This is a genomic window from Ginsengibacter hankyongi (assembly GCF_008710285.1).
Classification (GTDB): Bacteria; Bacteroidota; Bacteroidia; order Chitinophagales; family Chitinophagaceae; genus Ginsengibacter; species Ginsengibacter hankyongi.
In genome coordinates, this window is record NZ_VYQF01000002.1 from 288,357 (window position 1) to 403,699 (window position 115,343).

General features: G+C 36.1%; 90 protein-coding genes and 1 tRNA gene (2 of these 91 cut by a window edge). 49 read left to right on the forward strand and 42 right to left on the reverse strand.

What is annotated here, in order from left to right:
- The 3 genes in view from wecB to FW778_RS10770 are tightly spaced (each overlapping or abutting the next) and all read left to right on the forward strand, a layout consistent with a single transcriptional unit that may run on beyond the window.
- A protein-coding gene (gene wecB, locus FW778_RS10760; protein WP_150414711.1) for a non-hydrolyzing UDP-N-acetylglucosamine 2-epimerase crosses the window boundary here: on the forward strand, window positions 1-829 show its 3' portion. Its footprint begins 224 nt before the window's first position; 829 of the gene's 1,053 nt are visible here — the last part of the coding sequence; its start codon lies off the left edge, out of view; it ends in the stop codon at window positions 827-829.
- A complete protein-coding gene (locus tag FW778_RS10765) occupies window positions 830-2,146 on the forward strand; it encodes an NAD(P)/FAD-dependent oxidoreductase (RefSeq protein ID WP_150414712.1) in 1,317 nt (438 codons plus the stop codon).
- The gene (locus FW778_RS10770; RefSeq protein WP_150414713.1) at window positions 2,139-3,104 is read left to right on the forward strand and encodes a polysaccharide deacetylase family protein; all 966 of its coding nucleotides are present in this window, start codon (window positions 2,139-2,141) and stop codon (window positions 3,102-3,104) included. Before FW778_RS10765 ends, FW778_RS10770 begins: the two co-directional genes overlap by 8 nt.
- Before the next feature lie 226 nt (window positions 3,105-3,330).
- On the opposite strand, the gene FW778_RS23460 is transcribed toward FW778_RS10770, so the two are convergent.
- On the reverse strand, window positions 3,331-3,546 hold the full coding sequence (locus FW778_RS23460) for a hypothetical protein (RefSeq protein ID WP_150414714.1): 216 nt from the start codon (window positions 3,544-3,546) through the stop codon (window positions 3,331-3,333).
- 706 nt (window positions 3,547-4,252) lie between these two features.
- Between FW778_RS23460 and FW778_RS10780 the strand changes: the two genes are divergently transcribed.
- The 4 genes from FW778_RS10780 (at window position 4,253) to FW778_RS10795 (ending at window position 8,191) form a co-directional block, all read left to right on the forward strand.
- Window positions 4,253-4,894, forward strand: a complete 642-nt coding sequence (locus FW778_RS10780; RefSeq protein WP_150414715.1) for a class I SAM-dependent methyltransferase — start codon at window positions 4,253-4,255, stop codon at window positions 4,892-4,894.
- Between the two features lie 108 nt (window positions 4,895-5,002).
- On the forward strand, window positions 5,003-5,809 hold the full coding sequence (locus FW778_RS10785; protein WP_202552186.1) for a class I SAM-dependent methyltransferase: 807 nt from the start codon (window positions 5,003-5,005) through the stop codon (window positions 5,807-5,809).
- Window positions 5,810-5,818: 9 nt separating this feature from the next.
- Window positions 5,819-6,856, forward strand: coding sequence for a glycosyltransferase family 2 protein (locus FW778_RS10790; RefSeq protein WP_150414717.1), 1,038 nt, complete (start codon window positions 5,819-5,821; stop codon window positions 6,854-6,856).
- A 39-nt stretch (window positions 6,857-6,895) separates the two neighbouring features.
- Window positions 6,896-8,191: a hypothetical protein gene (locus FW778_RS10795; protein WP_150414718.1), complete on the forward strand. Its 1,296-nt coding sequence runs from the start codon at window positions 6,896-6,898 to the stop codon at window positions 8,189-8,191.
- A 372-nt stretch (window positions 8,192-8,563) separates the two neighbouring features.
- Here the strand turns inward: FW778_RS10795 and FW778_RS10800 are convergent, their stop codons facing one another.
- The 4 genes from FW778_RS10800 to FW778_RS10815 form a co-directional block, all read right to left on the reverse strand.
- On the reverse strand, window positions 8,564-8,932 hold the full coding sequence (locus FW778_RS10800; RefSeq protein ID WP_150414719.1) for a hypothetical protein: 369 nt from the start codon (window positions 8,930-8,932) through the stop codon (window positions 8,564-8,566).
- Window positions 8,933-8,936: 4 nt separating this feature from the next.
- Window positions 8,937-9,368 (reverse strand): transposase, encoded by a 432-nt coding sequence (locus tag FW778_RS10805; RefSeq protein ID WP_150414720.1) that lies wholly within the window; start codon window positions 9,366-9,368, stop codon window positions 8,937-8,939.
- A 415-nt stretch (window positions 9,369-9,783) separates the two neighbouring features.
- Window positions 9,784-13,509 (reverse strand): PKD domain-containing protein, encoded by a 3,726-nt coding sequence (locus FW778_RS10810; protein ID WP_150414721.1) that lies wholly within the window; start codon window positions 13,507-13,509, stop codon window positions 9,784-9,786.
- Window positions 13,510-14,246: 737 nt separating this feature from the next.
- Window positions 14,247-23,537, reverse strand: a complete 9,291-nt coding sequence (locus FW778_RS10815) for a PKD domain-containing protein (RefSeq protein ID WP_150414722.1) — start codon at window positions 23,535-23,537, stop codon at window positions 14,247-14,249.
- A gap of 839 nt (window positions 23,538-24,376) precedes the next feature.
- Here FW778_RS10815 and FW778_RS10820 point away from each other — a divergent pair.
- On the forward strand, window positions 24,377-25,108 hold the full coding sequence (locus FW778_RS10820; RefSeq protein ID WP_150414723.1) for a DUF4114 domain-containing protein: 732 nt from the start codon (window positions 24,377-24,379) through the stop codon (window positions 25,106-25,108).
- Between the two features lie 225 nt (window positions 25,109-25,333).
- Here the strand turns inward: FW778_RS10820 and FW778_RS10825 are convergent.
- Window positions 25,334-25,407: transfer RNA gene (locus FW778_RS10825), tRNA-Met, on the reverse strand.
- A 69-nt stretch (window positions 25,408-25,476) separates the two neighbouring features.
- On the reverse strand, window positions 25,477-26,673 hold the full coding sequence (locus FW778_RS10830) for a pyridoxal phosphate-dependent aminotransferase (RefSeq protein ID WP_150414724.1): 1,197 nt from the start codon (window positions 26,671-26,673) through the stop codon (window positions 25,477-25,479).
- A gap of 367 nt (window positions 26,674-27,040) precedes the next feature.
- On the opposite strand from FW778_RS10830, the gene FW778_RS10835 reads away from it, so the two are divergent.
- Window positions 27,041-28,069, forward strand: coding sequence for a DUF4407 domain-containing protein (locus FW778_RS10835; RefSeq protein WP_150414725.1), 1,029 nt, complete (start codon window positions 27,041-27,043; stop codon window positions 28,067-28,069).
- Between the two features lie 29 nt (window positions 28,070-28,098).
- Here the strand turns inward: FW778_RS10835 and FW778_RS10840 are convergent, their stop codons facing one another.
- A complete protein-coding gene (locus tag FW778_RS10840) occupies window positions 28,099-28,791 on the reverse strand; it encodes an SAM-dependent methyltransferase (RefSeq protein ID WP_150414726.1) in 693 nt (230 codons plus the stop codon).
- A 23-nt stretch (window positions 28,792-28,814) separates the two neighbouring features.
- Window positions 28,815-29,570, reverse strand: a complete 756-nt coding sequence (locus tag FW778_RS10845) for an EI24 domain-containing protein (RefSeq protein WP_150414727.1) — start codon at window positions 29,568-29,570, stop codon at window positions 28,815-28,817.
- A 103-nt stretch (window positions 29,571-29,673) separates the two neighbouring features.
- On the opposite strand from FW778_RS10845, the gene FW778_RS10850 reads away from it, so the two are divergent.
- Complete coding sequence (locus tag FW778_RS10850; RefSeq protein WP_150414728.1) at window positions 29,674-30,279, forward strand: DNA-3-methyladenine glycosylase; 606 nt, start codon at window positions 29,674-29,676, stop codon at window positions 30,277-30,279.
- A 127-nt stretch (window positions 30,280-30,406) separates the two neighbouring features.
- Window positions 30,407-31,420 carry a type I glyceraldehyde-3-phosphate dehydrogenase gene (gene gap / locus FW778_RS10855; RefSeq protein WP_150414729.1) on the forward strand — a complete coding sequence of 338 codons (1,014 nt, stop codon included), beginning with the start codon at window positions 30,407-30,409 and terminating at the stop codon, window positions 31,418-31,420.
- Window positions 31,421-31,509: 89 nt separating this feature from the next.
- Here the strand turns inward: gap and FW778_RS10860 are convergent, their stop codons facing one another.
- From FW778_RS10860 to FW778_RS10870, 3 genes are all read right to left on the reverse strand, one after another.
- Complete coding sequence (locus FW778_RS10860) at window positions 31,510-32,268, reverse strand: uroporphyrinogen-III synthase (protein ID WP_235906198.1); 759 nt, start codon at window positions 32,266-32,268, stop codon at window positions 31,510-31,512.
- 112 nt (window positions 32,269-32,380) lie between these two features.
- Window positions 32,381-33,385, reverse strand: coding sequence for a DUF4271 domain-containing protein (locus FW778_RS10865; protein ID WP_202552187.1), 1,005 nt, complete (start codon window positions 33,383-33,385; stop codon window positions 32,381-32,383).
- 16 nt (window positions 33,386-33,401) lie between these two features.
- Window positions 33,402-35,222, reverse strand: coding sequence for a BamA/TamA family outer membrane protein (locus tag FW778_RS10870; protein WP_150414732.1), 1,821 nt, complete (start codon window positions 35,220-35,222; stop codon window positions 33,402-33,404).
- A gap of 74 nt (window positions 35,223-35,296) precedes the next feature.
- On the opposite strand from FW778_RS10870, the gene hemW reads away from it, so the two are divergent.
- Complete coding sequence (gene hemW / locus FW778_RS10875) at window positions 35,297-36,442, forward strand: radical SAM family heme chaperone HemW (RefSeq protein WP_150414733.1); 1,146 nt, start codon at window positions 35,297-35,299, stop codon at window positions 36,440-36,442.
- Between the two features lie 3 nt (window positions 36,443-36,445).
- Here the strand turns inward: hemW and FW778_RS10880 are convergent, their stop codons facing one another.
- The 4 genes from FW778_RS10880 to FW778_RS10895 all read right to left on the reverse strand — a co-directional run bounded on the left by FW778_RS10880 (window position 36,446) and on the right by FW778_RS10895 (window position 39,882).
- A complete protein-coding gene (locus tag FW778_RS10880; protein WP_150414734.1) occupies window positions 36,446-37,489 on the reverse strand; it encodes an NAD(P)H-dependent glycerol-3-phosphate dehydrogenase in 1,044 nt (347 codons plus the stop codon).
- Entirely contained in the window at window positions 37,486-38,196 is a 711-nt protein-coding gene (rnc, locus tag FW778_RS10885; RefSeq protein WP_150414735.1) for a ribonuclease III, read from the reverse strand. Before rnc ends, FW778_RS10880 begins: the two co-directional genes overlap by 4 nt.
- A 166-nt stretch (window positions 38,197-38,362) precedes the next feature.
- Complete coding sequence (gene fabF, locus FW778_RS10890) at window positions 38,363-39,616, reverse strand: beta-ketoacyl-ACP synthase II (RefSeq protein WP_150414736.1); 1,254 nt, start codon at window positions 39,614-39,616, stop codon at window positions 38,363-38,365.
- A 29-nt stretch (window positions 39,617-39,645) separates the two neighbouring features.
- The gene (locus FW778_RS10895; protein ID WP_150414737.1) at window positions 39,646-39,882 is read right to left on the reverse strand and encodes an acyl carrier protein; all 237 of its coding nucleotides are present in this window, start codon (window positions 39,880-39,882) and stop codon (window positions 39,646-39,648) included.
- 271 nt (window positions 39,883-40,153) lie between these two features.
- On the opposite strand from FW778_RS10895, the gene FW778_RS10900 reads away from it, so the two are divergent.
- Entirely contained in the window at window positions 40,154-40,591 is a 438-nt protein-coding gene (locus tag FW778_RS10900) for a GNAT family N-acetyltransferase (RefSeq protein ID WP_150414738.1), read from the forward strand.
- 1 nt (window position 40,592) lies between these two features.
- On the opposite strand, the gene FW778_RS10905 is transcribed toward FW778_RS10900, so the two are convergent.
- The 3 genes from FW778_RS10905 to FW778_RS10915 all read right to left on the reverse strand — a co-directional run bounded on the left by FW778_RS10905 (window position 40,593) and on the right by FW778_RS10915 (window position 45,485).
- Window positions 40,593-41,075, reverse strand: a complete 483-nt coding sequence (locus FW778_RS10905; RefSeq protein WP_150414739.1) for a YcxB family protein — start codon at window positions 41,073-41,075, stop codon at window positions 40,593-40,595.
- 122 nt (window positions 41,076-41,197) lie between these two features.
- The gene (locus FW778_RS10910) at window positions 41,198-41,923 is read right to left on the reverse strand and encodes an OmpA family protein (RefSeq protein WP_150414740.1); all 726 of its coding nucleotides are present in this window, start codon (window positions 41,921-41,923) and stop codon (window positions 41,198-41,200) included.
- A 205-nt stretch (window positions 41,924-42,128) separates the two neighbouring features.
- Window positions 42,129-45,485, reverse strand: a complete 3,357-nt coding sequence (locus FW778_RS10915) for a vitamin B12-dependent ribonucleotide reductase (RefSeq protein ID WP_150414741.1) — start codon at window positions 45,483-45,485, stop codon at window positions 42,129-42,131.
- Between the two features lie 229 nt (window positions 45,486-45,714).
- On the opposite strand from FW778_RS10915, the gene dtd reads away from it, so the two are divergent.
- The 4 genes from dtd to FW778_RS10935 are packed head-to-tail and all read left to right on the forward strand — an operon-like array spanning window position 45,715 to window position 48,481.
- The gene (gene dtd, locus FW778_RS10920) at window positions 45,715-46,167 is read left to right on the forward strand and encodes a D-aminoacyl-tRNA deacylase (RefSeq protein ID WP_150414742.1); all 453 of its coding nucleotides are present in this window, start codon (window positions 45,715-45,717) and stop codon (window positions 46,165-46,167) included.
- Window positions 46,168-46,212: 45 nt separating this feature from the next.
- Window positions 46,213-46,587, forward strand: a complete 375-nt coding sequence (locus tag FW778_RS10925; RefSeq protein ID WP_150414743.1) for a GxxExxY protein — start codon at window positions 46,213-46,215, stop codon at window positions 46,585-46,587.
- A gap of 42 nt (window positions 46,588-46,629) precedes the next feature.
- Window positions 46,630-46,962, forward strand: coding sequence for a nucleotide pyrophosphohydrolase (locus FW778_RS10930; protein WP_150414744.1), 333 nt, complete (start codon window positions 46,630-46,632; stop codon window positions 46,960-46,962).
- A 49-nt stretch (window positions 46,963-47,011) separates the two neighbouring features.
- Window positions 47,012-48,481 (forward strand): glycine--tRNA ligase, encoded by a 1,470-nt coding sequence (locus tag FW778_RS10935; RefSeq protein WP_150414745.1) that lies wholly within the window; start codon window positions 47,012-47,014, stop codon window positions 48,479-48,481.
- Between the two features lie 32 nt (window positions 48,482-48,513).
- Here the strand turns inward: FW778_RS10935 and FW778_RS10940 are convergent, their stop codons facing one another.
- Both FW778_RS10940 and FW778_RS10945 read right to left on the reverse strand, forming a co-directional pair.
- Window positions 48,514-48,903 carry a cupin domain-containing protein gene (locus FW778_RS10940; protein WP_150414746.1) on the reverse strand — a complete coding sequence of 130 codons (390 nt, stop codon included), beginning with the start codon at window positions 48,901-48,903 and terminating at the stop codon, window positions 48,514-48,516.
- Between the two features lie 131 nt (window positions 48,904-49,034).
- Window positions 49,035-49,793 carry a ferredoxin--NADP reductase gene (locus FW778_RS10945; RefSeq protein ID WP_150414747.1) on the reverse strand — a complete coding sequence of 253 codons (759 nt, stop codon included), beginning with the start codon at window positions 49,791-49,793 and terminating at the stop codon, window positions 49,035-49,037.
- A 147-nt stretch (window positions 49,794-49,940) separates the two neighbouring features.
- On the opposite strand from FW778_RS10945, the gene mfd reads away from it, so the two are divergent.
- Window positions 49,941-53,384, forward strand: coding sequence for a transcription-repair coupling factor (mfd, locus tag FW778_RS10950; protein ID WP_150414748.1), 3,444 nt, complete (start codon window positions 49,941-49,943; stop codon window positions 53,382-53,384).
- A gap of 85 nt (window positions 53,385-53,469) precedes the next feature.
- Here mfd and FW778_RS10955 read toward each other — a convergent pair whose 3' ends face one another.
- The 3 genes from FW778_RS10955 to gyrB all read right to left on the reverse strand — a co-directional run bounded on the left by FW778_RS10955 (window position 53,470) and on the right by gyrB (window position 57,094).
- Window positions 53,470-53,643 carry a hypothetical protein gene (locus FW778_RS10955; RefSeq protein WP_235906200.1) on the reverse strand — a complete coding sequence of 58 codons (174 nt, stop codon included), beginning with the start codon at window positions 53,641-53,643 and terminating at the stop codon, window positions 53,470-53,472.
- A 143-nt stretch (window positions 53,644-53,786) separates the two neighbouring features.
- Entirely contained in the window at window positions 53,787-54,941 is a 1,155-nt protein-coding gene (locus FW778_RS10960; RefSeq protein ID WP_150414750.1) for a hypothetical protein, read from the reverse strand.
- Window positions 54,942-55,114: 173 nt separating this feature from the next.
- A complete protein-coding gene (gene gyrB / locus FW778_RS10965) occupies window positions 55,115-57,094 on the reverse strand; it encodes a DNA topoisomerase (ATP-hydrolyzing) subunit B (protein ID WP_150414751.1) in 1,980 nt (659 codons plus the stop codon).
- Between the two features lie 269 nt (window positions 57,095-57,363).
- On the opposite strand from gyrB, the gene FW778_RS10970 reads away from it, so the two are divergent.
- Window positions 57,364-58,251 (forward strand): helix-turn-helix domain-containing protein, encoded by an 888-nt coding sequence (locus FW778_RS10970; protein ID WP_235906201.1) that lies wholly within the window; start codon window positions 57,364-57,366, stop codon window positions 58,249-58,251.
- Window positions 58,252-58,361: 110 nt separating this feature from the next.
- Window positions 58,362-60,536, forward strand: coding sequence for a TonB-dependent receptor family protein (locus FW778_RS10975; protein ID WP_150414753.1), 2,175 nt, complete (start codon window positions 58,362-58,364; stop codon window positions 60,534-60,536).
- 37 nt (window positions 60,537-60,573) lie between these two features.
- Here FW778_RS10975 and FW778_RS10980 read toward each other — a convergent pair whose 3' ends face one another.
- Window positions 60,574-61,101, reverse strand: coding sequence for a CopD family protein (locus FW778_RS10980; RefSeq protein WP_150414754.1), 528 nt, complete (start codon window positions 61,099-61,101; stop codon window positions 60,574-60,576).
- Between the two features lie 53 nt (window positions 61,102-61,154).
- The gene (gene hemH, locus FW778_RS10985; RefSeq protein ID WP_150414755.1) at window positions 61,155-62,177 is read right to left on the reverse strand and encodes a ferrochelatase; all 1,023 of its coding nucleotides are present in this window, start codon (window positions 62,175-62,177) and stop codon (window positions 61,155-61,157) included.
- 325 nt (window positions 62,178-62,502) lie between these two features.
- On the opposite strand from hemH, the gene hemA reads away from it, so the two are divergent.
- From hemA to FW778_RS11035, 10 genes are all read left to right on the forward strand, one after another.
- Window positions 62,503-63,711 carry a glutamyl-tRNA reductase gene (gene hemA / locus FW778_RS10990; protein WP_202552188.1) on the forward strand — a complete coding sequence of 403 codons (1,209 nt, stop codon included), beginning with the start codon at window positions 62,503-62,505 and terminating at the stop codon, window positions 63,709-63,711.
- A complete protein-coding gene (hemC, locus tag FW778_RS10995) occupies window positions 63,672-64,634 on the forward strand; it encodes a hydroxymethylbilane synthase (protein WP_202552189.1) in 963 nt (320 codons plus the stop codon). The genes hemA and hemC overlap by 40 nt, the downstream gene beginning before the upstream one ends.
- Window positions 64,621-65,334 carry a uroporphyrinogen-III synthase gene (locus FW778_RS11000; protein ID WP_150414758.1) on the forward strand — a complete coding sequence of 238 codons (714 nt, stop codon included), beginning with the start codon at window positions 64,621-64,623 and terminating at the stop codon, window positions 65,332-65,334. Before hemC ends, FW778_RS11000 begins: the two co-directional genes overlap by 14 nt.
- Window positions 65,335-66,366, forward strand: coding sequence for a uroporphyrinogen decarboxylase (gene hemE / locus FW778_RS11005; RefSeq protein ID WP_150414759.1), 1,032 nt, complete (start codon window positions 65,335-65,337; stop codon window positions 66,364-66,366).
- 31 nt (window positions 66,367-66,397) lie between these two features.
- Complete coding sequence (gene hemF, locus FW778_RS11010; RefSeq protein WP_150414760.1) at window positions 66,398-67,315, forward strand: oxygen-dependent coproporphyrinogen oxidase; 918 nt, start codon at window positions 66,398-66,400, stop codon at window positions 67,313-67,315.
- Between the two features lie 30 nt (window positions 67,316-67,345).
- Window positions 67,346-68,317 carry a porphobilinogen synthase gene (gene hemB, locus FW778_RS11015; protein WP_150414761.1) on the forward strand — a complete coding sequence of 324 codons (972 nt, stop codon included), beginning with the start codon at window positions 67,346-67,348 and terminating at the stop codon, window positions 68,315-68,317.
- A 65-nt stretch (window positions 68,318-68,382) separates the two neighbouring features.
- Window positions 68,383-69,669 carry a glutamate-1-semialdehyde 2,1-aminomutase gene (hemL, locus tag FW778_RS11020; protein WP_150414762.1) on the forward strand — a complete coding sequence of 429 codons (1,287 nt, stop codon included), beginning with the start codon at window positions 68,383-68,385 and terminating at the stop codon, window positions 69,667-69,669.
- 490 nt (window positions 69,670-70,159) lie between these two features.
- Window positions 70,160-73,807: an isoleucine--tRNA ligase gene (ileS, locus tag FW778_RS11025; RefSeq protein ID WP_150414763.1), complete on the forward strand. Its 3,648-nt coding sequence runs from the start codon at window positions 70,160-70,162 to the stop codon at window positions 73,805-73,807.
- Between the two features lie 2 nt (window positions 73,808-73,809).
- Window positions 73,810-74,787, forward strand: a complete 978-nt coding sequence (locus tag FW778_RS11030; protein WP_150414764.1) for a TraR/DksA family transcriptional regulator — start codon at window positions 73,810-73,812, stop codon at window positions 74,785-74,787.
- A 68-nt stretch (window positions 74,788-74,855) separates the two neighbouring features.
- Window positions 74,856-75,203, forward strand: coding sequence for a VOC family protein (locus FW778_RS11035; RefSeq protein ID WP_150414765.1), 348 nt, complete (start codon window positions 74,856-74,858; stop codon window positions 75,201-75,203).
- Between the two features lie 128 nt (window positions 75,204-75,331).
- On the opposite strand, the gene FW778_RS11040 is transcribed toward FW778_RS11035, so the two are convergent.
- Window positions 75,332-77,158, reverse strand: coding sequence for an ABC transporter ATP-binding protein (locus FW778_RS11040; protein WP_150414766.1), 1,827 nt, complete (start codon window positions 77,156-77,158; stop codon window positions 75,332-75,334).
- A gap of 76 nt (window positions 77,159-77,234) precedes the next feature.
- On the opposite strand from FW778_RS11040, the gene rbfA reads away from it, so the two are divergent.
- Window positions 77,235-77,606 (forward strand): 30S ribosome-binding factor RbfA, encoded by a 372-nt coding sequence (gene rbfA, locus FW778_RS11045; protein WP_150414767.1) that lies wholly within the window; start codon window positions 77,235-77,237, stop codon window positions 77,604-77,606.
- 48 nt (window positions 77,607-77,654) lie between these two features.
- A complete protein-coding gene (locus FW778_RS11050) occupies window positions 77,655-78,875 on the forward strand; it encodes an FtsX-like permease family protein (protein WP_150414768.1) in 1,221 nt (406 codons plus the stop codon).
- A 23-nt stretch (window positions 78,876-78,898) separates the two neighbouring features.
- Here FW778_RS11050 and FW778_RS11055 read toward each other — a convergent pair whose 3' ends face one another.
- From FW778_RS11055 to FW778_RS11070, 4 genes are all read right to left on the reverse strand, one after another.
- Complete coding sequence (locus FW778_RS11055; protein ID WP_150414769.1) at window positions 78,899-79,738, reverse strand: transketolase; 840 nt, start codon at window positions 79,736-79,738, stop codon at window positions 78,899-78,901.
- Window positions 79,739-79,797: 59 nt separating this feature from the next.
- Window positions 79,798-80,358, reverse strand: a complete 561-nt coding sequence (locus tag FW778_RS11060; protein WP_235906204.1) for a hypothetical protein — start codon at window positions 80,356-80,358, stop codon at window positions 79,798-79,800.
- 223 nt (window positions 80,359-80,581) lie between these two features.
- Window positions 80,582-81,463, reverse strand: coding sequence for an ABC transporter permease (locus tag FW778_RS11065; RefSeq protein WP_150414771.1), 882 nt, complete (start codon window positions 81,461-81,463; stop codon window positions 80,582-80,584).
- Complete coding sequence (locus FW778_RS11070; protein ID WP_150414772.1) at window positions 81,441-82,376, reverse strand: ABC transporter ATP-binding protein; 936 nt, start codon at window positions 82,374-82,376, stop codon at window positions 81,441-81,443. The genes FW778_RS11065 and FW778_RS11070 overlap by 23 nt, the downstream gene beginning before the upstream one ends.
- Window positions 82,377-82,823: 447 nt before the next feature.
- Here FW778_RS11070 and FW778_RS11075 point away from each other — a divergent pair, with 447 nt between their 5' ends.
- On the forward strand, window positions 82,824-84,932 hold the full coding sequence (locus tag FW778_RS11075; RefSeq protein ID WP_235906213.1) for a T9SS type A sorting domain-containing protein: 2,109 nt from the start codon (window positions 82,824-82,826) through the stop codon (window positions 84,930-84,932).
- 19 nt (window positions 84,933-84,951) lie between these two features.
- On the opposite strand, the gene FW778_RS11080 is transcribed toward FW778_RS11075, so the two are convergent.
- Window positions 84,952-85,239, reverse strand: a complete 288-nt coding sequence (locus FW778_RS11080; RefSeq protein ID WP_150414774.1) for a winged helix-turn-helix domain-containing protein — start codon at window positions 85,237-85,239, stop codon at window positions 84,952-84,954.
- Between the two features lie 572 nt (window positions 85,240-85,811).
- Between FW778_RS11080 and radA the strand changes: the two genes are divergently transcribed.
- The 11 genes from radA (at window position 85,812) to nth (ending at window position 96,504) form a co-directional block, all read left to right on the forward strand.
- A complete protein-coding gene (radA, locus tag FW778_RS11085; protein WP_150414775.1) occupies window positions 85,812-87,185 on the forward strand; it encodes a DNA repair protein RadA in 1,374 nt (457 codons plus the stop codon).
- 17 nt (window positions 87,186-87,202) lie between these two features.
- Window positions 87,203-87,904, forward strand: a complete 702-nt coding sequence (locus tag FW778_RS11090; protein WP_150414776.1) for a ComF family protein — start codon at window positions 87,203-87,205, stop codon at window positions 87,902-87,904.
- Between the two features lie 31 nt (window positions 87,905-87,935).
- Entirely contained in the window at window positions 87,936-89,327 is a 1,392-nt protein-coding gene (locus FW778_RS11095; RefSeq protein ID WP_150414777.1) for a choice-of-anchor Q domain-containing protein, read from the forward strand.
- A 72-nt stretch (window positions 89,328-89,399) separates the two neighbouring features.
- Window positions 89,400-89,951, forward strand: coding sequence for a glutathione peroxidase (locus FW778_RS11100; RefSeq protein ID WP_150414778.1), 552 nt, complete (start codon window positions 89,400-89,402; stop codon window positions 89,949-89,951).
- Window positions 89,952-90,057: 106 nt separating this feature from the next.
- Window positions 90,058-91,278 (forward strand): DNA polymerase III subunit, encoded by a 1,221-nt coding sequence (locus FW778_RS11105; RefSeq protein WP_150414779.1) that lies wholly within the window; start codon window positions 90,058-90,060, stop codon window positions 91,276-91,278.
- Window positions 91,279-91,508: 230 nt separating this feature from the next.
- A complete protein-coding gene (locus tag FW778_RS11110) occupies window positions 91,509-92,756 on the forward strand; it encodes a PSP1 domain-containing protein (RefSeq protein WP_235906214.1) in 1,248 nt (415 codons plus the stop codon).
- Between the two features lie 100 nt (window positions 92,757-92,856).
- Window positions 92,857-93,780 carry a gliding motility-associated ABC transporter ATP-binding subunit GldA gene (gldA, locus tag FW778_RS11115; RefSeq protein WP_150414781.1) on the forward strand — a complete coding sequence of 308 codons (924 nt, stop codon included), beginning with the start codon at window positions 92,857-92,859 and terminating at the stop codon, window positions 93,778-93,780.
- A 12-nt stretch (window positions 93,781-93,792) separates the two neighbouring features.
- Window positions 93,793-95,082 (forward strand): phosphopyruvate hydratase, encoded by a 1,290-nt coding sequence (eno, locus tag FW778_RS11120; protein WP_150414782.1) that lies wholly within the window; start codon window positions 93,793-93,795, stop codon window positions 95,080-95,082.
- 63 nt (window positions 95,083-95,145) lie between these two features.
- Complete coding sequence (locus tag FW778_RS11125; RefSeq protein ID WP_150414783.1) at window positions 95,146-95,448, forward strand: FtsB family cell division protein; 303 nt, start codon at window positions 95,146-95,148, stop codon at window positions 95,446-95,448.
- 72 nt (window positions 95,449-95,520) lie between these two features.
- On the forward strand, window positions 95,521-95,757 hold the full coding sequence (locus FW778_RS11130; RefSeq protein WP_150414784.1) for a hypothetical protein: 237 nt from the start codon (window positions 95,521-95,523) through the stop codon (window positions 95,755-95,757).
- 51 nt (window positions 95,758-95,808) lie between these two features.
- On the forward strand, window positions 95,809-96,504 hold the full coding sequence (nth, locus tag FW778_RS11135; protein WP_150414785.1) for an endonuclease III: 696 nt from the start codon (window positions 95,809-95,811) through the stop codon (window positions 96,502-96,504).
- Window positions 96,505-96,518: 14 nt separating this feature from the next.
- Here nth and FW778_RS11140 read toward each other — a convergent pair whose 3' ends face one another.
- Window positions 96,519-98,363, reverse strand: a complete 1,845-nt coding sequence (locus FW778_RS11140; RefSeq protein ID WP_150414786.1) for a 2-oxoacid:acceptor oxidoreductase subunit alpha — start codon at window positions 98,361-98,363, stop codon at window positions 96,519-96,521.
- A 111-nt stretch (window positions 98,364-98,474) separates the two neighbouring features.
- Window positions 98,475-98,795 carry an ArsR/SmtB family transcription factor gene (locus tag FW778_RS11145; protein WP_150414787.1) on the reverse strand — a complete coding sequence of 107 codons (321 nt, stop codon included), beginning with the start codon at window positions 98,793-98,795 and terminating at the stop codon, window positions 98,475-98,477.
- Between the two features lie 115 nt (window positions 98,796-98,910).
- On the opposite strand from FW778_RS11145, the gene FW778_RS11150 reads away from it, so the two are divergent.
- Entirely contained in the window at window positions 98,911-101,043 is a 2,133-nt protein-coding gene (locus tag FW778_RS11150; protein ID WP_150414788.1) for an FUSC family protein, read from the forward strand.
- Between the two features lie 10 nt (window positions 101,044-101,053).
- On the opposite strand, the gene FW778_RS11155 is transcribed toward FW778_RS11150, so the two are convergent.
- From FW778_RS11155 to FW778_RS11180, 6 genes are all read right to left on the reverse strand, one after another.
- Window positions 101,054-101,779, reverse strand: coding sequence for a TMEM175 family protein (locus FW778_RS11155; protein ID WP_150414789.1), 726 nt, complete (start codon window positions 101,777-101,779; stop codon window positions 101,054-101,056).
- Window positions 101,780-102,026: 247 nt separating this feature from the next.
- On the reverse strand, window positions 102,027-102,416 hold the full coding sequence (locus FW778_RS11160) for a hypothetical protein (protein ID WP_150414790.1): 390 nt from the start codon (window positions 102,414-102,416) through the stop codon (window positions 102,027-102,029).
- Window positions 102,417-102,455: 39 nt separating this feature from the next.
- Complete coding sequence (locus FW778_RS11165; protein ID WP_150414791.1) at window positions 102,456-102,947, reverse strand: Spy/CpxP family protein refolding chaperone; 492 nt, start codon at window positions 102,945-102,947, stop codon at window positions 102,456-102,458.
- The gene (locus FW778_RS11170) at window positions 102,947-103,279 is read right to left on the reverse strand and encodes a hypothetical protein (protein ID WP_150414792.1); all 333 of its coding nucleotides are present in this window, start codon (window positions 103,277-103,279) and stop codon (window positions 102,947-102,949) included. The genes FW778_RS11165 and FW778_RS11170 overlap by 1 nt, the downstream gene beginning before the upstream one ends.
- Before the next feature lie 90 nt (window positions 103,280-103,369).
- On the reverse strand, window positions 103,370-103,951 hold the full coding sequence (locus tag FW778_RS11175; RefSeq protein ID WP_202552190.1) for an RNA polymerase sigma factor: 582 nt from the start codon (window positions 103,949-103,951) through the stop codon (window positions 103,370-103,372).
- Between the two features lie 18 nt (window positions 103,952-103,969).
- Window positions 103,970-106,864, reverse strand: coding sequence for a TonB-dependent receptor (locus FW778_RS11180; RefSeq protein WP_150414793.1), 2,895 nt, complete (start codon window positions 106,862-106,864; stop codon window positions 103,970-103,972).
- A gap of 196 nt (window positions 106,865-107,060) precedes the next feature.
- On the opposite strand from FW778_RS11180, the gene FW778_RS11185 reads away from it, so the two are divergent.
- From FW778_RS11185 to FW778_RS11195, 3 genes are all read left to right on the forward strand, one after another.
- Window positions 107,061-107,576, forward strand: coding sequence for a DUF5606 family protein (locus FW778_RS11185; RefSeq protein WP_150414794.1), 516 nt, complete (start codon window positions 107,061-107,063; stop codon window positions 107,574-107,576).
- Window positions 107,577-107,649: 73 nt separating this feature from the next.
- Window positions 107,650-109,374, forward strand: coding sequence for a M3 family oligoendopeptidase (locus FW778_RS11190; RefSeq protein WP_235906215.1), 1,725 nt, complete (start codon window positions 107,650-107,652; stop codon window positions 109,372-109,374).
- A gap of 72 nt (window positions 109,375-109,446) precedes the next feature.
- Window positions 109,447-111,774 carry an efflux RND transporter permease subunit gene (locus tag FW778_RS11195; RefSeq protein ID WP_150414795.1) on the forward strand — a complete coding sequence of 776 codons (2,328 nt, stop codon included), beginning with the start codon at window positions 109,447-109,449 and terminating at the stop codon, window positions 111,772-111,774.
- 15 nt (window positions 111,775-111,789) lie between these two features.
- Here FW778_RS11195 and yidD read toward each other — a convergent pair whose 3' ends face one another.
- Window positions 111,790-112,020, reverse strand: a complete 231-nt coding sequence (yidD, locus tag FW778_RS11200) for a membrane protein insertion efficiency factor YidD (protein ID WP_150414796.1) — start codon at window positions 112,018-112,020, stop codon at window positions 111,790-111,792.
- Window positions 112,021-112,106: 86 nt separating this feature from the next.
- Window positions 112,107-114,275 (reverse strand): S9 family peptidase, encoded by a 2,169-nt coding sequence (locus FW778_RS11205; RefSeq protein ID WP_150414797.1) that lies wholly within the window; start codon window positions 114,273-114,275, stop codon window positions 112,107-112,109.
- Window positions 114,276-114,376: 101 nt separating this feature from the next.
- On the opposite strand from FW778_RS11205, the gene atpB reads away from it, so the two are divergent.
- A protein-coding gene (gene atpB / locus FW778_RS11210; protein WP_235906216.1) for a F0F1 ATP synthase subunit A crosses the window boundary here: on the forward strand, window positions 114,377-115,343 show its 5' portion. 209 nt of this gene lie beyond the right edge of the window; 967 of the gene's 1,176 nt are visible here — the first part of the coding sequence; it begins with the start codon at window positions 114,377-114,379; the stop codon falls past the right edge of the window.

A 115,343-nucleotide genomic window follows, 5' to 3' on the forward strand; every position in this document is an offset into this window, starting at 1 on the left:
GAAGCTGGAGGCGGCTATGCTTGAAAAAAAACCAGACATCATCATTGTTTTTGGTGATACCAATTCAACATTGGCCGGAGTAATGGCCGCTTCAAAATTGAACATACCGGTAATACATATCGAGGCCGGGCTGAGGAGTTATAACCACAGTATGCCTGAAGAAATTAATCGCATTGTTGCGGACCATGTATCAAAATATCTTTTTGCTCCTACGCAAACAGCTGTAGATATCCTCACAAAAGAAGGATTAAAAAAGAACACATTTCTTCCGGGCGATATAATGGTAGATACCATGAAAAACAACCTTGGTATTGCATTGGAAAAATCTACTATCGTAAAGGATTTAAAATTAAATAACGAAGCGTACAACCTGTTGACATTGCATCGGAATTATAATGTTGATGATACTACAATTCTCGGACATATCTTAAAACAGTTAGGTGAATTAGGCGAAAAAATTATTTTTCCGGTTCATCCAAGAACCCGGAAAATGCTTACAGATTCTATTTCCGTTTCACCAAATATTTACATGACCGAGCCAGTAGGTTATCTTGATTTTATTGCCCTTGAAAATTCTGCAAAAAGAATTATTACCGATTCGGGAGGTATTCAAAAAGAAGCTTACCTGCTCAAAAAGCCATGCATCACATTACGTACGGAAACTGAATGGGTAGAAACAGTTGAGGAGAAATGGAATTTATTGGTGAATCCCAAATCGAAAAATATTGCAACAAAAATCGAATCCTTCAAACCGCCCAAAAAACAAAAAGAAGTATTCGGGAAAAATGTAACTAAGAAGATGGTTAAAATAATAAACAACATTCAATAGATGCCCGAACAAAAGACCTGGGGAATTATTGGTGGTGGTATGTTAGGCATGACACTTGCTTTGCGGCTCTCGCAACAAGGTAATAAAGTGACCATTTATGAATCCGCCGACAAAGTTGGCGGCCTGGCAAGTTCATGGCAAATGGATGGAGTTGTATGGGATAAGTTCTATCATGTTATTCTGATGTCTGATCTAAATACAAGAAAAATTCTTAAGGAAATCGGGCTTGAAAATGAACTGAGATGGGTGGAGACAAAGACAGGATTTTATTCTGAAGGGAAATTATATTCAATGTCAAACATCATTGATTTCTTTAAATTTCCACCCATTAATCTTATTGATAAATTTCGTTTAGGCCTTACAATTTTTGCGGCGTCAAAAATAAAAAACTGGGAAAAACTTGAAAATATATTAGTAGCAGATTGGTTAACAAAATGGTCAGGCAAAAGAGTTTTTGAAAAGATATGGCTTCCGTTATTGAAGGCCAAACTCGGTGATAATTATAAAAATACTTCAGCTGCTTTTATCTGGACAACCATACAACGTATGTATGCTGCAAGAAAAAGTGGATTAAAAAAAGAAATGTTTGGTTATGTAACCGGTGGCTATGATAAAATAAATAACGAGTTTGCAAATTTCTTAGTAAAACAAGGAGTAAATATTCAGTACAATTCAAAAGTAACTTCAGTACAAAAAATTGCTGACGGAAAGATGGAAGTTACGGGTAACGGTGCCAGCCAAACCTATGATTATGTTATTTCAACATTATCATCGAAAGCATCTGTAGCGATAGCCAATCAACTAACGTATGCTGAAAAACAAAAACACGAGAGCGTAAAATATCTTGGCGTTATCTGTGCATCTATTTTACTTAAAAAACCTATCTCAAAATTTTACGTTACAAATATTACCGATGCATGGCCACCGTTTACGGGTGTTATTGAAATGACTGCATTGATTAACAAAAAAGAGGTGAACAACAAGAACCTGGTCTATTTACCAAAATATGTAAACTCTGATGATACTTTATTTGATAAAGATGATGCAGCGATTCGGAAATTATTTTTAGAGGCGATATTTAAGATGTATCCTGGAATTTCAGAAAATGATTTATTATTTTGGGGCGTTAGTAAAGCAAGAGTTGTTTTCGCGTTACCAACTATAAACTATTCAAAAAATATTCCGGGGATTACAACTTCTATTGGCAACTATTATATAGTGAATTCAGCTCAAATCATTAACGGTACCTTAAACGTAAATGAAACGATACAGGTGGCAGAAACCAAACTGAAAGAAATATTGACCAATCATGGCTAACAAAAAACCGGTTGCAAGCATTTCGCTTGATCTCGATAATCAATGGTCGTACATGAAAATTCATGGCGATGAAGGTTGGGATAAATACCCGTCTTATTTCAGCATTTTTGTTCCACATGTTCTTAATGTGTTGGATGAACTTGACTTAAAAATTACCTTTTTCATTGTGGGCAAGGACACAGAAACCGAAGAAAACCGGAAGTATTTAAGAATGATTACAGAAAGAGGCCACGAGGTTGGAAATCATTCTTACAATCATGAATCATGGTTGCAAACTTATAGTTACGAAAAGATTGAAAAAGAAATCAGGGAAGCCGAAGAAGCAATTGAAAAGGTAACTGGTCAGCGTCCGACAGGTTTCAGGGGGCCTGGATTCAGTTGGAGTAAGGACTTACTGAAGGTTTTGGAAAGCCGGGGTTATAAATATGATGCGTCAACTTTGCCAACTTATTTAGGCCCGCTGGCGAGGATGTATTATTTTAAAAAGTCTAACTTATCCAAAGAAGAAAAAAAAGCCAGGAAAGAACTTTTCGGTAAATTCAGTGAGGGCTTCCGAAGCCTGAAACCTTATAATTGGGATTTAGGTGAGGGAAAGACAATAACGGAAATACCTGTAACTACAATGCCCATTTTCAAACTGCCGTTTCATTTAAGTTATTTAATTTATCTAGGAAATATATCTATGCCCTTAATGAAGTTATACCTTAACTCGGCAATAGGAATGTGTAAAATGACCAACACACCCGTTAGCTTTCTTTTGCATCCGTTGGATCTTATTGGCGGAGATCAAGTTGCCGAACTTGCTTTTTTCCCCGGAATGAATGTGAGCAGTGGAAAGAAGGTAGAAGTATTTAAAAATGTTATCCGATCCCTTTCCGCAGATTATGATATGGTTAGTATGATGAAACATTTGGATTATATGGAAACAAATAAGAAGATGAATTATAAAAAAATCTAAGGTCAGGAATTTTTATTTTCAATCAAAAAATTAAAAAAAGTTAAGAACAAATTATATAATGGAAATGAATAACCTGCCTTATGCTGAAGCTATTCCATTAGTTGTTGACCTTCATGGAACTCTTATACTTTCTGATCTTTTGCATGAATGAATTAAATTGCTTTTTAAAAAAGACCTTTTTATATTTTATTATGTTTCCTATGGCTTCTAAAAGGTAAAGTTTATTTTAAAAATAAAATTTTTGAAATTGTTCAATTGCGCTATGAGTACTTCCACTAAATGAAGAATTATTGAGCTTTCTGCAAACCGAATCTTCTAATGGAAGAAAACTAATTCTGGCAACTGCATCACTTAAATCGAATGCAGACGAAATATCTAAATCCTTTCCGTTTTTTGATAAAATATATGGAATGGAAATGATTAATTCAAAAGGAGTTAACAAGTTAAAAGTTTTAATTAACGAATTTGGTGAATTTAAATTTGACTATATGGGGAATTCCAATTCTGATCTTAAAATATTTGCTTCGTCCCGATATTCATACTTAGTTAATCCAACAAAATCATTAGGACGTAAGGCGAGAAAAATATCCAACCTTAAATAAACAACTCTGGTTTAATATGTATTTAAACATACTAATAATCGGCATATTTTATTATTTGAGCTCGGTTTCTATTTTTACGTGTATTTGCTTCCTTTTAATCATTACTCTTTTAAAGTCAATAAAACAATTTTTCCCAAATAATCTTAATATGCGACCAAATAGTGGGGATATAAAAGTTCTGGCAACAGGTCTAAGGCATTACAACTTGTAAACATGTCGAAATATTGAATTATCTTGAATTTAATAATAGATCATTCACCAGAGAATTTAAGAATTCTCAAAAAATTAATATATATATAAAGTTTGATGGACTGATAATACCGGTACTTTTATTATTCTTCATCTTAACCTAACTTATTTTAACAAAATTATTTTAACCAAACTTAACTATTAAACCTGGTATATGACTTAGAAAAGACAGATTCATCCTTATTTCAAAACGCAACCAGTTAAAGAAATTTATCATTAACTTCTTAATGAACATTATTTCCATGTATAACTTTCCTGACCTGAGACTCTGAAAGTATTCAGACGAATGCACTAAGCATGAAATTGACCATCCCTGATAAAAATCTATTAAACAGAACCGGCGAAGTTGATTATTTTGACTGGAATTATAAATTTCCAATCAAGTATATTCTAAAGTATCGATTTAAGAGAATTATACAATTGCTGGGTAACGAAAAATATGGTTGGCTATTAGAAGCAGGAACAGGTAGTGGAATATTTCTACCAGAATTATCAAAGCATTGCGAGCATTTATATGCTTGTGACATTCATCGTGATTTTGATCATATTACTTCTCTGTGTGAAAAGTATGGAATAAAAGATTATAATTTGAGTACTCAAAGCATCGACCAAACCAACTTTCCTGATGAATCATTTGATGCAATTGTTGCTGTAAGTATGTTAGAATTTGTACCTGATATTCAAAAAGCTGTTACTGAAATTAAAAGAATTCTCAAAAAAGATGGGGTTTTTATAACAATCTGTCCGATGGAAAGTAAAATATTGGACTTTTTTCTTTCGTTTTATACAAGAAAATCACCTAAAGAAGAATTCGGTAATGCAAGGCAGGCAGTTTCTAAAATTTTAGAACAAAATTTTACAATTATTGAAAAAGGGAATATGATTCCAATACTTGGATCTTTTTTCCCGGTCTATACGCATTATAAATTCAAAAAATAATGATTTTATAAGCAGACCAATAAGTTGGGATTAAAACTAATATAGTCATCTAATATCAATAGAATGAATTGCCCCGTTTGTAATAATAGTAAAAACGAAATCAGATTCTTGAAAAACGGATATAGAATTCTTCATTGTTTAGAATGTGATCATTTATTTACCGATTTCGTTCCGACACCAAACGAAGTAGAACAAATTTATTCAGATGATTACTTTTTTAAAGGAGGGGCGGGATATGATGATTATACTTTGGAAAAAGATATGCTAATTAAAAGAGGTGAGTACTATGCCGGAAAAATAAATAAATTTATGAGAGCAGGTGAAGTACTTGACATAGGTGCCGCCGCCGGCTTTCTTTTAAAGGGCTTTGAAAATAAAGGGTGGAAGGGAACAGGTATAGAACCAAATAATTCCATGGTTGAATATGGCAAAAATGTTGTTGGTGTGAATATTAGAAAAGGCACTGTTGAAACCATTGAATTAGAACACAAATTTGATTTGATAATTTTGGTACAGGTGGTTGCGCATATCTATGATCTTCAAAATTCAATAGACAAGATATACAACCTTCTTAAACCTAATGGCAAGGTATTAATTGAAACCTGGGATAAAGATAGTATTACCGCACGGATATTTGGGAAAAACTGGCATGAATACAGTCCACCGAGCACATTAAATTATTTCAGTAAAAAAACTTTAAACCAGCTAATCTCGCAGCATAATTTTTCAGAGGTGGCACATGGAACACCTAAAAAAAGTATACATTCTAAACATGCCAAATCTTTAATAAAGCACAAACTCCTGGAATCAAAAGGATTAAAATGGATGGCAGGAATGACCGCTTTGATCCCTGGGAACATGATAATACCTTATCCCTCTGAAGATTTATTCTGGACATTATATAAAAAAAACTAAACTAACATTATGCAGGAAAAAAATAATGACCACAATTTAAAGCCATTTGTATCAATAATTCTTCCCTGTTACAATGAAGAAGCAATTTTACAAACTAGTGTTAATAATATAATTAAATATCTCGAAAGCAAAAGTCATAAATATCGATGGGAGATACTAATTATTGATGATGGGAGTAAGGACAAGACCGGTGAGATGGCTGATGAATTTAATAGCCAATATGATAACATCAGGGTAATCCATCATCCCGTAAACCTGAATCTCGGCCGTGCCTTACAAACAGGGTTCCGTCATGCCAAAGGCGATATTTTTATTGTGCTTGATATCGACTTGAGTTATTCAATTGAATATATTGAACAGATGGCAGATAAACTTTCTGAAACCTATTCAGATATTGTAATCGCATCTCCTTATATGAAAGGAGGTCAGGTAATTGCTGTTCCATTTCTGAGAAAAATAATGAGCTTATGGGTAAATAAGTTTATGAGATTAGCAGCCCAGGATAAATATCATACCTATACCGGTATGGTGAGGGCGTATAGAAAATCATTTATTCAAACGCTTAATCTTAAAACAAAAGACTATGAAATTAATCCGGAAATTTTGTATAAGGCAATGATACTAAGAGCAAGAATTGTTGAAATACCCGCGCATCTTGATTGGACAGAACAGAATAAATATAAAGGAAAACGAACTTCAAGTATCCGTATATTAAGAGGTTTTTTTTCCGGGATAATGTCTGCATTTATTTTTCGTCCATATATATTTTTTTTAGCATTGGGAACACTGCTTATGATTTTATCAATGTATGAGCTAATATGGTTATTGTATGATACCTTATCAACTTTGTCGCAATCGCATGGGCTTGGAAGCACCTTTTCATCAAGTCTTGCCTTACAGTTTAAGAAAAATCCACAGTCGTTTATGGTTGGTGGAATCACTTTTATTGCGGCAATCCAGGTATTAAGCCTTGGTTTTTTATCACTTCAAAGCAAACGATATTTTGAGGAGTTGTTTCATTTGGGAACTTCATTTAAAAAAATTTAACGACTTTTCAATCGGGCATTTATTTAATAAAGCACTTTTATGATGAAAAAAATTAAATCGATTAAAAATCCTTTTTTAATTTTTTTGCCTTTTTTAATACTTCTAATGATTTATGCGTTATTAAATCCAACCAGTGGCAATGGGGATGAGCATAGATACCTCACTTTTGCACACAATTTGATCAATGGATTTTACTCGCCACCTCCTCCTAATATTAATTTAACCAATGGTCCCGGTTACCCAATAATTCTCGCCCCATTCGTAGCATTAAAACTACCATTAGCTTATATTACTCTTTTAAATCCCTTTCTATATTATTTTTCAATCATATTTCTCTTCAAGGCATTAAAACAGGTTGTTTCATACAAAACCACTTTAATATTTAGCTTCTTATGGGCGTGCTATTATATAGCTTACCAAAACATTGTTTTTGTAATGACAGAAACATTGACATATTTCTTAATTTCTGTGTTGATCTATTCATTGGTGAGAGCCTTCCTACCCGGAAAATCCATCGTAATAAGAAAGTATATTATACTCTCCGGGTTTATCTTTGGCTATATTGTACTAACCAAAATTGCATTTATCTATGTTTTATTAACCCTGCTTTTTGGTAGCATTATTTTTTGGATATTCAATACTAAGGAATCCAATTACAAGAAACTAACTGCAGTAACTTCCATTGCTTTACTTACTATTCTGCCATACCTGGTATATGCATATTTTTTAACTGGGCAGATGTTTTATTGGAATACCAATACCGGGGATTCACTATACTGGAACAGTACTCCTTTTTCCAATGAATACGGAGATTGGAAAGATGATCTTACACAGGGACCACCTGATCTCAGTAACTATAATATTCCGGGGGCACAAGACACCCTGATTGCACATCATCAGAAAGACTTCGATATTATAAATAGGTATTCCGGCAGAAAAAGAGATGATGTTTTTAAGCAAATTGCTATTCGCAATATAAAAACCCATCCATCAAAATTTTTATTGAATTGTTTTTATAACGCCGGGAGGTTACTCTTCCATTATCCTTTTTCGCAGGCTATACAACGGCCAAAAATATTACTTGTATTTCCTTTAAATGGTATCATCTTAACTTTAATGCTTTTTAGCTTAATTCCAACTTTCCTCAATTGGCGAAATATTAGTCTTCCGCTTAAATTTCTCCTGATTTTTGCCTTCCTGTATTTAGGTATGAGCACATTAGTATCTGCTCTCGTTCGAATGTTCACGGTTATCGTGCCTATATTAATATTTTGGTTCGGCTATATTTTTGATAAATCGGTCAAGATAAATTTGAGATTTAACGAAAAGCTTTAAATGAATTATTGGCAGTTCCGTGACAAGGCGCGCAACGCCTCGGGCAACACTACACCATTCTTCCTTTGCAATTTTTAATCCGTTTTTCTTAACCTTATTAGCGATCAACAAAATTTGGTGGGCAGAAAAACTTTTTTAATAATGTATGTAGATGTGTTTTTAATGACTCACTATCGAGATAAGGTAATTTGGCCAAAAACAGTTGGCGATTTTGTTAATTTGAGTATTGAGCTTTGCTTATCAACTTGAAGAGGAAGTGGGCGATGTTGAAGGGCAACCTGCCAGCAATAAAGTTGATGCTAAACGATAAAACGGAGTTGATGGATTTCAACTCCTTTTATTTTATCGGATAGCTTCATGGTCTAAAAAAACTTATTTAGAAGGATTATTTTTAAAATGCAGATACCATTTAATAAAATTTCTTTTGGCTTCTAAAAGTAACCCGCTATGCAGCAATAATTTTTGTTTTAGGTGTTTAAAAAAGCTTTCTAATCTATTGGTAGTGGATGGTATTTCAGAATCATTAAGATAGCTAAAAAGATGTAGCAGCGCATTGATGATAAGTGTATAAGCCTGGTGCAGTCCTTTGTGGGTATTACAGTAATCATTTCGAAAGGTATTAAATGATTCTTCCAGTAAAGTGCCTTTATGAATTTGATGCCAGTTGTGCAATTGTAATAACCATAAAGAACATTGCTCTTGTGTTTTTATACCCGTAAGCTGATTAGAAATAAGTAGCAATTCTTTACTCGACTGTCATTTTATGTTTATTGCTCAAATAAGCCCTGCACTGGCGTTTCACATGAATAACACATCTTTGAATAACTGCATTAGGATATACTTTTGCAACTGCTTTTAAAATAGATTTATGCCCATCGCAGGTTACACTGTACACTTCAATACCTAACGATTTAAGTGTTTTTAAGTCCCGATAAATTTCTCTGAATTTTTCCTGACTGGAAGTTCTGTATAACTGTACATAGCGTATATCATGGTCATAATACAAAATCAAACACAATCCGTTGGGAAGGTAGGTACCATCAATGAGTAAATGAATCAGGCCTTTTTTAATGGTAATTGGTGGCGCTTGTTTAAGATATTTTTTGAACAAACGGCTGATGCTCCTGTTGCTCTTGTGCATCTCTGAAGTCAGGGTCCGGTAAACCCTTCTGTCCATTATCCACTTTCTAAACCATACAAACCGATTTGAATCACTTACAGCCTCATTGTCCCACTGAAATAAAGGCCCACAAGTTTTGCATTTGTATCTCTGCTGATTGTTTTGCTTGCCCCAGCAATAGCATTATTGCTCCCACATCCCCAACATGATTTTTTTTGTCATAATATCAGAAATTGAAAAGGGTTTCAATTTACTTAATTGAAACCCTTCCCAGTATCGTATCTTAACACCTTTTACCAACCATTTTTGTCCACATTCTTCGAGATAAAGAAATAATCTTATACAGTTCCATTTGTCATTCAGAAAGCAAATAGCACTGTATTTGGCAAAATTTTATAAGCCCACTTTATGCCCAATTAAAAATCCACTCCCTTAATCTTAAGGAGTGGATTTTTTATTATCACGATCTAAACTACTTAAGCTTTTCCATCTTGATTACAGAATTAGAACTATTTTGGCTGAATTTCAGAAAATATATTCCAGGTTTCAATGCTGAAGTATTTATAGACAACTGGAAAGTTCCCGAACTCATGACCCCTGTTCTACTCCATACCATCTGACCTGATGCGTCTACAATAATTACACTATATGGTCCGGCTACTCCTCCCAATATATTTAGAGTAATATAGTCCGTAAACGGATTTGGATAAGCTGTAACTCCAAGAACCGGACTTGAGATAGAAGTGCTGTTTGATATGGAGCCGGATAAGACGGAGGTAACAACCCGAATGTTGACCGTAGCACTGCCTGTAGCACCTGAATTGTCTGTAACTGTTAATTGGAATTGGTAAGTGCCCTCTACCATATTTGTCACCGTTGTTGCCGCTGTGTTTGGACTCGTAATATTGGCACCAGACGGCCCGGAAATTTGTGACCATTGATATGCGACTATGGTACCATCTACGTCTGTTCCAGTTCCGGTTAAGGGTACAGAGTTTGTTGGTAATGTTATGGTGCCATCTCCCCCTGCATCTGCAACGGGCGAGATGTTACTTGAATTTATCACCCTGATATTCACGGTTGAAGTTCCAGTTGCACCTGAATTGTCTGTCACAGTAAGTTGGAATTGATAAAGACCTGCAATCATTCCTGTTACCCATGTCGCTGCGGTATTGGGACTTATAATAGACGCTGTGGCAGGACCGGATACCTGTGACCATTTATATCCGACTACGGTTCCATCGGCATCTGTTCCGGTGCCCGTTAATGGCACGGAGTTTATTGGCAAAACTATAGTACCATCTCCACCTGCATCAGCAACGGGTGAGATGTTACTTGAATTTACCACCCTTATATTCACCGTAGCGGTTCCTGTGCCACCAGAGTTGTCTGTAACAGTTAATTGGAATTGATAAAGCCCCGCAATCATTCCTGTAACCAATGTTGCTGCCGTATTGGGACTCATAATAGACGCGGTCGCAGGACCAGATACCTGTGACCATTTATACCCGACTACGGTTCCATCCGCATCTGTTCCGCTGCCGGTTAAAGGCACAGAGTTGGTTGGTAATGTTATAGTGCCGTCTCCACCCGCATCTGCAACGGGTGAGATATTATTACTTGAATTTGTCACAGTTATATTCACAGTAGAAGTTCCCAAAGCTCCATCGTTATCAGTAACTTGAAACTTGAATTGATAAACCCCAGCAATTAGTCCCGTTACCATTGTAGCTGCGGTATTCGGACTTACAATAGATGCGGTGGATGGGCCAGACACTTGAGACCATTGAAACCCAACTACGGTTCCATCTGAATCAGTGCCTGTTCCAGTTAAAGGTACAGAGTTCGTTGGTAATGTTATGCTGCCATCTCCACCCGCATCTGCAACCGGAGCAATATTTCCCGAAAATGAAGTGGAACTTATTACAGAGATCTGCACTGTATCTTCACCGGTAGCACCGTTGTTATCAGTAACCTGTAATTGAAACTTGTAAGTCCCCTGAATCATGCTACTCACTGATGTGGTTGCTGAATTAGGACTAGTTATAATTGCAAATGAAGGGCCTGAAACCTGCGTCCATTTATATGAAGAAATCGTTCCATCAGCATCTGTTCCGCTTCCCGAAAGAGTTACCGTATTTGTAGGTAACGTAATTGATCCATCACTACCGGCGTTCGCAACAGGAGCTTGATTACCCGACGCAGGTCCATTTTTTATAAGAACTGCAGACGTATAAGGAGCTAGAGTAATTGTTCCGTTATATGAATTATTTTTTACATCAATATAGCTATAAGGTAAAGAAATTGTTTTATTCGAATTTGTTGCATTATACTCAAATCTCAAATCATTTAAATCAGTTATTGTTTTTGGCGATTTATGGGAATGCGCATCATAACCTGAATAATCATGAAACGTGGTAAGACTATAATTATTATCTGACGTGCCGATTAACGTTCCTACTAAAGTCAAACTATCATCTATTGGTCTCGCGTAATAATTATTGTCTATACTTGTCGCCGAACCAAAACTTGATATATCATTATAAATTGTAGCAAAATGAAGAGTCAATTGATTTTGGGGCGACCAGGCTTTGCCTATTGATCGGGCAAAAAATATATTATTAGTAATAGTGATATTTGAACTTCTAACTCCATTTCCATCACTTGAAACTGCAATAGCGGCATCTGTATTATATACCGTATTATTGGTAATAATCACTCCAGCAGCATCATGTAATGTTATTCCTTCATGACCCATATTAGCAACCGAATTATTTTGTATTGTTACCCCAGTGGTATTATTATCGCAAAAAATGCCATGCGCCCTTAAACTACCTGGAGCATTAGTTCCTTGATCAGTACCAATCCCATTTAATACAATGTTAGACGATATCATTTTTCCTGACGATTGATTAGCAGTGTATATACCTCCTCCATCATCTTTCACTAAACAAAAATAATTTACCAGATTATTGCTCACGTTTACATTATTTCCGTCAAATCCAATACCTATATAGCCTGAACTATCCACTTCATTGTATTGTATCAAACTCCCTGCCCCAGTTGTATTCATTCCCTGTGCTTTACCATCGCCACTGCCACTCATACCTATAAGGATACCCGAGTTCTTAATAACATTATTGCTTATTACTGCCCCTATAGTTTCAGAAGGCAAATCAATCGCATTATTATTTGAATGATTTATGATTGAATTTTGTAGCTTAAAATTGGCAGAGGAACCACCACAATCATTACCATAAATTCCATTATAATTAAAATCAAAACTACAATTTTCAATAGTTAGACCGGGCGAACTGCAAAAATAGATTCCATCGTTAGCACCCGTAAAAGACAGATTGGAAAAAGTTATGTAACCTCCGCTTTGAATATTTACCAATTTATCTATGCTTGAAACCAAAACATTCGTCGGAGCGTTGGTACTATACACTCTTATTTTTTTTGACGAAGGATTATAATACCACTCGTTTTGAGAGTCAAGCGTTCTGGCATCGTTTTGAATAAAAAAGCCCCATCCAGCCTGGCCTGGATACCCACCCGGTGAATAATTTAATGTGCTTCCTGAAGCAGAAGTGATAGTTCCCCTATCAACAACCCACCTAATTTTCTTTATGACTATTTCCGCACCTGTCCAGTCGGTAGTGGACGAACTTATAGATGAACTAGTAATAGAAGAATTTCCGGAAAAACTTTCATATGTTAAATAACCCGTATTTGGCCACCTGCCCATAGGCGTATTAACTCCATTTATAACAACCATATTACAGGAAGGTAAATTGCTTACCGGGTTTGAACTTTCCCAAATATTATTTCCTAAGTTAATCCACGATGTAACATTTGTAAAACCTGTAATTATAGGATTAGCTCCGGAACCATATGCGCTAAAGGTAACAGGTGATCCCGACGAACCGCCGCTTCTAATATTTATACTGCCATAAAATACATCCCCACGATTAAATAAAATATTATCCCCAGGACTTAATGAACCCAGTACTGAATTAAGTTTATTTAGCGTCTGCCATGGTGAAGAAGCAGAAGTTCCACTATTTGCATCGTTGCCACTTGCGGCCATATAGTAATCTGTTGCTTTGGTCGAAATGCAAACAGTTAAAAGTACCACAACGAAAAAAACTTTAGTGGCCTTTGCCTTTAATTTCTCAAATTTCAAATTGTTTTTCATAAATATTTATTGATGGTAGATTAATGAATGGTTTTTTCACAACATATTAGACAATAGAGATAAGAAAACTGAATTCAACCCATGGGTAAAATATTGCCACTGGTTATTATTGACGTAATAATAATGCATGCGTCCCGCATTCTTAAAAATCTAATGAATGCTATAGGCATGAATAATTAATGCCGAAAAATAATGTCCTTAAATTTTGGGATTATTACAATTCTCAGTTGTGTATAAATTTTCATACAATTTCCCCTAAAGTCCCTGTTTTGTTAAAATTTACTCGTGTATAAGCAAAAAATAATCCAAATTTAACACGTAAAAGGAATAGCTTAGGTGCGCTAAAATTTATACACATTAGAATAATCCCTAAAGGTATTTAACCCAATAACTGATATTTAACTCATCTTAAAAATCAATTAGTTAAAATGAGTGCTTCGATAAAAATTTTCGCAATTGTTAATATGTTAAATATATGTTAACTAAAAAAAAAATTTTGGCACAATTTTTAGTTGGGGATTTTTTTGAAGTGAAATACAATTTATCAGAGTCTAAAACCCAAAAAATATCGAAAGCTGACGGACTTAAAAGGACATGGTTCTCCAAGAATACATTTTAGTTGTTTGTGTTTAGCTCTATTGAAGATGTTGATGAAACCAAAGCAACTTCCGTACACGATTATGCGATAAATTGCGATAGGTAAATAGTGGTCCTTTAAATATATCGCTCATTTTTCATTATAACCTTATCACTTTAATACTTTGCTTCTCTTTGTCACTGTAATATATTGTTATTGCATATGTTCCTTTGATGAGATTGCTCATATTCAGTTTCTCTTTAAGTTCGGTTTGTCCACCAGTTATTTCTTTTTTATATACAATCTTTCCATTCATATCGGTAACAATAAGCAAAAGCTTAGAATACACTTGTGATGTCTTGATTTCCAAAGTTGTTTCGTCAATCACTGGGTTTGGACATGCCATTAGGGTATTAGTTTGAACATTGAGATTAAGCCTTGGTTCTGCTACCACTATTGCCACCGTATCTTTACCAACTGCTCCCAGGTTATCGATTACAGTGAGTTCAAATTCATAGGTGCCTCCAACAAGCCCATTTGCTGAGGTCTTTGCACTATTTGTGGACGCGATCACGCTGGCTGAAGGACCGGATATTTGTTTCCATGAATATCCAACAATTGTTCCATCTGCATCAGTGCCACTTCCGGTGAGGGACACACTATTAGTTGGTAAGGTTATAGTTTGGTCCTTACCTGCATTTGCAACAGGCGCTATGTTGGTGGCTGAGTTTACAGTTATTTGCATTGTGTCCCTACTTGTTGCTCCTTTATTATCCGTAACTATTATTTCAAATTTATATACACCTTTTAAAAGGCCCCAAACATCAGTAACAGGTGAAGATGCATTTATAATGTTATACGTTGAAGGGCCGGATATCTTTGTCCATACATAACTTACAACGGTCCCATCTGCATCACTGCCGCTTCCGGCTAATGATGCTGTATTAACAGGTAAGGTAATGGTTATATCTGGGCCCGCATGGGCTATAGGGGGAATATTAACAGCAGCATTAACTGTAATCTGCACAGTATCTCTTCCTCTTGCACCATTGTTGTCAGTAACTCTTAATTCAAATTGATATACTCCCTGCACCAAACCATTTATATCTGTAACAGCAGATGTTGGATTTACAATATTATAGCTTGTTGGCCCGGATATTTTTGACCATTGATAGCTTGCTACTATCCCGTCTGCATCACTTCCACTTCCTGAAACCGTTAAGGAATTTGTTGGCAATGTTATCGATTTATCTGCACCTGCATTTGCAACGGGAGCCTTGTTAGCGGCGGCATTTACTATTACCTGCATTATATCAGTTGAGGTTGCTCCTTTATTGTCGGTAATTTTTAATTGAAACTGGTATACTCCCTGAACAAGGCCGTTAATACCCGTAACAGATGAAGTAGGATTTACAACATTATAATTTGCAGGACCCGATACCTTTGTCCATAAATAGCCAACAACTGTCCCATCTGCGTCACTACCACTTCCCGAAATCGTTAAGGTATTTGCAGGCAATGTTATAATTTGATCCGGGCCCGCATTTGCAACTGGTGGTACATTTGGTGCAGCATTTACTGTTACCTGCATGATATCAGTTGCTGATGCTCCTTTATTATCTGTAACTTTTAATTGAAATTGGTATACACCCTCTACAAGGCTATTAATATCAATAGTAGCTGTTGTTGCATCTAAAATATTATAATTGGCGGGGCCAGATATTTTTGTCCATTGATAACTCACAATTGTTCCATCTGCATCATTACCGCTTCCTGAAATCGTTACTAAATTAGTTGGTAAAGTAATAATTTTATCTGTGCCTGCATTTGCAACAGGCGGTATATTTGGCGCTGCATTTACAGTTACCTGAACTTCATCGATTGCTATTGCTCCATCATTATCTGTTACCGTCAATTCAAATTGATATACTCCTTCTACGAGGCTGTTAATAGCTGTAATGGCTGATGTCGAATCCTTAATACTATAACTGGAAGGCCCGGATATTTTTGTCCATTTGTAACTCACCACAGTTCCATCTGCGTCACTACCACTTCCCGAAAGTGTCGATGAATTGGTTGGCAATGTTATAATCTGATCTGATCCGGCATTTGCAACTGGCGGTTGGTTTGGAGCAGCATTTACTGTCAACTGCATTATATCAGTTGCTGTTGCTCCGTTATTATCAGTAACTTTTAATTCAAACTGATATATTCCTTGTACAAGATTATTAACATCTACAGTAGCTGGTGTTGCATTTAAAATATTATAACTGGCGGGGCCGGATATTTTTGTCCATTGATAACTTACAATTGTTCCATCTGCATCACTGCCGCTTCCCGATAGTGTTAATGAATTGGTTGGTAATGTTATAATCTGATCTGATCCGGCATTTGCAAGTGGTGGTTGGTTTGGCGCTGCATTTACTATAACCTGCATTATGTCAGTTGCTGTTGCTCCATTATTATCGGTAACTTTTAATTCAAACTGATATATTCCTTGTACAAGGTTATTGACATCTGAATTAGCTAATGTTCCATTTAAAATATTATAACTGGCGGGGCCGGATATTTTTGTCCATTGATAACTTACACCTGTTCCGTCAGCATCACTGCCGCTTCCTGATAGTGTCAAGGAATTGGTTGGCAATGTTATAATTTGATCCGGGCCTGCATTTGCGACCGGAAGCTGGTTTGGCATTGCATTTACAGTCACCTGTATTACATCTGTTCCTATAGCGCCGCTGTTATCTGTAACCGTTAACTCAAATTGGTATATCCCCTCAACCAAACCTGTAACATCTGTAGCAGGTAAATTTGCGTTTACAATATTATAGCCTGAAGGGCCTGATATTAATGTCCATTTATAACTTACAACTGATCCATCAACATCGCTACCACTTCCAGAAAATTTTACTGTATTCGTTGGCAAAGTTATAATTTGATCCAGGCCTGCATTTGCAACCGGAGGAGTGTTTGGCGCTGCATTTACTGTTACCTCTATTACGTCTGTTCCTATAGCGCCGCTATTATCTGTAACTGTTAACTCAAATTGGTATACTCCCTCAACCAAACCTGTAACATCTGTAGCGGGTAAATTTGCATTTATAATACTATAGCCTGAAGGGCCTGATATTAATGTCCATTTATAACTTACAACTGATCCGTCGGCATCGGTACCACTTCCAGAAAGTGTTACTGAATTTGTTGGCAATGTTATACTTTCATCTGAACCTGCATTTGCAACGGGAGGTTGGTTAGGGGCGGAATTTACAGTTACTTGTACAATATCTGTTCCAATGGCTCCTTTATTATCAGTAACCTTTAATTGAAACTGATAGACTCCCTCAACCAACCCCGTAATATCTGTCGCAGGTAAATTTGCGTTTACAATATTATAACCTGAAGGGCCTGACATTAATGTCCAGTTATAACTTACAACTGATCCATCGGCATCGGTACCACTTCCAGAAAGTGTTATTGTATTACCTGGTAATGTTATTGATTGATCTGATCCTGCATTTGCAACAGGGACTATATTCCCTGAACCGTTAACTGTTATCTTAACTATATCGGTTCCTGTCGCCCCATCGTTATCGGTGACTTTTAATTGAAACTTGTATATCCCTTTTACAAGGCCAGTAATATCTGTGGCAGCAGAAGTTGCATTTACAATATTGTAACTTGACGGGCCGGATATCTCTGTCCATTCATAACTCACAACTGTGCCATCTGAATCAGTGCCGCTCCCTGAAAGAGTTACAGAGTTTACCGGTAGTTTTATGGTTTGATCTGCTCCTGCATTGGCGACCGGAGATATATTTGGTGGAGCATTAACAATTACCCGAACTATGTCGGTTCCTGTTGCGCCGGAATTATCAGTAACTTCCAGTTGAAATTGATATACTCCCTGAACCAAACCTGTAACGCTGGTGGATGATGATGTTGCATTTAAAATATTATAAGATGAAGGACCTGATATCTGTGTCCAGGTATATCCCACGATTGTTCCATCGGTATCCGTTCCGCTTCCCGAAAGAGTTACTGAATCTGTTGGCAATGTTATTGTTTGATCTGAACCTGCGTTGGCAACAGGAGAAACATTCCCAGAAATATTAACTGTAACTTGTATTGTATCGGTTCCTGTTGCCCCGTTATTATCGGTGACTTTTAGTCGAAACTGGTATAGCCCCTGCACAAGACCGGTAACATCAGTAGAGGCCGATGTTGCATTTATAATTGTATATCCTGATGGACCTGATATTTTTGTCCAGTTATATCCAACAATTGATCCATCTGCATCGGACCCATTTCCAAAAAGGGTTACGGAATTTGTTGGCAGTGTTATTGTTTGGTCTGATCCTGCATTTGCTACAGGAGGTATGTTCGTAGCTGCGTTTACTGTTACCTGTATTGTATCAGCCGATGTTGCTCCATTATCGTCGGTTACCTGCAATTCGAAAAGATACACACCCTGAATCAAACCTGTAACATTTGTAGATGGTAATGCAGGATTAACTATGGTATAAGCTGAAGGACCTGATATTTTTGACCATGCATAACTTACTACTACTCCATCTGCATCACTACCAATTCCGGAAAAGGTCACTGAATCGGCAGGCAATGTTATTGTTTGATCCAGCCCCGCATTTGCTACAGGAGGTATATTAGTGACAGCATTTACTGTTACCTGTACTATATCGGTTCCTATGGCTCCATTGTTGTCGGTAACCTGTAATTGAAACTGATAAACTCCTTCAACAAGTCCGGTTACGTCTGTAAAGGATGAATTTGGATTTACAATATTATAACCTGAAGGGCCGGATATTTCTGTCCATGTGTAACTTACAACAGTTCCATCTGAGTCGCTTCCGCTTCCCGAAAGTGTCACAGTATTCGTTGGTAAAGTTATTGTTTGATCAATTCCTGCATTGGCTACAGGAGGTATGTTGGCAGCGGCATTCACTGTAATTGAGACAATATCTGTTGCTGTCGCTCCACTATTATCAATAACTGTTAACTGAAACTGGTATACGCCCTGAACCAAACCTGTAACATCTGTAGATGGTGAATTTGCATTCACTATATTATAAGATGAAGGGCCGGATATCATCGTCCATGCATAACTTACAACGGTTCCATCTGAGTCGCTTCCGCTTCCCGAAAGTGTTACTGTATTCGTTGGTAAAGTTATTGTTTGATCAATTCCTGCACTGGCTACAGGGGGCTGATTAGGCACAGGATTTACTGTTATTGAGACAATATCTGTTGCTGTTGCTCCAATGTTATCAGTAACTGTTAACTGAAACTGGTATATACCCTGAGCCAAACCTGTAACATCTGTAGATGGTGAATTTGCATTCACTATATTATAAGATGAAGGGCCGGATATTTCTGTCCATGTATAACTTACAACGGTTCCATCTGAGTCGCTTCCACTTCCCGAAAGTGTTACTGTATTCGTCGGTAAAGTTATTGTTTGATCAGTTCCTGCATTGGCAACAGGAGGCTGATTAGGCGCAGGATTTACTGTTAGCTGCATTATATCAGTTCCTATTGCACCATTGTTATCGGTAACTGTCAATCGAAACTGGTAAGTTCCCTGAACTAAACCCGTAACTTCTGTACCTGGTGAATTTGCGTTTACAATATTATACCCTGAAGGACCGGATATTGCCGTCCATACATAACTTACAACTGTTCCGTCAGCATCACTGCCACTTCCCGAAAGTGTTATTGTATCTACAGGTAATGTTATTATTTGATCCATTCCTGCATTGGCTACAGGAGAAATGTTACCGGCAGCATTTGCTGTCAGCTGCATTATATCAGTTCCTATTGCACCATTGTTATCGGTAACTGTCAATTGAAACTGGTAAGTTCCCTGAACTAAACCCGTAACTTCTGTACCTGGTGAATTTGCATTTACAATATTATAAGATGAAGGGCCGGATATTTCAGTCCATTGGTATGATGATATAGTTCCATCTGCATCACTGCCACTTCCGGAAAGTGTGATTGTATCTACAGGTAATGTTATTATTTGATCCATTCCTGCATTGGCTACAGGAGAAATGTTTGGAGCAGCGTTCACGGTTACCAGCGTAATATCTGTTGCAGTTGCACCATTATTATCAGTCACTTCTAATTGAAACTTATAAACTCCCTGCAACAATCCTGTAACATCCGTAACCGGTGAATTTAGGTTTACAATATTATAGCCTGAAGGGCCGGATATTACTGTCCATACATAACTTACAACTGTTCCGTCTGCATCACTGCCACTTCCTGAAAGTGTTATTGTATTTGTTGGTAATGTTATTGTTTGATCCGGGCCTGCATTAGCAACCGGTGGTTGATTTGGAGCAGCGTTTACGGTTACCTGTATTATATCAGTTCCTATTGCACCATTGTTATCAGTAACTGCTAATTGAAATTGGTAGGTTCCCTGAACCAAACCCGTAACATCTGTACCTGGTGAATTTGCGTTTACAATATTGTAAGATGAAGGGCCGGATATCACCGTCCACGCATAATTTACAACAGTTCCGTCTGCATCACTTCCGCTTCCCGAAAGTGTTAGTGTATTCGCTGGTAAAGTTATTGTTTGATCCGTCCCCGCATTAGCTACAGGAGATATATTTGGAGCAGAGTTTACGGTTACCTGCATTATATCAGTCCCTATTGCACCATTGTTATCAGTAACAGTCAACTGAAACTGGTAAGTTCCCTGAACCAAACCCGTAACATCGGTTCCGGGCGCATTTGCGTTTACAATATTATACCCTGAAGAACCGGATACTTCCGTCCATATGTAACTTACAACTGTTCCATCTGTATCACTGCCGCTTCCGGACAGTGTTATCGTGTTTGTTGGTAACGTTACTGTTTGGTCAGAACCTGCATTAGCAATGGGTGAAATATTTAATGCAGCATTTACTGTTACCAAAACCACATCTGTTGCAGTTGCGCCATTATTATCGGTAACTGTTAATTGAAACTGGTAAGTTCCCTGAACCAGACCCGTAACATCGGTGCCGGATGAATTTGCATTTACAATATTATAACCTGAAGGACCGGATATTAACGTCCATTGGTATGATGATATAGTTCCATCAGGATCACTGCCACTTCCAGTGAGAGTTACGGCATTAAGAGGTAATGTTATTGTTTGATCTGACCCTGCATTGGTCACCGGGGGTTGGTTAGGCGCAGGATTTACTGTTACCTGCATAGTATCAATTCCTGTTGCGCCATTGTTATCGGTGACCGTTAACTGGAAGTGGTATATGCCCTGAACAAGACCGGTAATGGATGTACCTGGTGATGTGAAATTTAAAATGCTATAGCTAGATGGGCCTGATATCTTTGTCCATTGGTATGAAGAAATCGTTCCGTCAGAATCTGTACCGCTTCCGGAAAGTGTCAAAGAATTGGTTGGTAAGGTTATCGTTTGGTCCTGGCCTGCATTAGCTAATGGCGGTTGATTAATTGTTGCTCCATTTTTTATAAGAACAGCCGAAGAATAGGGAGGTAAAGTTATCGTTCCGGGATAGGAAATGTTTTTCACATCGATATAAGTGGCATTGAGCGTTGAAGTATTATTAACTAGCCTAGAATTATAGGAAAACAAAAGATCATTTAAATCAGTTATAGTTTTTGGTGACTTGTGAGAATGAACGTCAAATCCTGAATAAGTTTGCCACATCGTTAAATTGGCATCATTATCTGCAGCACCATATAACGTATACCTTATAGTCAGATTATCGTCTATTGGCCTTGCATAATAATTACTATCAATATCTCCAAAATTACGTATATCGTTACCGGATGTATGTATTGTTGCGAAGCATACTGTTCTTTGATCTTGCGGTGTGAAATCAGCGCCAGTCGTTTTGGCGATAATCGTGTTTTGATGAGAATAGATATTAGTTGTAAAAAATGAAATATTATCGTTACTTACAAATAATCCTAAGCCACAATCATAAATATTATTATACGTGACAGCGATATTATTCGCATTATGTAAATATATACCGGTATTACAATTTGCGACTGTATTGTTTCTAAGATAAAAACCACTCGAGTTATCGTCGCAATAGATTCCAACTGCTGAAAAATTTGTCGATGTTGTCCCTGTATTATTGCCAATGCCGTTTACAATAATATTGCTATCTATTATTTGATTTTTTTGTGCGTTACCAGAATAAATCCCTCCACCATCATCTTTAAGAAAACAGAAGTAATTAACATAATTATTTTTAACTCGATTGGGGCTGTTATCAGTACAGTTAAAACCAATGGCTATATAACCACTTGTATCGACTTCGTTGTTTTCAATTAAAGTATTTGAACTTGTTACGCTTATCCCCCACCCTGACTGACCGCTTCCCATCATTCCTTCAAATACGGATGTGTTTTTAATAGTATTATTTGTAACTGTAGAATTTGTAAATTCTGTCCCATACTCAATGCAGTTATTATTTGTATGATTAAAGGTATTATTATTAATAAGTAGATTGGCAGATGACCCACCCAATGCTTTGCCTTGCAACGCCTGAAAGTTGAAATTAAATGAACAATTTATAATTTTGCAATTAGCAAAATTCCCAACATAAAATGCTTCTGTATTGGCCCCTGTAAAATCAATACCATCAAAGGCTATATAACTTACGTTGATAGCTGTTACAAGTGCTTCTACACCTGCCAACTGTACTTTAACCGGAATTGAAGTTGAATACACACGTATTTTTTTTGTGGATGGATTGTAATACCATTCATTTTGCATGTCCAGTGTTCTTGAGTCATTCTGGATGAAAAAGCCCCAATTTGCTCTTCCATTATGCCCGTCACTTGCGAAGTTTAATGTCCCACCGGTGGCACTCGTTATAGTAGGTTTGGTAAAAATGTACCTTTCTTTTTTAATCACAGCCGTTGCCCCGGTCCAGTTTATAGCAGAAGAATTTAAAGAAGAACTTGTTATTGATGTTGAACTTGAAAAACTTTCATAAGTAAGCCACCCCGTATTCGGCCATCTTCCCATAGGAGTGTTCACGCCATTAATTACAACCATATTACAGGTTGATAAGGTTGAGATTGCATTTGTACTTTCCCAAATATTCCCACCTAAATTTGTCCACGCCGTGACATTAGTAAAACCCGTAATTACAGGATTTGCTCCAGTACCGTAAGCGCTGATCGTTAATGGTAAACCCGCTTTGCCACTTGCATTTACTGTAATATTTCCATAAAATACATCGCCCCTGTTAAATAGAATATTATCGCCAGGCAGTAACAGGCTAAAATAAGAATTAAGTTTGTTTAAAGATTTCCATGGAGTGGAAGTAGAAGTGCCGTTGTTGGCGTCATTTCCGGATGCCGAAATATAATAAGTGGTTGCATTCGCTGCAAAACAAAGAGTTGTGAATACAACTAATAACAATTTCGATTTCATAGATTATCGGATTAGCACTAGGATTATCCAGCAAGTATGCTAATTTTATAGTACTTAAAATTCACAATCAGCGATAAATTTTTGGATCGTAGATCCTATATCACTGAACGACATACCAACAAATAATTTCTCTATAATCTGAGAAGTTGATATGATAAAAAATCTCCCTTTTATTTCTTAAGGGATATGAATCCATTGAATGTTAGGGAAGAAATGGACGTATTGATATTTGCTTTAGAGCTAGAGAAATTCCGATTCGGCGTAATTGAAAATCATGGTGATTCTTTTAGGTTTTTACAATATGGATTTAGCATTAGATTTTGTGTATTAAATTCAAGATCAAAAAGTATAAAAATTGATATTCATACACTGACTAAAAACGCCAGCTTTTTTGGATTATTGCGGCCTAAATAGACTTAAAGTAATACTACTTTAAGCAACAACAGTAATATCACGTATTATGAAAGTATTGGTACGCATGCTTCTAAAAATTTCCCATTACTTAGACAAAATTTGGAGGGATATAATGATAAATTATCCTAAGGCAAAAATCGCATTTTGTTATGCGTATAATTGTTAATGCTAAATGGAATAAGTTCAAATTATTTGTGCGTGTAATACTTTTAGGGCTAATTTGTCGTTTATATATCATAAACCAGACTTATTAGTCACTGAAAAACTAGTCTAATTGATTATTAAATGTGGCGTACCTTTGAAAGGAAATAGAGTACAAATCGATCCCTTGAATAATCTATGGCAACATTTTTGATTATGCAAACTCATATATCAAAATATTAAAAATTAACTCTGAAACATTTATTTCTCAAAATTTACAAAAAATGAAAAAAATAATTTATTTGCCAATAGCAATTGCTTTCATGTTTTATTCCTGTAGCAAATCTCCTGCGTCTAAACCTGTAAAATTTACTGCAACGAGTTACGAAACTTTAGGTACCTACACTTCATCAGGAATGCCGGATTATTTAGCCACTCCAGATACTATTTCTCCTGACTTGCTCGCATATATAGACACGCTTTTGCCAAATGGAGTAGATTTAAGGCCAAGACACCCGGAATTTTTAATTAATACTGCTATCGCCGATATTGCAATCACCCAACCATCTGACGTATATATAACCTATGTTAAAGAAGACGGAGGCTTTAAAAACTCGATTGCTTTTTACACGTACCCTACCAGTTTACCCCCTGCAAGTGCTAACGATATTCACCTCATAACATACGTTTTCCCTAACGCCGGAAATCTTACCCCTTTAACCCCGGGCGATAAGGTTAAGATTGGCAATTTTCAGCCAGGAACTTCCATTGGTTTTGTATTGATGCAAAACGCGTGGAATTCAACCTCTCATGATTTGAACAATAACGCGGTACATTTTTGTACCAATGATGCCTTAAATCCCGAAGTTGATCCCAACTTAAAAAAGCATGCAGTTTTGGTGAATTATGCCCCTTCAAAAAAGGTAATAGTAGGATTCGAGGATTCCGACAGAACAACTTCTCAGTGCGATAATGATTTTAACGACGTATTATTTTATTGTACCGTTACTCCTTAAGAAAGGGTATTATAAGTAATTAGGGTGAGAGATCGTCTTAGCCTTCAGGATAGAAATACTGTATAGGGATTCAAATAATTATGCAAATTTAATTGCCAGTTCTTCCCTTTAAGATTAGGGTTCAGATACAATATTTTTAAATTCACCATAGCTTCAACGCTTAAAATAAAAACGGGCTGCTAAAGCGCAACCCGTTTCAGATGAAATTGATCAACAAGTATTTTGTATCGGGGAGCAGACTTGAACTGCCGACCTTCGGGTTATGAATCCGATGCTCTAACCAGCTGAGCTACCCCGACATTTTGGGCGGCAAAGATAATGTATTACAGAAAAAAGCAACAGGAAAAAAGAAGCTATTCAAAATTATTTTAAGACTTACGCCCAGGGTATATTTCAAGAGCTTTCTCAAGACAATCCATGGCTTTATTAATGGACTCGGCATTTAATACATACGCAAGTCTCACTTCTTTTTTACCAAGGCCTTCTGTACCATAAAATCCTGAAGCGGGAGCCAGCATTACAGTCGCATTTTTATAGCTAAATGATTCAAGCAGCCATTGGCAAAATTTATCGGCATCATCTATGGGTAATGAAGCCATTGCGTAAAATGCGCCGCCGGGTTGGGGACAAAATACACCAGGAATGTTGTTTAGCCTTTCAACAATTAAATTTCGGCGTAATTTATATTCAGCCTTTGTTCGTTCAAAATAACCTCCAGGAAGATCGATAGCTGCTTCACCTATAATCTGCCCAAATGTGGGAGGACTTAATCTCGCCTGCGCAAATTTCAGAACCGTTTCAATTACCTTTTTATTTTTTGTTACCAAAGCACCTATTCTTGCACCGCAGGCGCTGTATCTCTTGCTGATGGTGTCCATCATCACCATATTTTCTTCCGCACCCGTTAGCTGCATGGCGCTGAAATGTTCACCTTCATAACAAAATTCCCGGTAAGCTTCATCGGAAAATAAATATAAGTTATGCTTCTGAACAATCGTTTTGAGAACTGCCATTTCATCCTTTCTGTATAAATATCCTGTCGGGTTGTTCGGATTACAAATTACAATTGCCTTTGTTTTATCAGTAATTACTTTTTCAAATTCTTCTATGGGCGGCAAAGCAAAACCTGTTTCAATTGAGGAAGTAATTGGCTTCACTACAACACCTGCGGCCACAGCAAATCCGTTATAATTCGCATAAAAAGGCTCAGGTATTATTACTTCATCACCTGCATCAAGACAGCTCATAAAACCAAACAGAATTGCTTCGCTTCCACCAGTTGTTATAATAATATCCTGGTAATCTACAGTAATATTGACCGATTGATAATATTCCACTAATTTTTTACGATAGCTTTCATTACCGGCACTATGACTGTATTCTAAGACTTTAAAATTGGAATTACGAACCGCATCAAGAATCTCCTTAGGAGTTTCGATATCTGGTTGCCCGATATTTAAATGATAAATCTTTATGCCTTTGCTTTTTGCAGTTTCCGCGTACGGAACCAATTTACGGATTGGAGACGCAGGCATTAATTTACCACGATGGCTTATGGATAACATTTTGCAAATATATGATGAGGCTTTATACAATTAATTTTTAAGAAAGCTAAAACAATAATTATTTCCCGATTACACAGATAATCAAATGAATTCATCTTTAAAACTTACCAGGGAAATTATTGGTGAAATCTTTAAAACATGAATACCCTTTTTACTATAAAGCATCTTATAAGTATAGAACACTATAAAAATTCTGTTAATGCTGTTGATATCCCAAATCTTTATCAATACTTTTGAATTCTGTTTCTCTTCAACTACTCAACCTTAAAAGACGAAGTATCATATTCTTCAATTCTGCAACAGGGATGTTGCATGATAATAACAGGAATGTGTAAACGATTTACTCAAAAAGAAAAAACTTAATCTTTTGAAATCAATATTATACCGTTTTTTAATCGGTTGCGCAGGCTCAGATGAAGACATTCTCGATAAATGCCCACGCTCTGAACACATTAAACATGCTGGCTTTGGCGCTCTCGTTTTAGTTCCCGCAACGCTGGGTTTATTTTCAATGACCTATGCTATTTCTACATTTGTAGAAAAACCCTACTTATATATTCTTGCCGGAATTGTTTGGGCCGGCATTGTTTTTATCTTCGACCGGTTTATTATTTCAACGTTTCGAAAAAAGGGTTCTGTTTTAAAAGATATTAGTTCGCTTGCATTCATATCACGTGTAGTTTTTTCAGCATTCGTAGGAATAGCAGTAGCGCATCCATTGGTATTACTTTATTTTCATGAAAGCATCGATGTGAATATGGATGAAGTGGCCCATGCAAAAGTAGATAGCATTGAAAATGTTTATCAACTTCAGAAAAAAAATCTGCAATTGCAAACAGATACCATTGACAGGAATTTAAGACCAATATCTGATACAATTCATACCCAGGAAGGAATTCTTCATGATGAAATAAAGGGAGTGGTGAGAAGTGATGACCGTACAACAGGAAAGGCTGGCGAAGGTCCAACTTTTAAATATGATACTGCATATCTGAGCAGATTATATTCTGAACTGGCCCAAACAAAACAATCCAATGAATCAAAAAAGATTGATAATGCTAATACAATGGCGAAGCTGGATTCAGCGAGGCAATCAAAAATAAACAGGCTTACTTTTAGCCGCGATTACCTGGAAAGAGAAAGTGCACTTAGTCGTCTAACTGCTTCTAACAGCATTATAAAAATCACTACATGGTTTTTGATTATCTTTTTCATTTTGGTAGATATTTTACCCGTAACATGGAAAGGCTTAACAAGCCGCGGCCCTTATGATGAATACTTAAATGAAATTGAATTAAAAATAAAAAACGACGTGCAGGAGAAAATAATAGATTCAGAAACAAAATTGGAAATACATAAACGAAATAAGGAAAAGGAATTAATGGTTTATGACTAAAATTTAAAGGGGAATACGCCATCTGGCAATTATTGTCCCAATAGCAAGAATATAACCGGTTTTTTATGCAGATCTGTTTTTTCTTTTTTCCAATCAGCAATTGTTTTTGTTTTTATCCATTCATCAGGTGACGTCATTTCCGACGCGATGCACAGGAGTGTTGAAGGTTTGCAAATCTGCAAAACACTCTCCAATAATTTATTATTCCTGTAAGGTGTTTCAATAAAAATTTCTGTGCAGTTTTTTGTGGAAGACTCTTCTTCTAATTGTTTTATTTTTTTGTTCCTCTCAACATTATCGATTGGCAAATATCCTTCAAAAGCAAAATGCTGGCCATTTAAACCACTTGCCATTAAAGCAAGTAATATAGAGCTCGGGCCGACTAACGGTTTAATTATTACATTCATTTTTTGTGCTTCATAAATCAACAACTGTCCCGGGTCTGCAACTCCCGGGCAGCCTGCTTCACTGATGATAGCAATATTTTTTTTCTCATTTATTTTTTGCCTGAAAGTATTTATTTGCTCCTGTTCCACCTTATGAATTGCGTACCATTCGAAGTTATCAATCACAATTTCTTTGCACATACTTTTTAAAAAACGTCTAGCCGTTCGTTCATTTTCTGCAAAAATTACCTGACAGTTCTTTACTGCATCTAAAACATAAGGTGGAATTGTTTCAACCGCATCCTCTGCTAAAAAAGAGGGAATCAGATAAATCATTGAATAATATTTTAAAAAAGAAATTATTTTTCACGCTGTTGCAAACTTAGTGTAGCAGCCACCACAGCATAACCCGGTGCTAACACCCAGCCAACAAAAGGCGCTACGTGCATTATATAAAAAACTATTCCATTTCCAGTAGCAAGGCCTTTATGGTTCCCAATAAAATCAATACTTGCCGCAGGTGAAAGGCCCTTCCTTTCGCTGGTATAATCCAACATGGAAAAACCAAAATAATAACATTCAACAAAAATGGCTAATACAGGAGTGGCCCAGCCAACAACAGGCACTAACGATAAAAATAATATTGAAACTAAATACACCGTTTGCCACAACATATTGCGTAATGCGATTTGAATGCCTCTCACTATATCTTTAAAAAATTTTTGGGAATTAAAAGGATAGTGGGTATTGCTCATGATTGCCTGTGTCTTTTCACTTAACCATGCAAATACCGGGGAACCGGCAATGAGAAACAGGTATTTAAACCACGAAAAATAAAGCAACATTAATATGATCTGTAAAATAAGCTGGCCAAAAATGAACATAAAACGAAGCCAGCTTCCATGCTCCTTTTGAAGCCATATTTTTAAACCGGTTTTCGAAAAAAAATAATCAATAACATGTGCAGCAGATTGCCCAAAAATATAAATGCCAAACCCAAACAAGATTGCATAAATAACTCCAGGAATTAATATCCATTTCCACAACTTATGCTTCACAATAAAATTGTGGGCCTCGTAATATGCTCTTATCGCTATAACTATTTCTTCAAGCAACTATCATGTTATTACATTATCAAATGATTTCAAACTTAGATAATATAATTTAGTTTATTCTAAAAGTTTTATTTTGATGTTTTACTCTTTAGAATAATTTTTTATGAAAAAAATACCGTTATCGTTTTATTCGCGTAAAGATGTTGTTGAAATAGCAAAAGATCTTATAGGAAAAATAATTGTTACCAATTTCGATGGTAGTATTACTTCCGGCAGAATTGTAGAAACCGAAGCTTACGTTGCACTTACCGATAAGGCATCCCATTCTTTTGGCGGCAAAAGAACCGCAAAGAATGAACACATGTATGCCAGTGCCGGCACTGCGTATGTGTATATATGTTATGGTCTTCATCAAATGATGAATATTGTAACCAATGATAAGGATATTCCGGATGCTGTATTAATAAGAGCAGTTGAGCCAATTGATGGAATTGATGTTATGTTAAAAAGAACAGGTAAACCAACGCCGGATAAAACACTCACCCGGGGGCCAGGAAATGTGGGGAAAGCGCTTGGTATTTTTAAACACCATTCGGGCAATCATTTGCTTGGCGATAAAATTTATTTAATGGACGATCATTTTAAAATAAATAAAGAACAAATTGGAACAAGTGCAAGAATTGGCGTTGAAAGTGCAGGAGCCGATTCGTTACTCCCATACAGGTTTTATCTAAAGGGAAATAAATACGTAAGCGGCAAAAACAAATAGATTTTAGTACCAAAATTGGTGATGCTCATCGCCAAATATTATTTAAACCGCTTTAACTTTTTAACGCAAAATATCTGGTATAAAGCTTAATTTTGCAACTCAATTTTTAAAATAAAAACGAATAATTATGAGCACAGTTAAAGTTGCTATTAATGGTTTTGGCAGAATAGGCCGTCTTGTTTTCAGGCAAATTTATAATATGAAAGGAATAGATGTGGTGGCTATTAATGATTTAACGAGCCCGAAAGTATTGGCACATTTATTAAAGTACGACAGTGCACAGGGACGATTTGAGGGTGAGGTAAAAAGCACAGAGAACGCAATTATTGTTAACGGTGAGGAAGTAAAAATATACGCACAAAAAGATCCTTCACAAATTCCATGGGGAGCCCACGACGTTGATGTTGTAATTGAAAGCACTGGATTTTTTACTGATAAAGACAAGGCTGAAGCCCATATTAAGGCAGGGGCAAAAAAAGTTGTCATCTCTGCACCAGCAACAGGTGATTTAAAAACAGTTGTCTTTAATGTAAACCACAGTATTCTTGATGGAACTGAAACTATTATTTCATGTGCATCGTGCACTACTAATTGCCTTGCACCAATGGCAAAAGTGATGAACGATTCTTTTGGAATTAAAATCGGGTTTATGACTACCATACACGCATACACGAATGATCAAAACACATTGGATGCTCCACATCCAAAAGGGGATTTAAGAAGAGCAAGAGCTGCCGCTGCGAATATTGTTCCTAATAGTACCGGCGCTGCAAAAGCTATTGGCCTTGTTTTGCCAGAGCTTAAAGGTAAGCTGGATGGTGGTGCGCAAAGAGTTCCTGTAATTACTGGCTCATTAACAGAGTTAACTACTGTTCTTAATAAAAAGACTTCAGTTGAAGAAGTGAATGCTGCCATGAAAGCTGCTTCTAACGAAAGCTTTGGATATAATACCGATGACATTGTTAGTTCAGACGTGATAGGCACTCATTACGGTTCTTTGTTCGATGCTACACAAACGAAGGTGATGACTGTTGGCGACGATCAATTGGTAAAAACCGTAAGCTGGTACGATAATGAAATGAGTTATGTATCTCAGTTAGTACGCACGGTAAATTATTTTGCAGGACTTATAAAGAAATAATCTAAGGAAATTTTGTTTTCGATATTTTTAATTGCCCCTCATAACAGAGGGGTTTTTTCTTACCCGCGCAGGAGGGATCTTTAAGGTGCTCACTTTTTTTTCAAACCGGAAAGATAATTTTCGAGAGCGGAAACCATGCTTGGCATTTTGGGCTGTGGTGCAACTATATCAGGATTTAATCCTGCGGCTAAAACAGCTTTACGTGTGTTATCGCCAAAAGCACCAATTAAAGTTCCATTCTGCACAAACCTGGGGCAATTTTCTACGAAGCTTTTAACACCAAGAGGTGTAAAAAAGCAAATAATATCATAGTGCTTTTGTTCAATAATATCTTTTACGTCATTTGAGATTATTTGATATAACACCGGGATAGCATACTCGCAGTTATTTGCTATAAGCCAGTTGGTAATTTCGCTATCGAATGATTGAGAACAAGGATACAAAAACTTTTCAAGCTCCTTGTGCTTGTTAATAACATCGAAAAGGCTTTTATTAGTTCCATCGGCTCCGTAAAAAACCTTTCTTTTTCTATATAAAATAAATTTTTGCAGATACAGCGCCACAGCTTCCGTAATACAAAAATATTTTGTGTTTTGAGATATAGTTAATTTCAGCTCTTCACATGTTCTGAAAAAGTGGTCAATTGCATTACGGCTCGTAAAGATTACCGCTGAATATGCAGCGATTTCAATTTTTTGTTTTCGGAACTCTTTTGCAGGAATTGGTTCTACTCTAATGAAGGGCTCAAATCGAAGATTTAAGTTGTACTTTCTTGCCATTTCAAAGTAAGGAGATTTTTCCCCTTCCGGCCTCGCCTGTGTTATAAGAATATTTTCGATTTGTTTCAAAGTTTTGAGCTCTTGTAAATCAGTTTTCATATCCATAGTAATCAAGCAGGTATAGCACAAAGTTACATTTTTTTGTCGCAATACAATTTTATACTATTCTGAAATTCAACATTTATATAAAGTAATCAACCACTAATTTATAAACGATAAGTAGAGGCAAAATTTCAACAGCCGTTACATAAATAACAAAATGCAAAGGTTCTAGTGGAAATCGGTATTCCAAAACGCCATAGGTCTTTATATACCTCGATAAAAAAAACAGGCCCATCATCAACAGAGAGAAAGTAACGATATAGTTAGTCCAGGCTGCCATTGAAAACGCAAGAAGGATTGAAAAGGGAACCAGGATAATGCCAGTAATTTTATTAACAAGAAATATTACAAAAATATAATTATCCGCTGCCTGCTGCATTCCGCTCATCCAACCCATAAACTTGAGAATACAATATTTTATAAAATAAAGGGCGCCTATGCCTGCAATACAAAAAGGCAATAACAATTTATTGTTTATTAGGCGCGGCGGGTGGTAGTGTTTAAAAAGTAACCATACATAAAATCCAACACTTATTGCAAAGAAAATATTAAGAATAAAAGAAGGAAGTTTCGCCTGCAAAAGCTGATCTGTAAGCTGGGTTTGCCTGATAGAAGTATTAAAAAATACCCGAAAGAGGTTATTAAAATAATTGTTGTAAAAAGTTTTAAATATTCCAAGAATCAAAATCACGAAACATAATGAATAAAATATAAATTCTTTACCAGTAATTTGCTTCCCTTCTGCACCAAAAAATATTGGCGGGTCTTTTACATTGATAAATTTACCTGATGCCAGCAATGAATCAACAAAAGAATGATACGATTTTATTATACGATGAGCCGTCGCTTTAATTGAATCGGCATTTAAGCGGGTTGTGTCTTTTAATAGAATAGCCGACGTATCTGGTGTTATCACCCGATGAATCACCACTTTAGGTGATTTGGTTTTTACTCCTGGCGAATCTTTTAATTTAATACCTAATGTGTCTGTTCTAACTTGTGTTAAGCTAGCGGATTGTTGCTGAGCATGCAGATAGGCGCAAAAAAAAGTAAGCAAAAAAGTAGTTATAAAGTACCGCGTCATTTTAATGTTTAATACCTCAAAAATAGTTGATATAGCCAAAATGTATTTTAGAAGCATTGCGAATATCAAATTTAATATCATTCCTTTTTCCTATCGCATAACTTAGGTTTAATAAACCAAATTTCGTCTCGAATGAAAGGCCCAGTCCTGCGCTTATAAAATTGTTGGAGTAATCGATACTATTAAATTTTGTTTGAGTAAAGCCTGTATCAGTAAAACCAAAGAAATTAGAATTAACCCCAACAAGATACCTGTATTCCGCTGTGAAAACAGCGTATTGATTTGCATAAATACTTTCTTCGTCAAAGCCGCGTAGCAATTTATAACCTCCTATTTGAAACAATTCGTTTTGGAAAGTTTGGGGACTTTGATACCATCCAATATTAGCCGCCATTTTTAATGTACTGCGTTTACCTAAGGGAGCGTAATGAGCTGCTGCTGCAACTAACCGTAACCGGTAGGATTTTAGTTTTACAGAATCGTACAATGAATTGTAATCAAATGCGGGATCCGATGGATCTTTCAGGTTTATAATATTATTGTTCTTTGAAATTTTTTTAATTCCGGCGGTGGCAGTTATTTCCAATTCGTTCCCGGTTCGTGGATTAAGCCTGTAATTTGTATTAACAAAATTGTAATTAATTCCAAAATTGCCGGAGCCTACGTCAATGTTAGGTGGCAGCCTTTTTGTAATTAAAATATTGTTGGTATCGATGCCGCCTGAAAGCAGGTAACTTCGCTCATTTTGATAAAAGATTTTTCCCGATTGATTGACCGATAAACTATATTGAATTCCTATAATACCATTCAACTGCAAATAAGACGAATCTCTCTTCAGCAAATCAAAATTAAAATCAATTCCAAATAAAGAATTAAAAATATAAGGCTGGTTAAATCCTAAATTCAAACGGGGCGATTGTGGCTGCAGTTGTTGCCAGTTCACTAAGATATTTTCGCCCTGCCCCAGCGAATTTTTTAAGTTGAGATGCACATCGCCTGTTAATTGTGTTTTACCGGTTGTTGTATTGGCAGGTAAAAAACCCACGAGTACATTTATTTCGCTGCTTCGTTTTGGTTGCAAATACAAATTAAGTACAGAGCCGCTTCCCAACATAGTTACATCCCACGGCTGCACTTCCTGCAGGTATGGTAATTGCTTTAACCTGTTGCTTACTTTCTGTAATTTTTGATTACTATAAATACTTCCATTACTTATATCAAAATAATGCTGAAGAAATAAATTTTTAATTTTCGCTTTCCCATACACCCTGATGCTGTCAATATGATACAAAGGGCCTTTTTTTACATCAAGGGTTCCTTTAATTTTGTTATTTGTTATTTCAACGTTATTTAACGACACTTCTGCGAAAGGATAGCCGTTATTTTCATAATAGTTTAAAATCTTTTCTTCTTGTTGCTGCCAACGCACAAAATCAATAGTTTTATTTTTAAATTGCTTTTCATTCCAGCCGGTAGACTCAAGTAATTTTTCATCAACACTATCGGTATTTATTTCGACCCATTTGTATTGGTCTCCCAAATATAGATTTATAGTTGCATGGGTTGAATCATAAATCACTGAATCAATTGAAGCAGCAGGGAACCCTTTGGATACAAGAGTTGCGGCTAATGTATTTAAATAAACAGTTGCAAATTCTTTTCCATCGAAAGATGTTTTAAGGCCAAGTTGCTGTAAGTTATACGAAGTATCTTTGCCGGATAGCAGGTAGTTTACAATATATTTTTTCTGGGCGAAAATATTTGAAACAAATAATAATATCAATGTTGCAATAATAAACAAAACACGGCTGAAATATTTTATTGTTGCTGCTTTCATGTTAATCATTCAAATCTAAAATGAAATATTTGAAAACAATGCCCGAATAAAGTAAAGGCAGTAAAACAAAAAAATTGGCAGGTATTTATATTCATATTCCGTTTTGCAAACAGGCATGTTATTATTGCAATTTTCATTTCTCTACTTCATTGGATTTAAAAGATGAGATGATAGCTGCTTTAATTAAAGAAATTAAACTTTCGTCTCTTTATTTACTAAACGATAAAAGTGAAACAGAAATTATAGAAACTGTATATTTTGGCGGAGGAACACCAAGCCTGCTTAATAATGATGATATAAAAAATTTATTGGATGCTGTAAGAAATAATTATACAAAAAGTAAGGATGCTGAAATTACTATTGAAGCCAATCCGGATGATATAAATAAAGAAAAATTATCAACCTGGAAAGACGCAGGTATTAACAGGTTGAGCATCGGTATTCAGTCTTTCAAACAACAGGATTTGCAATGGATGAACAGGGCACATAATACAACACAGGCATTTGAAAGTATTGTATTGGCAAAAGATGCAGGTTTCAATAATTTTTCTGTTGATCTTATTTATGGAACTCCGGGCCTGACAGATGAAGAATGGAAAATGAATGTTGAACAGGTTATAAACTCGGGCTCTCCCCATATTGCCTGTTATGCATTAACTGTTGAGCCAAAAACGGCCTTACAAAAAATGATCGCTTTAAAAAAGAAAGTTGATATTGATACAGATCAACAGGCCAACCAATTTTTGCTTCTTATGAAATGGCTGAAAGAAGCTGGCTACGAGCATTATGAAATTTCCAATTTTGCAAAACCGGGTTACCGCAGCAGGCATAACAGCAGCTATTGGCAAGGCAAAAAATACATTGGCATTGGTCCTTCGGCTCATTCTTATGATGGAAAAAGCAGAAGGTGGAATATAGCGAACAATCCTTCCTATATTAAATCAATAAAAAATAACATTATTCCTTTTGAAGAAGAAAAGCTTACTAACGTTGAGAGGTTAAACGAATATATTATGACTTCTTTACGAACTATTGAAGGACTTGATTTGAAAACAATAGAACATAATTTTTCGGCAGAAGAGAGAAAAAGAATAGAAAATGCTGTTATTGATTACATCAATAAAAAGATGATCATTTATAAAAATGAATGTCTCATCTTAAGTAATGAAGGAAAATTATTTGCCGATAGAATAGCGTCGCAATTGTTCTTTACTACTTAATTTTCATACTAAATTTTTCTCAATTTCCCGGAAACCATCCTCCGGTGAAAGATGCTCCCACAAAATTTTATAGATCGTTTCAGCTATAGGTATTTCTGCAAGAATTTTTTTATTAATTATGTGAATACACTTGCTGGCATTATATCCCTCTGCAACCATATTCATTTCAAGCTGTGCAGATTTTACAGAATATCCTTTACCAATCATATTTCCAAATGTACGGTTGCGGCTGTATAAAGAATAACAGGTTACCAAAAGATCGCCCAAATAAACAGAGGCAGCATAATTAGTGATATGTTTTTCATTTCGAATAGGCATAAACGTATGGTCAATGCTTCCCACTTCTATATTTTGAATTCCGGCTTTTCTTAAAAAACCCGCCATCTCATCTGCGCTGTTGGCTATAAGCACACTCAAAAAATTATCGCCATATTCAAGGCCGTGAGCTATCCCGGCTCCAAGAGCATAAATATTTTTTAATATCGCGGCATACTGCACACCATATATGTCATCATTGGTAATTATGTTGATGTATTCATTTTTAAAAAAAGAAGCTATTAATTCTGTAGTTGCTATATCAATTCCAGAAAAAGTGAGGTAAGATAATTTCTCGGCAGCAACTTCTTCCGCATGGCACGGCCCAAGTATTGTAAAATAATTGGTGAGTTCAACCGCATATTCATTTTTAAGATAGTCATTCAGCAATAAATTTTGTTCGGGTAATATTCCCTTTATGGCAGAGACAATTTTTTTATTTTGAAAAATATTTTTTGGTAAACCGCCAAGTATATTCAAAGCATAGGCAGACGGGACGACTACAATTATGCAATCAGAATTAGTTATTACTTCTTCAACATTTGTTGTTAAATGCAACAGGCTTGTATCAAAATAAGCAGAGCTTAAATACTGGAGATTATGGTGCCGTTTTTTAAAATGAACAATACTTGTTTCATTCCTGATCCACCAATTAATTGAATTAACATTATCGGTTAAAATTTTTGCCAATGCAGTGCCCCAGCTTCCACTTCCTATAATTCCAAATTTCATAATAGTCCTAATTTTTCTACTGCAATTTGTGCAGCTACCTGGCTTGCATCTTTTTTATTATATGCTTTTGCTTCGGCAATTACCACTCCATCAACTTTTGCACCAATAGTAAAAAGCCTTCTTCCATTTTCTATTTTTTCATCCAACGTTTCAAACTCAAGGTTCTTACCATTCTTATTGGCCCAGCCATATAATTTATTTTTTTGATTGATATCAAGATTCTCAAGATCCTGCATAAACAGATGCGGACTTATGATATGCTGATTTACCCACTCACGTGTTTTCTTATAACCTTTATCCAAATAAACGGCGCCAACCAGGGCTTCCAGAGTGTTACCAAATATTTGGGATATTTTTAAAGAATTATCAAAACGATTGTAAAAAGTAATTTTTTTCAATCCAATTTTTAGGGCAATTTCATTTAACTGATTGCGGTTAACCATTTTACTTCTCATCTCGGTTAAAAAACCTTCATCTTTATAAGGATAACGCATAAAAAGATAATGCGCAACCAATGAACTGAGTACTGCATCGCCTAAAAATTCAAGTCGCTCGTTGTTTTCATCGGCCCCTTCTCTTATGGAACGATGGCTGAGAGCCGTTTTATATAAATTTAATTTCCCGGGATTCAAGCCAAGAACATTGCGGAGTTGCCTTCTCAAATCTTTATCTGCCTTTGAAGAAAAAATATTTCTGAAAAAATGCACAATCGAAATTTAAATAAATTATTCCTAAGGTAAAGAAAATTAATTTTATTATTTTCTATGGGAGGCGTTAAAGAAACTTGTATTATTCTAAAAAATTACCGGGGAATTGCTACTTTAAAATCAAATTAATAAAAATGATTCCTTGAAACAAAAGAAGCCATATATTCTATGGCTTATATTTCTTTACAATTACAGAAGCATTGTGGCCACCGAATCCGAACGTATTACTTAATGCAGCATTTACAACTTTTTCCTGAGCTTTATTAAAAGTAAAATTTAATCGTGGATCGAGTTCAGGATCATCAGTAAAATGATTGATTGTAGGGGGGATAATATTTTTTGTTACTGCGAGTATACAAGCTAAGGCTTCTATTACCCCGGCTGCACCAAGGCAATGGCCGGTCATTGACTTTGTAGAGCTGATATTTAAATCATACGCTTTGTCGCCAAAAACACTTAGGATTGCTTTAGTTTCGGCTATATCTCCCAAAGGAGTTGAAGTTCCATGAACATTTATATAATCAATATCTTCAGGCCTCATGCCGGCATCTCTTAAAGCAACGGTCATTACATTTTTTGCCCCGAGCCCGTCGGGATGTGGCGCTGTAATGTGGTATGCATCTGCTGTTGCACCACCGCCAGCTATTTCACAGTAAATTTTTGCTCCCCTGGCTTTTGCATGTTCCAGTTCTTCCAAAACAAGAACACCTGCGCCTTCTCCCATAACAAATCCATCACGGTCTTTATCAAAAGGCCGCGATGCGGTTTTTGGATCGTCATTTCTTTCGCTGAGGGCTTTCATAGCATTGAAACCGCCAACACCCGCTTCGCAAATAACGGCTTCACTTCCCCCGGAGAGTATGATATCGGCCTTGCCTAAACGAATATTGTCATAAGCATCGATAATAGCATTGGTGCTGCTTGCACATGCACTTACCACAGCAAAATTTGGACCCCGGAAACCATACCTCATCGAGATCTGCCCGGCGCCTATATCCAAAATCATTTTGGGAATGAAGAATGGATTAAAGCGTGGAGTACCATCACCTCTCGCGAATTCCATAACATCGTCCTGGAAAGTTGTAATGCCGCCAATACCGCTGGCGAAAATTACACCTACCCGGTCCTGGTCAACGTTATCTTTGCTTATACCTGCATCCTTTACCGCTTCATCGCTGGCAACAAGCGCAAATTGGGCAAACCTGTCAAGTTTACGAGCTTCCTTTCTGTCGAAGTAATTGGTAGGTTCAAAATCTTTAACCTCGCAGGCAAACCTGGTCTTAAATTTCGCAATATCGAACTGCTGAATAATATCAGCACCAGATACGCCTTTAACTAAACCTTCCCAGTATTCCGGAACAGATTTACCTAAAGGCGTTATGGCTCCTAATCCCGTTACGACTACTCTTTTTAATTCCATAAGTTTGCCTGCAATGTTAAATACGATGATTACTTAGCATGCTCTTCAAGGTATGCTACAGCCTGGCCAACCGTAGTAATGGTTTCAGCCTGCTCATCAGGAATAGAAATATTAAATTCTTTTTCAAATTCCATGATTAATTCAACGGTGTCTAAACTATCGGCACCTAAATCGTTAGTAAAAGAAGCTTCCGGTGTAACCTCAGCTTCATCAACTCCTAATTTGTCAACAATGATTTTTTTAACTCTTGTTGCAATGTCTTGCATGATTGTAAAATTTAGTTAATACGGCTACAAAAATATACTTTTTGTGATAAAAAAAAATAATAAGTAATCACACCCAGTTTGAACTAAAATCTGACCTGCATACCTTCGGAATCAAATTTCAGAATGTAATTCAGGAATAAAAAATTCATTTTGTTATTAGGTATTTTAGTCGTTAATAATAAGGGCCGGATCTTTTGTTCATCGCTCATAATTTCAAAAAAATAGTATATTGTATTTTTATTGAACGGTTGTAATCCCCTTTGTGTTACTTATGCCAATTAAACAAATAGATCACGGTACAAAAGAATATAAGCAAATGGTTGATTTGCGATATGAAATTTTGCGCAAGCCATTGCAACTTAATTTTGACCCTGCCGAACTTGAAAAAGAAAAAAATGATATTCTTATCTGCGCATTTGAAGAAGAAAAAATATTGGGATGTTGCCTGCTCACCAAAATAGATAAAGATTGCATAAGACTGCGGCAAATGGCAGTGCAAAATAATTTACAGGGGAAAGGTGTTGGCGCATCGATATTGCACTACGCTGAAAACGTTGCACGAGATGCAGGGTATAAAAAGGTTATGATGCACGCCCGTAAAACAGCTATTGGTTTTTATGAAAAACTCGGCTATAAAGTTTCAGGTCATGAATTCATTGAAATTTCCATTCCTCATGTTACAATGGTAAAAAAATTACACCATTTTTAATTTAACCGTCAGGTTTAATTTTTTCTTTTAAAATTTTTCTCACCTCGCTTATTTTGTCAGGCTCAAACGCATCTTTAGGAATAATAAAGAATGAACGGCTATCGAAATATAAATGAAAAAAGTATGGACTTTCAATCATACTGCTAAAAGCAGTCCAGGGCCAGCTTCTGCTGCCACCATCGTTTTCAATAAACATATGTTGCTGTTCAAAACTTACCTTCAGCCGGTCTTTAAAAGTTTTTGATTTGCGATAAATGACATTTGGCAATACATACCAAAAAGATATCATTAAACAAAACCATAAACAGGAACTTCCTAAGAATACGTAAGCCGATACTTTTTTGAAATAATAAAAGGTTGCAGCTACAATAGCAAATAAATTTACAAGGATCACGATAAATTTTATTTCTTTCCTGGTAATAAAATGATACCGTAATGCCTGCAACACTTTAGGTTTGCTATAAGTAAAAAATAAAGATGTCATAGCAAACAAATGTACGATGTAGTATTAAAGTGAATGCATTTTACAGGAGATAAAATTTTAGAGAACTAGGTCCCAATAAATAATGAATCTCATTTCAGAAATTAAACCCCATAATATATTTTCTATTGTTGAGTTACCTGGCTTTGGTCTAAGATCTTAACCTCAGTTCTGCGATTTTTTTGCCTGCCCTGTTCAGTGCTATTATCTTCAATCGGTTCTTCGGCACCATAACCTTTAGCCACCACCCTGTCATTGCTGATTCCTTTTGCTATTAAATAAGATACTATTGACTTTGCCCTCTCCAGCGAAAGCACAAGGTTTTTTTCATCGCTTCCTACATTATCCGTATGTCCACCAATTTCTATCCTTTCATTAGGTTTCCTTCTTAAGTAATCAACCAGGTCATCAAGCGTACTATAAGATTCTGCACGCAGAGAAGATTTGCCAAAATCAAATTGAACATCATCCAATACAACGGTTTTCGAGGGTTCAAATTCAAGATTTACTGTAAAAGGATTTTTATAAAAAGAATTGGGGCCAAGTGCAGGAATATCAAGAACATTATAGCTACTCGAATCTTTGAAGCCCATAATATAAATATCATACTTGTCGCCGGCAGGAAGCCTGGTAGAAAATTTTCCCGTTGAGTCACTGATTGCCTGGTACTCATTACTATTCTTCTGGCTTCTGAAAACAACCAGTTCATTATTTTTTGGCCCCTTGGTGTGCATGTCTGAAACAGTGCCTTCTACTTTTGCGTCTTTGGGAAGATTTAATACGGTTGTTGTTTGTGAATAAACCGTTGGAAATGAAGCAGTAAAAAATAAAACCGCTAAAAAAATTTTCATAAGGTTATTTTGAAAAAATTATTGAGAGATAAGCAGAATAATCCTGTAAGCCAAAACATTATTCTGTATTTTTCAATTTAAGAACGCAAAAAAGTGGTATTTATTTTTATCTCCGGCATACATATTACTTGACTTTCAACCAATTCACTAAAGCAAAAAGCCACCTTATAAGGGTGGCTTCTATGCTTGTTGCTAAAATATACTTCTAACTACATCCCATACTGTTGCCGCAATTCAAACATTTATAACAAGTGCCGCTTCTAATAGTTATATGCCCGCAGGTATTACATGCCGGTGCATCGCTCTGCATATTTTTTGCAGCGGAGTTTACCGCATCAAATCCATTGCTTATTTTTTTTGCATGTTCCGTTCTGTGTGGTTTCGTTTGAGCTTTGCCGTTAGTTGACCCAATAACTCTTACTTCACTTAATTCGGGTACACGGTTCCCAATGGTTGGCGTATTTTCATCCCACACTTCATTTCCTAGGTTTTCCACTTCAGGCTTATCGAGTACATGTACCAAATCATTTCTTCCCAAATATTCATACGCCAGTGAGCGGAACATAAAATCAATAATAGAGGTTGTTGTTTTAATATTTGGATGATCAACCATTCCGGATGGCTCAAACCTGGTGAAAACAAATTTTTCTACAAACTCTTCCAAAGGAACTCCATATTGTAAACCTATAGAAATGGCTATTGCAAAGCAGTTAAGCATGCTTCGCATAGTAGCGCCTTCTTTAGCCATATCAATAAAAATTTCTCCTAATGTACCGTCGTTATATTCTCCCGTCCTTAGAAATAAGGCCTGCCCGTTTATTTTTGCTTTTTGTGTAAATCCCCGGCGTTTTGCAGGCAATGCCCTGCGCTCAACAATCATGGCAAGCTGGCGCTTTAAAGCTGTATCAGCACTGCTTTGCACACGCTTATTCATTTCTTCAAGCAGGTCTTCTACAGTAAGCTGGCTCATGTCAACGAGTTTTGTTACCTGTTCATCATTACTTATTTCCTGTTGTTCGGTATCAATAGATTTTTTCTTTTTGTCACTTTTATTGCTCAATGGCTGTGACAATTTTGAACCATCACGGTAAAGCGCACACGCTTTTAATCCCAGCTGCCAGCTTAACTTATACGCTTCTGCAATTTCTTCTATGGTTGCTTCGTTAGGAAGATTAATTGTTTTGGAAATAGCACCGCTTATAAATGGTTGCGTTGCCGCCATCATGCGAATGTGACCTTCATGATGAATATATCTTTTGCCGATATTGCCGCATTTATTAGCACAATCAAATACTGATAAATGTTCATCTTTTAAATAAGGAGCGCCTTCAACCGTCATTGTTCCGCAGATGTAAGTATTGGCTTCTTCAATTTGTTCTTCACTAAAGCCCAAAGCTTCCAATAAGCTCCATTCGAAGTTGTTATATTGTTCCTGGGAAAAACCTAAACGCTGTAAACACTCTTCTCCTAAATTATATACGTTAAATACAAAACCAATCTCAAATGCTGATGACATAGCCGCTTCCAGCTTCTGAATATCAGTTCCGGTAAAGCCTTTATTGGCAAGGCTTGCAGGATTGATGTGCGGCGCTCCATTTAATGATGCATGGCCCTTGGCATAATTTACGATCTCTTCAATTTCCTTTTCAGAATATTTTAAATTTCTTAATGCCTGTGGAACACTTTGATTGATAATTTTAAAATAGCCACCTCCGCTTAGTTTTTTAAATTTCACCAAAGCAAAATCAGGTTCCACGCCTGTTGTGTCGCAATCCATAACCAATCCAATAGTTCCGGTTGGTGCAATTACGGTTGTTTGTGCGTTTCTGTATCCATATTTTTCACCCATCATTACTGCGTCATCCCATGCTTTTGTTGCGGCCTTCAACAAATTATCAGGGCAATATTTTGCATTGATGCCTTGTGGTTTTATTTCAATTCCTTCATAAGCATCCATTGCATCATAAGCCGCAGCACGATGATTGCGCATAACACGAAGCATATGTTGTTTATTTTCTTCATACTTACTGAAAGCTCCTAAATGGGCTGCAAGCTCTGCAGATGTTTTATAAGCAATACCCGTCATGATTGCTGTAATTGCTCCTGCAATGCCTCTTGCCTTTTCACTATCATAAGCAATGCCGCTCACCATAAGCATACTGCCGAGATTCGCAAAACCAAGTCCTAATGTTCTGTAATCATAGCTGAGTTGTGCAACTTCTTTACTTGGAAACTGTGCCATCAGCACAGAAATTTCAAGAACGGTCGTCCACAGGCGAACTGTATATTCAAAACCATTAACGTCAAAAGAATTATCGCTTTCATTAAAAAATCTGCGAAGATTTACCGATGCGAGATTGCATGCAGTATTATCCAAGAACATATACTCACTGCAAGGGTTAGACGCTCTTATAGATCCGCCTTCAGGGCAGGTATGCCATTCATTAATGGTAGTATTATATTGTGTGCCGGGATCAGCACAACGCCAGGCTGCATAATTAATATCATCCCATAATTTTTTTGCTTTTACTTTTTTCATGGTGCGGCCATCACTTCTTGCTTTCAGTTCCCAATCACCATCTGCTTCAAGTGCATGAAAAAATTCATTGGGTATGCGAACAGAGTTATTACTGTTTTGCCCGCTCACCGTTTTATAGGCTTCGCCTTCATAATCGCTTGGATAGCCAGCTTCAATTAAAGCTGCTACCTTCTTTTCTTCTTCTACCTTCCAGTTTACAAAAGTTTCAATTTCGGGATGATCCAGGTCGAGGCAAACCATTTTAGCAGCACGTCTTGTAGTTCCTCCGCTTTTAATGGCACCGGCTGCCCGGTCACCAATTTTTAAAAAGCTCATTAATCCGCTGGAAGTACCGCCGCCACTAAGCTTCTCGCCTTCTCCGCGTATACTGCTGAAATTTGTTCCTACTCCACTGCCGTATTTAAAAATTCTTGCTTCGCGAACCCACAAATCCATAATACCCCCTTCATTTACCAAATCATCTTCTACACTTAAAATGAAACAAGCATGCGGCTGCGGGCGCTCATAAGCTGAGGTTGATTTCTTTAACTGGCCATCCTTTGCATCTACATAATAATGACCTTGCGGTTTGCCTGTTATTCCATACACTTCATGCAAACCGGTATTAAACCACTGTGGCGAATTAGGCACACAGGATTGATTTAAAATTCCATATACAAGCTCTTCATAAAAAATTTGAGCATCATCCTCAGAACCAAAATAATTGTTGCGTTCTCCCCAAACCCGCCAGCAATGTGCCATACGATGTGCCACTTGTTTTATCGACGTTTCTCTGCCCGTTGTTCCATCCGGTTGCGGTACACCAGCCTTACGAAAATATTTTTGCGCCAGTATATCTGTGGCAATCTGGCTCCACTGTTTCGGCACTTCAACGTTGTCCATCTGGAAAACAATTTCTCCCGTTGTGTTTTTAATTACCGATGTACGGTAATCGTATTCAAACATATCAAATGGTGAAATACCATCTTTGGTAAATTGCCGCGGAAAACGGAGGCCGGTTGAAGGCAAATTATTACTTGGCATTGGGCTAATATTTTTAGTTTAATAAATTATTTTTGGGATGCGGGAGAACGAAAATATTTTTTCTCATTCACAAAACACAGCCTAAATTTTGCACAGTCTGTGGAAAAGAAGTATGTATAATTTTACGAGCCATACGCACACTGCGTTTAAAAATTTTTGCACACTTTAAATAAATTTTTTTTTCAAATACTGAAATTTTCCTGTAATAAAATAACTTTCAACTCAAATAATGAGAATATTGATTCAAAGAGTGTCCCAGGCCTCAGTAACAGTGGGCTTTACCATAAAAGGAGCCATCGGCACAGGGCTTCTTCTATTGGCAGGAATTGAAGACGCCGATACGGAAGAAGATATAATTTGGTTAAGTAATAAGATCGTCAATCTTCGCATTTTTGATGATGAAAATAAAATACCAAATATTTCAGTTAAAGATATAAATGGTGATATTTTAGTAGTAAGCCAGTTTACTTTACATGCATCTGTTAAAAAAGGAAATCGTCCCTCTTACATAAGAGCGAGCAAAGCAGAAATTGCTATTCCTCTATATGAAAAGTTCCTAATACAATTATCAAAAGATCTTGGTAAAACAATACAAACAGGTGAGTTCGGTGCCGATATGAAAGTTGCTTTGGTGAATGATGGGCCGGTTACGATTTGGATTGATTCAAAGAATAGGGAATAGTTTATTATACTAATTTTAGTTAATTACACTAATTACATTTCATTAATGGCAGAATTGTTATTTAAAGAAGAATCTTTTAAAATTATAGGGATATGCATGGAAATTCATAAAACAGCTGAAATGGGTTTAAAAGAAATTAATTATAAGGATGCAATGGAAATAGAATTCATAGAAAAGAATATTCCTTTTGAAAGAGAAAAACGATTCTCTGTTAAATACAAAGAAAAAATATTGCGCAATCTTCACTTTACAGATTTCCTTTTATACGATTGTATTATTTTAAAAGTTAAATCCGTCGCTGAAATTATTTACAATCATTTATATCAAACCTTAAGTTATTTATCGGCATCACAACAAAAATTAGGAATGGTAATAAATTTTGGTGAACCATCTCTTACCTGGAAACGTATTGTTTTTTAGAATTCGTGTAATTCGAAAGAATTCGTGTAATAAAAATAATTTATGGATATCACAATAAAGGAAGCACAAACAAAAGTTGACCAATGGATAAAAACTGTTGGCGTAAAATATTTTAGTGAGCTAACCAATCTCGGAATTTTAATGGAAGAAGTTGGTGAGCTTTCAAGACTGATGGTAAGAATTTATGGTGAACAGTCTTTTAAAGAAACTGATAAAAATAAAAAGCTGAGCGATGAAATGGCTGATGTGTTGTGGGTTTTAATTTGCCTTGCCAACCAAACCGGTGTTGATCTTACAGAAGCATTGCAGAAAAACTTTCATAAGAAAAGTTTGAGAGATGGAGAGAGGCATAAAAAGAATGAGAAGTTAAAGTAACAGTTTAGTTTTAGGGAGATTTAAAGTGCATACTTATCTTTGCCGCCTTATGGCAAATGAACAAAATAATTTTAGTGAGATAATTGCACATTGCAAAGAGTATGGATACATTTTTCCTTCCAGCGAAATTTATGACGGATTAAGCGCAGTTTATGATTATGGGCAAAACGGCGCACAGTTAAAAAAGAACATCCGCGACTACTGGTGGAAAAGCATGACACAGCTTCATGAAAATATTGTAGGCATAGACGCAGCAATATTCATGCATCCCCTTACATGGAAAGCGAGCGGTCACGTTGATAATTTCAGCGACCCGATGATCGATAATAAAGACAGCAAAAAACGTTACAGAGTAGATCATTTGATAGAATCTCATGCAGAAAAACTTGCATTCGAAGGGAAGAAAGAAGAGGAATTTGCTTTATTAAAAAGCATGGATGAGTTGCTATCAAAAGATGATTTCGGGGGATTAAAAAATTTGATCGAACAAAATAAAATAAAATGTGAAGTTAGCGGAACTGCTAACTGGACTGATATTCGCCAATTCAACCTGATGTTTTCAACTGAGTTCGGCTCTTCTGTTTCTGGTAATGAAGAAGATAATAAAGTATATCTGCGACCAGAGACTGCGCAGGGAATTTTTGTAAATTTTTTAAATGTACAAAAAACCGGAAGAATGAAAATCCCGTTCGGTATTGCACAAACCGGGAAAGCTTTTCGCAATGAAATTGTAGCAAGACAATTTATCTTCCGCATGCGTGAATTTGAACAAATGGAAATGCAATTTTTTGTGAAGCCCGGAACTGAAATGGAATGGTACAATTACTGGAAAACGGAAAGACTGAAATGGCACGAAAGCCTTGGCATTCCTGCAGAAAAATTACGTTATCACGATCATGTAAAGCTGGCACATTACGCGAATGCGGCTGTTGATATTGAGTTTGAATTTCCTTTTGGTTTTAAAGAACTGGAAGGCATACATTCAAGAACTGATTTTGATTTAAAGCAACACCAGGAATTAAGTAAAAAGAAATTGCAATATTTTGATAACGATCTTAAAGAAGATGGTAAACCAATAGGAAATTATATTCCTTACGTGGTGGAAACTTCTGTCGGTCTGGATCGTCTATTCCTAACCGTTATAAGCGTTGCTTATGCAAACGAAAAATGGACAAAGGAAGATGGTACTGAAGATAGCCGCGTCGTTTTAAGAATTCCTGCAAAGATTGCACCTTACAAATTGGCCATACTTCCATTGGTAAAAAAAGATGGCTTGCCCGAAATTGCCAAACAATTAATGAATGAGTGCAAACAAAGCTTTCATACTTTTTATGAAGAGAAAGACAGTATAGGTAAGCGTTACAGAAGAATGGATGCAATAGGAACTCCTTTTTGTGTAACCATCGATCATCAAACAAAAGAAGATAATACCGTTACAATACGTTACAGGGATACTATGATGCAGGAAAGAATTTCTTTGGCAGAAGTAAAAAGCATTTTAATGGAAAAAATAAATTAGTTCTACTGTTTACAATTACAGTGTTGCCTGGGTTAATCAACAATTGTCAATAAAAAGATAGATTTTTTTAAAGCTTTGATTGAATATGGAATCTGTTCATGTAGTGCCAGGACCATTTCCTTTTCTACCTCTGTTGAACTGAAATCAGTGGTTACTTTTACTTTTCCTTTTAAAACCTGCAAGCTAAAAATATTTTCTGGCCGGTCTGTTGTCGTCTTTGCATCTTTATGTAAAGCCACAAGAACAATTCGCATTTTATCAGTTTTAAAAATAGTAATAGCATTGCGGTCATTTTCCTGCCATGCATTTTCATCCATTAATTGTTTAATAAGGTCTCGGGTATTAACCAATAAAACAGGAGAATCTATATTTCTATTTCCCTCCGGGCGGTTAAAAGTTGCATCGATGTTTGTACTTTCCATTTTGAAATGATTTGTAAAATTCCTCCCAAAAATCATTCCTAAAGCAAAAACTTAAGAATATTCTTATTCGCTCTTCAATAAGCAAATAAAATTTTAAGTCACTAATATTTCACCTGGGAAAAAATATGTTACTATCCGTACAATTCAAGATGAATCGATTTTCTATCGTAACCTAAAGCTGTAATTTTTTTACGTGCGTCATCAATCATAGCTTTCCATCCGCACAAATAAAAAGATGCGGGCTGTAAATGTTCAAGGGTTTCGCATGCTTCATTATTCTTTTTACAAATTTCTTCATAAAGACTGTGTACATAACCCGTATGTCCTTCCTCTCCATCCCACCCTTCACGGCTGAGCGTGGGCATGTAAGTAAAATTTTCTAATCTCTTCGCCAGCGCTTTCATTTCTTCATGATATAAAAGATCTTTTTTGGTACGGCATCCAAAGATCAGGTATAAATTTTTGTGAGGAATATTATGCAATTGAATGTAGTTAAGCATACTCCTGAAAGGAGCAATGCCAGTGCCGGTACAAATGAAAAATAAATCTTTTTCAATATGCGCCGGTAAGGTAAATACACCTTGCGGCCCACGCAAGGTTAATTCACTTCCAACTGTCACTTCATTGAATAAGTAATTAGTTCCTGCGCCATCTTCCAATAACACAATTAATAATTCAAATACATTAGTACCATCGGGCCAGCTAGCTATTGAATAACTACGCCATCTTTTATTTACATGTTCATGTATAGGTAGATCGAACGTAACAAATTGCCCTGGTTTAAAATCAAAAGATTCAAGCTCATTTACTCTAATAAAAAAACGTTTCGTGTTGTAAGTTTCGTCTTCAATTCTTATAACTGTTCCCGTCCGCCAGGGTTGTGATGCCATGCAAATAAATTTTGGGGAAAATACTGATGATATTTCTAAATGAAAAATTTACATTGATTTATTCCTTTTAATAATGTTATATGTTGTTCTCAAATTGGGTTGAGGTAAAATAAAACTTACCTTCGCACCGGTGACAAAAGTTGTTGAATGAACCTGGATGTGTTGATGAATATGTATGAAAAAGATTCCCGCATTTTTACAATTGTGGACAGAATCTTATTGTCAAAACCACAACACTTGCATCTCTCGGGCCTCAGTGGCAGCGCTTCCCAGTTTGTAGTTTCCGCTGTTTTTAATCATTCTTTAAGTTTGCAACTCAACCAGCTTGTTATATTAAGAGATGCTGAAGAAGCGGCGTATTTTCATAACACAATTGAAAATATAACAAAGGCCCTTGATGTTTTTTATTTTCCCTCTTCATTTAAAAATAAAAAAAATTACCAGCTACTTAACAGCAGTCATGTAATGTTGAGAACAGAAGCATTGACTAAGTTAAGCGCAGGCGGTAACCGAAAAATTATTGTTACTTATCCCGAAGCAATTTTTGAAAAAGTAGTCTTATCAAAAACACTTTCAGAAAATATTATTTCATTTAAGCAAGGCGAAACTATAAATGTAGATGCCCTGCTCGCACGGTTTGTTGATCATGGTTTTAGCAGGAGCGATTTCGTATATGAGCCCGGCCAGTTTGCCGTTCGTGGCGGTATACTTGATATTTATTCTTACGGCAATGAAAAGCCTTACCGCATTGAACTATTTGGTAATGACGTAGACAGTATCAGAATCTTTGATCCCGAAACACAATTAAGTGAGCGTAAGCTTTTGCAGGTAAATATTATCCCTAATGTTGAAACACAATTTGTAACAGGCGAAAAGGTTTCACTCTTAAATTTTCTCCCGGATAATACAATTGTGTGGACAGAAGATTGGGAATTTATTAGGGAGATAATTGAAGAGCAAATGGAAGATGTTGATTCATTTATTAATGGCGTGAAAACAGGCCGGGAAAAAAATATTGATGAAACGGAAGATGAACTAAATCTCAAAAAAGATATTTCAGTAAATGATTTTGTAAATGCTTCTGTTTTGGAAGAACAAATTAAACAAAGACATATTGTTGAATTTGGAGCTAAGCCTTATTTCTCAAAAAATGCTCAACTAAAAGATGCAGAAATTACAAACATAAATTTCAATACTGCGCCACAGCCGGCTTTTAACCGGAATTTTAATTTACTAATTGATAATCTTAAAAATTTTGAAATAAAAAAATACGGCCTTTTTATTTTTGCAGACAATCCAAAACAGTTAGAAAGATTACATACCATTTTCAGAGACCTCAATGCTGAAATTAATTTTACGCCTATACCAGCGTCTATACATGAAGGTTATATTGATAATGATTTAAAAATTGTTTGCTATACTGATCACCAGATTTTTCAACGCTATCATAAATACAGGGTAAGGCAGGCATTTAGTAAAAACAAAGCGCTTACCTTAAAAACACTCCGGGAGCTTCAGCCGGGCGATTATGTGACACATATTGATCACGGAGTCGGGGTTTATAGCGGGTTACAAAAGATTGAAGCAAATGGAAGAATGCAGGAAGCAGTAAGAATTGTTTATAAGGACAATGATCTTTTATATGTAAATATTTCATCGCTACATAAAATAAGTAAGTACAGTGGTAAAGAAGGAACAGTTCCAAAGATGAACAAACTGGGAAGTGATGTATGGAATAAACTTAAAGACAAAACAAAGAAGCAAGTAAAAGATATTGCCACCGATCTTATAAAATTATATGCGCAAAGAAAAAGCCTGAAAGGTTTTGCACATTCTCCTGATAATTACATGCAAACAGAATTAGAAGCGTCGTTTGTATATGAAGATACGCCCGATCAAAATAAAGCAGTAACTGATGTAAAGAATGATATGGAAAAGCCGTCACCCATGGACAGGCTCGTATGTGGTGACGTAGGTTTTGGTAAAACAGAAGTAGCCATAAGAGCCGCTTTTAAAACCTGCCTTGACGGTAAACAGGCTGCGGTGCTGGTTCCTACAACAATTCTTGCATACCAGCATTATAAAACTTTCAGCGAAAGATTAAAAGATTTCCCGGTAACGGTAGATTATATTAACCGGTTTAAAACATCAAAAGAAAAAAAAGAAACCTTACAAAAAGTTCAGGAAGGTAAGATTGATATTATTATAGGCACTCATGCATTACTGGGAAAAGAGGTAAAGTTTAAAGACCTTGGTTTAATGGTAATTGATGAAGAGCAAAAGTTTGGTGTATCTGCAAAAGAAAAACTAAAACAAATAAGGACAACCGTTGATTCGCTTACACTAACGGCAACCCCTATCCCAAGAACTTTGCAGTTTAGCCTAATGGGCGCAAGAGACCTTAGCATAATAAATACGCCACCTCCAAACCGCCAGCCTATCCAAACTGAAGTGCATGTATTTAACCAGGATTTTATAAGAGATGCTATTTATTATGAAACTGAACGCGGCGGCCAGGTCTTCTTTATACATAATCGTGTACACGGGCTTAGCGAGATGCGTGCTTTATTGCAAGGTCTTTGCCCTGATCTTAGCATTGCTTATGCTCACGGGCAAATGGAAGGCGACAGGCTTGAAGAAACCATACTCGATTTTATGGACCGTAAGTATGATGTATTGGTATGTACCAACATTATTGAAAGCGGTGTTGATATTCCGAATGTGAATACAATTATTGTAAACAATGCGCACCAGTTTGGCCTGAGCGATTTGCACCAGTTACGAGGCCGCGTGGGCAGAAGTAATAAAAAAGCTTTTTGTTATTTACTGGCACCTCCCATGAGTACATTGCCTGCAGATAGCCGAAAACGTTTGACCACCCTGGAGCAGTACAGTGATCTTGGAAGCGGCTTCCAGATTGCCATGCGTGACCTAGATATACGCGGCGCAGGAAACTTGCTTGGAGGAGAACAAAGTGGTTTTATTGCAGAGATTGGTTTTGAAATGTATCAGAAAATATTAGACGAGGCCATTCGTGAATTAAAGAGGAAAGAGTTTAAAGAACTGTTTAAGGAAGAAATACAAAAGCAGGATGATTATGTTTCTGATTGCACCATAGATACTGATTTGGAAATATTAATTCCTGATGAATATGTGGAGAGTATTACTGAAAGACTAAGCCTTTACTCCAGGCTGGATAATTGTGAAAACGAACAAGATCTTTTGGATTTTCATAAAGAAATGATTGACAGGTTTGGCGCTATTCCGCCTCAGGTTGAAGATCTTTTTACAACATTACGTTGCAGAAAATTAGCTGTTGATTTGGGTTTCGAAAAAATGATCTTAAAAGAAAATACCTTAAAGTGCTTCTTTGTTGCCAATGCTGACTCGCCTTATTTCAACAGCGAAACATTTATGAAGATTTTAAATTTTATTCAAACTCAAACCAACAAAGCAAGATTAAAGCAGGTAGGAAGAAACGGAATTTTGATTGTAAAGGAGATCAATAGTATGGAGGAGATGTATGAATTTTTGATGAGAATGCATAAGACTTCAATTAAGCACAAAACTGCGTTTACGATTCCTGAATAGATAACAGAAAACCTTCGGAGAATGTTCAGGAATAAAAAAAGCGACACAGTATTAACCACATCGCTTACCATTTTTATTGTAGTTCTTACCAGCTCTTTTTGGCAACTCCATCTTTTACAGCTTGCAGTGCATTAGCTTCGCTAAGCATTGTTGTCATTTTATTGCCTTTACCATCATGGCCCTGCGCCATATATCCACCTCTTGAAGTTTTTGTTATTACTGCATCCTGCATTGGTACATTTTTTTCTTTTGTTTTCATGCAATAGGCTGTTAACATTTTTGACATTTTGATTGGGTTTATAGTTTTTAAAGTTGGTTATAGCCCAAAGTCAGTTGACAGTGGTATTCAAATTTAGCGATTTAATACGTATTTCATGGTATATATTTCCACACAGGTGTGCATTAATCATTCAAAGCGTTCTTAATTTTTTTGAGATTTAATTTCAAATTATACTTCAAATACATTTCATAAGAATATTCAAGTCCTGTTCCGCTGGAAATATGCTCCAGAAAATCTTTATAAGGTATAATTCTAAAATCGAAATTTACATTCTTAAAAATTTCTTTATCATAAATAAAACTTGCTATTAAAAGCTCACGATGTTTTTCAACAAGCCCCGGATATTTTTCTGAAACAGATTGAAATAAAGCCATTCCTCTTGGCCCTATAAAACCCCGGCCGTTCCAGTATCGTAAATCAATGCCAACATTTTTAAAGTCCAATAACAGGTGTGAAAGAAAACCATTTCCTTCTTTGAAAGCTTGTAATTTTTCACCCGAAATATCTTTATAGTTAACGTAGTAATTATCGAATATGATTCTCTTCAATAATTTATGATCGAGGTTAAAAGTCAGCAATGGGCCAGTAGCAAAATTTACAAGAGATTGCAAAGGCGTATGTAAACTATCAACCTGGCCGCCCTTGTGCGAATACAACATTTGTATAGGAAGCGCAAGATTAAATTTTTTATTATTAATGATATTTAATTTTGAAACATAACCGATGTCAAATTCTTCTTTAAAATTATCACCGGGATGAATAGCCCTTCTCCAGTTAATAAAAAAATCATGTGTATAAGGTTTGGTATCCACTTTAAACTGGAAACCGTTTTCCAGCCTTTCGTTAATAATTAATTTGTAATCATAAATGGGTTCTATAAATCCATGATTAAGATTTCCTTCCAAAGTTCCAAGTAAAAAGGATGAATGTTTTGCTTTATATTTTACTGTGAAAGTTGGGTCGACTGTGGTATAATGCGGTCTGCCAAATTCTTTTTGAAGATACAATCCTCCTTTAATAAAAAGCTTCGGTGAAATCTGGTATTCAATTTCAGGAATTATCTGGTAGCCGAACAGCGTTCCGCTTAATGGAATATTTCCAAACCATTCCGAATTATTTATATAATTAAGGTTGTATAAATTAAATGATAATTGCTGGCTATCTGCAGGATTTATAACGGTCTCGTTTTTAAAAGTAGGATAATCAACCTGGGCTTTAACTCCTGCAGTCGCAATTAATAAAAAGAAGATTAAAAATTTTCCTCTAGCAGCTTTCATGAATTGAATTTATTATCTAATTGTTTATGGATGCAATATTACGCTTCTACGCTTAAAAACCACCTTAACATGTGTAACAATGTTTATCACTAAAAAAATTTACAATACAATGAAATAAAAAAAGCTTTTTCATTTTCTGAAAAAGCTTTATAATAATTTACAGGATCTAAAAGTTATACATCCAGTCTTGCATATTTTGCATGAGTCTCAATAAACTCCCTGCGAGGAGGAACTTCATCACCCATCAACATACTAAAAACCCGATCAGCTTCTACTGCGCTATCAATGGTTACCAGTTTCAAAGTCCTTGTTTCAGGATTCATCGTGGTTTCCCAAAGCTGTTCGGAGTTCATTTCACCAAGACCTTTATAACGTTGTATATGAACCGCATCTTCTTTGCCTTCCGCAACTTTTGCTATCCATGCTTTCCTGTCTTCATCATTCCATGCATAAGATTGCTCCTTGCCTTTTTTTAATAAATACAATGGCGGTTGCGCAATATAAACATAGCCTTGCTCTACAAGTTCCTTCATGTATCTAAAAACGAACGTCAATATCAAAGTAGCGATGTGACTTCCATCCACATCAGCATCCGTCATAATAATCAGCTTATGATAGCGAAGCTTGGTTATATCCAAAGCTTTAGGATCATCTACAGTACCTACTTTCACGCCAAGGGCCGTGAACATGTTCCTTATTTCTTCATTATCATAAATACGGTGTTCCATCGCTTTTTCCACATTCAAAATTTTACCACGCAACGGAAGTATTGCCTGGAAACTTCTGTCACGGCCTTGCTTTGCGGTTCCACCCGCAGAATCCCCTTCTACTAAAAATATTTCACATCTAAATGGATCTTTGTCACTGCAATCGGCAAGCTTACCAGGCAAACCACCGCCCGTTAGAACGCTTTTACGCTGCACCATTTCACGGGCCTTCTTTGCCGCAGCCCTTGCCTGTGCTGCTAAAATTACTTTTTGAATAATTGTTTTGGCATCCTTGGGATTTTCTTCGAGATAGGCAATTAACACCCTGCTCAATGTTGAATCTACAACGCCCATTACTTCATTATTACCCAGCTTGGTCTTGGTTTGTCCTTCAAATTGCGGCTCAGGAACTTTTACTGAAATAACCGCGGTTAGCCCTTCCCGAAAGTCATCGCCTTCTATCTCTACTTTTGCTTTTTCAAACATGCCTTCCTTCTCACCATAACTTTTAAATACACGGGTAATAGAACGCCTGAAACCGGAAACATGTGTACCACCTTCGATGGTATTAATGTTATTTACATAGCTAAAGAGATGCTCCTGGTAGCCGGTATTATAAATCATAGCAACTTCAACAGCTACGTTACTTGCTTCATCGTGACCATCGCAATAAATTATATTAGGAAGCAGTGACTGGCGGCTGCCATTTTTATCAATTAATTCTACAAACTCAACAATACCACCTTCACTATAAAAAGCTTTCGAGTAGGTATTACCGTCATCATCCTTTTCACGCAAATCGTTCAGAACAATCCGGATTTTTTTATTTAAGAAAGCCAGCTCTCTTAATCTTCCTTCCAGGATTTCACGGTTATAAACGGAAACTATAAAAATAGATGTATCAGGCCAGAATTGAATCTCAGTGCCTGTTGTATTACTTTCCCCAATTTCACGCACTTTATATTGCGGAATTCCTTTGGCATATTCCTGCTCAAATATTTTTCCATCGCGGTTTACCGTTACATGAAATTTCGTGCTCAATGCATTTACACAACTCACACCAACTCCATGCAAACCACCGCTCACTTTGTAGGTATTCTTATCAAACTTTCCACCGGCATGAAGCACTGTCATTACCACCTCAAGAGCGCTACGTTTTTCCTTGGTCATTATTCCCGTTGGAATACCGCGCCCGTCATCTTTTACGGTTATAGAATTATCTTCATTAATAGTTACTATAATGTTATTGCAATAACCGGCAAGCGCTTCATCAATGGAGTTGTCTACCACTTCATATACAAGGTGATGGAGGCCTTTATTACCTACGTCACCGATGTACATTGCAGGTCTCTTTCTTACTGCTTCGAGTCCTTCAAGAACCTGGATGCTGTCCGCACCATAACCGTCTAATTTTGGGGTAATTACTTCTGCTGTTTCTGATGTCATATAAAGGGATAAAAATAGCTGTTTAGCTTCTAAAATTATAATCGTGCAAAGGTACTAATAATGTAGATATAATAAGCATCTGAATGGATATAAACTCGCTTTAGGAATGTTTGGGAGATAATGTGGATAAGTAAAAAAAACTGCATATTCATGCCCCATAAACGCTTGAAAATCTTATTTCAAAAAATTTTTATTAAACTTATTTTACCTTTGCATACTTTATGGTACACTCTAATGACATTTTAACTCTTTCTTTAAATCATCCTGTTATGCAGGAGGAAATGGAATTGGTGCACCATAAAGTTCAAAAAATACCGGGCACGGTTCAATATGTAATTAACCGATATAGGAAATTACCTGCCATGAGTTTTGAGGACACCGGGATGATGGTATACGATTATAAATCCGGAGACAAAAAAGAAAGCACGCTTGAATTAATTTTTTGTGTTACGGGAAACCGTTATTGCAAACAAAAAGATGCGGAATGTAGTTTTTGTAAAAACTCCAAATCCGACCATTGCCAGGAAATAATAGATACAGTTGATGTAGCAAGTTTCCGGTTTAATTCCGATCATCTTTCGCAGTTTGTAAAGAGCATAAAAACCACTTCATTTTCTGAAAGCATTTTAAACTTTAGCCATACTTCTTCATTTTCAAAATCGTTACCTCTTTGCAGTAAAACAAGAAGTGTTCTGGAAGCTTTATTAAATAATTCTTATTCTGAAAGTCTTGAAAATATTTTTATAAATGCGCAAACGCAAATGCTGTTACTGTACAGCATGGAATGTATGGCGGGAGATGGTGTAGACTCTTTTACCTGTAAATTTTTAGCTAATGATGCAGACAGGGATAAAATCGCATTGGCCAGGGAAATTTTACTGGAGCACATAAGCCAACCCCTGACTATAAAGGAACTCAGCCGTAAGGCAGCTATTAATGAATGTTATTTAAAGAAAGGATTTAAAGAAATGTATGGCACTACTATCTTCGATTTTTTTCAGAGCCAGCGAATGGAACACGCGAAATATCTTTTGTATGAAAAAGGGCTAAGCGTCACGGATGTTTCTGCGTTATTAGGTTATTCTTCTATCTCACATTTTTCTACCGCTTTTAAAAAACACACCGGCTTAAAACCTTGTGAATTATTATTTCACTAATATCCATAACTGTTTTTCCTCTTTTCGTAAACCGGTTTTCCCGATTTTGTAAATCATTCTTTTTTATTGATTCTTCATTTGCATAAATATTCAAAAAGAAAAATGCAATAATGATGAACAAAAAAATCATAGCTAGCTTAATTACTTTACTAAGTTTTATGAATACAATAGCCCAACAAAAAGATACGGTTAAATTATTAAAAGAAATTATTGTTACCGGCTATAAAACAGTAAATGGTGTTGGACATTTGTTGGAAATAAAAGATGGAATTATTTACGCCGGAAGAAAAAACGAAGTAATTATTGTTGATAGTTTAGACGCTAATAAAGCAATTAATAATACAAGACAAATCTTAGGAAGGATACCCGGCCTAAACATTGTTGAAACAGAAAGCAGTGGCTTTACCGCAAATGGAATTGCTACAAGAGGATTGAATCCTACACAAAGCATTGAAATGAACACAAGGCAAAATGGTTATAATATCAGTGCTGATGTATATGGTTACAATGAAGCTTATTATATTCCACCGATGGAAGCTGTCAAACGAATTGAAATGGTAAGAGGTGCTTCCTCTTTACAATTCGGGGCACAATTTGGCGGACTTGTAAATTATATAACGGAGGATGCTCCCAAAGACAAACCTTTTCAGTTTATTTCTTCTCAAACGGGCGGCAGTTTCGGAATGTTTAATTCTTTCAATTCCATTGGCGGCAATTATAAAAAAATAAGCTACTATTGTTTTCTTCAATATAGAAATATGGATGGTGAACGACCTAATAGCCAGCAGTGGCAGCTTTCAGGTTTTGGCAAAATCCGATATACGCCTTCGAGTAAGATAAATATTGGCATCGAGTACTCCCTGCTGCGCAATAGAATACAAATGCCCGGCGGCTTATCTGACAGCCTTTTTGATGCGAGCCCAAAGGCGTCTATCCGTTCAAGAAACTGGTTAAAAAGCCCATGGAATATTTTAAGTGGATCTATAAATCTTAACCCCACAGAGAACACCACTATAACTTTAAAAACAACTTATATTTTTAGTAATCGCTCCCTCATTTGGCGCAATGAAGACGGTGGCGCAAGTGCATTAGATATCATCGACCCAGCGACAAACCAATATGTACCGAGGGAAGTGGAAAGCGAAGACATGCATAGCATAGCAACAGAAGCCAGGCTTTCTACAAGTTATAAGTTAGGAAACAATTCATCCACACTTGCCGGCGGCATAAGATTTACCTACGCATGGTTCAATCGTGAAGAAGGCGGAGAAGGCACTACCAACAGCGACTTTGATTTATCAATAACAGGTGATTGGGAAAAAAAGTTAAATTTTACAACTACTAATATTGCACCTTTTGTTGAAAATATTTTTCGAATGGGAAATAAATTTACAGTAACACCAGGTATAAGATTTGAGTATTTAAAAAGCACTGCAGACGGATATGTAATTGATGATATTTATAAGATTACAATAGATAAAAGTAAAAACAGACAATTTCTCCTAACCGGTATTGGCATTGAATATAAACCAACAAGCAATTCGGGTATCTATGGTAATATAAGCCAGGCGTACAGGCCAATCGATTACAACCAGCAACAACCATTCGGTGTTACGGCGAAGATTGATCAGAATTTAAAAGATGCCTTTGGTTTTAACTCTGACTTGGGTTATAGAACTATAATTAAAAATTATCTGAATGTGGATGCAAGTTTATTTTACCTGGCCTATAATAATAGAATAGGCGAAGTGGTAAAGATCGACCCGGCTACAGGACTTGATTATGCATACCGAACTAATATTGCCAACAGTGTACATAAGGGATTAGAAACATATATAGAGTTTAATATTTTAAAGTTTTTAAATCAACGTTCCAAACAAGGGCTAAGTATCTTTAATTCGTTTGCTTACATCAACGCAAAATATACAAGTGGTGAGTATAAAGGAAACAGGGTTGAAGCCGCAGCAAAAGAAATAGAAAGAGTGGGAGTAATTTATAATAACAAACATCTTTCAGCAACATGCCAGGTTAATTATGTAGGCGATGCTTTTGGTGATGCAACTAACGTAAAGATCAGCGACAATCCTGTTGCAGGCCATATTCCGGCGTACACAGTTTTAGATTTTAGCACTACTTATAAGATCAATAACTATGCAATAAAATGTGGGGTAAATAATCTTGCAGACCAATCATATTTTACAAGAAGAACCGATGAATATCCCGGGCCAGGGATAATACCCGCTATTGGAAGAAGCTTTTATTTAGGTTTATCTGCTAAGTTTTGAAATGTTTTATAAAACAAAAATTTAAACAAGATTTTCTTTAATCCTTCCGGTATTTTTTATAAATCTTTATTGCTAATAAAAGTAAAAATGTAAATGCAATTAATACGACTATACCCCAAACAACACTTAGCAATTCTTTTACTACTGCAAGCATTATGATAGCAATTAAAAAAAGCGTTGCAACTTCATTCCACATTCTTAATCGCTGGGATGTCCATTTAAAATTTTCTTTTTTCTGTTGATTAAAAATTGACTGCAGGCTTAAGTGATAAATAAAAAGCCCCAACACAAAAAAAAGTTTAACCAAAAGCCACGAGGGTAAACTTCCATAAAGTATTCCTATCCAGGTGCCGAAAATTAATGTAAGAATTGCTGAAGGCCATGTAATACCATACCAAAGACGTTTTTGCATTAAGGCAAATTGCTTAAGCAAGATAGATCGCTCGGGTTCTGATTTGTTGTTGGCTTCGGCGCTATAAACGAAAAGCCTTACCATATAAAAAAGGCCTGCAAACCAGGTCACTATAAAAATAATATGCAGGGCTTTTATGTAGAAATAGGCCATTGAATTCTTATTTCTTTTGGTTATTCAATTACTCATTAAATCATAACAATTCACTAATCACGATTACCTGTTACATATTTAGCAATCGCTTTCACCCACAAAGGACTTACATTCAGGCACGGAATCATTGTATACAACTCGCCGCCGGCATTCATAAACTCCTCTCTTCCTCTTATATTTATTTCTTCCAGTGTCTCAAGACAGTCACTTACAAATGCAGGACATAAGATCAGTAGTTTTTTTATGCCTTCTGCGGGTAACTCCTGTAATCTTACATCAGTAAAAGGTGTAAGCCATCCTTTCCCTAAACGTGACTGGAAGGAAATGCTGTATTTATCTTTTGGTATGTTTAAAATTTCTGTGACTCTTTTTGTTGTTGTAAAAACCTGGTGCCTGTAACAATATGCATGCGCAGTCGATGGTACTTCACAACAATTTTCTACCTGCAGGCAATGGCAACCTGTTACATCGCTTTTGCGTATATGCCTTTCCGGTATACCATGATAACTAAATAAAACCTGGTCGTAAGGCTCGCTTAGATAAGGCCGTATATTTTCGGCAAGTGCGTTCAAATAATCAGGTTCATCAAAAAATGGTTTTACAAACGAAAGCTTGAAAGAATATTTTTTCTTCTTATGAATTTCTTTGGCATATTCAACAGCCGTTTCATAACTCGACATTGCGTAATGCGGATAGAGCGGCAATGCAACAACTTCTTCAAGCGATGGATTTCTCTTAAGCAAAGAATTAAACCCTTCTTCAGTGCCGGGACTTCCATAGCGCATCGCAATTTCCACTGGTTCTTCAATTACCTCCTCTAAGGCCGTTTTTAGTTGCCTTGTAATTTCAATTAAGGGGGAACCTTTATCAGTCCATATTGTCTTGTATGCTTCCGCCGATTTTGGTGCCCGGAAAGGAACGATTATTCCCTTTACCAATAGTGCCCGCAAAAGCCAGGGTTGATCGATAACTCTTTCGTCCATTAAAAACTGTCCAAGATATTTTCTTAAATCTTTTACTTTAGTTGAATCCGGTGAGCCCAGGTTCATTAATAATATTCCTTTCTTAGATGTCATCTTTATTAAAATATTCGCAAATGTAAGCCGCTACAAAATAAGGCAACCGGCTTATATTTTTTCCCGTTTTTTAAAAGCGGTAATTATTACAATTTTTTAAAACAATGGTTTAATCGCGGTATTAACCGGTTCATCCATATTATGATGATTATCATACAGGAATCTGATAATAATCATCAAAAAAAAAATTAGTTTTGACTTCCTTTGAAAATTATTTTGAAAAAAACATTTATTAACTTTTAGAAACCACACCGGAAATTGCCTTAAGTTTTATGACTTTTTTATGACATTCCGGGGTTTACATAAAAATAAATTTGCACACTTCATGATTATAGAGGAACCAGTACATCAGTTTTTAGATAATTTCTGCGTAGCAGGTATCAATTATCGTAAAAGTGATATAAGCATTCGTGGTAAATTTTCATTGCTGCCAGAGCATTCCATTTTATTATTAGAACAGGCCGTTCAAAAAAAGTTTCCCGCATGCATGGTACTTTCTACCTGCAACAGAACAGAAATATATGGTATCTGCGATCATCCACACCAGCTTATTGAAATGTTGTGCATACATACTCATGGCAACATGAAAGATTTTATTGAGCATGGCTATCAATACAAAGGTCTTACTACGGTTGAACATTTATTTAAGGTGGCTGCCGGTCTTGATTCCCAAATAATAGGTGATTATGAAATTTTATCGCAGATAAAGCTTGCCGCAAGCCAGGCAAAAAAGAAAAATTGTTTAAACAGTTTTATGGAAAGAGTAATTAATTATGCATTACAATCTTCCAAAGAAATAAAAACTACTACCAAATTAAGTTCTGGAACTGTATCAGTTTCTTTCGCCGCTATTGAAATTATTAAAGAAAGAATTGCTGATACGCATAATAAGAAAATTCTCTTAGTTGGTACGGGTAAATTCGGAAATCATATTGGGAAGAATCTTAAAAGTTATTTATCCGGATCTATCCTTTTGTTTACCAATCGTACAGACCAAAAGGCATTTGATCTTGCAACAGAATGTGGCGGCAACTTTGTTCCTTACGCTAACCTGGCACCCGCAGCTGCCGATGCAGATGTAATTATCGTAAGTTCGGCATCTGAAAAATATACGATTCTTTCATCTTATTTTACAGGTTCAAAAGCAAGGCTGATACTCGATCTTTCCGTACCCCAAAATGTGGACCCTTCAGTTAAAGACATTGAAGGAATTACACTTTTAAACGTGGATGAGATATCTGTTATCCTCGACAAAACCATTTCACTTCGCCAGGCTGAAGTTCCTAAAGCAATGGAAATTATTAATAAAACAATGTTGGATTTGTGCACCTGGTACCGCAAACAAGCCATTAATCCATTATTGCGCATGGTAAAAACTCAACTGTATGAGATAAGTGAGGTGCATCTTACCAACCAGGCTTTTGAGGAAAAAATTCACAAAGCAGTATCTTCGCTTGCAATACAATTGCACCAGCAAAATAATAAAGGTTGCCAATGTATTACTGCATTAAGCAGTTACCTTCACATGAATTGAAAAAGACTATTAAGATAGGAACACGTGAAAGTCAATTGGCTGTGTGGCAAGCTACACTTGTGCAAAATCTATTGCATGCAAATAATGTTGCTTCCGAATTAGTTTACATTAAAAGCGAAGGAGATATTGATACCATTACACCATTGTATGAGTTAGGCGTGCAGGGTATTTTTACAAAATCGCTTGACGCCGCATTAATAAATGGTCGTATAGATATTGCCGTCCATTCTTTAAAAGATGTACCCACACAATTAGCCGTAGGAATTCAACAGGCCGCTGTTTTAAAAAGAGCTTCTTATAAAGACATCTTTGTTTGTAAAAATGATTCCTCTTTTTTAGAAAATAATAATGGTAGCGCAATTATTGCGACAAGCAGTACCCGCCGTAAGGCTCAATGGCTAAACAAATATCCCAATCATCGTTTTGAAAATTTGCGGGGTAATGTAAATACACGGTTAAGAAAAATAACAGAGCACAATTGGAATGGTGCCATCTTTGCCGCTGCAGGGCTTGAGCGAATTAATCTTCGCCCTTCAAATTCTATTGACCTTGATTGGATGTTACCTGCTCCGGCACAAGGCGCTATCGGCATTGTCTGTCGAACTGATGATCAATTTTCCTTTGAAGTAAGCAATGTATTAAATGATGAACCCACGGCTTTATGTACAAAAATTGAACGAGATTTTTTAAGGGCATTATTGGGCGGATGTTCAACGCCAATAAGCGCTTTGGCGATAATGGAAAATGGTGCTGTTAATTTTAAAGGAAATATATGCAGTCCTGATGGAAAGCAAAAAATTGCAATTGAAAAAACTGCGTCTATACCAAACAGTGATGATTTAGGAAAACTTGCTGCAAACGAATTATTAAAAGATGGAGAAGCACAAAAAATCATTTACAGGTTAAGGAATGCTGAAAAATAAAATCCAAATATTAAGCACCAGGCCTGTTGGCGAAAAACTCATTAAGGAAGCAGCTAATAACGACATTATTATTGATGAAATATCTTTTATTAAAACAGAAGAGATAGTTGATGCCGCAATTGAAAACAAAATCAGGAAATTATCCAGCGAAAACATAACAGTTGTTTTTACCAGTATGAATGCAGCGAATGCAGTTGCTAAGTTTATCAAAAATCAGCCTGGGTGGAAAATATTTTGCATTGGCAATACAACAAAAAAATTGGTGAAGGAATTTTTTGGAGAAGATAATATTAAAGGTTTTGCTGATAATGCGGAACTGCTATCAAAAAAAATCATTGAGGATTCTTCAATAAAAAATATAACTTTTTTTTGTGGTGACAAGCGACGAGATGACTTACCGGGCAACCTCATAAAAAATGGAATAGGTGTAGACGAAGTTATCGTTTATAAAACCATAGAAACACCAACAGCTTTGGCAAAACAATATGATGGAATTTTATTCTTTAGTCCCAGTGCAGTTCAAAGCTTTTTCTCAAAAAATTCTATTAGTGATAAAACAAAGGTCTTTGCGATTGGTTCTACTACTGCAGCCGCTGTAAAACATTTTACCCAACATTCTGTTATCATTGCTGAAACTTCCCGTAAGGAAAATTTAGTACAACTGGTAATTAATCATTTCAGCAAAAGCAATATCATTTAAATGCAACAATTAAAAAACGATTTATTATTAAGGGCTTTAAGAAAAGAAAAAGTAGAACGCCCACCGGTTTGGATGATGCGGCAGGCCGGAAGGTATTTGCCGGATTATATAAAACTGCGTGACAAATATGATTTTTTTACCCGTGTTCAAACCCCGGAACTGGCTACAGAAATAACAATTCAGCCGGTACAACAGATAGGAGTAGACGCAGCAATTATTTTTTCTGACATTCTTGTGATCCCGCAGGCAATGGGTGTAGAAGTTTTAATGGAAGAAGGTAAGGGTCCTTCATTACCTCATGTTATAAAAACTCAAAAAGATATTGATGCATTACGTACAGCCAATATTGAAGAAAATTTAAGTTATGTAACAAAAGCATTAACTCTTACAAAACAGGAATTAAATGGTCGTGTTCCTTTAATAGGTTTTGCAGGAGCACCATGGACGATATTGTGTTACATGGTTGAAGGCAAAGGCAGTAAGACATGGGATAAAGCAAAACAATTTTGTTATACGCAACCCGATCTTGCTCATCAATTATTACAGAAAATTACAGATGTTTCTGTTACGTATTTAAAAGCACAGGCAAACGCAGGAGCGGATGCGTTACAGGTTTTTGACAGCTGGAGCGGTTGCTTAAGCCCGGGCGATTTTAAACTTTTTGCTCAACCTTATTTAATACAAATTGCAGATGCGTTAAAAAATATAGCACCTGTAATTTTATTTCCGAAAGGAAGCTGGTATGCATTAAATGAATTAAGTGAAAGCAGTGCTTCGGGACTTGGATTGGATTGGTGTATCTCACCTAAGATCGCGAGGGAATTGACAGGCAATAAAATTACTTTACAGGGAAATTTTGATCCTGCTAAATTATTAATGCCTGTTCCTAAGATTAAAAAGGCAGTGAAAGAAATGATAGATGAATTTGGTGCTCAAAATTATATTGCCAATTTAGGGCATGGCATTACACCAAATGTTCCGGTTGAAAACGCAAAGGCTTTTGTTGATGCGGTGAAAGAATATAAAGTCTAGATGGTAAATACTTTCACTTTTAATTTTTAAAATGAATATTAAAGAAGATTGGATATTATATATTGAAATCCTCCAGGATCGCATTTGTTCCGCGTTAGAGAAATCTGATGGTAAAGAAAAATTCATTGAAGATAAGTGGCAGAGAAAAGAAGGCGGCGGCGGTAAAACAAGAGTTATTGCCAACGGAAATGTTTTTGAAAAAGGCGGAGTAAATACTTCCATTGTTTTTGGAGATGTTACGGACGCAATGCGGACACAATTGAAAATTAATGGATCAAAATGGTTCGCTTGCGGTTTAAGTTTAGTAATGCATCCTGTAAATCCTTTTGTTCCAACAGTTCATTGTAACTACCGCATGTTTGAGCTCTATAATGAAAACGAAGAAGTAATTGATCGTTGGTTTGGCGGCGGCACAGACCTTACTCCATATTATTTATTTGAAGAAGATGCCAAACATTTTCATCTTACTTATAAAAATGTATGCGATGAATTTGATCCATTATTTTATCCAACATTTAAAAAAGAATGTGATAATTATTTTGTAAACTTTCATAGAAATAATGAACGCAGGGGAATTGGTGGTATCTTTTATGATTACCAACGGCCGACAGAAAATAGAGATGTGAATTTTTGGATGAATTTTGGAAAGGCTTGCGGTAATGCATTTCTTCCTTCATACATTCCGATAGTGGAAAAAAGAAAGAATACAAGTTATAATGCTGAACAAAAACATTGGCAGGAAATAAGGAGAGGCCGTTATATTGAGTTTAATTTGGTTCATGACCGCGGTACTCTATTTGGTTTAAAAACAAATGGAAAAACAGAAAGTATCTTGATGAGTTTGCCGCCGACAGCTCGATTTGAATATAATTATTATCCATTACCCGGTAGCGCGGAAGATCAATTGTTCCAGGTATGTTTGCACCCGGTTGATTGGGCAGAAGGTTAGTTTTTAATCTTACATTTTTAATTATAAGACATGTATTTACAAAGAAGAAATAGGATACTGCGCCAGTCTCCTTCAATTAGAAGTATGGTTGCAGAAACTACGTTAACTCCAAATGATTTCATTGCTCCTTTATTTATTGATGAAGGAAAAAATGTTGCCTTTGAAATTCCTTCAATGCCCGGTTATTACCGGTATTCAATTGACGGCACCATAAAAGAAATTAAAGAATTATGGAGTTTAGGAATTAAGAGTGTACTGCTTTTTATAAAAGCGCCTGATGAATTAAAAGATAATACGGGTAAAGAAGCGTGGAATGATAATGGCTTAATGCAGCGAAGTATTAAAGCTATTAAAGACGCAGTTCCCGAAATGGTTGTTATGACAGATGTTGCGCTGGATCCTTATTCATCTTATGGACATGATGGAATAGTTGAAAATGGTGAAATTGTAAATGATCCTACAGTAGAAGCATTAGTAAAAATGAGCCTTAGTCATGCGAAGGCAGGTGCAGATTTTGTTGCGCCGAGCGACATGATGGATGGGCGTATCGGCGCTATCCGCGAGGCATTGGAACAAAATAATTTTACCAGGACCGGGATTATGGCTTACAGTGCAAAATATGCTTCGTGCTTTTATGGACCATTCAGAGATGCGCTGGATTCAGCGCCTGGCTTTGGTGATAAAAAAACTTATCAGATGGATTACGCTAATCGCATAGAAGCAATAAAAGAAGCAATCATTGATGAAGAAGAAGGCGCAGATATTATTATGGTGAAACCGGCCATGGCTTATCTTGATATTATCCGCGAAGTGAAAGATAGCGTAACCCTTCCCGTTAGTGCATACCATGTAAGCGGCGAATATGCAATGATAAAGGCAGCGGCGAAAATGGGCTGGCTTAATGAAGATAAAGCAGTGATCGAATGTCTTACTTCCATTAAAAGAGCTGGTGCGGATTTGATTGCAACTTATTTTGCAAAAGATGCGGTTAAACTACTATAATAATATCTGGAAGATTATAACTTTATTTAAAAAGTTCTCATTTAACTTTTCATATCCCCACTATAATGAGCTATACAAGTAATCGAAGTCAACAACTTTTTTTAAGAGCCCAACAATCAATTCCCGGTGGTGTAAATTCTCCGGTGCGTGCATTTAAGAGTGTTGGAGGTACTCCCGTTTTTATAAAAAAAGCTAAAGGCGCTTATTTATATGATGAGGATGAAAACCGTTATATCGATTATATCAATTCATGGGGACCCATGATTCTTGGACACGCTTATGAGCCTGTGGTAAAAGCCATCCAGGAAAAGGCGATTCATTCAACGTCCTTTGGAGCGCCAACAGAATTAGAAGTTGAAATGGCCGAGCTTATAAAAAGCATGGTTCCAAATGTTGATTTAATAAGAATGGTAAGCAGTGGAACAGAAGCGTGTATGAGTGCCGTTAGGTTGGCGAGAGGTTATACAGGTAGAAATAAAATTATCAAATTCGAAGGTTGCTATCATGGACATGCCGATTGTTTTTTGGTTAAAGGAGGAAGCGGTATGGCAACATTAAATATTCAAACAGTTCCCGGCGTTACAGGCGGTGTAGCCAATGATACGCTAACTGCTCCTTACAATAATTTATCTGCGGTAGAAAAATTGATAGAAGAAAACAAAGAAGAGATCGCTGCAATTATTATAGAACCTATTGTTGGCAACATGGGCTGCATACTTCCGCAACCTGGCTTCCTTGAAGGATTAAGAAAGTTATGTGATGACGAAGGTATTATCTACATTTTTGATGAAGTAATGACAGGCTTTCGTTTGGCGCAAGGCGGAGCACAAGAAAAATTGAACATCAATGCAGATCTTGTTACGTATGGAAAAGTAATTGGCGGAGGTTTACCTGTTGGTGCATTTGGCGGAAAAAAAGAAATTATGCAATACATTGCGCCGTTAGGAAATGTTTACCAGGCGGGCACTTTAAGTGGTAATCCAATTGCGATGGTAGCAGGGTTCACGATGCTTACCGAGTTAAAAAATAATTCTTCAACTTATAAAGAATTGGATGAAAAAAGTTCATTTCTCGAAAAAGGTTTGCATGAAGTTTTAAACAATAAAAAGATACCCCATACTATAAACCGCTTTGGAAGCATGATGAGTTTGCACTTTTGCCAGCATGATGTTATTGACTTTGATACAGCTGCAAAAGCAGATATTCCCCTATTTAATAAATTTTTTCATCACATGCTTGAAAATGGAATTTATCTTCCTCCATCAGGTTATGAAAGTTGGTTTCTAAGCAATGCTCTAAGCTATGAAGATTTAGAAAGTACTATTGAAGCGGCGGATAAATTTTCGGTTTAACTGTGCTAACGAACTAACTGCGATTAAATAAAAAGGGCGAAGGACAAACCTCCGCCCTACCCCAATAAAACCTTTAATCAGCCAAAGCCTTTATGATTATTAAATCACTATACATTGAGTTCTTAAGCCTTAAGAATTATCAGGGGTTTTTCCGTTAGCAACGGCCATATATTCTCCAAAAAATTGTAAGAATATAATTTTTGTGTATAGCAAACATGGTTGGTCTAATACTATGCCAAACGGATTATAAGGTAGTGTATCTTAACAATTGCCCGCGATAAATCAATGAATATGTTTAGCTTTCAGAGCCGTACTTTAACTTACCAGTTTTTCAGAATTCAATTTTTATTCAATATAGTTATAATCACTTTTGTGTATCATATTACACAAAAATGAATTTCTTAATAGAAATATCACTTCATAGCGAATTATTATGGGCCGGTAATTTCTTACCTTTGCCATCTTTTTAAATTCAAGAAAGGTTAGAAAAATGAAGAGTAAATACCAGGAATATATTCAACTGAATTTAACACAAATAGCAGGAGATGTGCTGGACGCTTGGGAAAAAGATAACACTTTTGAAAGAAGCATCACTAATCGTGAAGGCAAGCCTACTTTCGTTTTTTATGAAGGTCCGCCAAGCGCCAACGGCATGCCCGGCATTCATCATGTAATTTCAAGAACCTTAAAGGATTTGGTGTGCCGTTATAAGACCATGAGGGGTTTCCAGGTAAAACGTAAAGGCGGTTGGGATACCCACGGATTGCCAGTGGAACTGGGAGTTGAAAAATTATTAGGAATTACAAAAGAAGACATTGGTAAAAAAATAACCGTTGAAGAATATAACGCCACCTGCCGCCGCGAAGTCTTAAAATTTAAAGATAAATGGGATGAGTTAACTCAAAAAATGGGTTATTGGGTTGACCTCGATCACCCCTATATCACTTTTGAAAATAATTATATTGAATCGCTTTGGTGGTGCTTAAAAGAATTGTATAAAAAAGGATTTTTATATGAAAGCGTTAGCATCCAGCCTTACTCGCCTGCTGCAGGCACTGGCTTAAGTTCTCATGAACTCAACCAGCCGGGAACTTACAAGGATGTGAAAGATACGAGTGTGGTCGCGATGTTTAAGGCAACTAAAAACGACAGATTAAAAATTGAAAATGCTGATGAAAATATTTTCTTTTTAGCATGGACAACAACTCCATGGACCTTGCCTTCCAATCTTGGCCTAACGGTCGGAACAAATATTGATTATGTTTTAATAAAAACTTTCAATCCATATACACATCTTCCGGTAAACGTAATATTAGCTAAAGCACTTATCAATAAATATTTTAAAACAGAAAATGAAAATGGAGATTTTAGCTCTTACGATGAAACTGCTAAGCTTATTCCCTGGAAAATATTAAAAGAGTTTAAAGGCAAAGAACTTGAAGGGTTAACTTACGAACAACTACTACCCGGGGAAGCAAATACTTTAGAAAAAATCCGGGAAATAACTCCCGGGGCACAACCATTTAAGGTAGTAACCGGAGATTTTGTTACCACCGAAGATGGAACTGGTATCGTTCATACTGCGCCTGCGTTTGGGGCCGATGACTTTAAAGCCGGCAAGAAAAATAATCTCGGTATTTTAACGCTGGTAGATAAGGAAGGAAAATTTGTTGACGGAGTTGGCGAGTTCAGTGGCCGCTTTGTAAAAAATTATAAAGACGACCCAAATTACACTGATGTAAACGTAGATATTTCAGTTAAGTTAAAAAAAGAAAACCGTGCTTTTAAAGTCGAAAAATATGAGCATAATTATCCTCATTGCTGGAGAACTGATAAGCCAATAATTTATTATCCACTCGACGCATGGTTCATAAAAACCACGGCAGCAAAGGAAAGGATGATTGAATTAAATAATACCATTAACTGGAAACCTGCGTCTACGGGTACCGGTAGATTCGGTAATTGGCTGGAGAATATGGTGGATTGGAATTTAAGCCGCAGTCGTTTCTGGGGAACGCCATTACCTGTATGGAGAACTCGAGATGATACTAATCATTATTCAAGGTTAAATCAACCCAAAATTGATAGTATAAAAATACCGTCATACGAAATCTGTATAGGATCTAAACAAGAATTTATAGAGTGCACTAGAGAAATTGAAAATAAATCTCAAATATTTAATGGCTTCTTTGTAAACATTCAAAAGATTAATAATGATTCCAATTTACTCAAATCCATTTTAGATAAATGGCAGGAAAATTATGATTTTGAGAAGACAGACCCTTATACATACGTTTACACAAAAGAACTATATAATTTAATAGAATCCAATCAAAAGATTACTCTTGAAAATTTAGTTGATGCTAATCTGAAATCTCACCATTTAAAAGAATTCTTGGCAAGGATCACAGAAAATGATTTAGAAAATATCGATTTACATAAACCTACTATTGACAATATTATTTTTAGTAATCATGATGGAGAAATTTTAGTTAGAGTACCAGATCTCATTGACGTATGGTTCGACAGTGGCGCCATGCCTTATGCTCAATGGCATTTCCCCTTTGAAAACCAGGAAGAATTTAAGAAAAATTTTCCCGCAGATTTTATTGCCGAAGGTGTTGACCAAACAAGAGGGTGGTTTTATACGTTACATGTTTTAGCAGCTTTGTTATTTGACAGTGTAGCTTACAAAACTGTTGTAAGTAATGGTTTGGTACTTGATAAGAATGGCGTTAAAATGAGTAAGCGACTCGGCAACATTGTTGATCCGTTTGAAACTCTTGAAATATTCGGGCCCGATGCTACAAGGTGGTATCTTATTACAAATGCTTCCCCATGGGACAGTTTAAAATTCGACCTGGAAGGTATTAAAGAAGTTCAGCGTAAGTTTTTCGGAACGTTATATAACACTTACCAGTTTTTTGCTTTGTACGCCAATGTAGATGGTTTTACTTTTAAAGAAAAATACATCCCGGTAAAAGAACGCCCCGAAATTGACCAATGGATAATATCATCGTTAAATTCTCTTATTGAATCAGTAACCAAAAACTTAGATGACTATGAACCTACACAAGCAGGAAGGGCAATTGAATATTTTCTTGATGAACATTTAAGTAACTGGTATGTTCGGTTATCCCGCAGAAGGTTCTGGAAGGGCGAGTACGAAAATGATAAAATTTGTGCTTATCAAACTCTTTATGAATGCCTGCAGGCTTTAAGTATGCTTATCGCTCCTATTGCCCCGTTTTTTGCTGATTGGCTTTTTACAAATCTTAATACGGTAACTAAAAAGTTATCTCAGGAATCGGTGCATCATACCGATTTCCCTACAACTGATAGCGGTCTTATCGACATGGAACTGGAAGAACGCATGCAATTAGCGCAGGATATTTCATCCCTCATTTTATCGTTGCGGAAAAAAGTGAATTTACCGGGCGGCCAAATCGGAATTAAAGTAAGGCAACCTCTTCAAAAAGTAATCATTCCTGCTATTGATGACTCATTTGCCCAAAAAATAAAAATGGTGGAAGATATCATCAAATCTGAAACTAATATTAAGGAAGTTGATATTCTGCAGGCAAATAATAATTTTATTAAGAAAAAGGCTAAAGCCAATTATAAAACGCTTGGCAAAAAATTAGGAGCTAAAATGAAATGGGCTGCCGAAAAAATTCAGCAGCTTGGTGATGATGATATTACAAGAGTGCTGCAGGGAGATTTCATCTTAAATACTGATTATGAACAGAAAAAAGAGTCTCCTATCATAATAACAGCAGAAGATATTGAAGTTTCGACTAATGAGATTCCTGGATTTGAAGTTGCCGTGAAGGGCAATCTGACAGTTGCATTAGATATTATATTAACCGAAAACCTTAAAAATGAAGGTTTTGCTCGCGAATTCATTAACCGTATCCAAACTTTGCGTAAAGAAAAAAACTTTGATTTAACTGACAAAATTGTTGTAAATCTTGTTAATGATGAGGTTGCAATGCTTCCAATTAATGAATTTAATACATATATTTGCGCCGAAATTTTGGCAGATAAATTAGAATTTGTTCCAAAATTAGTTGATGGCATCACTATTGATGTTAACAATCACTCTTTAACAGTAACAGTAACAAAAAAAGCAAAGTAAGTATGGCTACTCAGAAAAAAAAGGGCACACAGGTTGTAAAAAAGGCAACCGCAAATAAACCTGCCGTTAAAAAGTCAGTATCTGCTGTTAAGAAGGTCATTACTTCTAAAAAATCGCCTGAGAAAAAACATTTGGCAAAGAAAACTGTTACAGCTAAAAAGCAGTCACCTAAACCAAAGACTGCCACTAAAAAAGTTGTTAAACCTATTAATAAATCTTCACTGGCTAAAAAACCTGCTAAGTCAGCTGTAAAAAAAGCAGTACCTAAAAAATTGCCTAACAAGAAAATCGTTGCTAAGAAAGCAGCAGCGCTGCCCAAAAAAGCGAAAGTTGCTGTGCCTTTAAAGACCCAAGTAAAAGCCAATAAAACAAAAACCGGCCTACAAAAGCCTGTTGAAAAAGCCGTTGCGAAAGCTCCTGTTGTTAATATAAATGATCATAAAAAAGAGCTTAAAAAAGCTTTAAAGAATGCTGTGAAAAATAATGAATCTAAAAAACCGGAAAAGCCTTTTGTAATGCCTAAAACAAACACCGAAAAATCACGCAAGTATGAGCCACAATTTGTAAAATCAGTTCTTGACCACGCGCCCGAAGAAAATAATGGACCATCGATGCGTTATAGCGATGCTGAATTGAATGAATTTAGAGAACTTATTTCGCGAAAGCTGGAAACAGCTAAGAAAGAATTGGGTTATTTACAAGGGCTTATAACCCGTAAAGATGAAATGGGTGGTGATGATACGGACAACCGTTACATGACAATGGAAGATGGAAGCCTGAGTATGGAAAGGGAACAATTGAGCCAGATGGCAAGCCGCCAGATTACATTTATTGATCATCTTGAAAAAGCCATGATGCGAATTGAAAATAAAACCTATGGCATTTGCCGGGTAACCGGAAAATTAATTGACAAAGCACGTTTAAGAGCAGTTCCTCATGCTACTTTATCTATTGAGGCAAAAATGGGGATAGCAAAATAATCAATCAAATTTTTTTTAAAAGGAGCGATGAAAGTCGTTCCTTTTTTTTGTTTTTTTTAATTTTAGGTATGCTCAAAAAATTAAGAACCATAATTTACCACGTAGATAATCTTGATAAAGCGAAGGAATGGTATAAAAAAATCACAGGTATTTCGCCCTATTTTGATGAAAGTTTTTATGTAGGCTTTGATATCGCCGGGTACGAGCTGGGTCTTGATCCCAATTTAAATGACATACAGAAAGGAGAACATTCAGTAGCTTATTGGCAGGTTGACGACATAAAAGTCTCCTTGGAAAATTTAAATATTAACGGGGCAAAAACTATAAACGAAATCCAAGAAGTTGGCGGTGGAATCTCTGTCGCAGTTGTAGAAGATCCATTCGGGAATCACATCGGTCTAATTCAAGAAAAATAATCGGTAATTAATAGTTCAAGGCTTTCTTTATTCAATGCAATGGCTCAGTTAAATGCCTCCATCGTTGCATGAATTTACAAATTCTGCATTTACCATAAGTTTCAATAACAAGCTCTTCTTTCTAAAATTTACTTCACTTCCTGCATGTTCACCAGTCTTTTGTAAAAGCCATCGGCAGCCATCAAACTCATGTGGGTACCTCTTTCAACAATTTTACCTTTGTTTAAAACTATAATTTCATCAGCATGCCGAACGGTACTTAACCTGTGGGCTATTACAATACTTGTGCGGTTGCTCATCAGGTTATTAATTGCATCCTGCACCAGTCTTTCGCTTTCAGTATCCAACGATGAAGTTGCTTCATCTAATATTAAAATTGGGGGATTTCTTAATACCGCTCTTGCAATAGTTGTTCGTTGCTTCTCTCCACCACTCAGTTTATTTCCCCTTTCGCCAATATTGGTATCATAACCATTTTCTTTTTGCAAAATAAATTTATTGGCATTGGCAATTTTTGCGGCATGTTCAATTTGCCCAGGAGTTGCGTCGCTCATTCCCAATGCAATGTTATTGGCAATAGTGTCATTAAATAATATGGCTTCCTGCGTAACAATTCCCATGTGGTTACGAATAGATTCCAATGAATAATTTTTGATATCTATTCCATCAATTAATAACTCCCCTTTGCTTACATCATGAAACCGGGGAACCAGGTCGACTAATGTACTTTTACCGGCACCGGATGAACCAACAATCGCCACACTTTTACCTTTTTCAATTGTAAGATTTATATCTTCTAAAACCATCTTATCATCATAATAAAATGATACATGTTTAAATTCTATGCTGCTTTTAAACTCTTCCATTTGTATGGGATTAGCAACTTCTTTTATGGAAACGTCTTCATCAATAATATGCTCGATACGTTCAATACTTGCTGAGCCTTTTCTAATATTATAAGAGGCAGAAGAAAGATTTTTCAGTGGCTGTATAAGCTGCGAAAAAATAATAATATACGTAATGAAATCGCCAGGATTCAGAAATGAATTTCCCAACACCAGCCGTCCGCCAAACCAAAGCACGCAAACAATCGCAAACACGCCAAGCACTTCACTCACTGGCGACGCAGAATCACGTTTAACATTAGCCTTGTTCTTAATTATAAATAATTCTTCATTTTGAGTTATTAGCTTGTTGTATTGTCTTTTTTCCGCATTAAATGCTTTTATAATACGGATGCCGCCCAACGTTTCATCGATAGTAGAAAGTATGGCGCCCAATTTTTCCTGTACGCCGGTGCTCTGTTTTTTTAAAGAACGGCCAATTCTTCCAATTATAAATCCGGAAACAGGAAGAAAAAGAAGTAGAAAAAGTGTAAGCTGCGGGCTTAAAATAATCATATAAAGAAAAAAGAAAAGAATGGTAACCGGCTCCCTGAAAAGTGTTTCCAGTAAATTCATAACGGAGGTTTCCACATCTACAAGGTCATTGGTCATCCGACTCATTATATCTCCTTTTTTTTGATCGTTGAAATAACCAATTGGAAGCACGAGAATTTTTTTAAACATCCGGCTGCGCATATCGTTTATAACTGCATTTCTTATTGGAGTGATGAAATATATGGAGAGGAACAAAAAAATATTTTTAAGCATGATTGCAAACAAAACCAGGAGACAGATGATCGCAAGTGCTTTTACATCACCACCAGGGGTTTTTATCATGTCCGATAACCAAACTTTTAAAAAATTAACGGGGTTTAATTTCGCCAAAAAACCTGGACCACTGCTAACGGCTGAAAGTGTATCATTCTTTTTAAAAATAAGCAAAAGAAAAGGGCTCAATAGCCCCAATGAGATTACAGAAAATAAATTGGAAAGAACGTTGAAACTAAAGTATTCAAAAATTAATTTAGGGTATTTTGATACATACCGGAAAATAACACGTAAACTCTTCATGAAGTATATTGAAATGACTTATTAATAGTAATAGAAGCAAAGTAACTAATTTTACAAAGATTAATAACAATATACAATGACAGAAGGCAAAAGACAAAAGCAGGTTGCAGGAGTTATTCTAAAAGAGTTAAATGAGATTTTTTTGAGAATGGGACTGAACATGCTTGAAGGAGGAATGGTATCTATAGCGTCGGTAAAAATTACGCCGGATCTTTTTGAAGCAAGAATCTACCTAAGCTTTTTCCAGGTAAAAGATAATGAAGCAGCGTTGGAAAAAATAAAAGAAAGGAGTAGTGAAATAAGAGGTGATTTAGGCAAAAGGGTGCGACATCAATTGCGAAGCATTCCACAGCTTACTTTTTATATTGATGATACATTGGATTATGTTTTTAAAATTGAAAAATTGCTTGATGAAATAAAGAACGAAGATGAAGGCAATAAACAATAAGCAGCACCAACGCGCAATCATCCCAATTAACTAATTAACCCATTAACCTTGTATTTAAAATTTGCATGGCGGTACTTTAAAGCAAAAAAAAGCACCAATGCTATTAATATTATCTCTTGGGTAACTGTCGGTGTTATTGCATTTTCAACGATGTGCCAGGTGCTGGTGTTGAGTGTTTTCAATGGTTTCGAAGGATTGGTTCAATCATTATATTCCAATTTTTATTCTGATTTAAAAGTGCTTCCCGCCAGGGGTAAGACTATAACGTTGACTCCGGAGCAAATAAATTCTATCAGGAAAATGAATGGAGTAAAGGGCACTTCTCTTATTGCTGAAGAAAAAGCATTACTGCAAAATGGCGAGCAGCAAACTGTAGTATTACTGAAAGGGGTAGACCCAAATTATTCACAAGTTTCCGGCGTACCTAAAAATATGTTTCGTGGTGTTTTTGACCCTGGTACCATCGACAAGCCAAAGCTTGTTCTTGGTTCAGGTATTGAAAATGCAATTGGAGTAGAATCAGATAAAAATCTTTTACCCGTTACCGTTTTCCTTCCCAAAAAAACTGCAGAATCAAATTCAAATCCACTGGCGGCATTAAGCGAAGGCAATGCTACCACATCAGGGAGCTTCGCTATTCAACAGGATTTTGATAACAAATATGTAATAACAAACATTGGTTTTGTAAAGCAGCAAATGAATTATGCGCCGGATGAATATAGTGCGTTTGAGATCTCTTTAATAGATCCTGCGCAGACAACTACGTTTACAGAAAGCTTACAAAAAATTCTTGGCGCTAAATATAAAGTGCTTACAAAATATGAGCAAAATGCCAGTTTATATCGTTCTATGCGTTTGGAAAAATGGGTTATTTATGCAGTGCTCACACTCATTTTAATTATAGCTGCCTTCAATATGATTGGTGCATTGACGATGCTGGTTCTTGAAAAAAGAAAAGACATAAGTGTGCTTCAATCTCTTGGCGCAGATAAATATTTAATTAAAAAAATATTTTTAACTGAAGGCCTTTTGCTGGCAGTTACCGGCGCTGCTACGGGTATTGTACTGGCATTGATTATTTGTTATCTGCAGGTAAAATTTAAAATAATAAAACTGGTGGGCACTTCTTTTTTGATAGATTATTTTCCTGTAAAGCTTGTAATAACCGATTTTATTCTGGTAACGCTTACAGCGCTGATTATTGCCTTTGGAACTTCGTGGTTTCCTGCAAAAAAAGCTTCAGAGCAGCTATTTAATTTGAAAGCGTAAAGCAATGTAAGACGTGCATTGCTTTAATAGTCTCCTAAAGTTTCAGGAAGTTCTTCCATTGCTTTTTTAAACTGTTCGGCATTGGGTGCCGTACCGTGCCATTCATGATTGTTTTCCATAAAATCAACACCTTTACCCATAACAGTATGCATAATAATCACTATTGGTTTTCCTTTGCCCGTAAGCGTTTTGGCTTTTTGCAAGGTGGCAATCACCTCTTCAATATTATTTCCATCCATTTCAAGCACCTCCCAGTTAAAGGCAAGAAATTTATCTTTAAGGTTTGATAATCCCATTACATCCTCCGTAGTGCCATCAATCTGTTGGTGATTACGATCGATTGTTGCAATTAAATTATCAACCTTATGCATTGCAGCATACATTATAGCTTCCCAGTTTTGTCCTTCGTCCAACTCTCCATCGCCATGCAATGAATAAACGATATGCTTGTCTTTATTTAATTTCTTTGCCGACGCAGCTCCTATCGCAACGCTCATTCCCTGTCCTAATGATCCGGAAGCTACGCGGATTCCGGGTAAATGCTCTGCAGTTGCAGGATGTCCCTGAACTCGTGAATCTATCTTGCGATAAGTATCTAGTTCTTTTACAGGAAAATAACCGGCATGTGCCAATGCACTATACCAAACTGGCGAAATGTGCCCGTTTGAAAGAAAAAATATATCCTCATCTTTTCCGTTCATGTCAAAACCTTCTTTACGATCCATTATCTTAAAATATAACGCCGCAAAAAAATCGGCACAACCAAGAGATCCGCCGGGGTGGCCACTTTGAGCATTATAAACCATACGCACAATGTCTCTTCTTATTTGTGCAGCCATATCTTTCAATTCCTTAATTTCCATTTTTTATTGAATTATTTTATGCGAACGTACATTAAATTTTACAGGCTGCAAAGCTCAGTTTATTTAAATACTTCATCACTTACTCCTTTATTGATTATGTAAGATGAATAAATAATTTCTATCCGGCCTTGCTTGTCGTTATTTTTATCTGCTGTTTTATTATTTATCGAAGCTTCATCATAATCAAAAGTTATGCCTTTAGGCATTTTATAATCCTTTGCATTAAAAATAAAAACAACGTCATCCGGCAAACCATATTCCAAATACCGCCCGTATTTCATATCCAGTTCGTAGGTTCCATTGTCTTTGGTAGTAGTTTTAGCTTTTACTATTACTTCATTTTTTTCATCAACATAAATAGTTAAAAAAATTACATTGTTGTTGTCATCTTCGGGAAGCAATTTTAAAATTTTTACTTCTTTCGCACCCACCATTGAATTGCCAGCGTCTATAACCGTAAATTTATTTCCTGAAATGATGTTATTCAAATTGATGCTTACCGCTCCTTTTGGAACAAATGAAATTCCTTTTTCATTTTTGATTTTTAATTTATCTGGCTTCTCAAAATAAACGGTGACGTTCGCCTTTGGCACTTTTAAAAATGAAACATCAGTTTTCATGATGGCATTTGCTTCATAATTATTTACCAGGTTTAATTTATCTCTTACCTTTTGAAGTAGCCCATCAGCATCCTGCGTAAATACATTATTGATTGTTGACGAAAAGAATAAAAAAGAATTGCAAAAATTTTCATAGTGAAAAATGGTTACGGTTTATCAAAGATATTCATGCATTATTTGAGGCGAGTATTTATAGAAATTATTATCAAAACATTACTTGTCTTTAGCTTAAAATATCCTTTCGGCTAAAAATAAAGATGGCGCTACCCGTAAAAATTATTATGTATGCGATAAGGATAAAAAGACTTTTTAAAATTGCGGGTAAATTACTAATCGACCCCGGGATGGTTTGTCCATCGGTATTTGAGCTGATGTAAAAAAATCCTTTCCATCCGAGCATGTGGGTCGTAAAAATATAAGGCTTTACAGTATTATCATAAATAGGGATACGCATTTCACTAAGTATTGTTAATACTATAATAATTGAAACCGTTGCTACTATTGGCCCTATTGAATTACCCGATATGGAAGAAAGAAAAAAAGATAATGCCGCAACTACAACTAGTGCGACAGCCGCAAAACCAAACGCTGCAAAATATCGCCAGAGTATATCAGCTTTTTCTATTTGCACCAATTCAAATTCTTTTGCAACAACTAAATCGTTAGTTCCAAATAAAAGTATACTTACTAGTAAAGCTAAAAATGCCATCCAGATCAATAAGATCAGGGTATAAATTACACAAGCTGTAAATTTTACTATCATAAGTTTAGTTCGGCTCACAGGCTTTGTAAGTAATAGTCTAAGCGTTCCGGCATTTGCTTCACCTGCAATTATATCTCCTGAAACCAGCGCCACCAATATCGGAACATGAATTAATAAAAGATTAAGTATAACGAAGCATACCCAATAACCGTTAGTAACTTTCGCATAGGGTATAATTAAAGTTTCATCGACGCTGCTTAAAATAAACTGCACATATTCTTTACCATTAATGAGCAGGGCAACCTGTATCAGAAATACAATAGCGGCAATCGCAGCAAATGCAATATAAGTACGGGGTTTCTTAAAAGTTTTAAATAGCTCAAATTGTAGCAGGTTCCACATTTGTACCAGGATTTGTTATTGATAAAAAATAATCTTCAAGAGAGTGCCTTGTTTCTGCAGAAAGAATACCGATATTATTTTTTACAAGAAAATTTATTAAAGAAGGAATAATATTTCTATCCATTTGAAGAATTATCTTTTCCTCTTTTAATTTTTTAACGGCAGTATTAAATTCACTTTGTAATAAAATTTCTCTTGCGGCAATGTTATCAGTTGTGTCTATTTCTACAATGGTTTTAGATGGATCTAATAATTCTTTCGTTGTGCCTTCCACTATCTTTTTTCCATTATGAATGATAAGAAGCCTGTTGGCAATTAGCTCTATTTCTGAAAGTAAATGCGAAGAAACCACTACAGTTTTTCCATGCTGGCAACTCAAATTTTTTATAAGTTCCCGGGTATCTGCAATTCCCTGCGGATCCAGCCCGTTTGTGGGCTCATCAAGAATAATAAGAGATGGATCATGAATAAGAGCAACGGCAATGCCTAAACGCTGTTTCATTCCTTGTGAAAAAGTTTTCACTTTGCTGGTAGCTCTTTCAGATAAGCCGACCATTTTAAGAATTTCCAGTACCTCTTTTCGGGAAACGGATTTTCCGGAAAGCTTTGAGAGAAAAGCAACATTTTCATTAGCCGTTAGAAAATTATAAAGGTCAGGCTTTTCTATAATGGCACCTGTTTGTCTTAAAATTTCTTCACGATGGGTAACTAAATCTTTATTAAAAATAGAAATGCTTCCTGATGTTGGCCGGATAAGCGTAAGCAACATTCTTATAGTTGTTGACTTTCCTGCACCATTTTGTCCTAAAAATCCATATACATCGCCTTCATTAACGGTAAACGAAAGACCCGACACAGCCGTAATATCTTTAAATTTTTTTGTAAGATTGGCTACTTCTATTATTGTTTTCATCCTTCAGTAAAGGTATCTACAACAACACAAGACACGCTATTAAGTTCTTTTCTTTCAAAGTTTTTTGCAAAATGTTTTGATTTACAAGAATCGTATCTAATTTTGTAGCTCCAACTCTTAAGAATTACTCTCCCATAAGACCAATTCTTTGCAATATCTTTAGAAATTCAAATGCTTACATTTTCATTTGCATTAATAATGGCTAATTAAGCCATACCAATTCTCCTTAAATTTTATTTGTTTTTTGGATGCATGTTTCGCTTATTTAATAAAGCTTTTTTAAACTTTCCAGGTATTCATGAAGAAATCAGATCGTGAAGATTTCATGGTACCCAAACCACCGATGTCCTGATTAACGCTGAAGCTATTCTTATGGACTTTTTAACTTTTTCGATATCATTACAAAAATATAAAAGCAGGTTACTGCTTATAGCTGTCTATTTAATAATGACCTCTGCAATCGTACACGCACAAGCACGGAATTATACTCTTGTATATTCAGATAATATAAAAGGTGGCACCGCAATATTTGGAAATACGTTGTTGCAGGTCATTAATAATGATACCATCAATACAATAAAAATGAATGACAACAATGTCGATGGAAATAGTATATATGGTAATGATAATGAAAATATGAAAGATGTCGATATAGATGGAAGTACCGGCGGGTATGGAAGTGTTACTGTTAATTCTTCATCAGCAGATCTAATTCTTCCGGCGGGAAATAATAAAATTAAACTGGCCCGTTTATATTGGGGAGGGCGCATCAGGAATTCAGATTTTGACTTAACAGCTTACGCAAATCAAACTATTAAACTAAGAAAAGGCACTTCAGTACCTTATTCAAATATAACCGCATTAGGAATTGAGAAGATTACTATCGTATCCGGTTACTCGCAATACCAGGCTTATGCCGATATTACTGATTTCGTAAAAAATAGCGGTGCCGGAACTTATGAGGTGGGCAACGCTCCTCTTAGTACAGGAGCAATTGACAATGGCGGTAATAACGGCGGATGGTGCATTGTTGTTGTATATGAAAACGATGCAGTAAATTATAATAGTATAAGAATATATGATGGGTTTCAGCAAGTATATAATAATGGCAACCCGCTTTCCAATTCAGTTACTTTAACCGGGCTAAATGTACCGTCCGGTCAACTTGCAGCAGGTGATGCTAAAATGGGTGTGCTTGCATGGGAAGGCGATGCGAATTTGGCTGGTGATTATTTGAAAATAAATGGTAACCTGTTTTCTAACACGACAAATCCTGTAGATAATTTGTGGAACGGAACTATTACTGATAACGGACTGCATGTATCTTCAAAAAATCCAAATTATACTAACCAAATGGGATTGGACATTGACCAGTTTGATATGGGAACCGGCTATGGAATTTTCCCTAATGCCGGTTCAATAACGTTGGAATTTGGAACAACCTCTGATAAATATTTTCCCGGGCTTTTTTCGTTTATTATAAGAATGAAAGACCCAACGATCAATATCGATAATACGGTAAGTGATGCCAACAATAATCATTTTGCCAACCTGAATGAAGTACTAACGTACACGCTTAAAGGAGAAAATAGCGGACCAGGAAATGCTAATTCAGTTGTAATTACGGACACGTTACCTGCTACTGTTACCTACGTTCCAAATTCATTGAAAATAATAAGTTCTCCCGGAGTTACAACCGGAATTCAAACAGATATTTCAGGAGACGATATTGCTGAATATATTGAAAATGGATCAATTAAAACTATACAGTTTAGAATTGGAACAGCAGCTACAAGCAGTAATGGCGGTACTTTAGCGCCATATGAAACTTATGAAGTTCAGTTTAAAGTAACCGTTAACGACCCGGGAACCGGCAAACAGATTCCTCCGATAATGAACATTGCAAGAATAAAGGCGTTATCCGATGCCAATGTAAATTTTGTTGATGATGGTACTGCGATAATCAACCCTGACAACGGGCCTGAGAATGGCCCATTACCCGTAACGATGGTTTCATTTACGGTCTCGCCTTTACAGGATAAAAAAGTAAAACTCGACTGGAAAACTTCAATGGAAATTAATTGCAGTAAATATAAAATTGTAAGAAGCTTCGACGGAAATATTTTTAACTATGTCGCCGAAGTTCCGGGAGCCGGAACAACTTCGTCCATTCACTCTTACTCCTTTATAGATGATGTATCTTCTGCCGGGTGCCCCATCATTTATTATAGAATAGATCAAATAGATAATGACTGGAAGAGTTCTTATTCAAAAGTTTTGCCGGTAAAAATTACTGATGAAACCAGGCAGTTAATTATCTCGCCAAACCCTTTTACCAGTAGTATAAATATAAAAATAACATGGAATAAAAATGAAAATGTTACAGCCAAAATAATTAATCTACAAGGCAGCGAAGTAATTACGAAGGGCATTAAAATGAATAATGGGGTTAATTACATCGCTATTGATGAATTATCTGATTTGCCCCCGGGAAATTATTTTATCCAATTTATTTCAGCAACAGAAAGGTTCACTAAAAAAATTACAAAGCAATAAATCAGGTATAAAATATTATTTATAAAGTCATATAGCTCTGCAACGCTTTCACATAATTTTCAAAGGCTTCAACTCCCTTGTTATTAATTTTACAAATTGTTTGCGGATAATTATTATTGAACTGTTTTATAATATCAATATAACCGGCATCTTTTAGCTTATTGATTTGCACACTTAAATTCCCTGCCGTTGCGTTTGTCTTTTCTTTCAAAAAAGTAAACTCCGCTTCTTTTACACTTATAAGAAACGACATAATAGCAAGTCGTAACTGCGAATGTAATATGGGATCAAGTTCTTTAAACTCCATTTTACTATATTACTGTAAAAAATTAATCTATCACCAAATCAATTACAACCATCCTATTTAAACAAATATTTTGAGCTTTCTTAAGATTGATGGGATCAAATGCATCCTCTTTTTGCCGTCATTTGTCTAAAATTCTTCCTGAAATTTTTATTTGTGCATTTACCCAAAACATTATTGTAAATTTGTCACAATAATAAAGTAGTTTATTTTATAAACCAAATTCCATCACTGGAAGGCATTTATTAGTTAAATGGCCAAAAACGGATATCGTTCTAAACTGATGATAATCAATATATATTAATAAAATAAGGGGTTTAATGAAAAATTAGCCGCTCATTGGAATTTATTAACATCACCTAAAATTAATTTGTTTATGTGCCTGCAATTTGTAATTTAGCAATAGAATTTAATGGGTTAGTAAGTACAAAGAGCTGGTAGTAATACCGGCTCTTTTACTTTTCTTTACAAAAAGTTATCGGTTAAGTAATAATCAATTTCCTTCTTCATATTACGCTGTCATTTTATTTCCTGTGATAATGTTTGTTTAATTTCATTGCTCATTAATTTATTGAATGAGTAAAACAAAGACAGCTTTTTTTTGCAGCAATTGCGGACAGGAAAGTGCGAAGTGGTTAGGTAAATGTCCTTCATGTGAACAATGGAATACTTTTGTTGAAGAAGTAATTGTGAGAGGCACAGATAAGAAGCAAACTGAATGGAAAGAATTTTCAGGATTAAGTAATGGTGTTAAAACAATTTCTTTACAAGATGTTTCAAGCAGCGAAGAAAAAAGAATTCTTACTGCTGATGCGGAGTTGAATCGTGTATTAGGTGGTGGAATTGTTACCGGAAGCATTGTATTGATTGCGGGAGAACCTGGCATTGGTAAATCAACATTGTTTCTCCAGGATGCATTGCAATTGAAAAATGTTGTTACATTATATATAAGTGGTGAAGAAAGTGAACAGCAAATTAAGATGCGTGCAGATAGATTGAAAATTGAAAATGAAAAATTTTTCCTGCTTACTGAAACTAATACGCAAACCATTTTCCAGGAAATAAAAAAGCTACGGCCAGAACTTGTAATTATAGATTCCATTCAAACGTTACAATCACCTTATGTTGAATCTACACCGGGTAGTGTTTCTCAAATCAGAGAAAGTGCCGCCGAGTTTCAACGCTTCGCAAAAGAAACCAATACGCCTGTTTTCCTGATTGGTCACATTACTAAAGATGGAAGCATTGCAGGCCCAAAAATTCTGGAGCACATGGTTGATACCGTATTGCAATTTGAAGGAGACCGCAATTATGCATATCGTATTTTGCGCACGCTTAAAAATCGTTTTGGTTCGTCATCAGAATTGGGGATTTATGAAATGACGGGGGAAGGAATGAGGCAGGTAAGTAATCCATCAGAAATATTAATTACGCAAAGGGAAGAACAATTAAGCGGTGTTGCAATTGCCGCAACAATGGAAGGCATAAGACCATTGTTGATAGAAGTCCAGGCATTGGTAACACAAAGTGTGTATGGCACTCCGCAACGAACCAATACAGGTTTTGATTTACGAAGGCTGCAATTGTTATTAGCAGTTTTGGAGAAGAGAGGCGGATTTCATTTTGGAGTAAAAGATGTTTTTATAAATATTGCGGGCGGCTTAAAGGTTGAAGATCCTTCCATTGATCTTGCAGTATTAAGTGCATTACTTTCTTCTTATGAAGATGTGGCACTTCCGTTACACATTTGTTTTGCAGGCGAAGTGGGATTGAGTGGAGAAATAAGAGCGGTTAACCGTATTGAACAAAGAATTGCCGAAGCTGAAAAATTGGGTTTCGAAAAAATAGTTGTAAGTAAATATAATACCAAGGGCTTAGGTAAAAGTAAATTTAGTATTGAGGTTGTAGCATTAGGCAAAGTGGAAGAATTGTACAAATACCTATTTTAGTTTTAAAACAATAAACATTGAATCTAAAATCAACTATATTATCTCCTTTAGTTCATTTTTTTTATCCGCACAATTGCATTGGTTGTGGAAGTGATATTATAGAAAAAGACAATTTTTTATGCCTTGAATGTATTAATTATTTACCACATACCGGTTTTGCTTTACATGCCAATAATCCTTTAGAAAAAATTTTTTGGGGGCGACTGCCAATCACTGCTGGTATGAGTGAGTTTTATTTTTCCAAAGATTCCATTATACAAAATTGTATTCACGAATTTAAATACAGGGGGAATAAAAATATTGGGTTATATCTTGGTAAAATAATGGGCAAGAGCATGCTTAACAGTAATCGCTTTGCTAACATTGACTACCTGGTACCATTACCCCTGTTTACTGAAAAAGAATTTAAAAGAGGCTTTAATCAATCTTCAATACTTTGCTCGGGCGTAAATGAAATAATGAACATTCCGGTTATAACAAAAAATGTAACCAGAACAATATATACCGAAACTCAAACTAAAAAAGGAAGAATTCAAAGATGGGAAAATGTCGAGAAAAGTTTTTCGGTTATTGATCCTGAAATGTTGAAAGGGAAACATATTTTATTAGTCGATGACGTTATTACCACCGGCGCAACTATTGAAGCATGTGGCCGAGAAATCTTAAAAATAGAAGGAGCCCGGTTAAGTATTGCTTCATTAGCTATTTCAAAACAATAAACCATTACTTAATTAAACATATTTTTGGTAAATGAGTTTTATAAAATATGTATTCTTTTTTATTCTGACCGCGATAATTATTTCCTGCAAGAAAGAATCTTTTATAAAAAGCCCACAAGCTAATTTATCAACAAGCGTAGACACGTTAAAGTATGATACCGTTTTTACCTTGGTTGGCTCTGTTACCCAAAGTTTTAAAATCTTTAATAATAACAATCAAAAACTTCGTTTATCACAAGTAAAATTAGCTGGAGGCGCTTCTTCTGTTTTCAAAATAAATGTTGATGGCACTGCTGCAACTGAAGTAGACAATATAGAAATGAACGCTAATGATAGCATTTATGTTTTTGTCCAGGTGAATGTAAACCCAAATGCCAATAATCTTCCATTTCTTCTTCGCGATAGTATTTTGATTAGTTATAATGGCAACCAAAAATTTGTACAATTACAGGCTTATGGGCAAAACGCAATCTTTTTGAACAGCGTAAAGCTAACCGGGAATGTAACGTGGGATAAAACGCTTCCTTATGTAATTATTGGGGGTATTTTAATTGATTCTAATTCCACACTTACTGTGCAGCGAGGAACAAAAATCTATTTACATGCCAGTGCTCCATTTTTAGTTGACGGCACTTTAATTGTTAATGGTACAAAACAGGATAGCGTTGTATTTAATGGCGACCGAATGGATTCTGATTATAAAGATTTACCAGCAAGCTGGCCCGGTATTTTCTTTAGCAGCAGCAGTAAGGATAATTTTTTAAAGCATGCAGTTATTAAAAATGCCTACCAGGGAATTATAGCCCAGGGCCTTTCTGTAAATGCTAATCCAAAACTCACCATATCGCAATGTATTATTGATAATATTTATGATGCGGGCGTACTTGGCGTCAATACAAATATCTATGCTGACAATTGTTTAATTAGTAATTGTGGCAGCAACATCTTGTTGCAACTTGGCGGCGATTACCGTTTTGTCCATTGCACCGTTGTGTCTTATAACAATTTTTTAATCACGCATAAAGCCCCCGTTTTACAGGCTTCAAACGCTGCGAAGCAAAACGGCGCAACATTCACACGGCCACTCAATGCGATATTTCAAAATTGTATTTTTTGGGGAGATAATGGAAATGTAGATAACGAAATTATCCTGGATAAAGAAGGAAGTGTTTCATTCCTGGCCAGCTTTAATCATGTTCTTTATAAAGCGAAGGATAATGTAAGCAATGGTAATTTTGACGCTCAATCTATAAAAAATACTGATCCTTCGTTCGATAGTATTGATGTGTCACACAATTATTATGATTTTCACTTAAAAGATTATTCACCGGCTATTAATGCGGGTACATCTACCTCATTTCCTAAAGATCTTGACGACGTGATAAGAGATGCTAAACCCGACATTGGATGTTATGAAAAATAAAAACCCTCATATTGCCGGGTAATTGAACAAGGCTAATCATTTCATGAATTGCTATCTTTACAAAAAAAGAAAATGAAAAAAATATTTATTGCCCTGGCATCTTTAGCGCTGGCATCTTTTATTTTACCACCTAAGCACGCTCCATTCATCAAGTCATCTATTTATGATTTTAAAGTGGATGGATTAAGCGGTGGCACTATTGACTTTTCACAATTCAAAGGAAAAAAAATATTGATAGTTAACACTGCATCTAAATGTGGCTTCACTCCCCAGTATGAATATTTGGAAAAATTGTATGAAAAATACAAGGATAAATTGGTAATTGTTGGGTTTCCTGCAAACAATTTTGGTAGCCAGGAACCAGGTACCAACGACGAAATAAAAGCATTTTGCACAAAAAATTATGGAGTTACTTTTCCTATGGCAGCTAAAGTTTCTGTAAAAGGAGATGATATTGCACCGATCTATAAATGGCTTACCAATAAATCAGAAAATGGCGTAATGGATGCAGACATCAAATGGAATTTCACTAAATTTTTGTTGGATGAGAACGGCAACCTGATTGCAAAATTTGATAGTAATGTTGCACCAATGAGTGACGATATTGTCAAATATTTAAAATGATTTTTTATTATAAGTCCCGATAAACAATCTGGCTTAGACACGAATTGATAAAGAGTATGTTAATTCGTGATTCAATATTTATAGATTCTATTTCCCGGTAATCATTATGCAGTTTGAAAATGTTATTGGCCAAAAGCCTACCAAAAAACATTTAATCGACCTTGTTCAACAAAACAGGTTGAGCCATGCTTTATTATTTTTAGGTAAAGAAGGTAGCGGTGCTCTGCCAATGGCGTTGGCTTTTGCGCAATATATCGTTTGCACCTCCGCAAAGAATGATGCGCCTGCTCAGCAGGGTTTATTTGGAGAAGAAAACAATATTCCTCTTCCTGAAAAATTAGAAGCATTGGACTCATGCGGCGAATGTCCTTCCTGTATTAAAGCACAACTATTTATTCACCCTGATATCCATTTTTCGTTCCCCGCAATCCCAAAGAAATCGGGTACGCCCACCGTCAGTGATGATTATATAAATGAATGGCGTGAATTTATTGCTACTTATCCTTATGGAAATGTGTACGATTGGCTGCAGTTTTTAGGAGCAGAAAATAAACAGGGCAATATAACTGCTGAGGAATGTAACCAGGTAAATCATAAACTCAGCCTTAAAACTTTTGAAAGCAATTATAAAATTTTGATAATGTGGATGCCTGAATTCCTGGGCAATTCAGGTAATAAACTTCTCAAACTTATAGAAGAGCCGCCACCAGATACACTTTTTATTTTCGTAGCGCAAGATGAAAATGCGATTTTACCTACCATTTTATCAAGAACGCAATTGATAAAAATTCCTTTGCTTGATAATGATGAAATTGAAGAAGCATTAATTCAGCAGGCGAACTCCACAATTGAGCGTGCTGCCCAGGTTGCTGCGGTAAGTGAAGGAAATTATCGCGAAGCATTACAAATGCTCCAGAATGCTGATCATAACTGGGAAAGCCTTTTAAGAGAATGGCTCAACGTCACTTTAAAAAGAAATACATCGGCTCAGCTTAAATGGATTGATGAAATAAGCCAAATGGGGCGCGAAAAACAAAAACAATTTATTCGTTATTTTATTCATTTGTTGGGCCAGGCATTAAGGCTACGCTTCGTATATTCCCCCAATGGAGATAATATTAATTTGCAAATACCCGCAAATGAAATTGACTTTGCTTTGAGGCTTAATAAGATGTGCAGTGTTGAAGCCGCGGAAGCTATCATAAACGAATTGGACAAAGCAATTTTTTATATCGAACGAAATGCCCATGCGAAAATGTTGTTCCATGCGCTCTCAATACGGATGTACCACATTATTAAGGATAATTCATTAATTTTGATGGATTGAGGAAGATGGAATTTTTGCAGATGTTTTAGAAAAAAATTTTTAGAATCAACTTTCAGCTATAGGCATTTTGTTTATTACTGGTTTTAAAACAGTCTTTTATAGTTTTGCAAAATCAAATAGGAGGTATTTCTCTTTTAAAAGTAAAATTGTATAGAATTTAATGCTACCAAAGTTGTAAACTTCATCTGCACGATTGCACCTTTTCTTTTTTTATTTATTTATCACTTTTTTTGAAGCAATTATATATGAGTTGCACTAGTTGTAGTACGGGTAAACCTAACGGTTGCAAAAGTAATGGCGGATGTAGTACCGGCGGATGTAACCGTATGAATGTTCATGATTGGTTGGCAAATCTTCCATTCAGTGATCCCGAAAGTAGTTGTCGCATTGTGGAGGTTTCATTCAACCAGGGAAGCAGGAAAGATTATTACAGAAATAATTCGTTACAGATTTTTGAAAAAGGTGACATTATTTCGGTAGAAGGCGTAAGCGGTTTCGATGTTGGAACGGTAAGTCTTACAGGGGAGTTGGTTCGTCTTCAGCTTAAAAAACATAGTTTAAAAGAAGATACTTCCGAATTTAAAAAAATATTACGTCTTGCTACGGATAACGATATCAATAAATGGAAAGAAACCAAGGCCCGTGAGCATGAAGTGTTGATACGAAGTAGGGCAATCGCAAGGCAATTAAAAGTTGATCTTAAAATGGCTGAGGTTGAGATACAGGCCGACGGCAGGAAAGCAACATTTTTTTATATTGCTGATGACCGTGTTGATTTTCGCGAACTCATAAAAATATATGCATCTGAGTTTAAGGTAAAAGTAGAAATGAAGCAAATTGGTGCACGGCAGGAAGCAGGAAAAGTGGGTGGGATTGGTAGTTGCGGAAGAGAATTGTGTTGCAGTACCTGGCTTACCGATTTTAAAAGCGTTAATACAAATGCGGCACGTTATCAAAACCTTAGTATAAATCAAACAAAACTTAGCGGCCAATGTGGAAGATTAAAATGCTGCCTCAATTATGAATTGGATACTTATCTCGATGCATTACAACATTTTCCGGATGATGCCGAAGTAATAGAGGTGGCAAAGGGTCGTGCTTTCTTAATAAAGAAAGATATTTTCAGAAACCTGATGTGGTATTCAATGCACGACAGTACACGACATTATCCCCTTTCAATTGAAAGCGTAAAAAAAATAAAGGAGCAAAACAGACAAGGCATAAAGCCGGAAGCTTTGGAAACCGTTGAGATTGTGAGTGGCAAAACTAAAGAAGCAGAACCGGCATTTGTTGATGTTGTTGGGCACATCAGTTTAAAGTCGCTCGAAAAAAACAGCCGCAGGCGAAGAGATAGTGACAACAGCAGGAAGGCCAATATGGCTAAAAAACCTCAACAACAAAATGCTCCAAACGTTAATCAAAATAACCCGCGACCGAATAATAGAAACAACCGGCCTCCGCGAAAGAAAAACAGGTAATAAGTAAAATTCAAAATTTCATACCGAGATTTTAAAAAGAATACTTATTGTACTTTTGCACCGGTTTTTTTTAAATAATATTTCTTTATTATTTTGTCGCATGTCAATTTCAATTACTAATCTTACAAAAAATTTTGGCACTCAAAAAGCAATTGACAATATTTCATTTAGCGCAGCAAACAACGAAATAGTTGGGTTTCTGGGGCCCAACGGAGCTGGCAAATCCACCACAATGAAAATTGTAACAGGTTATCTGAGGGCCGACTCAGGAAGTGTATTGGTAAACGGGATTGATGTAAATACAAATTCGCTCGAAGCAAAAAAACAAATTGGTTATTTGCCTGAAGGCAACCCGTTATATTATGAGATGTATGTGCGTGAATATTTGGGTTTCATCGCAGAAATACACCAAATAAAAAAAGGCGTAAAAAAAAGAATTGAAGAAGTAATTGATTTAACCGGTCTTCGTGTTGAGAGTAATAAAAAAACAGGTCAATTAAGTAAGGGTTATAAACAAAGAGTAGGACTTGCCGCTGCACTAATTCACAATCCCGCCGTTCTTATCCTGGATGAACCTACTAGTGGCTTAGACCCTAACCAGATAATAGAAATAAGGCAGGTAATTAAAAATCTTGGTAAAGATAAAACAGTACTATTTTCATCGCACATTTTGCAGGAAGTAGAAAGCATTTGCGACAGGGTTATAATAATTAATAAAGGAAATATCGTCGCAGATGATACTTTATCAAATCTTCAACTTGCCAATAACACTTATCATGTTGTAGTTGTACAATTTTCTAAAAATGTTGATGCGCAAATTTTATTAAATATAAGTGAAGTGCAAAAGATTGAAGAAGAAACACCTTTCATCTATAAACTTCAAACTTCAGATCCTGAAAATATAAAAAAACAAATTCTTAAACTCAGCCTGGAAAATAATTTAAATATACTTTCATTGCGAAGCGAAACAAAAAGTCTTGAAGATGTATTTAGAAATTTGACAGGTAATATTCAAAACAATTAATAAAAAACAGTTATGAGCTACATTGCAAACATACAAGCACGTCAAATATTAGACAGCCGTGGAAATCCAACAGTAGAAGTGGATATTCTTACGGAGAATGAATTTTTAGGAAGAGCTGCAGTTCCATCGGGTGCAAGCACAGGCGTACACGAAGCGGTAGAATTAAGAGATGAAGATAAAAAAGTTTATGGCGGCAAAGGAGTTTTGAATGCTGTAAAAAATGTAAATACTTTAATAGCAGAAAAACTTACCGGCTGGGACGTTGCGGATCAAACCGGTATCGATGCAGCTATGCTGGCTCTCGACGGAACAGAAAATAAAAGTTCTCTCGGTGCCAATGCAATTCTGGCCGTTAGTCTTGCTGTTGCCAAAGCAGCGGCTTTGGAAGCAAATCTTCCGCTATACAGATATATAGGTGGAACCAACGCAAAAATTCTTCCCATTCCAATGATGAATATTTTGAATGGTGGTGCACATGCTGATAATAAAATAGACTTCCAGGAATTTATGGTAATGCCCGTGGGCGCATCTTCTTTCAGCGAAGCATTACAATGGGGCGTTGAAATTTTTCATGCATTGAAAGCAGTATTGAAAAAGAACGGTTACAGCACTAATGTTGGTGATGAAGGTGGCTTCGCTCCTAACATTCAAAGTAATGAAGAAGCAATAGAAACAGTACTTACTGCAATAGATAAAGCAGGTTATAAAACAGGTTCACAGGTATCAATAGCTATGGATCCTGCTGTAAGCGAAATGTACGATACCAAAGAAAAAGTATATCATTTTCATAAAAGTGATGGTAAAAAATTGAGCAGTGAAAAAATGGTAGACTTTTGGGAAAGCTGGGTCAAACAATATCCTATTATTTCAATTGAGGATGGTATGGCTGAAGATGATTGGAGCGGATGGAAATTAATGACAGATCGATTAGGTAAAAAAATTCAACTGGTTGGTGATGATCTTTTTGTTACCAATGTGAAAAGGCTTCAGAAAGGTATTGATGAAAATACTGCCAATGGCCTCCTGGTAAAAGTAAACCAGATTGGATCACTAACGGAGACTATAAACGCAGTTTCGCTTGCTCAGAATAATGGATATAATACTATAATGAGTCACAGAAGCGGTGAAACAGAAGATACCACTATTGCGGACCTTGCTGTGGCTTTAAATTGCGGGCAAATAAAAACAGGCTCTGCAAGTCGTACAGATCGTATTGCAAAATACAATCAACTGCTTAGGATAGAAGAAATTTTAGGAGACAGTGCTGTTTTTCCAAAAGGAAAAATTAAATTTGGTAAATAAATTATTCACATCGTTTCAAGAATATAAATTGAAACTGAATGATTTAAATATTAAAAAACCGGGATGCAACAGCTTCGCAACATTTTTACTAATAAATATTTAATAACAGGCATAGCTTTTGCAGTATGGATGCTGTTCTTTGACAGAAATGATATTTCGTTACAATTGAAGCGGGTTAATGAATTAAAAAAATTGCAGGAAAGTGAAAAGGTAATGGACCAACAAATTACCGATACCAAACACGAATTGACCCTTTTAAAAACCAACCCGGAAACTCTTGAAAAATATGCAAGAGAAAAGTATATGATGAAGAAAGATAATGAAGATCTTTTCATAATTATTTCCGATTCATCTTCAATTAGATAGGATACAATATTTCTGAAGTAAGATCGTTTTAGTTTTAGGATTGGATATTATTTATTTAAAGCCCTTAATTTCATGACCAAGTTCACACCAGAAGATCTGGTACAGTACCTCTATAATGAGACGTCTGTACAAAAGACAGCAGCGATAAAAGCAGCATTAAATACTGATTGGAATCTAAAGGAATCTTTTGAACAGCTTGTTGAGGCTCAAAAAAATCTGGAAAAAATTAAACTTTCTCCGAGAGACGAAGCAGTAAACAAAATATTGCAGCACACATCTAAAAAAGTGGGACAGCTTCATTCTCATTGATTTCATTAAAAAAAACTACTTTAGTCCCACCCAAAAGGTGGGATTTTTTTTATGACAAAGAAAGAAAGGTACCAGTTTGTAATAGGTTATTTTTTATCACATGCCCCCAACGCCGAAACAGAATTATTGTATGATGATCCTTATGAATTATTAGTCGCAGTTATTCTTTCGGCACAGTGTACAGATAAACGTGTAAATGAAACCACTCCTAAAATTTTTTCCAGGTTTCCGGACATTTTATCTCTGAGTAAAGCAACTCCGGAAGAACTCTTCCCTCTTGTCAAAAGTATTTCGTATCCAAATAATAAAACAAAGCACCTGATTGGTATGGCAAAAATGGTTATGGAAAATTTTGGAGGCAAAATTCCTATGACGGTAGATGAACTTATAAAGCTGCCCGGCGTTGGACGTAAAACCGCAAACGTGATAACATCTGTGATAGATTTGCAACCCAATATGGCAGTGGATACTCACGTCTTTAGAGTGGCTGCCCGCATAGGTCTCACTTCAAATGCTACTACACCTCTCGCAACCGAAAAACAATTAATTAAACATATTCCTACAAACCTAGTCCACAAGGCTCACCATTGGCTTATTCTGCATGGCCGCTACATTTGTGTGGCCCGTAATCCTAAATGCGATATATGCGGAATAAAATCTGTTTGTAAGTATTATCATTCCAAAAAAATAAGAACAATAATTGACCCGTTTCCGGTGAAGGATAATAATGCTGAAAGAATTAAATAAGGAACCCCGGGATATTATAACAATTTTTTTATTTCTTCTACTAACTCATGCCTGGTTAAAGGAATTCCCATTATTTTATTATGGCCTTTGGCATCTACCAGGTATTGATCCCTGATAATTTTTATAAGCTGCCCGTTATTGAGTTCCGGTATTAAAATATGCTCGAAGTTTTTCAGTATTTCGCCAAGGTTTTTAGGAAACGGACGAACATAACGGAGATGCACATGCGAAACAGAATGACCTTCCTTAAGCAAATCCACAACGGCGGATTTTATAGCCCCATAAGTGCTTCCCCATCCCAGTACAAGTACCTTTCCCTTTTCAGGTCCGTTATCAATTTTTTGTTCAGGGAGGTAATCAGCAATTTTATCGATTTTCTCCTGTCGAACCTTTACCATCATTTGGTGGTTTTCAGGATCGTAACTTACATTGCCCGTTATGTTTTGTTTTTCAAGCCCTCCCACTCTATGCTCAAGGCCCGCAGAACCTGGGATAGCCCAAGGCCTTACTAATTTTTCATCTCTTAAATAAGGTTGAAAAACTTCTTCATGATGGCCCAATTCATTTTTAAACTTAACCTCTATCGGTGCCAGGTCTTTACTTTCAGGATATTTCCAGGGTTCAGCACCGTTGGCTATATAGCCATCACTCAAAAATATAACAGGCGTCATGTGCTGAACCGAAATGCGCACGGCTTCATACACTGCATCAAAACAATCACTTGGCGTTGATGCTGAAACTATTGGCATAGGGCACTCTCCATTTCTTCCGTAATAAGCTTGCAATAAGTCGCTTTGTTCCGTTTTTGTAGGTAAACCGGTAGAAGGACCGCCTCTTTGAATATTACAAATGACTAATGGGATTTCCAGCATTACTGCCAGCCCCATTGCTTCTGACTTTAGAGCCATGCCAGGCCCACTTGTAGACGTTACGCCAAGACTACCGCCATAAGCAGCTCCTATCGCAGAAGAAATTGCCGCTATTTCATCTTCAGCCTGAAAAGTTTTCACTCCAAAAGCCTTATGCCGGCTTAATTCATGTAAAATATCGCTTGCGGGAGTTATAGGATATGATCCCAAAAATAATTGTAATCCACTCATTTGCGAGGCAGCAATCAATCCATAAGCCACCGCCTGGTTACCCATAATACTGCGGTAATTGCCGGCGGGCATTTTAGCCTTTTCGACAGAATATCTTGTTGTAAAGGTTTCAGTGGTATCACCATAGTTATAACCTGCCTGAAGTACCTTGATATTACTATTTAGAATATCTGGCTTTTTCGAAAATTTTTCTGTTAAAAACCTGATAGTATTATCCATACTACGGTTATACATCCAATATAAAAAGCCCAACACAAACATATTTTTTGCCCGGTCTTTTTCTTTAGTCCCCATGTCAAACTCTTTCAGGGATTCCCGTGTTATTTTAGTAACATCAATTTTAATTACTTCATAATTATCAAGACTACCATTTTCTAAGGGATTAACGCCATCAGGGTAGTTTGCCAGGCGCAGATTTTTTACATCAAAGCCGTCCACGTTTACAATAATTTTGCCGCCCTTTTTTAAGGCGTTTAAATTACTTTTTAAGGCAGCAGCATTCATGGCTACTAACACATCGCATGTATCTCCTGGCGTAAATATCCTGTCACTGGAAAACCGTAGCTGAAAACCGCTTACTCCGGGTAATGTGCCAAGCGGGGCCCTGATTTCAGCAGGGAAATCAGGAAATGTGGCTAGGTCGATGCCCAACATCGCGGTATTATTGGTAAACTGTGTGCCGGTAAGCTGCATCCCATCGCCACTATCGCCTGCAAATTTTATTACAACATCCTGTAATACTTCTTCTTTAACGTTCATTATATTTTATGATTTACAAATTTAAAAGTTTGTGAGGAAGATTGTATCATTTGTTTTCCATTTTTCCATCTACTTAAAGTCTTAACAATATTTAAATTCTGCTGCTTACAATTATTTTTTCGATTTTAAAGATTTTATCATTTTTTTAAACTCGCTTTCAAATTCTTTCAGAATACTTTTATTCAGCGAGTAAATGCTGCTGGTTTTATGAGCCGTTCCATTAATCAACCCACAATTCTTCAATTCTTTCAAATGCTGTGATACTGTTGACTGTGAAAGAGGGAGTCTTTGTACGAGGTCGTTGCAGTTACAAGTTTGCTGCCGGGCAAGAATTTTTAAGATAGAAATACGTGCAGGATGCGATAGAGCCCTGGCAAACATTGCAAGATGTTGCTTCTTTTTTCCGAATGCTTCTTTTTTATGAACAGGCATGTGAATATGTTTTTCAAGATAGTAATAAAATAAATATAGAATCTTCGAAATTTTTATAAATTACCCAAGTACAAATAAGCCCTTTCTTTGCAGATATATTTATGACCTTCCAGGGATGCTCCAAAAAACGCAGTACATAAAGAATTTTCTTTTCAGTCAACACCTTGCTGATGGGATAAGAATTACTCTTGAGATTATATTACCTGCTATCGTTTGTGCGCAATTTGGAAAACTCGAAACCGGTATCACCATTTCGTTAGGAGCATTATGCGTAAGTATAAGCGACGCCCCGGGGCCCGTGAAGCATAAACGAAATGGAATGTTGTATTGCAATATTTTTATTTTCTTCATGGCAGTGCTAACCGGGCTGGTTAACACTAATGTCTTCTTACTTGGAATACTAATCGCCGTATCGTCTTTTTTCTTTACCATGTTCTCTGTTTATGGAAACCGTGCGGCTTCAATTGGAACAGCGGCGTTGCTGGTAATGATACTGCGAATGACCAGTATAACGACCCCCATAAACGTAGTTTATGAAAGTGCCTTAATTTTAGGCGGCGGTGTTTGGTATATGGTTGTTGCTTTATTTCTTTTCCGGCTTACACCTTATCGCCCGGCACAAAGATCGCTGGGCGAATGTATTCATGAAACGGCAAAATACCTGCGTATAAAGGCAGAACTCTACGATACAAAAAAAAATATATCCGACGAATATAAGAAGCTGGTGATGCAACAGGTAGTAGTTAATGAAAAGCAGGAACAGGTGCGGGAATTGCTGTTTAAAAACCGGGAAATATTAAAGGAATCTATACGTAGCGGCCGCATACTGGTGTTAACTTTTGTCGATTTAATAGATTTGTATGAACACATTACGGCAACCTGGTACGACTATAATTCCCTTCATGAAAAATTTTCTGATACAGGAATTCTAAATGAAGTCTCCGTTATAATAAAAAACATTGCTGATGAGTTGGACAATATTGGCTCCGCTATTCAGTCGAACATTTTCTATAAAAAGAAATATGATTTAATTCCTGAACTTGATAAACTAAAATCAAAAATAGATTCAACAGGTGAAAAAAATAAAAGTGTTTTTATTTTAAAAAAAATATTGGTAAACCTGCGGAATGTAGGTGAACGTGCAAATAATTTAAGTAATTATTTCGGAACGGATATAAACAAAAGAGAAGTTCAAAGCGGTAGCGACTATTCTAAATTTGTTACCCATCAGCCTATTAATGGAACTGTTTTTAAAGATAATCTTACCCTTAAATCTTCAGTATTCAGGCATTCGTTGCGCATGATGATTACTTGTATTGTTGGTTATGTTATTTCTAAATTTTTGCCTAACGGGTATCATAGTTACTGGCTGCTATTAACCATTATCGTTATTTTAAAACCTGGCTTCAGCCTTACAAGGCAAAGAAATTTTGAAAGATTTACGGGAACTATTGCGGGCGGGTTAATCGGTATTTTAATTTTAGCGTTTATTCATGACCGTATGATTTTGTTTTCGTTAATAATATTTTTCATGATTGGGACTTACACTTTCCAGCGGCTTAATTATATAGTGATGGTTATTTTCATGACGCCTTATATATTAACGCTTTTTAATTTATTGGGATTAGGTTTTATGAATGTAGCAGAAGAGCGTTTACTCGATACCGGTATAGGCTCGCTGTTATCGTTTATGGCGAGTTATTTATTATTTCCACACTGGGAGTCTGCGCAATTAGATGATTATATGAAAAATGTGCTGAAAGCTAATATCAATTACCTGTACAAGTTCGCAGATATTGTTCGTGGAAAAAACAATTCTGTTTTAAACTATAAGCTTACAAGAAAAGAAGTATTCCTAAGTAACGCTAATCTATCGGCCGCTTTTAACAGGATGTTATCCGAACCAAAAAGCAAACAGCGCAAAGGAAATGAAATATATAAATTTGTTGTATTGAATAATGTTCTTTCCTCAAACATTGCGGGGCTTATTGCAGGCAGTTCTGGCTATGAAAATATTACTGACCAAAACGAAGCTTTGCTATACGTCAGGCAATCTATTCATAATCTTGAGGAAAGCCTTGCAGAATTTGAAGAAAACTATTTACCGGGTGTAGAGAAAATAAAACTTCCCGAGTCTTCAAAAGTTGTAAAGAACCTCAACCTCCAGTTTTTTGAGCAATTTAATTTTGTTCATAAACTCACTATTAAAATAAATAAAACAGCGGTTGCAATTGCAAGGCGATCTTAATTCACCAACTTTATTCCTGCTTGCTTTTTTCTTCCTCGCTAATTAAGCTGGCATGTTTTGGAGTTATCTTCTTTTCAATTATCTCATCTTTTTCTGCTCTCCTTTCAAGGCCCTTCATACCCCAGTGAAGAATAATCGGTATTAATAAAAGAGTGCAATATGCTACAATAGGAAAAAAGAAAAATAAAAGATATGAAACAATAAAAACCAATGGAATAGTAAGGCTCCTGTAAACTCCAAGCATTATCCTGGCTTTTGAAATTTGCCGGGTAAGCATTTTTCTCTTTGGGTTACTAACGTACACCCAAAGCCAGCAATTCATTAGGCCTGTTAAAATCATATTTATTGTATAAATGCCATATGGAATTCTAAGGTTGGTCATAGAACTATATTCTCCCAACAAACCGGCACTAAAGGGTAAAGTAACCACCGTTAACAGAAAACCAAGATTGAGCCAGATTAACGAAGTAGAATTTTTGATGACGTACCCGAAAATTCTGTGGTGAACCGACCAGTAGTGGCCCACGATGCCAAAGCTTATTACAAACCCCAAAAACTTAAAGCTCATTGCTGAAATTGATTGCCAAATGAGTTTATCGGTTGCATCGTGTATTACAGGCGGCGTTATTTCTATTACCAATAAAGTAATTGTGATAGCAAACACTGCATCTACAAAAAAAGTAAACCTTTCTACCTGGAAATACTGTCTTTCTTTATCATGTTTGGCTTCCTGCATCTGCAAATAATATTTTAAAAGTTAACTAACGCAATTAATTGTTTCGGCTACTGGTATATGTATTTTCGAAATTTTCTTAACAGTCAGATCTAACGGTATTTTAACTGCATAAAGTTATTAATTCTTTACAAAGGTTTCAAGAAGGATTTTTTATTTGATTGTTTAATAATTTTGAAAGCTTCATCATAATTAAAAAAGGTTTGTTCGAAAACAAACCTTTTAAGAATACCCATCTTTATCACCAATTTTAATTAGTTCCACTTGACTGCATGCCCCCACGTTGCGGACGCAACGTGGGCTCTACTTCATCTTTAAATTTCTTGTACTGGTCTTCAGTAAAAATTGTTTTCAACTTATCATCACGATCGTTCATCATTTTTACAAATTCACTCCTGTCGGGCCTGTTACCACTGGCTCTTGCATCTGCTCTCATTTTATCCTGCGCTGTATAAAAATCGGTAAAGACAGCAGCTGTTTTACTTTGTTCGGCTGTGTCAAGGCTCAATGGCGTGGTTAATTTATCCATTACCGATTTTACACGCTCTTCTACTGTGCGGCGCTGCATTCCCTCTTGTGCACTTGCACTTATTGTTATTGCAAAAAAAAGTGCAATAAACATCGTGATTTTTGCTTTCATACTTTGATTGTTTATTGGTTGTTATAAATGTTTAAAAATTTAGTTATGTGGGTGTTCTCTTCCTGTTCTTCCGGTCATCCGGACAAAAACTTTTTGTATAGTACTGTCAAACTTTGGTAATTGACCGGGAGTGCAAATGTCCCTGACCATTTTAAAATGATTAAACATGTGAAGATCGAGTGCTTTTTGCCTGCCGGCAATTGCATCCGCCGCCTTATTTACGGATGAATCGTCCACCTGTAAAGAATAAACCAGGTTGTAAAAATCCATCTTTGATTTTCGTAATTGGTCAAATAAATTATGAAGTGTATTTAATTGATTTTTTCTTAAAGACTGGTACGCATCAAGCTGGGCTTTTGAGAAGCCAACTTCCTTTTGTAACATGTCAGACATGCCGTTTTGATCTTTTGAGCGGGAACTTTTCTGCGCCGGGTTATTCGTCACAAGGAAGAATACTAACATAGCAATATTCGTTATCAATAAAAAAACGATTATTGAAATGAGTGACCTGTTTTTTGTTGCTGGAGTCATTATGGCTTAGAGTTTTCAAAATCATATAAATTATAGCTTACCTGGCTGTATTCATCTGCTGTAGCTAATTCAGATCCCTGCGGCGCTAATGAATTACCGGAGGGATTCGATAAAAGGATAACCATGGCATTAATGATCAGCACAAAACAAATACATGCAAAAGCAACAACGGGCCTCGCTACAAAAGAAGTGAGCTTATTCCATACATTTCTTTCGTTTTGCATTCTTGCCTCAAGCCTTGTAAAAAGAAACGGGCGTGGAGCAGCCCTTTTAATGCCGTCCGTACTTTGCAGTACCTCATCAATTTTTTTATTTAAGAATTCGTCTTCCATATTATTATTTTTTTAGACGTTATTTTAATTGAAAACCTGCTCTTTTATTTAATTTAATTGAAATACATTTTTGGCCAAGCATAAAAATTATTAATTTTTATTGAGTGCCGTATAATAATCTTTTAATATTTTTTTAAGGTTCGCTTTCGCCCTGTGTAATAATGCATCAACAGCCGACTCGGTAATTTTCATTACATCCCCAATTTCTATGTACGACAATCCTTCTACTTTATTAAACACAAAAGCAGTTTTTTGATTTGGCGGCAATTGTTCCATAGCTTTAAAAAGAACTGCTGCGTTTTCTTTATTTTCCATACTTATACCGGGATGAAAAAAATCGGGTGGATCAATTACAGGCTGATCATTTTTACCATAAAGACTCTGTATAAAAGCAAATCGTTTTTTTCTTTTTTTCTTCCTGATGTGGTCCATCGCTTTTGAAACAGTAATGCGATATAACCAGGTGGAGAATTTTGATTCTCCTTTAAAAGATGAAACAGATTCAAACGCCTGCATGAAAGTTTCCTGCGTTACATCTTCTGCATCTTCTGCATTTTGCAAAATTCCTATTGCAGTATTATAAACCAGGTCCTGCCATGTTTCTACAATATTTTTAAAAGCTGTCCGGTCCTTTTTTTTAAGGCGCTCTATTAATTCTGTTTCTTCAATCAAAGCAAATAATTTTTTATGCTAAAGAGAAGGTCCGCCATGTCCTCCACCACCAAAAGGTGGGCCTCCGGGGCCACCAAATCTACGAAATTCATGGTCTTCCTGGGTGTTGTTAGGCTTCCCCTTGCCGAACGTCTTCAATTTATAGGTAAATGTCAGCATAAAATATTGTTGCAATACTTGGTTTTGTACATCCTGTATGTAAGATTCCGTAACATTACGGGTAATACTTTTATTTTGTTTCAACAGATCGAACACAGACAACTTTAATTCTCCTACCTGGTTCTTTAAAAATTTTTGCCCCACTGCTATGTTCCACAACCAATAATTTGTGTTATAGCCGCCAGCTAACCCTTTATAATATTCATTGCTTAAATCGTTATTAAAAAATAGTCCTCTTTTAGTAAGCAGGTTGGCAGAAATCCCTGCAGATTGAGTAAAATAATTATTATTAAGTGTTGGTTGCAAAGTATTTTTAACAGTATTAATATTACCGGAGTAAGATAAGTTGAAATCAACATACTCGCTTATGTTGCTGGATAATACGGCTCCAAAATTATAATTATAAGAATTTGAAATATTGCTAACATCATTAATCAGGCCTGGTTGTTTTGCATAACCGATTCCTGCATTCCAGTTCAAATTAGATTTCAAAAATTTTATAGGCAGGCCAAATGTGAAAAAAGATCTTGCACTTATGTACCCATTTAAGTTAACCGGCTTTGAAATTTGCGAACCTTTGAAAAGTGTAATAGTACGAGACAATGCCGAATCTTTAGACGCTGTATAAGTCGCATTCGCTACATAATTATTTATAGTTTGAAAAAATATGTTTGCAAAAAAACTTTGACCCTTAACGCTATTGGTATAATTATACCTTGTAATGATGTTATGGGTATATTGCTGTTGCAGATCAGGATTACCAGTGGAGTAAAAAAACTGGTTTGAATTATTAATTACATTTTGCAATTGAGTTACAGAGGGAGCACTTACAGATCCGCGATAAATGATTCTTAAATTACTTTTTGAAGAAAGCTTAAATCTTGAAAATACGTTGCCAAGAATGTTGCTGTACGAATTATCAATATGAGAAACCTGCGGAAAAACCTGGTCGCTTTTCAGCTCACTGTACTGATAGGAAACCCCCGCTGCAATCATATTATCCCTGTCGCCCCGCCGAAAAGTGATCCCCGTATTTTGAGTATTATAAGTATTGTTGAATTTATTACTTAGGCTGGTATCCAATAAAGAATATTTTGCCGACCCATCATCGTAATTAAATGTTTCCTGGTCTGCATTATTATTAGAAAATGAAGGATTATAATTTACCTGTAGCTGCCCTCTTTTTCCAACTGGTTCAGTGTACACTAAATTAAAACTGTATTTATTATTATGATTTTGCTGGTTGGATAACTGTCGTAATGAATCTGTTACGGTAGTAGACTTATAATACGTGTTTACAGCCGTTAAATAATTATCGCCAACCTTGTCGCTGGAACTATTACTAATTCCCAGTGAAATACTGCGGCCTCTTTTAGAAAATGCATGGCGAAATAACACCAGGTTGCTTAAATTATTTCCATGAAAGTTGCTGTTTATATCATTATCAGTGAGGCTTATTATATTTTGCTTGTTTACATCTGAATAGTTTACCCCATGAACGAAGTTGATTGAATTATTATTTTGGAAGTTTAAACTTGATGTCACTAAAATAGAATTGCTGGAATCGATCCGGTAAGTAAGTCTCACATTGGCCCTGTTGTTATAATTTTTATTATCAGAAATCGTGTTTTCATCATAATAATTGCTGCTGTCCTTTGTTATAATATTTTGCTGATTAAGCGCCTGGTTGTTGGAAGTGTTGCTGTTGTTAAAAAAATAACTTCCTGTTACATCAATATTTTTGCCCCAGGCATCGCTATAGTTTATACCAAATGCATTTGTTTTTGAAATTCCATTTTGTTGCCCCACGGTAAAATTACTTTGGTCTCCCCCTCTAAAATTTCCGCCACCACCACCGCCACGGCGTCCGCCACCGCCACGATTGCCTGAACTTGTAATACCCAACAAATCCTGCGATGAAAAATTTTGCTGATTAACATTATTCACCAGGCCCACCAAAGAAATTCTTCTCGCATTATTAAAAAAACTTACGTTGCCGCCACCGCTATACCTATTATCCGTACCATAGCCCGCGAATACACGGCCGAAATTGCCGGTGCGCATATCTTTCTTCGTAACAATATTAATCGCTTTTGTAGTATTGCCATCGTCAAAGCCTGTTAGTTGCGCCTGGTCGCTCAATTTATCAAAGACCTGGATCTTATCAATAATTTCAGCCGGAAGATTACGTAAAGTAGCTGTAGCGTCATCTCCAAAAAAATCACGACCATCAACAGTAACTTTTTTTACTGTTTCTCCCTGTGCAGTAACAGTTCCGCTTTTATCCACCGTAATGCCGGGCATTTTCTTGATCAAATCTTCACTGGTAGCATCGGGATTTACTTTAAACTGGCTGGCAGCATAATCCAATGTATCGTTATTTTGTTTTACGGGTGGCGGAGCTCCGTTTACAATTACAGCCTGGAGTGTTTTGGCGCCTTTGGCAATTGCGATTACGCCTAAATTATTTGTATTTGCATCAACGGAAATCATTTTAGCAACGGTTGCATATCCTATTGAAGTTGCAGTAAACGTATAGTTTCCTGCGGGCACATTAATAAATGTAAAACTTCCTTTATTATTACTTACAGAACTAAAGACCCGTGAAGATGAATCTGCAGAAGCCAATTTTATTGTTGCATTCGGTACAGGTGAGTTATCATTTGCATCCTGCAAAATACCCGTTACAGATTGAGCTTTAGCAGCAGAAGAAAATGCGGCAATAAAAAGGCAAGCAAATAAAATTCGATACATGTTGTATAATTGATTCGTCATTTTGACGACAATAAAAAATAAAACCTGTGGAGGAACTATTTTATATTTTGCAAATGCTAAAATTTAAATTAGAACACATTTATTTTTTATATTCCGGATAATTCCGGCTTTTATATTTCATTAACACTACTAAAACTCATTTCAATTATCTTGCAGGTTCTTAAATAAATAAAATATGGATTATAATAAAATTGTTTCGGTTTCCGGCATGAGTGGTCTCTTTGAATTGGTTTCTTCAAAATCTGATGGGGCCGTTGTAAGGTCAATAGAAGATAATACTACAAAATTTGTAAGCACACGGCAGCATAACTTTTCGCACCTGGAAAGCATTGAAGTATTTACTGTAAAAGACAATACTAACCTTTCAGAGTTGTTTGAAGCGATGAAAAAAAGTAGCGAAAAAGTGCCTGACTCAAAAGCAGATAATAAAGCGCTGAAATCTTATTTCGAAAAGGTTTATCCTGACCTGGATTTCGAAAGAGTGTATGCGAGTGATATGAAAAAAATGGTGAAGTGGTTCCATATTTTAACCGAAAACAAAATAGAAATAAAATCAAAACAATCGGAAGAGGGAACAGAGGCAGTTTCTCCTGATACTACAGCAATTCCAAAACCTGTACGTAAAGAAACAACTCATGTAAAACCTCAAAAGGCTGCTCCGCGTAAAATTGAAAGCCGCGGGGTGAAATAAACCGGATACTCGATACTGGATCTCGGATACCTCATTACACATAACTTTTAACTCATAACTTTTAATTCAGGAAATGATTGAAGCATCTGCCGACATAAAAAAATTAGAAAGAAAGTTTCTTCCTAAAGATTTGGTTATAGCCAATTGGGAAACTATTGAACCCTACTTTAAAGAATTGTTGGAAAGAGAAATTTCATCGCCCGCGGAATTAAAAAAATGGCTTGGTGATATGAGCGAACTGGAAGCCGCCGTAAATGAAGACGTTTGCTGGCGCCAGATAAAAATGACTTGTGATACAACTGATAAAAAACTGGAGGAGTCATTCAATTTTTTCTGTATGGAAATTCAGCCCAGGATTCAACCTTATGCTGATGCGCTTAATAAAAAACTGATCAGCTCTCCTTTTATAAATAGTCTCGAAAAAGAAAAATATTTTACTTACCTGCGCTCAGTTAAAAAGAGTATTGAGCTTTTTCGTGAAGCCAATATTCCATTGCAGGCTGAGCTTGCCGTATTGCAACAACAATACGGAATAATTACAGGCAAGATGATGATTGAAGTTAACGGTAAAGGGTACACGCTGCAGCAGGCCGCTAAATTTTTAGAAAGCCACGACAGAAAATTAAGAGAGGAAGTCTATCGCAAAATAAACGCAAGAAGATTAGAAGATAAAGATGTATTAAATCAACTTTTTAATCAATTAATAGAAAAAAGACAACAGGTGGCAGTTAATGCCGGTTTTGAAAATTACAGGGATTATAAGTTTAAAGAGCTTGGTCGCTTCGATTACACAAAAGAAGATTGCTTCAGGTTTCATGATTCTGTAAAGCAACATGTATTGCCGTTAGTGAATAAGATTTATGAGAAGAAAAAGAAGAAATTACAATTAGATGATCTGCGTCCATGGGATACAGAAGCCGAGCCGGAAGGAACCAAACCGCTCACTCCTTTTGAAACAGGAAGTGAACTATTGAATAAATCTATTGAATGCTTCACAAAGCTTCGCCCCTTCTTTGGCGATTGCCTGAAGCAAATGAATACCATGAAGCACCTTGACCTGGAAAGCAGGAATGGCAAGGCACCAGGAGGTTATAATTGTCCGTTGGCTGAAAGCGGCGCCCCTTTTATTTTTATGAATGCTGCAGGGCAGATGCATGATGTAACAACCATGGTTCATGAAGGCGGTCATGCTGTTCAATCGTTTCTTACACATAAACTCGAACTGAATGCATTCAAAGACTACCCCATGGAAATTGCAGAAGTGGCCAGTATGTCAATGGAGCTTTTTACCATGGATTACTGGGATGTATTTTTTGATAATAAAGAAGATCTCACAAGAGCGAAAGAACACCAGCTCGAAAGAACGATAACTATTTTTCCATGGATAGCCGTTATTGATAAATTTCAACATTGGATTTATGAACATCCGCAACAAACAGTTGAAGAAAGAACCAACGCATGGATGGAAATCCTCAATGATTTTTCAGATGATGTAATTGATTACTCCGGCCTTGAAAGTTTCAGGGAAAATCATTGGCAAAAGCAATTGCATTTATTTGAAGTTCCCTTCTATTATATTGAATACGGCATTGCACAATTAGGAGCAATAGGCATGTGGATGCAGTTCAAGAAAAATCCTGAACAGGCGTTGGATAATTATATGAAAGCATTAAGCCTGGGTGGCACTAAAACCTTACCCGAGCTATATAGAGTTGCAGGACTTACATTTGATTTCTCACCTGAAAATATTAAAGTGCTGATGGATTTTGTGAATGAAGAGATGGAGAAATTGCAATAGCCGATTTCTAAAAAATTTCGTTTACACATTTTTTAGTTTCTTTGCGCATCCTGTTTATTTAACTATCGAATTATGTGGAAACGCCTTGCAAAATTTGTTTTACAAAACCGTTTGGTTCTCTTAATTCTTTTGTTTTTATGTACCGGTTTAATGGCATTTTATGCAAGTAAAATAAAACTCAGCTACGAGTTTTCAAAAGCTATCCCAACCGATAATACAAAATACCAGGATTACCTTTCTTTTAAAAATAAGTTTGGAGATGATGGTAACCTTTTGGTAATTGGCGTGCAGACTGATCATTTTTTTGAATTAAAAAATTTTGAATCATACCGGGCATTAAATAATGATCTTAAAAAAATTCCCTTTGTTGAAAACGTATTGAGTGTTGTGAATGCCGCTAACCTTTTAAAAGATACGGCTTTCCAAAAATTAAATGCGATTCCTGTTTTTGATTCCACGCTCAATTCACAAACGCAGTTGGATAGTTCCAAAAAATTATTATATACACTTCCGTTTTACAAGTCGCTTTTATATAACCCAAAAACGAATGCCTTTTTAACCGTAGTTCGTCTCAATAAAGATGTACTTAATTCTCCCGGCCGCACAAAAGTGATTAATGATATAGTAAAGGCAGCTGATAGTTATACTTCCCAAACAAATATTCAAACGCACATCAGCGGATTGCCCTTGATACGAACTGAGGTTGCAGACAGGATAGCACACGAAATGAAATGGTTTATTATTGGATCGCTGGCACTTTCCGCATTGATTTTATTAATTATGTTCCGCTCGGTAAGCACTACTCTTTTGTCTTTACTGGTAGTTATTATTGGTGTAATATTCAGTGTAGGCATCACATACCTGTTTGGTTACAAAATAACTTTACTTACCGCTTTAATTCCGCCGTTAGTAGTTGTAATAGGTATTCCCAACTGTATTTATTTTTTAAATAAATATCATTCTACTTTTAAAAGAACCGGAAATAAAAAACAGTCTCTTATTGACATGGTAAGTAAAATGGGCGTGGTTACTTTATTTTGCAATTTAACCGCAGCGATAGGCTTTGCTGTTTTTGCATTAACCAACAGCGCCATACTTAAAGAGTTTGGCCAGGTGGCAGGACTCAGCATCATGCTTATATTCGTAATTTCTTTCATTTTATTACCCGGCGCTTTAAGCTATATGCCGGTTCCTGGCAGGAAGCAATTAAATTACCTTGATGTAAGATTTTTTACCAACCTTTTATTGAGAATTGAAGCATGGGTGCTGCATCACAAAAAAATCGTTTATACCATTACGTTAGTTGCCGTAATTTTTTCTGTCGCGGGAATATTCAAATTAAAGACTGAAGGATTTATTGTGGATGACCTGCCTAAAACCGATAAGATTTATACTGATCTGAAATTTTTTGAAAAAAACTTTAACGGCGTAATGCCTCTCGAAATAATTATTGATTCCAAAAAAAGATTTGGCCTTGCCGGTACACGAATATTGCCTGTTCTTACAAAAATGGATTCGCTTTCCACCTATATAACTTCACAAAAAGAAATGGCCAGGCCCCTTTCAATTGCTGAAGGAATAAAATTTGTGAAACAGGGATTTTATGATGGAGATTCCGCTTACTATTCCATTCCCGATAGTTACCAGGCTGCATTTCTTGGAGAATATTTAAAGCCAAATAATGATAGTGGAAGTAAAAAGAATAACCTTTCAAATTTGCTCAGCAGTTTTATAGATACTGCAAAAGAAAGCACCCGCATGAGTATCAATATGGCAGATGTGGGAACAAAAAAACTTCCGGTAATTATTGACGGAATCAGAAATAAAACAAATGAGCTTTTTGATTCTTCAAAGTTCAAAATAACATTTACAGGTTCAACTGTTACATTTTTAGAGGGAAGCACTTTTATAATAAATGGTTTAAAGCAAAGCCTTTTATGGGCATTTTTATTTATTACCTTATGCATGCTGTATTTGTTTAAATCATTACGGATTTTAATTTGCTCACTCATCCCTAATTTAATACCATTGGTTATAACAGCAGGTATAATGGGATGGACGGGGGTTCGCCTCAAACCTTCTACAGTACTCATTTTCAGCGTTGCACTTGGGATAGCCATTGACGTTACCATAAGGTTTCTTGTCAATTATAAACAGGAACTCCCGGTAAATAATTTTAATATTAAGAAAACAGTTTCAGAAACCATTAAACACACAGGCTTAAGCATATTATACACCTCACTTGTATTAATTGCAGGATTTATAATTTTTTGCTTTAGTGGTTTTGGAGGTACGCAATCATTAGGCTGGCTTACTTCAATTACGCTGTTAAGCGCTACATTAACTAACCTGGTATTGCTTCCTGTATTATTGCTCGCAACGGGTAAAAAAGATATTTAATTTTCATAGTCTTTTCTATGGAACAGGATCATGTCCATGCCCTCCCCAGGGATTACAGCTTGCAATTCTTTTTATGGTTAACCACAAACCTTTTACAGGTCCATACTTTTTTAATGCCTCAATTCCATATTGAGAACAGGTGGGAGTATACCTGCATGAAGGGCCAAGCCATGGAGAAATTATCCATTGATATAATTTTATAAGAAATATAAAAGGCGCCGATAATATTTCTTTTACTGTTTTCATTTGAATAAAGCAAAATTACTAATATAAAAAGTAGCAGCGGTTCAAGTGAATGAATTTTAACCTTCAATAAAATTTTAAATAATTTATTATTTCAATAAATCAGCCGGCACAGGCTTTTCTAATAAATATCTATAAATGAACCTGGTTTTTGAGTTTTGAAATTGCAACCATTTGTTTCCCGGCCAGCCATGCCTTCCGCCGGGATATATCATGAATTCAAAATCTTTTTTTTCATCTTCCAGCCTGCTGATTAACTGAAGGCTGTTTTGCATGTGCACATTATCATCAATTTCACCATGAACTATTTGCAACATGCCTTTGTATTTATTAGTCCATGTTAATACAGAACTTGATTTATAACCGGCTGGATTATTCGCAGGTGTCCCCATAAATTTTTCAGTATAATGTGAATCATATAAACTCCAGTCTGTAACACTGCCTCCAGCCATTCCATAAGTAAATACATCCGCACCATAAGTAAGCGCATAGCAGGTCATATATCCACCGTAGCTAAATCCTGTGATGCATATTTTTTTAGGATCTGCATATCCTTTATCAATAAGATATTTTACAATGGTGCTGTAATCTTTCATTTCCCAATAACCCAGGTTATGGTACATATAATTAACTCCCTCTTTTCCAAATTGCCCGCTGGCGCGGTGATCCATCGTAATTTGAATAAGCCCTTCCTTTGCATACCATTGTTGCAATGCATTAAAAGTCCAGTTATCCCAAACAGTTCCTGCATTAGGGCCACCATAAATACTTATGAGCACGGGATATTTTTTAGTGCTGTCCATATTCGGCGGCCACGTTATCAAAGCCGGAAGATTAAATAAACCATCATCGCTTTTTACATGTATCAATTCTGTTTTTGCAATGTTATAATTATTAATTTCCGGCCCCTTGCTATCTCCCAAATCAGCAATCTTATTTCCTTTATTATCCAGCAATGCCATTTTAGCTGGCGTGTATGCGTTACTGTAAGTTGTTATGAAATAAGCACCCGAAGGTGACATTTCTATCCTGTTATTATATTCGCCAAAAGTTAAACGCTTCAATCCTTTTCCGTTAAGCCTGGTACTGTAAAAATCTATTCTGGCTGTATTTTCTATTCCACGTGCCGTAAAAAAAATTGTATTGTTTTTCTCATCAATCCATTTTATTTCGGTAACAGTAAACTTTCCTGCAGTTACCGGATTGATTAATTTACCATCAGATTTATAATAATATAAATGCCGCCAGCCGGTCTTATCACTCAGCATTACAAAATTTCCATTTTTTAAAAAGGTAATGCGGTTAAGATCATCAAGGTCGATCCATGTTTTTTGTGTTTCCTCATAGAATAATTTTTTTGATCCCGTAGTAAGATTAACATCATAAATTTTAAGATCATTTTGATCGCGATTGATCCATAAAGCCAGCAATGAACTTCCATCCGGTTTCCAGTAAGGCATCCCGAAATATTGATCATCGTGTTCATTGAAATCTGCCCAGGTAATGTGACTGTTGCCCAAGTGTGCAATTCCAATCCTTACCTCAGGGTTTTTATCACCGGCCGCAGGATACCTTTCTTTCTCAACTTTTCCATGCTGGCCGGCAGAATTGGTAATAGTAAATACAGGAACGGGTCTGTCATCAGTTCTGAAGAAAGCGATGTTCCGGCTATCGGGGCTCCACCAAAAAGCACGGTAACGGGAGGCCCTTCCTAAAATTTCTTCAGTATACACCCAGCTTGCATAACCATTCATGAGGCTGTCGTTACCATCGAATGTCAGTTGTTTTTCTGATCTCGAATTTAAATTCACAACATATAAATTATTATTCTTCGTGTAGGCAACATAGTTACTGTCAGGAGAAAAAGTTGGATTCTTTTCTAAAGCGCTGTCCTTGGTTAACCTGATTTCAGCATTTTCCCCATTTGTGTAATACAAATCATTATTTCTTATGCTAATAGATTTTCCTGTATGAATCATTTTGACATCAGCTCTTTTTTCGATTGCCATTTCCTTACGTGTTTTTGCATCAAAAACAAACTGGTGTGCCAATGAATCAGGATGCGCTCTCCGGGAAAGTACTAAGTGGCTATCGTCATTCCATGAATCAATTGTTGGTAAGGGAACAACCACCAAAGGCATTTTATTTTTCAATAACTGTTCTTCTGTAAAATCCTTTTTCTGCGCTGATGATTGAAAAAAAAGAAAAGTGATGCAGAAACAAGAGAGGGATGTTTTCAGTATAAAATTTGTAAGCATTTAAGTATCTATTTATAAAAATGTACAAGTTAATATTTTACTTATACATATATTTCACAGCCGCTTTCTGGTTTCCGGAATCATTTCTTACAACAAAAAAAATGACCAAAAAATTATATTCATACTCATTTCATATCCTCGAACAAACCACTTATCTTTGCGCAAAATTTAGAAGAAGTATGCGATTTAATAGGATGAAATCTTTATTGGTAGCGGCTTTCGGCCTAATAATGCTTTCATTATCTTCCGGTGTTTTTGCGCAGGAAAACAAAGAAACGGGCAAAGAGCAAAAAAAGGGGTTTGATGCCAATGAAGTTATTTTTGGCCATGTTAAAGATGCTCATGAATTTCATTTTCTAACCTATAAGGGAAGCGATGGAGAAGAACACGAGGCTATCATTCCTTTGCCTGTAATTTTATATTCTCCTCAGAAAGGCTTTTCTGTTTTCATGTCTTCCGCTTTTCATCATGGCCGGGTTGCAGACGGGTATAAATTGGAAGAGGGCAAAGTTGTTCCAACGGATCCTTCCGCAAAGGTTTACGATATTTCGCTAACCCGCAACGTGGTGCAAATGATAATAGCCCTTATACTTTTTGTATGGCTGATGCTCGCCGTAGCAAAAAAATATAAAAAAGGTCATGGTGTAGCGAGCGCTCCTTCCGGCGCCCAAAATGCAATAGAAATTGTTATTGATTTTATTACAGAACAGGTTGCCAAACCCTACCTCGGGACGCGCTATGTAAAATATATGCCTTATTTGCTGACCATATTTTTCTTTATTCTTATTAATACTTTTTTTGGAATGATTCCGGGTTCTGCTAATGTAACCGGAAACATAGCATTTACAATGGTTTTGGCACTTATTGCATTTGTTGTTATCATGTTCAGCACTAATAAACATTATTGGGGCCATATTATTAATCCTGATGTACCATGGTGGGTAAAGATTATTTTGATACCCGTTGAAATACTCGGGATTTTTACGAAGCCATTTGCGTTAATGATTCGTCTTTTTGCAAACATGCTGGCGGGGCATATTATCATTATTTGTTTAATTTCAATGATAT

What these genes read in the sequence shown, in the direction of transcription:
- FW778_RS10765 (WP_150414712.1), top strand. Translation starts at nt 830, where the DNA reads ATGCCCGAACAAAAGACCTGGGGAATTATTGGTGGTGGTATGTTAGGC.
- FW778_RS10770 (WP_150414713.1), top strand. Translation starts at nt 2,139, where the DNA reads ATGGCTAACAAAAAACCGGTTGCAAGCATTTCGCTTGATCTCGATAAT.
- FW778_RS10780 (WP_150414715.1), top strand. Translation starts at nt 4,253, where the DNA reads ATGAAATTGACCATCCCTGATAAAAATCTATTAAACAGAACCGGCGAA.
- FW778_RS10790 (WP_150414717.1), top strand. Translation starts at nt 5,819, where the DNA reads ATGCAGGAAAAAAATAATGACCACAATTTAAAGCCATTTGTATCAATA.
- FW778_RS10795 (WP_150414718.1), top strand. Translation starts at nt 6,896, where the DNA reads ATGATGAAAAAAATTAAATCGATTAAAAATCCTTTTTTAATTTTTTTG.
- FW778_RS10805 (WP_150414720.1), bottom strand. Translation starts at nt 9,368, where the DNA reads ATGGACAGAAGGGTTTACCGGACCCTGACTTCAGAGATGCACAAGAGC.
- FW778_RS10810 (WP_150414721.1), bottom strand. Translation starts at nt 13,509, where the DNA reads ATGAAAAACAATTTGAAATTTGAGAAATTAAAGGCAAAGGCCACTAAA.
- FW778_RS10815 (WP_150414722.1), bottom strand. Translation starts at nt 23,537, where the DNA reads ATGAAATCGAAATTGTTATTAGTTGTATTCACAACTCTTTGTTTTGCA.
- FW778_RS10820 (WP_150414723.1), top strand. Translation starts at nt 24,377, where the DNA reads ATGAAAAAAATAATTTATTTGCCAATAGCAATTGCTTTCATGTTTTAT.
- FW778_RS10830 (WP_150414724.1), bottom strand. Translation starts at nt 26,673, where the DNA reads ATGTTATCCATAAGCCATCGTGGTAAATTAATGCCTGCGTCTCCAATC.
- FW778_RS10840 (WP_150414726.1), bottom strand. Translation starts at nt 28,791, where the DNA reads ATGATTTATCTGATTCCCTCTTTTTTAGCAGAGGATGCGGTTGAAACA.
- FW778_RS10850 (WP_150414728.1), top strand. Translation starts at nt 29,674, where the DNA reads ATGAAAAAAATACCGTTATCGTTTTATTCGCGTAAAGATGTTGTTGAA.
- gap (WP_150414729.1), top strand. Translation starts at nt 30,407, where the DNA reads ATGAGCACAGTTAAAGTTGCTATTAATGGTTTTGGCAGAATAGGCCGT.
- FW778_RS10865 (WP_202552187.1), bottom strand. Translation starts at nt 33,385, where the DNA reads ATGACGCGGTACTTTATAACTACTTTTTTGCTTACTTTTTTTTGCGCC.
- FW778_RS10870 (WP_150414732.1), bottom strand. Translation starts at nt 35,222, where the DNA reads ATGAAAGCAGCAACAATAAAATATTTCAGCCGTGTTTTGTTTATTATT.
- FW778_RS10880 (WP_150414734.1), bottom strand. Translation starts at nt 37,489, where the DNA reads ATGAAATTTGGAATTATAGGAAGTGGAAGCTGGGGCACTGCATTGGCA.
- fabF (WP_150414736.1), bottom strand. Translation starts at nt 39,616, where the DNA reads ATGGAATTAAAAAGAGTAGTCGTAACGGGATTAGGAGCCATAACGCCT.
- FW778_RS10895 (WP_150414737.1), bottom strand. Translation starts at nt 39,882, where the DNA reads ATGCAAGACATTGCAACAAGAGTTAAAAAAATCATTGTTGACAAATTA.
- FW778_RS10900 (WP_150414738.1), top strand. Translation starts at nt 40,154, where the DNA reads ATGCCAATTAAACAAATAGATCACGGTACAAAAGAATATAAGCAAATG.
- FW778_RS10905 (WP_150414739.1), bottom strand. Translation starts at nt 41,075, where the DNA reads ATGACATCTTTATTTTTTACTTATAGCAAACCTAAAGTGTTGCAGGCA.
- FW778_RS10910 (WP_150414740.1), bottom strand. Translation starts at nt 41,923, where the DNA reads ATGAAAATTTTTTTAGCGGTTTTATTTTTTACTGCTTCATTTCCAACG.
- FW778_RS10915 (WP_150414741.1), bottom strand. Translation starts at nt 45,485, where the DNA reads ATGCCAAGTAATAATTTGCCTTCAACCGGCCTCCGTTTTCCGCGGCAA.
- dtd (WP_150414742.1), top strand. Translation starts at nt 45,715, where the DNA reads ATGAGAATATTGATTCAAAGAGTGTCCCAGGCCTCAGTAACAGTGGGC.
- FW778_RS10925 (WP_150414743.1), top strand. Translation starts at nt 46,213, where the DNA reads ATGGCAGAATTGTTATTTAAAGAAGAATCTTTTAAAATTATAGGGATA.
- FW778_RS10930 (WP_150414744.1), top strand. Translation starts at nt 46,630, where the DNA reads ATGGATATCACAATAAAGGAAGCACAAACAAAAGTTGACCAATGGATA.
- FW778_RS10935 (WP_150414745.1), top strand. Translation starts at nt 47,012, where the DNA reads ATGGCAAATGAACAAAATAATTTTAGTGAGATAATTGCACATTGCAAA.
- FW778_RS10940 (WP_150414746.1), bottom strand. Translation starts at nt 48,903, where the DNA reads ATGGAAAGTACAAACATCGATGCAACTTTTAACCGCCCGGAGGGAAAT.
- FW778_RS10945 (WP_150414747.1), bottom strand. Translation starts at nt 49,793, where the DNA reads ATGGCATCACAACCCTGGCGGACGGGAACAGTTATAAGAATTGAAGAC.
- mfd (WP_150414748.1), top strand. Translation starts at nt 49,941, where the DNA reads ATGAACCTGGATGTGTTGATGAATATGTATGAAAAAGATTCCCGCATT.
- FW778_RS10955 (WP_235906200.1), bottom strand. Translation starts at nt 53,643, where the DNA reads ATGAAAACAAAAGAAAAAAATGTACCAATGCAGGATGCAGTAATAACA.
- FW778_RS10960 (WP_150414750.1), bottom strand. Translation starts at nt 54,941, where the DNA reads ATGAAAGCTGCTAGAGGAAAATTTTTAATCTTCTTTTTATTAATTGCG.
- gyrB (WP_150414751.1), bottom strand. Translation starts at nt 57,094, where the DNA reads ATGACATCAGAAACAGCAGAAGTAATTACCCCAAAATTAGACGGTTAT.
- FW778_RS10970 (WP_235906201.1), top strand. Translation starts at nt 57,364, where the DNA reads ATGCAGGAGGAAATGGAATTGGTGCACCATAAAGTTCAAAAAATACCG.
- FW778_RS10975 (WP_150414753.1), top strand. Translation starts at nt 58,362, where the DNA reads ATGATGAACAAAAAAATCATAGCTAGCTTAATTACTTTACTAAGTTTT.
- FW778_RS10980 (WP_150414754.1), bottom strand. Translation starts at nt 61,101, where the DNA reads ATGGCCTATTTCTACATAAAAGCCCTGCATATTATTTTTATAGTGACC.
- hemH (WP_150414755.1), bottom strand. Translation starts at nt 62,177, where the DNA reads ATGACATCTAAGAAAGGAATATTATTAATGAACCTGGGCTCACCGGAT.
- hemA (WP_202552188.1), top strand. Translation starts at nt 62,503, where the DNA reads ATGATTATAGAGGAACCAGTACATCAGTTTTTAGATAATTTCTGCGTA.
- hemC (WP_202552189.1), top strand. Translation starts at nt 63,672, where the DNA reads ATGTATTACTGCATTAAGCAGTTACCTTCACATGAATTGAAAAAGACT.
- FW778_RS11000 (WP_150414758.1), top strand. Translation starts at nt 64,621, where the DNA reads ATGCTGAAAAATAAAATCCAAATATTAAGCACCAGGCCTGTTGGCGAA.
- hemE (WP_150414759.1), top strand. Translation starts at nt 65,335, where the DNA reads ATGCAACAATTAAAAAACGATTTATTATTAAGGGCTTTAAGAAAAGAA.
- hemF (WP_150414760.1), top strand. Translation starts at nt 66,398, where the DNA reads ATGAATATTAAAGAAGATTGGATATTATATATTGAAATCCTCCAGGAT.
- hemB (WP_150414761.1), top strand. Translation starts at nt 67,346, where the DNA reads ATGTATTTACAAAGAAGAAATAGGATACTGCGCCAGTCTCCTTCAATT.
- hemL (WP_150414762.1), top strand. Translation starts at nt 68,383, where the DNA reads ATGAGCTATACAAGTAATCGAAGTCAACAACTTTTTTTAAGAGCCCAA.
- ileS (WP_150414763.1), top strand. Translation starts at nt 70,160, where the DNA reads ATGAAGAGTAAATACCAGGAATATATTCAACTGAATTTAACACAAATA.
- FW778_RS11030 (WP_150414764.1), top strand. Translation starts at nt 73,810, where the DNA reads ATGGCTACTCAGAAAAAAAAGGGCACACAGGTTGTAAAAAAGGCAACC.
- FW778_RS11035 (WP_150414765.1), top strand. Translation starts at nt 74,856, where the DNA reads ATGCTCAAAAAATTAAGAACCATAATTTACCACGTAGATAATCTTGAT.
- FW778_RS11040 (WP_150414766.1), bottom strand. Translation starts at nt 77,158, where the DNA reads ATGAAGAGTTTACGTGTTATTTTCCGGTATGTATCAAAATACCCTAAA.
- rbfA (WP_150414767.1), top strand. Translation starts at nt 77,235, where the DNA reads ATGACAGAAGGCAAAAGACAAAAGCAGGTTGCAGGAGTTATTCTAAAA.
- FW778_RS11055 (WP_150414769.1), bottom strand. Translation starts at nt 79,738, where the DNA reads ATGGAAATTAAGGAATTGAAAGATATGGCTGCACAAATAAGAAGAGAC.
- FW778_RS11060 (WP_235906204.1), bottom strand. Translation starts at nt 80,358, where the DNA reads ATGAAAACTGATGTTTCATTTTTAAAAGTGCCAAAGGCGAACGTCACC.
- FW778_RS11065 (WP_150414771.1), bottom strand. Translation starts at nt 81,463, where the DNA reads ATGTGGAACCTGCTACAATTTGAGCTATTTAAAACTTTTAAGAAACCC.
- FW778_RS11070 (WP_150414772.1), bottom strand. Translation starts at nt 82,376, where the DNA reads ATGAAAACAATAATAGAAGTAGCCAATCTTACAAAAAAATTTAAAGAT.
- FW778_RS11075 (WP_235906213.1), top strand. Translation starts at nt 82,824, where the DNA reads ATGACCTCTGCAATCGTACACGCACAAGCACGGAATTATACTCTTGTA.
- FW778_RS11080 (WP_150414774.1), bottom strand. Translation starts at nt 85,239, where the DNA reads ATGGAGTTTAAAGAACTTGATCCCATATTACATTCGCAGTTACGACTT.
- radA (WP_150414775.1), top strand. Translation starts at nt 85,812, where the DNA reads ATGAGTAAAACAAAGACAGCTTTTTTTTGCAGCAATTGCGGACAGGAA.
- FW778_RS11095 (WP_150414777.1), top strand. Translation starts at nt 87,936, where the DNA reads ATGAGTTTTATAAAATATGTATTCTTTTTTATTCTGACCGCGATAATT.
- FW778_RS11100 (WP_150414778.1), top strand. Translation starts at nt 89,400, where the DNA reads ATGAAAAAAATATTTATTGCCCTGGCATCTTTAGCGCTGGCATCTTTT.
- FW778_RS11105 (WP_150414779.1), top strand. Translation starts at nt 90,058, where the DNA reads ATGCAGTTTGAAAATGTTATTGGCCAAAAGCCTACCAAAAAACATTTA.
- gldA (WP_150414781.1), top strand. Translation starts at nt 92,857, where the DNA reads ATGTCAATTTCAATTACTAATCTTACAAAAAATTTTGGCACTCAAAAA.
- eno (WP_150414782.1), top strand. Translation starts at nt 93,793, where the DNA reads ATGAGCTACATTGCAAACATACAAGCACGTCAAATATTAGACAGCCGT.
- FW778_RS11125 (WP_150414783.1), top strand. Translation starts at nt 95,146, where the DNA reads ATGCAACAGCTTCGCAACATTTTTACTAATAAATATTTAATAACAGGC.
- FW778_RS11130 (WP_150414784.1), top strand. Translation starts at nt 95,521, where the DNA reads ATGACCAAGTTCACACCAGAAGATCTGGTACAGTACCTCTATAATGAG.
- nth (WP_150414785.1), top strand. Translation starts at nt 95,809, where the DNA reads ATGACAAAGAAAGAAAGGTACCAGTTTGTAATAGGTTATTTTTTATCA.
- FW778_RS11140 (WP_150414786.1), bottom strand. Translation starts at nt 98,363, where the DNA reads ATGAACGTTAAAGAAGAAGTATTACAGGATGTTGTAATAAAATTTGCA.
- FW778_RS11145 (WP_150414787.1), bottom strand. Translation starts at nt 98,795, where the DNA reads ATGCCTGTTCATAAAAAAGAAGCATTCGGAAAAAAGAAGCAACATCTT.
- FW778_RS11150 (WP_150414788.1), top strand. Translation starts at nt 98,911, where the DNA reads ATGCTCCAAAAAACGCAGTACATAAAGAATTTTCTTTTCAGTCAACAC.
- FW778_RS11155 (WP_150414789.1), bottom strand. Translation starts at nt 101,779, where the DNA reads ATGCAGGAAGCCAAACATGATAAAGAAAGACAGTATTTCCAGGTAGAA.
- FW778_RS11160 (WP_150414790.1), bottom strand. Translation starts at nt 102,416, where the DNA reads ATGAAAGCAAAAATCACGATGTTTATTGCACTTTTTTTTGCAATAACA.
- FW778_RS11165 (WP_150414791.1), bottom strand. Translation starts at nt 102,947, where the DNA reads ATGACTCCAGCAACAAAAAACAGGTCACTCATTTCAATAATCGTTTTT.
- FW778_RS11170 (WP_150414792.1), bottom strand. Translation starts at nt 103,279, where the DNA reads ATGGAAGACGAATTCTTAAATAAAAAAATTGATGAGGTACTGCAAAGT.
- FW778_RS11180 (WP_150414793.1), bottom strand. Translation starts at nt 106,864, where the DNA reads ATGTATCGAATTTTATTTGCTTGCCTTTTTATTGCCGCATTTTCTTCT.
- FW778_RS11185 (WP_150414794.1), top strand. Translation starts at nt 107,061, where the DNA reads ATGGATTATAATAAAATTGTTTCGGTTTCCGGCATGAGTGGTCTCTTT.
- FW778_RS11190 (WP_235906215.1), top strand. Translation starts at nt 107,650, where the DNA reads ATGATTGAAGCATCTGCCGACATAAAAAAATTAGAAAGAAAGTTTCTT.
- FW778_RS11195 (WP_150414795.1), top strand. Translation starts at nt 109,447, where the DNA reads ATGTGGAAACGCCTTGCAAAATTTGTTTTACAAAACCGTTTGGTTCTC.
- yidD (WP_150414796.1), bottom strand. Translation starts at nt 112,020, where the DNA reads ATGAAAACAGTAAAAGAAATATTATCGGCGCCTTTTATATTTCTTATA.
- FW778_RS11205 (WP_150414797.1), bottom strand. Translation starts at nt 114,275, where the DNA reads ATGCTTACAAATTTTATACTGAAAACATCCCTCTCTTGTTTCTGCATC.